The organism is Sphingomonas sp. GW821-FHT10C01, from assembly GCF_059415525.1.
Map to the genome: position 1 here is coordinate 1 of NZ_JBWKNK010000006.1, position 95,240 is coordinate 95,240.

The 95,240-nt window shown below is 64.9% G+C and carries 78 protein-coding genes and 1 tRNA gene; 49 read left to right on the forward strand and 30 right to left on the reverse strand.

All coding sequences use genetic code 11. The features are described from left to right. Positions 1-103: 103 nt before the first annotated feature. A complete protein-coding gene (locus AC07M1_RS17985; RefSeq protein WP_495164012.1) occupies positions 104-235 on the reverse strand; it encodes a hypothetical protein in 132 nt (43 codons plus the stop codon). An 81-nt stretch (positions 236-316) separates the two neighbouring features. Further along, positions 317-589, reverse strand: coding sequence for a hypothetical protein (locus AC07M1_RS17990; RefSeq protein WP_495164013.1), 273 nt, complete (start codon positions 587-589; stop codon positions 317-319). 8 nt (positions 590-597) lie between these two features. Here AC07M1_RS17990 and AC07M1_RS17995 point away from each other — a divergent pair, with 8 nt between their 5' ends. Next, positions 598-1,119, forward strand: a complete 522-nt coding sequence (locus AC07M1_RS17995; RefSeq protein ID WP_495164014.1) for a hypothetical protein — start codon at positions 598-600, stop codon at positions 1,117-1,119. A gap of 40 nt (positions 1,120-1,159) precedes the next feature. Beyond that, positions 1,160-2,401, forward strand: a complete 1,242-nt coding sequence (locus AC07M1_RS18000; RefSeq protein WP_495164015.1) for a threonine synthase — start codon at positions 1,160-1,162, stop codon at positions 2,399-2,401. Here the strand turns inward: AC07M1_RS18000 and AC07M1_RS18005 are convergent. Further along, entirely contained in the window at positions 2,398-3,882 is a 1,485-nt protein-coding gene (locus tag AC07M1_RS18005) for an MFS transporter (protein ID WP_495164016.1), read from the reverse strand. The two genes, AC07M1_RS18000 and AC07M1_RS18005, sit on opposite strands and share 4 nt — an antisense overlap. A gap of 174 nt (positions 3,883-4,056) precedes the next feature. Beyond that, positions 4,057-5,097 (reverse strand): LacI family DNA-binding transcriptional regulator, encoded by a 1,041-nt coding sequence (locus AC07M1_RS18010; protein ID WP_495164017.1) that lies wholly within the window; start codon positions 5,095-5,097, stop codon positions 4,057-4,059. A 228-nt stretch (positions 5,098-5,325) separates the two neighbouring features. On the opposite strand from AC07M1_RS18010, the gene AC07M1_RS18015 reads away from it, so the two are divergent. From AC07M1_RS18015 to AC07M1_RS18035, 5 genes are all read left to right on the forward strand, one after another. Then, positions 5,326-8,166, forward strand: a complete 2,841-nt coding sequence (locus tag AC07M1_RS18015) for a TonB-dependent receptor (protein WP_495164018.1) — start codon at positions 5,326-5,328, stop codon at positions 8,164-8,166. A 70-nt stretch (positions 8,167-8,236) separates the two neighbouring features. Further along, the gene (locus tag AC07M1_RS18020) at positions 8,237-9,766 is read left to right on the forward strand and encodes a tryptophan halogenase family protein (RefSeq protein WP_495164019.1); all 1,530 of its coding nucleotides are present in this window, start codon (positions 8,237-8,239) and stop codon (positions 9,764-9,766) included. Beyond that, entirely contained in the window at positions 9,763-11,577 is a 1,815-nt protein-coding gene (locus AC07M1_RS18025) for an alpha-amylase family glycosyl hydrolase (protein WP_495164020.1), read from the forward strand. The genes AC07M1_RS18020 and AC07M1_RS18025 overlap by 4 nt, the downstream gene beginning before the upstream one ends. Before the next feature lie 14 nt (positions 11,578-11,591). Continuing rightward, positions 11,592-13,199, forward strand: coding sequence for an alpha-amylase family glycosyl hydrolase (locus tag AC07M1_RS18030; RefSeq protein ID WP_495164087.1), 1,608 nt, complete (start codon positions 11,592-11,594; stop codon positions 13,197-13,199). A 28-nt stretch (positions 13,200-13,227) separates the two neighbouring features. Continuing rightward, positions 13,228-15,285 (forward strand): glycoside hydrolase family 97 protein, encoded by a 2,058-nt coding sequence (locus AC07M1_RS18035; RefSeq protein ID WP_495164021.1) that lies wholly within the window; start codon positions 13,228-13,230, stop codon positions 15,283-15,285. Positions 15,286-15,464: 179 nt separating this feature from the next. Here AC07M1_RS18035 and AC07M1_RS18040 read toward each other — a convergent pair whose 3' ends face one another. Then, complete coding sequence (locus tag AC07M1_RS18040) at positions 15,465-15,992, reverse strand: rhodanese-like domain-containing protein (RefSeq protein WP_495164022.1); 528 nt, start codon at positions 15,990-15,992, stop codon at positions 15,465-15,467. A 123-nt stretch (positions 15,993-16,115) separates the two neighbouring features. Between AC07M1_RS18040 and AC07M1_RS18045 the strand changes: the two genes are divergently transcribed. From AC07M1_RS18045 to AC07M1_RS18055, 3 genes are all read left to right on the forward strand, one after another. Next, positions 16,116-17,528 (forward strand): amino acid permease, encoded by a 1,413-nt coding sequence (locus AC07M1_RS18045; RefSeq protein ID WP_495164023.1) that lies wholly within the window; start codon positions 16,116-16,118, stop codon positions 17,526-17,528. Beyond that, positions 17,525-18,397: an S-methyl-5'-thioadenosine phosphorylase gene (mtnP, locus tag AC07M1_RS18050; protein ID WP_495164024.1), complete on the forward strand. Its 873-nt coding sequence runs from the start codon at positions 17,525-17,527 to the stop codon at positions 18,395-18,397. Before AC07M1_RS18045 ends, mtnP begins: the two co-directional genes overlap by 4 nt. A 200-nt stretch (positions 18,398-18,597) precedes the next feature. Next, positions 18,598-19,302: a class I SAM-dependent methyltransferase gene (locus AC07M1_RS18055; RefSeq protein ID WP_495164025.1), complete on the forward strand. Its 705-nt coding sequence runs from the start codon at positions 18,598-18,600 to the stop codon at positions 19,300-19,302. Here the strand turns inward: AC07M1_RS18055 and AC07M1_RS18060 are convergent. From AC07M1_RS18060 to AC07M1_RS18070, 3 genes are all read right to left on the reverse strand, one after another. Then, on the reverse strand, positions 19,299-19,499 hold the full coding sequence (locus AC07M1_RS18060; protein WP_495164026.1) for a DUF1289 domain-containing protein: 201 nt from the start codon (positions 19,497-19,499) through the stop codon (positions 19,299-19,301). The genes AC07M1_RS18055 and AC07M1_RS18060 overlap by 4 nt on opposite strands. Further along, on the reverse strand, positions 19,496-20,908 hold the full coding sequence (locus tag AC07M1_RS18065; protein WP_495164027.1) for a DEAD/DEAH box helicase: 1,413 nt from the start codon (positions 20,906-20,908) through the stop codon (positions 19,496-19,498). Before AC07M1_RS18065 ends, AC07M1_RS18060 begins: the two co-directional genes overlap by 4 nt. Positions 20,909-20,996: 88 nt before the next feature. Continuing rightward, positions 20,997-21,464, reverse strand: a complete 468-nt coding sequence (locus tag AC07M1_RS18070; protein WP_495164028.1) for a hypothetical protein — start codon at positions 21,462-21,464, stop codon at positions 20,997-20,999. A gap of 86 nt (positions 21,465-21,550) precedes the next feature. Between AC07M1_RS18070 and AC07M1_RS18075 the strand changes: the two genes are divergently transcribed. Together AC07M1_RS18075 and AC07M1_RS18080 are read left to right on the forward strand one after the other, a co-directional pair. Further along, the gene (locus AC07M1_RS18075; protein WP_495164029.1) at positions 21,551-22,996 is read left to right on the forward strand and encodes an FAD-binding oxidoreductase; all 1,446 of its coding nucleotides are present in this window, start codon (positions 21,551-21,553) and stop codon (positions 22,994-22,996) included. A 31-nt stretch (positions 22,997-23,027) separates the two neighbouring features. Beyond that, positions 23,028-23,813: a SapC family protein gene (locus AC07M1_RS18080; protein WP_495164030.1), complete on the forward strand. Its 786-nt coding sequence runs from the start codon at positions 23,028-23,030 to the stop codon at positions 23,811-23,813. 370 nt (positions 23,814-24,183) lie between these two features. Here AC07M1_RS18080 and AC07M1_RS18085 read toward each other — a convergent pair whose 3' ends face one another. Then, a complete protein-coding gene (locus AC07M1_RS18085; protein WP_495164088.1) occupies positions 24,184-25,032 on the reverse strand; it encodes an N-formylglutamate amidohydrolase in 849 nt (282 codons plus the stop codon). A 136-nt stretch (positions 25,033-25,168) separates the two neighbouring features. Here AC07M1_RS18085 and cpdR point away from each other — a divergent pair, with 136 nt between their 5' ends. Both cpdR and AC07M1_RS18095 read left to right on the forward strand, forming a co-directional pair. After that, the gene (gene cpdR / locus AC07M1_RS18090) at positions 25,169-25,546 is read left to right on the forward strand and encodes a cell cycle two-component system response regulator CpdR (RefSeq protein WP_495164031.1); all 378 of its coding nucleotides are present in this window, start codon (positions 25,169-25,171) and stop codon (positions 25,544-25,546) included. A 99-nt stretch (positions 25,547-25,645) separates the two neighbouring features. Then, positions 25,646-25,720: transfer RNA gene (locus AC07M1_RS18095), tRNA-Val, on the forward strand. 63 nt (positions 25,721-25,783) lie between these two features. Here AC07M1_RS18095 and AC07M1_RS18100 read toward each other — a convergent pair. Further along, on the reverse strand, positions 25,784-27,115 hold the full coding sequence (locus AC07M1_RS18100) for an MFS transporter (protein ID WP_495164032.1): 1,332 nt from the start codon (positions 27,113-27,115) through the stop codon (positions 25,784-25,786). Between the two features lie 131 nt (positions 27,116-27,246). Here AC07M1_RS18100 and cyoA point away from each other — a divergent pair, with 131 nt between their 5' ends. The 11 genes from cyoA to AC07M1_RS18155 all read left to right on the forward strand — a co-directional run bounded on the left by cyoA (position 27,247) and on the right by AC07M1_RS18155 (position 36,974). After that, positions 27,247-28,395, forward strand: coding sequence for a ubiquinol oxidase subunit II (gene cyoA / locus AC07M1_RS18105; RefSeq protein ID WP_495164033.1), 1,149 nt, complete (start codon positions 27,247-27,249; stop codon positions 28,393-28,395). A gap of 9 nt (positions 28,396-28,404) precedes the next feature. After that, positions 28,405-30,405 (forward strand): cytochrome o ubiquinol oxidase subunit I, encoded by a 2,001-nt coding sequence (cyoB, locus tag AC07M1_RS18110; protein ID WP_495164034.1) that lies wholly within the window; start codon positions 28,405-28,407, stop codon positions 30,403-30,405. 2 nt (positions 30,406-30,407) lie between these two features. Further along, positions 30,408-31,037 carry a cytochrome o ubiquinol oxidase subunit III gene (gene cyoC / locus AC07M1_RS18115; RefSeq protein WP_495164035.1) on the forward strand — a complete coding sequence of 210 codons (630 nt, stop codon included), beginning with the start codon at positions 30,408-30,410 and terminating at the stop codon, positions 31,035-31,037. Next, a complete protein-coding gene (gene cyoD, locus AC07M1_RS18120; protein WP_495164036.1) occupies positions 31,034-31,393 on the forward strand; it encodes a cytochrome o ubiquinol oxidase subunit IV in 360 nt (119 codons plus the stop codon). The genes cyoC and cyoD overlap by 4 nt, the downstream gene beginning before the upstream one ends. A gap of 7 nt (positions 31,394-31,400) precedes the next feature. Then, positions 31,401-32,087 carry an SURF1 family protein gene (locus tag AC07M1_RS18125; protein ID WP_495164037.1) on the forward strand — a complete coding sequence of 229 codons (687 nt, stop codon included), beginning with the start codon at positions 31,401-31,403 and terminating at the stop codon, positions 32,085-32,087. Continuing rightward, positions 32,087-33,385 carry an ATP-binding protein gene (locus tag AC07M1_RS18130; protein WP_495164038.1) on the forward strand — a complete coding sequence of 433 codons (1,299 nt, stop codon included), beginning with the start codon at positions 32,087-32,089 and terminating at the stop codon, positions 33,383-33,385. The genes AC07M1_RS18125 and AC07M1_RS18130 overlap by 1 nt, the downstream gene beginning before the upstream one ends. Next, entirely contained in the window at positions 33,385-33,915 is a 531-nt protein-coding gene (locus tag AC07M1_RS18135; RefSeq protein ID WP_495164039.1) for a response regulator transcription factor, read from the forward strand. Before AC07M1_RS18130 ends, AC07M1_RS18135 begins: the two co-directional genes overlap by 1 nt. An 81-nt stretch (positions 33,916-33,996) precedes the next feature. Continuing rightward, positions 33,997-34,149: a hypothetical protein gene (locus tag AC07M1_RS18140; protein ID WP_495164040.1), complete on the forward strand. Its 153-nt coding sequence runs from the start codon at positions 33,997-33,999 to the stop codon at positions 34,147-34,149. Between the two features lie 80 nt (positions 34,150-34,229). Further along, positions 34,230-35,387 carry an aminotransferase gene (locus AC07M1_RS18145; RefSeq protein WP_495164041.1) on the forward strand — a complete coding sequence of 386 codons (1,158 nt, stop codon included), beginning with the start codon at positions 34,230-34,232 and terminating at the stop codon, positions 35,385-35,387. A 7-nt stretch (positions 35,388-35,394) separates the two neighbouring features. Then, on the forward strand, positions 35,395-36,222 hold the full coding sequence (locus AC07M1_RS18150; RefSeq protein ID WP_495164042.1) for a diacylglycerol/lipid kinase family protein: 828 nt from the start codon (positions 35,395-35,397) through the stop codon (positions 36,220-36,222). After that, positions 36,219-36,974 carry a metallophosphoesterase family protein gene (locus AC07M1_RS18155; RefSeq protein ID WP_495164043.1) on the forward strand — a complete coding sequence of 252 codons (756 nt, stop codon included), beginning with the start codon at positions 36,219-36,221 and terminating at the stop codon, positions 36,972-36,974. Before AC07M1_RS18150 ends, AC07M1_RS18155 begins: the two co-directional genes overlap by 4 nt. A gap of 57 nt (positions 36,975-37,031) precedes the next feature. On the opposite strand, the gene AC07M1_RS18160 is transcribed toward AC07M1_RS18155, so the two are convergent. From AC07M1_RS18160 to AC07M1_RS18190, 7 genes are all read right to left on the reverse strand, one after another. Beyond that, entirely contained in the window at positions 37,032-40,538 is a 3,507-nt protein-coding gene (locus tag AC07M1_RS18160; RefSeq protein ID WP_495164044.1) for an autotransporter domain-containing protein, read from the reverse strand. Between the two features lie 221 nt (positions 40,539-40,759). Further along, a complete protein-coding gene (locus tag AC07M1_RS18165; RefSeq protein WP_495164045.1) occupies positions 40,760-41,248 on the reverse strand; it encodes a hypothetical protein in 489 nt (162 codons plus the stop codon). Positions 41,249-41,340: 92 nt separating this feature from the next. After that, positions 41,341-41,877, reverse strand: coding sequence for a 30S ribosomal protein S9 (rpsI, locus tag AC07M1_RS18170; protein WP_495164046.1), 537 nt, complete (start codon positions 41,875-41,877; stop codon positions 41,341-41,343). Next, positions 41,877-42,356 (reverse strand): 50S ribosomal protein L13, encoded by a 480-nt coding sequence (gene rplM, locus AC07M1_RS18175; protein WP_495164047.1) that lies wholly within the window; start codon positions 42,354-42,356, stop codon positions 41,877-41,879. The genes rpsI and rplM overlap by 1 nt, the downstream gene beginning before the upstream one ends. A gap of 147 nt (positions 42,357-42,503) precedes the next feature. Next, positions 42,504-43,319 (reverse strand): hypothetical protein, encoded by an 816-nt coding sequence (locus AC07M1_RS18180; RefSeq protein ID WP_495164048.1) that lies wholly within the window; start codon positions 43,317-43,319, stop codon positions 42,504-42,506. After that, positions 43,316-43,660: a divalent-cation tolerance protein CutA gene (gene cutA / locus AC07M1_RS18185; RefSeq protein ID WP_495164049.1), complete on the reverse strand. Its 345-nt coding sequence runs from the start codon at positions 43,658-43,660 to the stop codon at positions 43,316-43,318. Before cutA ends, AC07M1_RS18180 begins: the two co-directional genes overlap by 4 nt. Next, on the reverse strand, positions 43,627-44,652 hold the full coding sequence (locus AC07M1_RS18190) for a COX15/CtaA family protein (protein WP_495164050.1): 1,026 nt from the start codon (positions 44,650-44,652) through the stop codon (positions 43,627-43,629). The genes cutA and AC07M1_RS18190 overlap by 34 nt, the downstream gene beginning before the upstream one ends. Positions 44,653-44,756: 104 nt before the next feature. Between AC07M1_RS18190 and AC07M1_RS18195 the strand changes: the two genes are divergently transcribed. After that, on the forward strand, positions 44,757-45,149 hold the full coding sequence (locus tag AC07M1_RS18195) for a MerC domain-containing protein (protein ID WP_495164089.1): 393 nt from the start codon (positions 44,757-44,759) through the stop codon (positions 45,147-45,149). On the opposite strand, the gene AC07M1_RS18200 is transcribed toward AC07M1_RS18195, so the two are convergent. Next, on the reverse strand, positions 45,146-45,757 hold the full coding sequence (locus AC07M1_RS18200; RefSeq protein ID WP_495164051.1) for a hypothetical protein: 612 nt from the start codon (positions 45,755-45,757) through the stop codon (positions 45,146-45,148). The two genes, AC07M1_RS18195 and AC07M1_RS18200, sit on opposite strands and share 4 nt — an antisense overlap. A 94-nt stretch (positions 45,758-45,851) precedes the next feature. On the opposite strand from AC07M1_RS18200, the gene AC07M1_RS18205 reads away from it, so the two are divergent. Then, the gene (locus tag AC07M1_RS18205; RefSeq protein ID WP_495164052.1) at positions 45,852-46,316 is read left to right on the forward strand and encodes a Fur family transcriptional regulator; all 465 of its coding nucleotides are present in this window, start codon (positions 45,852-45,854) and stop codon (positions 46,314-46,316) included. A 13-nt stretch (positions 46,317-46,329) separates the two neighbouring features. Here the strand turns inward: AC07M1_RS18205 and AC07M1_RS18210 are convergent, their stop codons facing one another. Next, a complete protein-coding gene (locus AC07M1_RS18210) occupies positions 46,330-46,935 on the reverse strand; it encodes a TetR/AcrR family transcriptional regulator (protein WP_495164053.1) in 606 nt (201 codons plus the stop codon). Between the two features lie 89 nt (positions 46,936-47,024). On the opposite strand from AC07M1_RS18210, the gene AC07M1_RS18215 reads away from it, so the two are divergent. The 3 genes from AC07M1_RS18215 to AC07M1_RS18225 all read left to right on the forward strand — a co-directional run bounded on the left by AC07M1_RS18215 (position 47,025) and on the right by AC07M1_RS18225 (position 50,492). Beyond that, on the forward strand, positions 47,025-47,618 hold the full coding sequence (locus AC07M1_RS18215) for an NAD(P)H-dependent oxidoreductase (RefSeq protein WP_495164054.1): 594 nt from the start codon (positions 47,025-47,027) through the stop codon (positions 47,616-47,618). A gap of 101 nt (positions 47,619-47,719) precedes the next feature. Next, on the forward strand, positions 47,720-49,642 hold the full coding sequence (gene dxs / locus AC07M1_RS18220; RefSeq protein WP_495164055.1) for a 1-deoxy-D-xylulose-5-phosphate synthase: 1,923 nt from the start codon (positions 47,720-47,722) through the stop codon (positions 49,640-49,642). 73 nt (positions 49,643-49,715) lie between these two features. Then, the gene (locus tag AC07M1_RS18225; RefSeq protein ID WP_495164056.1) at positions 49,716-50,492 is read left to right on the forward strand and encodes a helix-turn-helix domain-containing protein; all 777 of its coding nucleotides are present in this window, start codon (positions 49,716-49,718) and stop codon (positions 50,490-50,492) included. 47 nt (positions 50,493-50,539) lie between these two features. Here the strand turns inward: AC07M1_RS18225 and AC07M1_RS18230 are convergent, their stop codons facing one another. The 3 genes from AC07M1_RS18230 to AC07M1_RS18240 all read right to left on the reverse strand — a co-directional run bounded on the left by AC07M1_RS18230 (position 50,540) and on the right by AC07M1_RS18240 (position 52,170). Next, on the reverse strand, positions 50,540-51,202 hold the full coding sequence (locus AC07M1_RS18230; protein ID WP_495164057.1) for an RBBP9/YdeN family alpha/beta hydrolase: 663 nt from the start codon (positions 51,200-51,202) through the stop codon (positions 50,540-50,542). A gap of 157 nt (positions 51,203-51,359) precedes the next feature. Beyond that, a complete protein-coding gene (locus AC07M1_RS18235; RefSeq protein ID WP_495164058.1) occupies positions 51,360-51,839 on the reverse strand; it encodes an SRPBCC domain-containing protein in 480 nt (159 codons plus the stop codon). Further along, positions 51,826-52,170 (reverse strand): ArsR/SmtB family transcription factor, encoded by a 345-nt coding sequence (locus AC07M1_RS18240; protein WP_495164059.1) that lies wholly within the window; start codon positions 52,168-52,170, stop codon positions 51,826-51,828. Before AC07M1_RS18240 ends, AC07M1_RS18235 begins: the two co-directional genes overlap by 14 nt. Before the next feature lie 325 nt (positions 52,171-52,495). Between AC07M1_RS18240 and AC07M1_RS18245 the strand changes: the two genes are divergently transcribed. From AC07M1_RS18245 to AC07M1_RS18255, 3 genes are read left to right on the forward strand one after another with little or no spacing between them, the layout of a single operon-like run. After that, positions 52,496-55,192: a TonB-dependent receptor domain-containing protein gene (locus tag AC07M1_RS18245; protein WP_495164060.1), complete on the forward strand. Its 2,697-nt coding sequence runs from the start codon at positions 52,496-52,498 to the stop codon at positions 55,190-55,192. 13 nt (positions 55,193-55,205) lie between these two features. Next, complete coding sequence (locus AC07M1_RS18250) at positions 55,206-55,928, forward strand: hypothetical protein (RefSeq protein ID WP_495164061.1); 723 nt, start codon at positions 55,206-55,208, stop codon at positions 55,926-55,928. Beyond that, complete coding sequence (locus AC07M1_RS18255; RefSeq protein WP_495164062.1) at positions 55,925-56,650, forward strand: PepSY domain-containing protein; 726 nt, start codon at positions 55,925-55,927, stop codon at positions 56,648-56,650. Before AC07M1_RS18250 ends, AC07M1_RS18255 begins: the two co-directional genes overlap by 4 nt. Before the next feature lie 3 nt (positions 56,651-56,653). Here the strand turns inward: AC07M1_RS18255 and hutC are convergent, their stop codons facing one another. The 3 genes from hutC to AC07M1_RS18270 form a co-directional block, all read right to left on the reverse strand. After that, on the reverse strand, positions 56,654-57,424 hold the full coding sequence (gene hutC / locus AC07M1_RS18260; RefSeq protein WP_495164063.1) for a histidine utilization transcriptional repressor HutC: 771 nt from the start codon (positions 57,422-57,424) through the stop codon (positions 56,654-56,656). 106 nt (positions 57,425-57,530) lie between these two features. Further along, positions 57,531-57,974, reverse strand: coding sequence for a DUF411 domain-containing protein (locus tag AC07M1_RS18265; protein WP_495164064.1), 444 nt, complete (start codon positions 57,972-57,974; stop codon positions 57,531-57,533). Positions 57,975-58,099: 125 nt separating this feature from the next. Then, positions 58,100-59,218 carry an ABC transporter substrate-binding protein gene (locus AC07M1_RS18270; RefSeq protein WP_495164065.1) on the reverse strand — a complete coding sequence of 373 codons (1,119 nt, stop codon included), beginning with the start codon at positions 59,216-59,218 and terminating at the stop codon, positions 58,100-58,102. 57 nt (positions 59,219-59,275) lie between these two features. Between AC07M1_RS18270 and AC07M1_RS18275 the strand changes: the two genes are divergently transcribed. From AC07M1_RS18275 to AC07M1_RS18295, 5 genes are all read left to right on the forward strand, one after another. Then, complete coding sequence (locus AC07M1_RS18275) at positions 59,276-59,944, forward strand: response regulator transcription factor (protein ID WP_495164066.1); 669 nt, start codon at positions 59,276-59,278, stop codon at positions 59,942-59,944. Next, positions 59,941-61,353 carry a sensor histidine kinase gene (locus AC07M1_RS18280; RefSeq protein ID WP_495164067.1) on the forward strand — a complete coding sequence of 471 codons (1,413 nt, stop codon included), beginning with the start codon at positions 59,941-59,943 and terminating at the stop codon, positions 61,351-61,353. Before AC07M1_RS18275 ends, AC07M1_RS18280 begins: the two co-directional genes overlap by 4 nt. An 88-nt stretch (positions 61,354-61,441) precedes the next feature. After that, the gene (locus AC07M1_RS18285) at positions 61,442-62,863 is read left to right on the forward strand and encodes a CitMHS family transporter (protein ID WP_495164068.1); all 1,422 of its coding nucleotides are present in this window, start codon (positions 61,442-61,444) and stop codon (positions 62,861-62,863) included. A 34-nt stretch (positions 62,864-62,897) separates the two neighbouring features. Continuing rightward, positions 62,898-63,935 carry an AbrB family transcriptional regulator gene (locus AC07M1_RS18290; protein ID WP_495164069.1) on the forward strand — a complete coding sequence of 346 codons (1,038 nt, stop codon included), beginning with the start codon at positions 62,898-62,900 and terminating at the stop codon, positions 63,933-63,935. Between the two features lie 130 nt (positions 63,936-64,065). Then, the gene (locus AC07M1_RS18295; protein WP_495164070.1) at positions 64,066-67,176 is read left to right on the forward strand and encodes a TonB-dependent receptor plug domain-containing protein; all 3,111 of its coding nucleotides are present in this window, start codon (positions 64,066-64,068) and stop codon (positions 67,174-67,176) included. Positions 67,177-67,291: 115 nt separating this feature from the next. On the opposite strand, the gene AC07M1_RS18300 is transcribed toward AC07M1_RS18295, so the two are convergent. Further along, positions 67,292-68,671 carry a peptide MFS transporter gene (locus tag AC07M1_RS18300; RefSeq protein WP_495164071.1) on the reverse strand — a complete coding sequence of 460 codons (1,380 nt, stop codon included), beginning with the start codon at positions 68,669-68,671 and terminating at the stop codon, positions 67,292-67,294. 319 nt (positions 68,672-68,990) lie between these two features. Between AC07M1_RS18300 and AC07M1_RS18305 the strand changes: the two genes are divergently transcribed. From AC07M1_RS18305 to AC07M1_RS18355, 11 genes are all read left to right on the forward strand, one after another. Beyond that, positions 68,991-70,076 carry a PepSY-associated TM helix domain-containing protein gene (locus tag AC07M1_RS18305; protein ID WP_495164072.1) on the forward strand — a complete coding sequence of 362 codons (1,086 nt, stop codon included), beginning with the start codon at positions 68,991-68,993 and terminating at the stop codon, positions 70,074-70,076. 2 nt (positions 70,077-70,078) lie between these two features. Beyond that, positions 70,079-71,320: a putative porin gene (locus AC07M1_RS18310; protein ID WP_495164073.1), complete on the forward strand. Its 1,242-nt coding sequence runs from the start codon at positions 70,079-70,081 to the stop codon at positions 71,318-71,320. Beyond that, complete coding sequence (locus AC07M1_RS18315) at positions 71,320-72,507, forward strand: carbohydrate porin (protein ID WP_495164074.1); 1,188 nt, start codon at positions 71,320-71,322, stop codon at positions 72,505-72,507. The genes AC07M1_RS18310 and AC07M1_RS18315 overlap by 1 nt, the downstream gene beginning before the upstream one ends. Positions 72,508-72,661: 154 nt before the next feature. Beyond that, a complete protein-coding gene (locus AC07M1_RS18320; RefSeq protein WP_495164075.1) occupies positions 72,662-74,821 on the forward strand; it encodes a TonB-dependent receptor in 2,160 nt (719 codons plus the stop codon). Positions 74,822-74,948: 127 nt separating this feature from the next. Continuing rightward, positions 74,949-75,962 carry a YncE family protein gene (locus tag AC07M1_RS18325; protein WP_495164076.1) on the forward strand — a complete coding sequence of 338 codons (1,014 nt, stop codon included), beginning with the start codon at positions 74,949-74,951 and terminating at the stop codon, positions 75,960-75,962. 95 nt (positions 75,963-76,057) lie between these two features. After that, a complete protein-coding gene (locus AC07M1_RS18330) occupies positions 76,058-77,041 on the forward strand; it encodes a LysR substrate-binding domain-containing protein (RefSeq protein WP_495164077.1) in 984 nt (327 codons plus the stop codon). Between the two features lie 164 nt (positions 77,042-77,205). Then, a complete protein-coding gene (locus tag AC07M1_RS18335; protein ID WP_495164078.1) occupies positions 77,206-78,390 on the forward strand; it encodes a serine hydrolase domain-containing protein in 1,185 nt (394 codons plus the stop codon). After that, positions 78,383-79,756, forward strand: coding sequence for an aminotransferase (locus AC07M1_RS18340; protein ID WP_495164079.1), 1,374 nt, complete (start codon positions 78,383-78,385; stop codon positions 79,754-79,756). The genes AC07M1_RS18335 and AC07M1_RS18340 overlap by 8 nt, the downstream gene beginning before the upstream one ends. Further along, the gene (locus AC07M1_RS18345) at positions 79,756-81,219 is read left to right on the forward strand and encodes an NAD-dependent succinate-semialdehyde dehydrogenase (RefSeq protein WP_495164080.1); all 1,464 of its coding nucleotides are present in this window, start codon (positions 79,756-79,758) and stop codon (positions 81,217-81,219) included. Before AC07M1_RS18340 ends, AC07M1_RS18345 begins: the two co-directional genes overlap by 1 nt. Before the next feature lie 12 nt (positions 81,220-81,231). Then, entirely contained in the window at positions 81,232-81,603 is a 372-nt protein-coding gene (locus tag AC07M1_RS18350) for a RidA family protein (protein ID WP_495164081.1), read from the forward strand. A 3-nt stretch (positions 81,604-81,606) separates the two neighbouring features. Then, complete coding sequence (locus AC07M1_RS18355) at positions 81,607-82,626, forward strand: right-handed parallel beta-helix repeat-containing protein (RefSeq protein ID WP_495164082.1); 1,020 nt, start codon at positions 81,607-81,609, stop codon at positions 82,624-82,626. Positions 82,627-82,671: 45 nt separating this feature from the next. Here the strand turns inward: AC07M1_RS18355 and AC07M1_RS18360 are convergent, their stop codons facing one another. The 4 genes from AC07M1_RS18360 to AC07M1_RS18375 all read right to left on the reverse strand — a co-directional run bounded on the left by AC07M1_RS18360 (position 82,672) and on the right by AC07M1_RS18375 (position 95,189). Next, positions 82,672-85,968, reverse strand: a complete 3,297-nt coding sequence (locus AC07M1_RS18360; RefSeq protein WP_495164083.1) for an amidohydrolase family protein — start codon at positions 85,966-85,968, stop codon at positions 82,672-82,674. Positions 85,969-86,043: 75 nt separating this feature from the next. Continuing rightward, positions 86,044-86,676 carry an FMN-binding negative transcriptional regulator gene (locus AC07M1_RS18365; RefSeq protein WP_495164084.1) on the reverse strand — a complete coding sequence of 211 codons (633 nt, stop codon included), beginning with the start codon at positions 86,674-86,676 and terminating at the stop codon, positions 86,044-86,046. Between the two features lie 429 nt (positions 86,677-87,105). Beyond that, positions 87,106-87,645 carry a hypothetical protein gene (locus tag AC07M1_RS18370; RefSeq protein ID WP_495164085.1) on the reverse strand — a complete coding sequence of 180 codons (540 nt, stop codon included), beginning with the start codon at positions 87,643-87,645 and terminating at the stop codon, positions 87,106-87,108. Beyond that, positions 87,642-95,189, reverse strand: coding sequence for a LysM peptidoglycan-binding domain-containing protein (locus tag AC07M1_RS18375; protein ID WP_495164086.1), 7,548 nt, complete (start codon positions 95,187-95,189; stop codon positions 87,642-87,644). Before AC07M1_RS18375 ends, AC07M1_RS18370 begins: the two co-directional genes overlap by 4 nt. Positions 95,190-95,240 lie beyond the last annotated feature (51 nt).

Here is a 95,240-nt window from a genome sequence, read left to right on the forward strand (position 1 = left end):
GGTCGTTGGTTCAAATCCAACCCCCGCAACCATCAACCACAACTCACACACACAGCCGCCCAACGGGCGGCTTTTTTGCGTTTCTTGGACTTGTCGCGCGGATTCAGCCAATCAGCGCGGCGAAGAATTCCGGCTTCAGCGCGATGAATAGCGCCAGGATCAGCCCGATCGTCAGCCCGGTGATCATTCCCGCGGTGACGCCACGCCGATGCGCCTTCTGCTCGCCATTGGTCATGTTTTCCTCCATGCCTGCGGGCAACCTACGCCGGATACGGCGTGCGCGTAAGGCTATTGTCGCGCTAGACAGCCAGCCTCGCTATCCTGCGGGCATTCTATCTTCGGAAAGACGGCCTTCTTGATCCTGCATCCTCTTCCTCGTCGAACCTTCCTCACCGGCGCGCTGGGTCTGAGCGTATTCCCTGCCGCAGCTCGAGCCGCGAAGGAAGCTGATGTTCCCTATGTGCCCACGCCGCCCGAGGTCGTCGAAGGAATGCTCGATATGGTCGGCCTCAAGGCTGGCGAGCGGCTGATCGATCTCGGCTCCGGAGATGGTCGCATTCCGCGAGCCGCCGCCCGCCGCGGTGCCCATGCGCTGGGGTGGAGATCGATGCGCGGCTGGTCGCGCGCGCGCGTTCGCTCACGCTGCTCGAAGGGCTTGAGGCTGGTGCCCGGTTCGTTCGCGATGACCTCTTCACCATCTCGCTGCGCGACGCCGATGTGGTCACGCTCTATTTGCTTCCTGACATCAATGAGCGCCTGAAGCCCAAGCTTCTCAGCGAGATGAAACCTGGCGCCCGTGTCGTCAGCCATGCCTTCGACATGGGCGACTGGCCGCCCGAGGAGAATCGCGAGATCGCCGACAAGCGGGTCTTCCGCTGGACGATCCCAGCGATCGCGGGTGGCGAATGGCGCCTGACCCGTGCCGGCGGCGCAACGGCGACGCTGGCGGTCGACCAGCGCTATAGCCATGTTTCAGGCACGCTCGATGGTCGTGCGGTCCGTGGAGCATCGCTCTCCGGCGCGGCGCTCGCTTTCACCGCCGACGGCGTCGACTATCACGGGATCGTCGGTGATCGCGCCATCACCGGCGACGACTGGGCCGCCGAACGGATCGATTAGTCCGCTCGACCGGAACCGCAACGACGCTTAGACCATCGCCATGCGCTACGACGATAACCTCACCACCGACCGTCCGACTTTCGTCACCCATCTCGAATGCGCGATGACCGGGGAGCGCTACGACGCCGATACGCTGCAAGGCCTGTCGCGCGCCGGGCGGCCTTTGCTGGTCCGCTACGATCTCGATGCGGTCGGCATGGCGGTTTCGCGTGCGGATTTGACCCAGCGCCCTGCCGACCTCTGGCGCTATCGCGAGCTGCTGCCGGTTCGCCAAACCGCCAACATCGTCAGCCTGGGCGAGATCGCGACGCCGATCGTCCCGCTCGCGAAGATCGCTAACGGCGCCGGCGCCGCGACCCTGCTGGTCAAAGACGAAGGCCGTTTGCCCACTGGATCGTTCAAGGCGCGCGGTCTTGTCATGGCGATCTCGATGGCGAAGGAGCTGGGCGTCACCACCATTGCTATGCCGACCAACGGTAATGCTGGCGCTGCCGCGGCGGCCTATGCCGCACAGGCGGGGATCGAGGCGGTGATCTTCTGTCCCGACGACACGCCCGAGATCAACGTGCGCGAGATCGCGGCGCAGGGCGCGCGCGTTTATCGTGTCAACGGGCTGATCGACGATTGCGGCAAGCTGGTCGGCGCGGGCAAGGAGGCCAATGGCTGGTTCGACCTATCGACGCTCAAGGAACCCTATCGGATCGAGGGCAAGAAGACGATGGGGCTGGAGCTGGCCGAACAGCTCGGCTGGGAACTGCCCGACGTGATCTTCTATCCCACAGGCGGCGGCACCGGCTTGATCGGCATGTGGAAGGCGTTCGATGAGCTGGAGGCGCTGGGCTGGATCGGGTCGAAACGCCCGCGCATGGTCGCCGTTCAGGCCGAGGGCTGCGCGCCGATGGTCCGCGCATGGGAGCAGGGCGAACGCCACGCCACGCGCTGGGAAGACGCGCATACCGTTGCTGCCGGCATCCGCGTCCCGCAGGCGGTGGGCGATTTCCTGATCCTCGACGCGGTGCGCGCGAGCAACGGCTTTGCGATGGCTGTCAGCGATGCCGCGATCCTCGAAGCGGTCGACGATGCCGCGCGGCTCGACGGCCTGCTGCTGTGCCCAGAGGGCGGAGCGACGCTTGCCGCATGGCGCAAGGCGCTGGCGGAAGGGCTGATCTCGCCCGGCGATCGCGCGGTTCTGTTCAACTGCGCGACCGGCCTCAAATATCCGATGCCGGACAATTCGCGCACCCTCGATCGCCATGGGCCGATCGATTTCTCGGCGCTTTAGGTCTCCTTCACGCGCAGCATCGCGACAGCCGCGACCAGCAGCGTCACCGCGGCGAAGGCCATCGTCCAGATCGGCTCGTGCGGGAAGAAGCGCTTCATGATCGACCCCATCACCGTCGCGACCAGCAATTGCGGCACGACGACGAAGACGTTGAACAGCCCCATATAGATGCCGAGCTTGGCCTGGGGCAGGCTCGAGGCCAGGATGGCATAGGGCATCGCCAGGATTGATGCCCAGGCGATGCCGATCCCGATCTGGCTCAGGATCAGCCAGTGCGGATCGCGGATCAGGAAGAAGCTGGCAAAGCCTGCCGCGCCGCAGACCAGCCCGACGATATGCGTCCGTGCCTTGCCGATCCGGCTCGCGAGCAGCGGCAGCAATGTCAGCGCCGCGACCGCCGCGATTCCGTTATAGACAGTGAACAGCACCCCCACCCAGTTCGCGCCTTCCTGAAAGCGCGGATCGGTCGCGTCGGCCGCCCCGTAGAAATATTGCGCAACCACCGGCGTGGTGTTGATCCACATGATGAACAGCGCCGACCAGCTGAAGAACTGCGCCACCGCCAGCTTCTTCATCAGCGGAGGCATACCCGCGAAGTCGCCCACGATATGGCTGAGCATGTTGGCGCCGCTGCCGCGCCGGGCGAGGCCGATCGCGATCAGGCTGGCTACGCCATAGCCCGCGAGAAGTCCGCCGAGCAGATAGACCTCCTTTTCCAGCCCGAACTTGCCGACCGCGACGACAACCGCCGCGCCCGCCGCGATCCAGATCAAGCTGGATGTATTGCCGCGCGCGGCCAGAACGCGCATCGACGTCTCGTCCGCTTCGGCGCGCTGGCCGTCGAACGCCGCCATTTCCTCGGGACTGTATTCCTTCGTGCTCACGACCGTCCACAGCACCGCCAGGAACAACGCCGCCCCCCCGAACCAGAAGGCATAGCGCACCGTATCCGGGATGCCGCCGCCCGGTGCCACATTGGACACGCCCAGATGCTCGAGCGCCCAGGGAAAGATCGATCCGACCACCGCACCCGCACCGATGAACGCGGTCTGCACGGCATAGCCCGCGCTGTGCTGGTCCTTGCGCAGCATGTCGCCGACGAACGCGCGGAACGGCTCCATCGACACGTTGAGCGATGCGTCGAGCACCCACAGCATCACCGCCGCAAACAGCAGCACCGGCGCCAGCGGCATGGCAAACAGCGCCAGCGCCGCCAAGATCGCACCCGCCAGGAAATAGGGCCGCCGCCGCCCTAGTCGGCCGAGCCAGGTGCGGTCGCTCATATGCCCGATCACCGGTTGGACCAGCAGCCCGGTCAGTGGTGCCGCGACCCATAGCGCGGGCAGGTCGTCGATGCTGGTGCCGAGCGACTGGAAGATACGGCTCATATTGGCGTTCTGCAGTGCAAAGCCGATCTGGATGCCGAAGAAGCCGAACGACAGGTTGAACAGGCCCCAAAAGCCCTGACGGGGTTTTTCCATGATTTGTCCTTGAAGAACAGGTTCCGGGGCCGTCGCCCCATCAAGGGAATCGTCATCTCCGCGAAGGCGGGGATCCATTCTGGCTGACGAAGCGGCAAAAGCCCGAGCGGCGGCGGCAATGGATTCTCGCCTTCGCGGGAATGACGGAGGTGGAGTCTGAATTGACCGGCACGATCAACCACCCGACCCGCACGAGCGCCGCACCACCAGCGTCGCCGGCAGCAGCACATCGCCGACGTGTTCCTCGCGGATGCGGCCGAGCAACGTCTCGACCAATGTCCGCCCGGCGGCTCGCGTATCCTGCAAGACGGTGGTGAGCGGGGGATTGGTGAAACTCGCCGCGGCGATGTCGTCGAACCCGACCACCGCGACATCCTCGCCCACCTTGATGCCGTGGGCGGCGAGCGCGCGCATCGCGCCGATCGCGATCAGGTCGCTGGCGGCCAGGATCGCATCGAATGTCTCACCGCTGGTGATCAGTGCCTCGGCGGCGGCGGCGCCGGCTTCCTCGGTGGTCAGCGCGTCGAACTGCAGCCGCTTGCGCGGGATGATCCCACCTTCCTTGAGGGCGGAGACATGGCCGCGATAGCGGTCGTGGAATTCGGGATAATGGCTGGATGCGTGGCCCAGGAACGCGATGTTGCGTCGCCCAAGGCTCAGCAGGTGCCGGGTTGCCTCGCGCCCGCCGCCCTGATTGTCGCAGCCGACGGTCAGCCCGATCCCGCCCGACTGCGATCCCCAGCGTACGAAATGCGTTCCCTGTGCCATCAGCTCGTTGAGCTTGTCGCGGTACAATTCATAATCGCCATAGCCGAGCAGGATCAGACCGTCGGCGCGGCGGCTGTCCTCGAAATCCTGGTGCCAGTCGCTGCCCAGCTGCTGGAACGAAACCAGCATGTCCTGACCATTGTCGGCGCAGGCGCGCATGATCGATCCCAGCATCGACAGGAAGAACGGGTTGATGGCGCTGTCGTCGGCGCTTTCATCCTGAAAGATCAGCACCGCCAGCGTCTCGGCATGGCGGCTGCGCAGGTTCGATGCGGCCTTGTCGACACGGTAGTTCAGTTTCTGGGCGATCGCCTCGATCCGCTTGCGCGTCGCCTCGTTGACGCCGGTGCCGCCGCGCAGCGCGCGCGAAACCGTCGGCTGCGACACCCCCGCGAGGTGCGCGATATCGAATGATGTCGGCTTGCGTTGCATGGCCTTGGCACTCATCCCCTGTCGCCCGCGGATGTGCCCTCCGCTTGACGTCGGAATGTTCACCCCGTTTCGCTGGCCGCGTCAATGTCGCGCGGGGTGATGCGCGCCCGCTGCGCGACTGAATACGTATGCCGTGTGCTGGTCGCGGCGGCGGCTTGGCGCGAATAGGGGGATGAACGCAGCCCGGATCGGGCGCGCCGACAAGATGGCCCGGGCATAATGGGCCAGCATAGGGGAGGAACCATGCGTCACACCGCCACCGGCCGTCAGGCCGCCCGTCTCGCCATTACCGCCAGCGCCGGCGCCATCGCCGCCACGTTGCTGGTCGCATCGCCCGCACTCGCGCAGGACGCCGACCAGCCCGCCGCCGAAGAAGGCAACGAAATCACCGTCACCGGCTTCCGCCGCGCGATCGAGACCGCGGTCGCGACCAAGCGCGACTCGAACCAGATCGTTGAATCGGTCTCGGCCGAGGATATCGGCAAGCTTCCCGATAACTCGATTGCCGAAGCGATCGCGCGTCTTCCCGGCCTCACCGCGCAGCGCCTCGACGGGCGTGCTCAGGTCATCTCGGTGCGCGGCCTCTCGCCCGATTTCGCCGCGACCCTGCTCAATGGACGCGAGCAGGTCACGACGGGCGATAATCGCGGCGTCGAGTTCGACCAATACCCGTCCGAGCTGATGGGAGCGGTCGATGTCTATAAGACGCCGTTCGCCGGCCTGGTCGGTCAGGGGCTGTCGGGCACGATCAATCTGCGCACGATCCGTCCGCTCGACTATGGCAAGCGCGTACTCGGTGTGAATGCGCGCGGTGAGCTGGTCTCGACCGGCAAGCTCAATACCGGTTCCAACGACAAGGGCTATCGCGCCAGCCTTACCTATATCGATCAGTTCGCGAACGACACGATCGGCGTCACGCTGGGCATCGCGCACATCAATTCGCCGACCCAGTTCGAGCGGTTCAACAGCTGGGGCTATCCCAGCTTCGACACCAACAACGACCTGTACGGCATCCGCGACACCAAGGGAACGGCCAGCCAGGCCGACGACACCTTCACCCCGCGACCGGCCTATGCCGCAGCGCAGGGCGCACGGATCATCGGCGGCGCCAAGCCCTATGTCCAGTCGACCGAGCTTGAGCGCACCGGCGTGATGGGCGCGATCCAGTGGAAGCCGACGCCCGAACTCAATATCGTGCTCGACGGCTATTATTCGAAGTTCAAGGACGCGCAGACGCTGCGCGGCATCGAATTCCCGCTGCAATGGGGCGGCGCGGTGCTTCAGCCAGGCTATACCGTCAAGGACGGCATCATCACCGACGGCACCTGGAGCGGGGTCAAGCCGGTGGTGCGCAACGACGCCAATCTGCGTGAGGCGGATCTCTACTCGGGCGGGCTGAATGTCAGCTACGTCACCGGCGGGTGGAAGATCACCGGCGACGCCAGCTATTCGCGCGTCGATCGTGAGGACAAGGTGCTCGAAACCTATTCGGGCACGTCGCGCGGCGGTGGCAACGGGCCGTTCGACACGCTGGGCTTCAGCCGCGACGCGGAGGGGCGCTACAGCTTCAAATCCTCGCTCAACTATGCCGATGCCTCGCGCATCTTCCTGACCAGCCCGCAGGGCTGGGGCGGCGACAACACGCCGGGCGGCCAGGATGGCTTCCTCAACAACCCGACCACCAGCGACGAGCTGATGGCCTTCCGTCTCGATGTCGAGCGCGAGCTGGGCGACAATCAGGGCAAGATCGCTTTCGGCGCCAACTACAGCAAGCGCGAAAAGTCGCTCGATCTGAAGCGCTGGTATCTGGGTCTGAAGGCGAATGCGGCCGACCCGCTGCATAATAGCAGCGTCGCGATCCCCGGCGATCAGCTGCTCGAACCGACCAAGCTCGCCTATCTCGGTATTCCCGGCATGGTCAGCTACGACCCGCTCAAGCTCGCCTATAGCGGCCTCTACAACTTCAACGCTGCAACCGATGCCAACCTCTTCGCCTTTGGCTGGGGTGTCCGCGAGGAAATCCTGACCGGCTATGCCCGCTACGACATCGATGTCGAGATGGCGAACGGGTCGAAGCTCGGCGGCAATGTCGGCGCGCAGATCGTCTCGGTCGATCAGTTCTCGAACGGTCAGGGCGCGAGCGGATCGCCGGTCGCCACGGTCACCGATCTGTCGGACGGCGTGCGCTACACCTACGTCCTGCCCAACCTCAATATCGTCGCGCGCCTCAACGACGGCCTCACCGTTCGCTTCGGCGCGGCGCGGCAGATGGCCCGCCCGCGCATGGATCAGATGCGCGCGTCGATGAGCTTCACCTATAACGCATCGCTCGCGGGTAACACCGATATCAACTTCTCGCCCTGGGGTGGCGAGGGTGGCAACCCGCGGCTGCGGCCGTGGATCGCGAATGCGTTCGATCTGTCGGTGGAGAAATATATCGCCCGCGACAGCTACGTCGCGCTTGCCGGCTTCTACAAGCATCTGGAAACCTACATCTACCAGGAAAACCAGGTCTACGACTTCAACGGCTTCCCGGTGACCAGCGGACCGGAACCGCGGCTGCGTCAGGGCGTCGCCAAGGTCTTCCGCAATGGCAGCGGCGGGCGGCTCTACGGCGCGGAACTGTCGGCGACCTTCTCGTTGCGCAACCTCTCCAGTGCGCTCGACGGGTTCGGCGTGCTGGGCAGCGTCTCCTACACCGAAAGCTCGATCACGCCCGATCCCAGCAACCCGGCACAGCCGCTGCCCGGCCTCTCCAAATGGGTCGCCAACGGCACCGTCTATTTTGAGAAATGGGGCTTTTCGGCGCGCGCCAGCGCGCGTCACCGGTCGAGCTTCCTTGCGGAGCTGAGCGGCATCGGCACCGATCGTATCCAACGGCTCGCCAAGCCCGAGACGATCGTCGATGCGCAGATCGGCTATGAGTTCCAGAATGGCCCGCTCAAGGGGCTGGGTATTCTGGCACAGGCGCAGAACTTGACCGACGAGCCGTTCGTTACTCACGAGATCGCGAACGAAGCTCTGACGGTCGACCATCAGCGCTATGGCGTCCGTTACCTGCTCGGACTCAGCTACAAGCTCTGACTTCCCCCCGCCTCCCCGCCGCGGCATGCTCGCGGCGGGGACGTTTTCGAGGATCGCCGGGACTAAAGACATGTCCGATCCCATGCCCCGCAACATCGTCATTGCCGGCGGCGGCACCGCGGGGTGGATGACCGCAGCCGCGCTCGCCCGCTTCTGCGGGCGGGGCTGGGCGATCACATTGGTCGAATCCGATGCGATCGGCACGGTCGGTGTGGGCGAGGCGACGATCCCGATGATCCGCCTGTTCAACCAGGCGCTGGGCATCGATGAGGCGGAGTTCCTGCGCGAGACGCACGGCACCTGGAAGCTCGGCATCGAGTTCGACGGATGGGGTGCGCCGGGCGAGCGCTATATGCACGCCTTCGGCCAGGTCGGGCGTGGGCTGGGGCTGCTGCCCTTCCACCATTATTGGCTGCGCGCGCGTGCGGCGGGCCGGGCGGGGCCGCTCGGGGACTATGTGCTCAATGACATCGCGGCGCACGCCAATCGGTTCGCGCATGTCGAGCGCGCGGGCGAAAGCGTGCTGCCGTCCATGCCCTATGCCTTCCATTTCGATGCCGGTCTCTATGCCGCCTATCTGCGTCGCTATGCCGAGGCGCGCGGGGTCACGCGGATCGAAGGGCGGATCGATGGCGTTGAGCGTGACGGCGAACATGGCGACGTCGCGGCTTTGGTTCTTGCCGACGGGGTTCGCGTCGCGGGCAACCTGTTCGTCGACTGCTCGGGTTTCCGCGGACTGCTGATCGAGGGAGCGCTGGAAACCGGGTTCGAGGATTGGGGGCATTGGCTCCCCTGCGACCGCGCGTTGGCGGTGCCGTGCGACCGTGCCGATCCGCTGGTCCCCTATACCCGTGCCACAGCGCGTGCGGCCGGCTGGCAATGGCGCATCCCGCTCCAGCACCGCACCGGCAACGGCTATGTCTTCTCCTCCGCCCATATCGGCGAGGATGAGGCGACGTCGGTGCTGCTCGCCAATCTCGACGGCACGGCGCAGGCCGATCCGCGGCTGCTCAAATTCCGTGCCGGCAAGCGCCGCAAGGCATGGAACCGCAATGTCGTCGCGATCGGGCTCTCCTCGGGCTTCCTCGAGCCGCTCGAATCGACCAGCATCCATCTGATCCAGAGCGGCATCACCCGGCTGCTCGATTTCCTGCCCAACGGCCCGGTCGCGGATGCGGATCGCGATGCCTATAACCGCCTGACGGACTTCGAGATCGAGCGCATCCGCGACTTCGTGATCCTTCACTATGCGGCCAATCGTCGCGAGGGCGAGCCGATGTGGGACGCGCTGCGCCACATGGAATTGCCCGAAACGCTGGCCAACCGCATCGCCATGTTCCGCGCCAACGGCCGGATCGTGCGCGAGCATGACGAGCTGTTCGACGTTCCCGGCTGGATCCAGGTGATGGCCGGGCAGGGGATCGTGCCCGAACGCTGGCATCCGCTCGCGGACGAACTGCGCGACGAACAGCTGGACCAGTTCCTCGCCACCGTGGCCGATGCCTATGCCCGCGACGCCGCGCGTCTGCCGAGCCACGCCGACTATCTCGCGCGCTTCACCGGTGCGCCTTCCACCCTCAGCCAGTCGAGTATCGCATGAGAAGTCTTGCCCTCGCTTTGACCCTGTTCGCCGGCACCTCCGCGGTCGCGCAGACCGCCACCCCGGCCGATCTGCGCTCGCGCCCGGCCGAAACGGAGGTCCTCTACTTCCTCCTCCCCGACCGGTTCGAGAATGGCGATCCGTCGAACGACAAGGGTGGCCTCAAGGGCGATCGCCTGACCACCGGCTTCGATCCGGCGCACAAGGGCTTCTTCCACGGCGGCGACCTTGCCGGACTGATCCGGCGGCTCGATTACATCCAGTCGCTCGGCGCCACCGCGATCTGGCTCGGCCCGATCTACAAGAACAAGCCGGTTCAGGGCGGCCCCGGACAGGAAACGGCCGGCTATCACGGCTATTGGATCACCGACTTCACCCGCGTCGATCCGCATTTTGGCACCAATGCGGAGATGAAGACCTTCGTCGATGCCGCCCATGCGCGTGGCATCAAGGTCTATCTCGACATCATCACCAACCACACCGCCGACGTGATCCAGTATCGCGAATGCCCCAAGAGCGCGTGCGACTATCGCAGCCGCGCCGACTATCCCTACAGCCGAAAGGGCGGGGTGAGGGGCGCCGCGATCAACCCCGGCTTCCAGGGCGACAGCGTCCAGACGCCGGAGAATTTCGCGAAGCTCACCGACCCGGATTACGCTTACACGACCTTCGTGCCCGAGGCTGAGCGGACCGTGAAGGTCCCCGCCTGGCTCAACGACCCGATCCACTATCACAATCGCGGCAACACCACCTTCCGCAACGAAAGCTCGACGATGGGCGACTTCGTCGGACTGGACGATCTGATGACCGAAAGCCCGCGCGTGCTGCAGGGGTTCATCGACATCTATGGCGGCTGGATCGATCAGTTCGGGATCGACGGCTTCCGCATCGACACCGCCCGCCACGTCAATGCCGAGTTCTGGCACGGCTTCTCCAAGGCGATGATCGAGCGGGCCAAGGCCAAGGGCATCCCCAATTTCCACATTTTCGGCGAGGTCGCGAACGACGGCGATGTCGGCGACCTCGCGCTCCACACCCGCGTCCACCAGCTGCCGAGCGTGCTCGACTTCGGCTTCCGCGCCGCGGTTCAACATACCGTCGCGGGCGAGAAGGGCCCCGACGTGCTCGCCGCGATGTTCGATCGCGACGCGCTGTACGAGGGCGGAGCGGCGACCGCGCTGCTGCTGCCCACCTTCATCTCCAACCACGATCACGGCCGTTTCTCGACCGATGTGCGCAAGGCCTTCCCCAAGGCGAGCGACGACGAGGTGCTGGCGCGCGTGAAGCTCGCCCATGCGATGCTGTTGCTGCTGCGCGGCGTGCCGACCATCTATGCTGGTGACGAGCAGGGCTTTGTCGGCGACGGCAACGATCAGGACGCGCGCGAGGACATGTTCCCGAGCAAGGTCGCGGTCTACAATGACAACCGGCTGCTCGGCACCAACAAGACCACCGCGGAGTCGAACTTCGACACCGCGCACCCCCTCTATGCCGAGATCGCGAAGCTTTCGGCGATCCGCCGGGCAACGCCGGCCCTGTCGCGTGGACGCCAGGTCACGCGCAACTATGACGAGAAGCCCGGCCTGTTCGCGGTGTCGCGCTTCGATCCGGTGACCGGCACCGAGATCCTCGTCGCCTTCAACACCAGCAATGCGCCGATCACGCGTCAGGTGGAGGTCGGCGTCGGCTCCACGACCTTTGCGCCGCTGGTCGGGCAATGCGCGGCATCGGCGTCCGCGCCCGGAAGCATCGCCGTGACGATCCCGGCGTTCGGCTATCTCGCCTGCACGGTCACCGGAGGCGCCAAGTGAGCGAGCCGTCGCGCATGACCGAGACGCAGCTGGACCGCGATTGGTGGCGCGGCGCGGTGATCTATCAGATCTATCCGCGCAGCTTCGCCGACTCGAACGGCGATGGGATCGGCGATCTGCCCGGTGTCGCCGCGCACCTCGATCATGTCGCCGCGCTTGGCGCCGATGCGATCTGGCTGTCGCCCTTCTTCACCTCGCCGATGCGCGACTTCGGCTATGACATCGCCGATTATTGCGGCGTCGATCCGGTGTTTGGCACGCTCGCCGATTTCGATGCCGTGATCGAAAAGGCGCATGCGCTCGGCCTCAAGGTCATCATCGACCAGGTCTATTCGCACACCTCCGACCAGCACGCCTGGTTCCAGGAAAGCCGCGCGAGCCGTACCAATCCCAAGGCCGACTGGTATGTCTGGGCCGATGCCAAGGCCGACGGATCGCCGCCGACCAACTGGCAGTCGGTGTTCGGCGGTCCCGCCTGGACCTGGGACGCGCGGCGCGGCCAATATTATCTGCACAATTTCCTGAGCGAACAGCCCGATCTCAACCTGCATAACCCGCAGGTGCAGGACGCGGCGCTGGCGGCGGCGAAATTCTGGCTCGATCGCGGCGTCGATGGCTTTCGTATCGATGCGATCAACTTCTCGATGCACGACCCGCTGCTGCGCGACAATCCGCCCGCGCCCGATACCGGGAGCCCACGCACGCGCCCGTTCGACTTCCAGCAGCATCTCTACAATCAGAGCCATCCGGACATCGTTCGCTTCCTTGAGCGGCACCGCGAACTGACCGACAGCTATGGCGGCCGCTTCACCGTGGCCGAGGTCGGCGGGCCGACGCCCGAGGCGGAGATGCATGCGTTTACGGAAGGGCAGGCGCGGCTCAACAGCGCTTACAGCTTCGATTTCCTCTATGCCGACAAGCTGACCCCGGCGCTGGTCAAGAAGGCGGTCGCGACGTGGCCCGACACGCCCGGCACCGGCTGGCCGAGCTGGGCGTTCGAGAATCATGACGCCCCGCGCGCGCTGTCGCGATGGGTGGACGCGCAGCATCGCGATGCCTTTGCCGCGATGAAGATGCTGTTGCTGATGTGCCTGCGCGGCAACGCGATCCTGTTCCAGGGTGAGGAGCTTGGCCTGACCCAGGTCGAGATCGCCTATGACCAGCTCCAGGATCCCGAGGCGATCGCCAACTGGCCGCTGACCTTGAGCCGCGATGGTGTGCGCACCCCGATGCCGTGGCGGGCCGATGCCGAAAATCTCGGCTTCACCCCGGGCAAGCCGTGGCTGCCGCTCGGTCCCGATCATGCCGCGCTGGCGGTGGACCGGCAGACCACGCAGAACGGCTCGCTGCTCAACCAGACGCGCGGGCTGATCGCCTTGCGCGCCGCCAATCCGGCACTGCGTGTCGGCGCGATGGAGGTGCTGGAAGCGGGCGACGCGTTGCTCGTCTTCACCCGCACCGCGGACGGGCAGGCGCTGACCTGCGCGTTCAATCTGGGCAAGACGCCGCTGGCATGGCATCCAGCACAGCCGGATCGGTTCCGGGTGCTTGCGGCGATCAATGGCGCCGTGCCGGGATCGCTGCCCGCCTATAGCGGGCTGGTGCTCGAACAAATCGCCTGAGAAGATGGCCGCGTAACAGGAGAGTGAGATGGGCAGACTGATCGCGCTGACAGCGTTGACTTCGATGATGGCGATGCCGGCGCTGGCGCAGGGCGTGGTTCAGAACACGGCCCTGAAGGAAGGCGGTGCGACCGCGACCTCGCCCGACGGCAAGCTCCGCGTCACCGTGACCGTCGATGGCGACGGTCGCCCGCATTATGCCGTCGCGCGCAACGGCAAGCCGCTGATCGAGCCCTCGCGGCTCGGTTTCCTGCTCACCGACGCGCCCAAGCTCGAGCGCCGCTTCGCGATCGAAAGTCAGGCGACGACTTCTGCGGACTCAACCTGGGAACAGCCCTGGGGCGAGTGGAAGAGCATCCGTGATCGCCACACCGAATTCCGCGTACGTCTCAAGGAAACCACCGCGCTGGCCCGCGTGATGGACGTTGTGTTCCGCATCTTCGATGACGGCGTCGGCTTCCGCTACGAATTCCCCGATCAGCCCAATTTGAAGCACGCCAATATCGCCGACGAGCTGACCGAGTTCGGGCTGGCGGGCAATGGCACCGCCTGGTGGATCCCGGCGGGCGAGTGGAACCGCTACGAGTATCTCTACAACCGCACGCCGATTTCCGAAGTCGGTCAGGCGCACACCCCGATCACGGTGAAGCTGCAGGACGGCACGCATATCGCCTTCCACGAAGCCGCGCTGGTCGACTATTCCAGCATGTGGCTGCGCCGCGTGACCGGTACGCGGTTCAAGGCGCAGCTCTCGCCCGGCGCCGGTCCGGCCAAGGTGGTCAAGACGGGGCCGTTCACCACGCCCTGGCGCACCATGGTGATCGCCGACGATGCCGCGGGCCTCTACACCGGCAGCCGCATGACACTGAACCTCAACGAGCCGAACAAGCTCGGCGATGTCAGCTGGGTCAAGCCCGGCAAGTTCGTCGGCGTGTGGTGGAACATGATCAAGGGCAAGTGGAGCTGGGCGCGCGGCCCGCAGCACGGCGCCACCACCGAAAATGTGAAGCGTTATATCGATTTCGCGGGCGCGAACGGCATCCCCGGGGTGCTGGTCGAGGGGTGGAATGTCGGCTGGGACGGCGACTGGTTCGGCAACGGCACCGACATGAATTTCTCCGGTCCGACCGAGGATTTCGACGCCGCGGGTCTGGCTGCCTATGCCAAGTCCAAGGGCACCGCGCTGGTCGGCCATCACGAGACCGGCGGCTCGGCCAGCCACTATGACAAGCAGCTCGACACCGCCTTCGCCTGGTCGGCCGCGCATGGGCAGAAGGTGGTGAAGACCGGCTATGTCGCCGATGCCGGCCAGATCGGCCGGGTCGACCCCGACGGGTCGGAGCATCGCGAATGGCATGACGGCCAGTGGATGTCGAACCATCATCTGCGCGTCGTGCTCGCCGCCGCCAAGTACAAGATCAGCGTCGATCCGCACGAGCCGATCAAGGATACCGGCCTGCGCCGCACCTATCCCAACTGGCTCGCCCGCGAGGGCGCGCGCGGGCAGGAATATATGGCGTGGCAAGGCAAGAACCCGCCTGAGCATGAAGCCAATCTCGTCTTCACCCGGATGCTGTCGGGGCCGATGGACTTCACCCCCGGCATCCTCAGCCTCAAGGGCGAGAAGGACAGCGACATCCCCTCGACCATCGCCAAGCAGCTCGCGCAATATGTCGTGATCTACTCGCCGGTGCAGATGGCCGCCGACGAGCCGGAGACCTACGCCAAGCTGATGGACGCGTTCCAGTTCATCAAGGATGTGCCGGTCGACTGGGCGGACACGCGCATCCTCAACGGCGAGGTCGGCGATTATGTGACGATCGCGCGCAAGGACCGCAACAGCGCCGACTGGTATCTGGGTTCGGTCGGCGACGAACAGGCGCGCAATCTGGAGGTGACGCTCGATTTCCTCGATGCGGGCAAGACCTACACCGCGCAAATCTATCGCGACGCGCCCGACACGCGCTTCGACAGCGAGACGCGGCACAAGTACGTGATCGAGACGAAGAAGGTGAAGCGCGGCGACAGGCTGATGCTGGCGCTGGCTCCGGGTGGCGGCCAGGCGATCCGCTTCGCCGCGAAATAAGGGGCGGGGTGCGTCAGCGTTCACGACGACGCACTTCATCACGTCACCCGGGCCTTGTGCCGGGGGCCACCGCGCCGCGCCGGCTGCCTTCAAGCCCTAATGTCCGACGCCTGCCTCCCCCTGGACCCCGGCACAGGGCCGGGGTGACGGGCGAGGAATAGTCGACAGACTCTCGTCCCCTACGCGCGTACCCACTCCACCTTGGGATCGTTGAAGTCGATCACGTCGGCCAGTTCCCACACGTTGCGATAGCCATAGCCGACCAGGTTGATGAACGTCTGGATGTTGAGCGCCAGCGGGCGCGCCTTCATCGGCACGGGACGCGTGCGGTTCGAGAAATTGTTGTTGCAGTAGATCAGGATGCGCCGGTGGACGTTCGGTCCGACCGTCTCTTCCAGCGACTCCGCGTTGAAATCGGGGAAGGGCAGGTTGACCGCGCCCTTGATATGCCCCTCGCGGAACGCGCTTTCCGACCGCGCGTCGAGCAGCAAGGTTCCGGCTGAGGCCGCCTGCTTCTTGAACTGCGCGAAGGGCAACAGCCGTTCCGCGCGCAGCGCGCCGACATCGCCGGTCAGTTGCTGGAAGCCGGGATAATCGATCTGCGGATTGACGGCTTCGGCCGCGCGCGTCCCCTGATCGTAGGTTTGGCCAAGTGCGGGCGTTGCGGCGCCGATACCGACGAAGGACAGGAAGAGGCGGCGGTCCATCGATCAATCCTCTGAATGGCGAAAGCGTAACGACCCTGCGCCCGCGCCGCTGTCTGTCGCATGAACCGTTGACGGCGCGCGGGTCGCGGCGCACCAGTCTCAACGGCAACAAAGGGGAATGCTATGGCTGGCGGACTGTTTCGGACCAAGACGGTGAAGGGGGCCGCCGACCATGCGCCCGAACATCGCCTCGCCGCTACGCTGAGCTGGCCGCACCTCGTCGCGCTGGGGGTCGGCGCGATCGTCGGCACCGGCATTCTCACCCTGATCGGGGTCGGCGCGGGCAAGGCCGGACCCGCCGTGATCCTGTCCTTCGTCATCGCCGGCGCGATCTGCGCCTGCGCCGCGCTCGCCTATGCCGAAATGGCGACGATGATGCCCGCTTCGGGCAGTGCCTATACTTATAGCTATGCCGTGCTGGGGGAGATCATCGCCTGGGTGGTGGGCTGGTCGCTGATCCTCGAATATTCGCTGGTGGTCAGCACCGTCGCGGTCGGCTGGTCGGGCTATGCCGCGCCGTTGCTCCACGCCTGGACGGGTATGCCGCTGGAGCTGATGGCGGGGCCGCACGCTCATGGCATCGTCAATCTGCCCGCGATCTTCATCATCGCCGTGGTCGCCGGGCTGCTTTGCCTCGGCACCAAGGAAAGCGCGACGCTCAACGCCGCGCTAGTGGTGGTCAAGATCATCGCGCTGGCGGTGTTCGTCGCGGTGGCCTTGCCCTATTTCAACGGTGCCAATCTCGAGCCGTTCGCGCCCTTCGGTTTCGCCAAGACCATTTCGGCCGACGGGGTCGAGCGCGGGGTGATGGCGGCGGCGGCGATCATCTTCTTCGCCTTTTATGGCTTCGACGCGATTTCGACGGCGGCGGAGGAGACCAAGAATCCGGGCCGCGATCTCGCCATCGGCATCGTCGGATCGATGATCGCCTGTGTCGCCATCTACATGCTCGTCGCGGTCGCCGCGGTCGGGGCGACGCCATTTACGCATTTCGCCAACAGTCCCGAACCGCTCGCGCTGATCCTCCGTGACCTCGGAAGGCCCGGTTTTGCGACGTTCCTGGCCGTTTCCGCGATCATCGCGCTTCCCACTGTGCTACTCGGTTTCCTCTTCGGCCAAAGCCGCATCTTCTTCACCATGGCGCGCGACGGTATGCTGCCCGTTGGTCTTGCCAAGGTGTCGCGTCGCGGATCGCCCGTGCGCATCACCCTGTTCACCGCGGCGATCGTCGCTGTGATCGCGGGGCTGCTGCCGATCGAGGAAATCGCTGCGCTCGCCAATGCCGGAACGCTCGCGGCGTTCTCTGCGGTTGCGATCTGTATGATGGTGCTGCGGGTGCGTGCACCCGACATGCCGCGTATGTTCCGCACACCGCTTTGGTGGCTGGTCGGCGGCGGTGCAGTTCTCGGCTGCGTCTATCTGTTCTTCAGCCTGCCCATGAAAACCCAGCTGTGGTTCCTAGCCTGGAACCTGCTCGGGGTTGTCATCTACTTCGCCTATGCCCGACCGCGGGTGAGCGCGAAGGGGGTGCAGTGAGCGGCTGGCATATCGGGATTATCGGAGGGTCCGGGCTTTACGAGGTCGAGGGGGTTCAGGGCGGCGAATGGGTGGCTGTCGCTTCCCCCTGGGGTGATCCGTCGGATGCGATCTTCACTGGGCTAATGGGCCATGCTCGCGTGTCGTTCCTGCCGCGGCACGGGCGGGGGCACCGGATTTCGCCTTCAGAACTGAACAGCCGCGCCAATATCGATTGCCTCAAGCGGCTGGGCGTCACCGACGTTCTTGCCGTTTCCTCGGTCGGTGGGCTGACCGAAGAACGCGCACCCGGCACGTTCAGCGTCATCGACCAGGTCATCGACCGCACCAAGGGGCGCCCGTCGAGCTTCTATGGCAACGGCATGGTCGCCCATGTCTCAATGGCCGATCCGGTCTGCCCGCGCCTGTCGCACCTCGCGGCGGAGGCGGCACGCGCCGCCGATGCGCAGACGCACGAAGGCGGCACCTATCTGGCGATGGAGGGGCCGCAATTCTCGACTCGCGCCGAAAGCCACCTCTATCGCAGCTGGGGCTGCCACGTCATCGGCATGACCGCGATGCCCGAAGCGAAGCTCGCGCGTGAGGCTGAGCTTCCCTACGCACTGGTCGGCATGGTCACCGACTATGATTGTTGGCGCGAGGAAGAAGCGGCGGTGGACGTGGCGCAGGTGATCGCCCAGCTTTCGACCAACGCGGTCAAGGCGCGCGCGATGGTCGCGAACCTGCTGCATGCCCTTCCTGAATCGCGCGAGCCATCGCCGATCGATACCTGCCTCGACACCGCGTTGATCACCGCGCCGTCCGCGCGCGACCCCGCGCTGCTGGCGAAGCTCGACGCGGTTGCGGGCCGGGCGCTTGCCGGAAGATAGCGTGTTTGAGCACGGATAACCGGGCGCGGGCACAACCCCCACCTGAATGCGAGCAATGACCTAGAGGCCCAGCTTGCCGACCGCCCGTGACCGCATGTGGAGCAAGGATTTGCGCGGGTTCATCGAACACCTGCGCGATACCCCCTCTCAGCACGGCAATGCGAGTAGACAATGTGAGCAATGGCTCGCAAATTTGTACAATGCAATCCACGGCTCCCAATCGCTATCTGCGCGATGCCGCCGCACCGGCCGGCTTCACGCCCGCATTCCCGCTTCTTGGTATCTACGATCCGATCGTCCGGCTGCTGAGCCGGGACCGGACCTGGCGCTCGGCGCTGCTTGCCCGGCTGGCGCCGCGCGCAGGGGAGTTGATCGTCGATGCGGGCTGCGGGACCGGCACCTTCCTGGCGGAGGTCGGGTGCCATGCCCCTGGTGTGGAACTGATCGGACTGGATCCCGACACGCGTGTGTTGGATCGTGCGGGCGGCAAGCTGGCCGAAGCAGGCGTTTCCGCTGATCTGCGGCGGGGTTATCTGCGGGACATCGCAGGAATGCTCGAAGGCCGGGTGGCCGCGAAGATCAGCTGCAGCCTCGTGTTTCACCAGGTTCCGCTGGCGGAAAAGCGTGCCGGGCTTGCGGCGATGTACGATGCGCTCGCGCCCGGCGGGATACTATTGATCGCGGACTACGGCCTGCAGCGGACCGCGACGATGCGGACGCTGTTCCGCCTGGTGCAGATCATCGACGGGTTTGCGGATACCCAGCCCAACGCGGACGGCGTGCTGCCGGACCTGATGCGGGAGGCCGGATTCGCCGATGTCGCGGAAACCGACCTGTTCGCGACCGCGACGGGATCGATTTCGATCTATCGCGCGATCCGCCCGGCAAGGGCTGCGCCCGCCTAGCGTCTGGAGGCGATTCGCGCGAGAATTGTCCGACGCCGATCATCGGTCGCCATGGACCATTCGGCGATCTCATCCAATGTGCGACCACAGCCCTCGCAAAGCCCGTCCTTCATGCGGCAGATGTTGACGCATGGGCTCTGGACCGCGGGCAGGGGGGTGAAGTCGAGGAAATCATCCTCGTCTTCGCCTATGTTCACGCGGGAATAGTGAAGTTGAGGAAGTCGGGAACGGGGCCGTTCCAGCCCTCATCCGGCCCCTCGTCGCGCTCGTCGCGGCGACGATCACGATCACGGCGCGGGCGATCGTCCCGGCGCGGTTCGCGTGCTTCGGGGCGGCGCTCGTCCTTGTGGGCCTCGCGCGCTTCGGGTGCACGCTCGTCCTTGCGAGGCTTGTCCTCGGACGTCTTGTCCGACTTGGGCCGATCCGCCTTGGGCTTGTCGGCCTTTCTGCCGCGGGCTTTCTTCTCTTCCTTCGGTTCCTCGGCGGGCAATTCGCCGATTCGCTCAATCTTCTGGCCCTGAAGCTTCTCGATATTCTCGATCGCTTCGGCGTCTGCGCTGGAGACGAGCGTGTAGGCGGTGCCGGTGGCGCCCGCACGACCGGTGCGGCCGATGCGGTGGACATAATCGTCCGGGTGCCAGGGCGCGTCGAAGTTGAAGACGTGACTCACACCCTTGATGTCGAGGCCGCGTGCGGCGACGTCCGAGGCTACCAGGATGTTGACGTCCCCGGCCTTGAACCGGTCGAGTTCGGCGATACGCGACGACTGGTCCATGTCGCCATGGATCTCTGCCGAACGATAGCCATGTTTGCGGAGGCTCTTGTTGAGCTCGCGCACCGTCGTCTTGCGATTGCAGAAGATGATCGCGGTGCGGACATCCTCGCGTTCGAGCAGCTTGCGTAGCGCCTCACGCTTGCCGAACGCGCTGTTGGGTACCGGCACCAGCCGCTGGGTGATGTTTGTGTTGGTGCTCGCGGGGCGGGCAACCTCGATCGTCTTTGGGTTCGTCAGGAACTTGTCGGCCAGCTTCTTGATCGGCGGCGGCATCGTCGCAGAGAAGAGCAGGGTCTGGCGATTGGCCGGCAGCTTGGTGCAGATATTCTCGATATCGGGGATAAACCCCATGTCGAGCATCCGGTCGGCCTCATCGATCACGAGCAGGTTGCAGCCGGTGAGAAGGATCTTCCCGCGCTCGAACAGGTCCATCAGGCGGCCGGGCGTGGCGATGAGGACATCGACGCCCTTTTCCAGCGCCTTGACCTGATCGCCCATCTGCACGCCGCCGATGAGCAACGCCATGCTGAGCTTGTGGTGCGTGCCGTATTTCTCGAAATTCTCGGCGACCTGCGCGGCAAGCTCGCGCGTCGGCTCTAGGATCAGGCTGCGCGGCATGCGCGCGCGGCTGCGGCCCTGAGCGAGAATGTCGATCATCGGAAGGACGAACGAAGCCGTCTTGCCCGTGCCCGTCTGGGCGATGCCGATCAGGTCGCGCATCATCAGCACCGAGGGGATCGCCTGGCGCTGGATCGGGGTGGGGTCGGTATAGCCGGCCTCTGTGACGGCCTTAAGCAATTCGTCAGAGAGGCCGAGATCGGCGAAGCTCATCCAGATGTCCGGAAAGAAGGGGCGAAGGCCCGCATTAAACAGCGGGGCGCATCGGTGAAATGCGCCGCAAAGTCAAGGTAAAGAGGAATTAGCGTTGCGGAACCAAGGTCCGGAACGCCTTGATCCGGCATTCGCCGCCCGACCGTGACCGGAATACATCGCGCTTCGCGCAGACCATCCCGTCCCGGGTCGGCTTGACGTAAAAGCCGGTGTAGAAGTCGAGTGCGGGGCATTCATCACCCAGCTTGGCGCGCATGCGCTTGCCACCTGATAGAAACAGATCGACGCTGTCGGGGCGGGTGATGGTGGCGCCGGCCAGATTCTCGATCTTGACGCATTTGTCCGCATCTTTCTCGACCCAGGCGATTGGCGGAAGCGGTGCGGCGGGCGCGGAGACCCGGCGGACGGTGTCGGGGCGCGGTACGCGAATCACGATGTGTTGCTGAATCCGTACTTGCGCGATCCGCGAAGGGCCGGCCACGCTACGCGCCACCTTGCGCTCCTCTCCCGGAGGAGCTGAGGGCAGCAACAGCGCAGACGTGACGGCAAGCAGCAAGTTCACCATTTCACCATGCCCCATAGCGAACGCGCTTGAACAGTGGATGAATTGCGGGCGAAGGTCGCCAATGGTAGCGGCAGCGCATGACAGTGGCGCATCAGAACCTGATCGATGCGGTGACGGCGCGATTCGGACCAAAGGCCGCACTGACCGACGTGGACGCCATCGCGCCGTGGCTCAATGATTGGCGTGGACGCTATCGAGGCGCGGCGTCAGCGATCCTTCAACCCGATTCGACCGAAGCTGTGGCCGCGATGGTCGGGCTCGCCGTCGAGCATGGCGTTGCGCTGGTGCCGCAAGGGGGTAACACCTCGATGGTCGGCGGCGCCACGCCGCCTGCGGACGGGTCGGCGCTGATCCTGTCGCTGCGGCGGATGAACCGTGTACGCCGGATCGATGCCGCGGCGAACCTGACCGAGGTGGAGGCGGGGGTAATTCTCGCCGATCTTCACGCCGCGGCGCTGGCGCAGGGACGGCGCTTCCCGCTGACGCTGGGCGCCAAGGGCAGCGCGACGGTGGGCGGCCTCGTATCGACGAATGCCGGCGGGACACAGGTTTTGCGCTTCGGGACGATGCGCGGGCTAGTGCTGGGGCTTGAGGCTGTGCTCCCGGACGGGAGTGTTCATGACGGACTGGTTGCGCTCAAGAAGGACAATCGCGGCTACGACCTCAACCAGTTGCTGGTGGGGGCCGAAGGCACGCTGGGCGTAGTGACGGCGGCAAGCCTGAGGCTGGTGCCGGCGGTGCGCGCGCGCGCCGTTGCCTGGGTGGGCACTTCTTCGCCGCATACCGCGCTCGAACTGCTGCGTATGCTTGAGGCCGCGACCGATACGATCGAAAGCTTCGAAATCGTGCCCGACCGTTCGTTACGTGCGGTATTGCGGCATATTCCCGATACGCGTGCGCCATTGGCGGGCGATCATCCGTGGCACGTGCTGATCGAGTCCGTGGTAACCGGCGAAGATCAGGAGCCTCCCGCCTTGCTGCTTGAGCGTCTGCTTGGGTCTGCGCTTGCGCAAGGGACTGCCGCGGACGCCGTGATCGCGGCGAACGAAACGCAGGCCGAGGCCTTCTGGAAGCTGCGCGAATCGATCTCGGAAGCGGAGCGTGCCGGCGGCCCGGCCCTGCAGCATGATATTTCGGTGCCCGTGTCCGGAATGCCCGACTTCATGATCGATGGCGCGCGCGCGGTGGAAGCCCGGTTTCCCGGGGTGAGTGCGGGTGCGTTCGGCCATCTGGGGGACGGCAATGTCCATTTCCACGTCCGCGCCCCTGCCGGAAGCCCGGCCGATTGGGCAAAGGTCAATGCGGAACTGGTCAGCCCGTTCGTGCACGACCTGGTGGTTGCGGCGGGAGGGTCGATCTCGGCCGAACATGGCATTGGTCAGATGAAGCGCGACGAACTGGCACGGCTGTCTTCACCCGCGCGGATGCATGCGCTCGTCGCGATCAAGCGCGCATTCGATCCGCAAAACCTGTTCAATCCGGGGAAGCTCGTTTCCCTTGCGCCGGAGCGCACAGACCAATAGACCGCAGCGGTTTCATTCCCAGGAGAGTTTCATGGCGAGCGCGCCGCAAGCACAGGGTCTTCCGCTTTTCTATAACGATCTGCAGCCGCTTTCGAGCGATGTGCACGGCAACTGGCGTATTCGTCAGGCCGATGCCGCGCCGTTCATGGCGAATCAGCATGCGATCCCGCTGACCGTCGAGGAATTCCCGATGGTTCAGCGCAACATGCCGATCGTCTTCTCGGTTGGCGACGATTCGGTGCCGCTCGGGCTGATGGGTCTGAACGAGGGCGTGAACGTGTTCTTCGACGCCGACGGCCGGGTTCGTGAAGGCGAGCGGAATCTCTATATTCCCGCCTATGTCCGTCGCCACCCCTATCTGCTCGCGCGCCTGCGTCCGGAATCGGAGGAGCTCTCGCTCTGCTTCGATCCGACGTCCGACACGATTGGCGCGTTCGACGAGGGGGAGGCGCTGTTCGAGGACGGCAAGCCGACCGAGCTGGTCCAGAACATCCTCAAGTTCAATGAGGAATTCGAAATCGCCGGCCAGCGGACCAATGCGTTCATGAAAGAGCTGAACGACCTTGGCCTCCTTATGGACGGTGAAGTGTCGATCCAGCCGGACGGTGCTGAGCAGCCCTATATCTATCGCGGTTTCCGCATGATCGACGAGAACAAGCTGAACGAGATGCGCGGCGATCAGCTGCGCAAGATCGTGCAGAACGGCATGCTGCCGCTGATCTACGCGCACCTCTTCTCGTTGAGCCTGATGCGCGAGATTTTCGGGCGCCAGCTCCAGCAGGGCAGTGTTGCTCCGCAGATTGTGCCGGCGGCTTGATTTGCTCTCGCCCCCGTCGCGATCAGCGGCGGGGGCGGGTCACTTTGGTGACCTCGTACTTGCTCTCGGGGCGCTTGTTCCCGATATTGCACTGCGCCAGCCTTCGCGCGATTTTTCGCCGCAGATGAAGGATTTCGCGCTGATCCTCCCTCAGTCGTAACATTTGTGATTGTGGCCTTGAAGCCACGGTCAAGCTTTCCTATATCCTGTTGAGTACGGTTTCGTGTCCCCCCTTTCGCGGAACCGTGCGGCACGCCCTCGGGCGTGTCTCCTCCCTGAACCTTGGCCGCCCGGTGGCAACACCGGGCGGTTTTTTTATGTGGTGAAGCTGCCGCAGACGCGTAGCGGTGCCTGCCGCCCTGGCTGGACCCTATTGTGCCGCAGCTGCGAGCGGGAGTGCCTCGTCCGCAATCGCGTCGATGATTCCACGGAGCAGCGCAGCGGCGGTGTCGAATCCCGGGCCGGGCTGGTCGCGGCGACGGTCGAGATAGAGGGTGCGGTCGATTTCGATCTGGATGGCGTGGATGTTCGACGCCGGATCGGCATGGCGGTCCAGGACGTGACCGCCAGCATAGGGCGTGTTGAGCGTGGTCCGGACGCCAGCGGCGTGCGCTACGCTCTCGATCCGCCCGATGAAGCGTGCGGCGGCGGAACGGCCGAACCGGTCGCCGATCACCACACGGGCGCCGCCCGTCGCCAGTGGCGGCATCGAATGAATGTCCAGCAGCACTGCCACGCCGAACCGGTCGCGCGTGACGGCGAGCGCGGCGGCGAGCGCGGCGTGATAGGGGCGGTGGTCATGCTCGATTCGCTGACGAACCTCCTCGTCGGCGAAGCGGCGGCGCCATAGATCGGCTCCGCCTGCGCGGCGAGGAATCAGGCCAAGCCCGCTGCGCAGCTTCAACGACATCGCCCCGTCGGACAGCGGCTGAGCCCCTTCGTCGATTCGAGGATCGCGTTCATGCTCGGCCCGGTTGAGGTCGATCCAGGCGCGTGCTCGATTTGCAACGAACAGTGTCTCGGCTCCGCGCGCGGCAAGCGCCAGCATGTCGGCGTGACGATCCTCGAGTGGGAGCAGACTGACGAGCGGAACGTGCAGCGCCGCGCGTAGGGGCAGCGGATAGTCGCGTCCGGCATGGGGAACCGATAGGACCACTGGTGAGACCGGCGTTTCCGGGCCGTGACGGTCGAAGGACGGGGCTACGCTCACTGGCGACACCCTATGCGGACGCGGCGCGTGCGGCAACGCCTTGCACGGCTGGAAAATCTTAAGCCCTTCCGGCATATTCTGCGCTCCGACTGCCGGTCGGGATTCGTGGGCCGGCGCAGCGCGGAAAGCGCCTTAAGGGGTAGGGATGATCAGGATTCTTCTGGCCGAGGACGACAAGGTGATGCGCGAGTATCTTGCGCGCGCCCTTGAGCGTTCCGGCTATTCGGTTACCGCCGTCGACCGCGGCACCGCCGCGCTTCCACTGATCGAGGCGGAGCGCTTCGACCTTCTGCTGAGCGATATCGTGATGCCCGAGATGGACGGGATCGAATTGGCGCAGAAAGCGGGCGAGATCGCGCCGGACATGCGTGTCATGTTCATCACCGGCTTCGCGGCGGTGACGCTGAAGGCGGGCAAGCAGATCCCGACAGCGCGCGTGTTGTCCAAGCCGTTCCACCTGCGGGACCTAGTGCTTGAGGTCGATCGCCTGTTCGAAATGGAGCAGGTCCCCAGCCGGAATTGATATTCTGATGGGCGGATGGCGAAAACCGCGCCAAGCCGCTTGCATGGGTTGGCGACCCTCGCTAAAGGGCCGCTTCCCGAGTTTCGCCGCAAGGCAATCGGGCGCGTAGCTCAGTGGTAGAGCACTGTGTTGACATCGCAGGGGTCGCAAGTTCAATCCTTGCCGCGCCCACCATTACAAAGCCCCGGAAAGCCTTCGCTTTCCGGGGCTTTTCGTATGCCCGAGAGAGGAGGCTCTCTACTCGCCCGGGCGAGCCCAATCGCGGTTGATCGCAAGCGCGGCGAGCGTGCAGGCGGCACCGGAAAGCAGGTACGCGCCCACCGACCACAGTCCGAAATTGCTCGCCAGAAACAGCGCCACCAGCGGCGCGAAGCCGGCTCCGATCAGCCAGGCGAGGTTGGCGGTGGTCGCCGCGCCGGTATAGCGCCGCTCGCTCGAGAAGCTGCCGTTGACCGCACCCGACGACTGGCCGAACGCCAGGCCCAGCAGGATGAAGCCGGCGATCATATAGACCGTCTCGCCAAACCCGCCCGCGCCCAGCAGCTGCGGAGCGAAGCCGCTATAGGCGCCGATCAACACCGCCGAGACGCCCAGCACCGCGCGGCGCCCGACCCGATCGGCGATGATACCGGATGCGATCATCGCCAGCACGCACACGCCCGCGCCGACGATCTCGATCACCAGGAACCGCTCCGCGGCCTCGCCGGTGTTGAGCAGGATCCACGACAAGGGGAAGACCGTGACGAGGTGGAACAGCGCAAAGCTGGCTAGCGGTGCGAATGAGCCGAGCGCGATCGTGCGCCCTTCCTCGCGCACCGTTTCCCAGAACGGCGCGGGCTGAAGCTCGCGAGTCTCGAACAGCCGCTCGAACTCGGGCGTCGCGACCAGGCGGAGGCGGGCGAAGAGGGCGACGACGTTGATGGCGAAGGCGACGAAGAAAGGATAGCGCCAACCCCAGGAGAGGAAATCGGCCTGCGACAGCGTCGACAGGAAGAAAGCGAACAGCCCCGCCGCCACGATCAGGCCAAGCGGGGCGCCGAGCTGGGGGATCATCGCATACCAGCCACGGCGATTCGGCGGCGCGTTGAGCGACAGCAGCGAGGGCAGGCCGTCCCATGCGCCACCCAGCGCCACGCCTTGCCCGATTCGCAGCAGCGCGAGAATCCACACCACGGTCATGCCAGCCTGATTGTAGCTGGGCAGGAACGCCATCGACATGGTTGACCCGCCGAGCAGGAACAGCGCGATCGTGAGCTTCACCCCGCGGCCATGGTTGCGATCGATCCACATGAACAGCGCCGACCCCAGCGGACGCGCGATGAAGGCGAGTGAGAACAGCGCGAAGGAATAGAGCGTGCCCGTTAGCGGGTCGACGAAGGGGAAGATCAGCGAGGGGAAGACCAGCACCGAGGCGATGGCATAGACGAAGAAGTCGAAGAACTCGCTGGTGCGCCCGACGATCACGCCGATCGCGATCTCGCCCGGCGCGATCTTGTGCTCGCGGGCGGTAGTAAGGCGGGCGTCGCGCTCGAGCGCGGTCGAGTTGGAGGCGGCGATCGGTGCAGTCATGCGGTTTCGCTCCGGCAGCTTCTTCGATGTTATTGCGTTTCGGCGTCCGCTGCACCAGAAAAGCAACACGACGGGGATAGGACAAAATGTCCAATGTCGGCGCGCAGCTGCGCCGGGATAGGCGGAGGTCCATGCGCGAAGACACGAAACTGTCCACTGCACGCCGGATCCTGACTTTATTGCCGCTGACGGCAATATTGGCTGCGTGCGATCGATCGGTCCTCGACCCGGCGGGCGACATCGCGTTGCAGCAACGCGACATCATCTACATCTCGACCGCGTTGATGCTGCTGATCATCGTTCCTGTGATCGCGTTGATCATCGTCTTCGCGTGGCGCTATCGCCACACGAACAAGGACGCGACCTACGACCCCGATTTCGACCACTCGACCTCGCTCGAGCTGGTGATCTGGTCCGCGCCCCTGCTCATCATCATTTGCCTTGGCGCACTGACCTGGTGGAGCACGCATTTGCTCGATCCGTTCAGGCCATTGGATCGCGTCGCGGCCGGGAGGCCGGTCGACCCCAAGGTGAAGCCGCTGGTGGTCCAGGTCGTCTCGCTCGACTGGAAATGGCTGTTCATCTACCCCGAGCAGGGCGTCGCCAGCGTCAACGAGCTGGTGATGCCTGTCGACCGCCCGGTGCGGTTCGAGCTCACCTCGACCAACATGATGAACACCTTCTACGCGCCGACGCTGGCCGGGATGATCTATGTCATGCCCGGCATGAAGAGCCAGCTGCACGCGGTGATCAACCGCGAAGGCAGTTTCCGCGGCATGTCGGCCAATTACAGCGGCGAGGGTTTCTCGCACATGCGCTTCAAGCTCTATGGCGTGAAGGACGGCGGGTTCGACGCGTGGGTCGGCCGGGTCAAGGGCAGCGGCCAGGCGCTCGACACGACCCGCTACCTCGCGCTGGAAAAGCCGAGCGAGCGCGTTCCCGCCATGTACTTCGCTAGCGTCGACGCCACGCTGTTCGACCGCATCTACAACCGCTGCGTCCGCCCCGGCACGCCGTGCATGACCGATCTGATGCGTCGTGACATGAAGGCCGGCGGCCCGATGCATTCGGGCCATGGCAACCCGCCGCCAGACGGCGACAAGCCCAAGGGCGCATTGTTCAAGACCGATGAGGAGAAGGGCGTCGCCCCCGGCCGCGCCACGCCGCCCTCGCCGGTGCCGTCGGGTACACCAGCCGCCGAGCAGCATCAGGGGCATCAAAAGACCTCCTCCCTTCAACTTCCCGCCGTGCCGCGCGCGCACCGCGCCAGCGCAGCCTGAGGAGCCAGCATGTTCGATGAATCCGTCACCAGGACGATCTTCGGCCGGCTCGGCTGGGAATCCTTCCCCTTCCACGAACCGATCCTGGTCATCACCTTCGCTGTCGTAGCCCTGGTCGGCCTTGGCATCGTCGGCGCGGTGACCAAGTACAAGCTCTGGGGCTATCTGTGGACCGAATGGTTCACCACCGTGGACCACAAGAAGATCGGGATCATGTACATGATCCTGGGCATCGTCATGCTGTTGCGCGGGTTCGCCGACGCGCTGATGATGCGCGCGCAGCAGGCGGTCGCATTCGGTGCGAACGAGGGTTACCTGCCTCCGCACCATTATGACCAGATCTTCACCGCGCACGGGACGATCATGATCTTCTTCGTGGCGATCCCGCTGGTCGTGGGCATCGTCAACTATGTCATGCCGCTCCAGATCGGCGCGCGCGACGTGGCCTTCCCGTTCCTCAATAACCTCAGTTTCTGGCTCACCGTCGCGGGCGCGGGGCTGGTGATGGTGTCGCTGTTCGTCGGCGAATTCTCGCGCGCGGGCTGGCTCGGCTATGTTCCGGTCGCGAATATCGAGAACAGTCCGGGCACAGGGCCGGACTATTATCTATGGGCGCTACAGATAGCCGGGGTCGGCACGACCCTGTCGGGCATCAACATGGTCGTGACGATCATCAAGATGCGCGCACCGGGCATGACGATGATGAAGATGCCCGTGTTCTGCTGGACGGCGCTGTGCAGCAACGTGCTGGTGGTCGCGATCTTCCCCGTGCTGACCGCCGCCTTCGCGATGCTGATGCTCGACCGCTATGTCGGCACCAACTTCTTCACCAACGATCTTGGCGGCAACGCCATGATGTACTGGAACCTGGTGTGGATCTGGGGTCACCCGGAGGTCTATGTGCTGATCCTTCCGGTGTTCGGGATCTACTCCGAAATCACCTCGACCTTCACCGGCAAGCGGCTCTTCGGCTATTCGTCGATGGTCTACGCCACGGTCGTCATCACGATCCTGTCCTACCTCGTCTGGCTGCACCACTTCTTCACCATGGGGTCTGGTGCGAGCGTCAACAGCTTCTTTGGCATCGCCACGATGGTGATCTCGATCCCGACGGGTGCGAAGATTTTCAACTGGCTGTTCACCATGTATCGCGGCCGCATCCGGTTCGAGCTGCCGATGATGTGGGTCGTCGCCTTCATGATCACCTTCGTGGTCGGCGGCATGACTGGCGTGTTGCTCGCGGTGCCCCCGGCCGATTTCGTGCTGCACAACTCGCTATTCCTAGTCGCGCACTTCCATAACGTGATCATCGGTGGCGTGGTGTTCGGCCTGTTTGCGGGCATGGATTACTGGTTCCCCAAGGCCTTCGGCTTCCGGCTCGACCGCTTCTGGGGCAAGGTGACCTTCTGGGGTTGGGTGATCGGTTACTGGGTCGCCTGGACGCCGATCTACATCGTCGGCCTAATGGGCACCACGCGCCGCGTGAACCATTTCGAGGATCCGGCTCTGCAGCCCTGGTTCATCATCGCGGCGATCGGCGCGGTGATCATCCTGATTGGCATCGTCGCCTTCGTCATCCAGATCGCCGTCAGCATCAAGAACCGCGACAAGCTGCGCGACACCACGGGCGATCCGTGGGACGGCCGCACGCTGGAATGGGCGACGTCCTCGCCGCCGCCCAACTACAATTTCGCCTTCCAGCCGCAGGTCCATGACCTTGACGCCTGGTACGACATGAAGAAGCGCGGCGCGCAGCGACCGGAGGCGGGCTTCAAGCCGATCCACATGCCGCGCAACACCGGCGCGGGGGTAATCCTCTCGGGTCTCGCCGCGGTGCTGGGCTTCGCCATGATCTGGTACATCTGGTGGCTGGCCGCGATCTGCGCGGTGGCGCTGCTGGTCTATTCGATCGTCCACACCTTCAACTACAACCGCGACTATTACATCCCGGCGGATGAGGTGGCGGAGCAAGAGGACGCGCGCACTCGTCTGCTCGCGGAGGGAGCGTGACCATGGCCGCGGAAGCACCCACCGAAACGCTCGAGCCGACCTTCTACCTGGTCAATGACGAGCATCATCATGAGCCGGGCGGGAGCACCATGCTCGGCTTCTGGATCTACCTGATGAGCGATGCGCTGATCTTCGCGACCCTGTTCGCGACGTTCGGCGTGCTCAGCACCGGCTTTGCCGGCGGTCCGACCCCCCACGAGATCTTCTCGCTGCCGCTTGTCGCGCTCAACACCGCGATCCTGCTGGTCTCGTCGATCACCTATGGCTTCGCGATGATCGCGATGCAGGAAGGACGGCTCGGTGGCACGAAGTTCTGGCTGATCGTCACCGGTCTGCTCGGTGCGTCGTTCGTCGCGGTCGAGCTCTACGAGTTCGCCGAACTGATCCATGAGGGCGCGACGCCGCAGCGCAGCGCTTTTCTCTCGGCCTTCTTCACTTTGGTCGCGACCCACGGTTTGCACGTCACTTTCGGAATCATCTGGCTGGTGGTGATGCTGTTCCAGCTCAACCAGCGTGGCCTGCATCCGGAGAACCAGCGCCGGCTCCAGTGCCTCAGCATGTTCTGGCACTTCCTCGACGTCGTCTGGATCGGCGTCTTCACCTTCGTCTATCTGCTCGGGGTCCTGCGATGAGCGATGCTACCCATGCCCATGATGCCGCGCACGGCGCGCCGCACGCGTCGCGCCGTACTTATGTGATCGGCTTCCTGCTGTCGGTGGTGCTGACCGCGGTGCCGTTCTGGCTGGTGATGACCGGGCCGCTCGACGCCACCACCACCGGAGTGCTGATCGTCGGTGCGGCGATCGTGCAGATCCTGGTGCACACCGTCTGCTTCCTGCACGTCAACACCCAGTCGGAGGGCGGCTGGACGCTGATGGCGTATATCTTCACCGCGGTGCTGGTACTGATTGTGATCGCCGGATCGCTGTGGATCATGTTCCACCTCAACACCAACATGATGCCGATGGTGGACGCGCCGTCGTCCTGAGGTCCCCATGAAACGCGCGCTGCTCATCGCGCTGGCGCTGTTCGCCACGATTGGTTTCGTCGCGCTCGGCGTGTGGCAGGTCGAGCGGCGCACCTGGAAGCTCGACCTGATCGCGCGCGTCGACACTGGGACGCGCGCTGCCCCTATGGCGGTGCCGGGTCAACCGGGGCTCGACGTTGGGGCCAACGAATATCGCCGGGTCATCGCGACCGGTAGCTTCCTGCATGACCGCGAGACCCTGGTGCAGGCATTGACCGAGCGCGGCGCCGGCTTCTGGGTGCTCACCCCGCTGCGAACGCCGCGGGGTGTCGTGCTGATCAATCGCGGCTTCGTGCCAGCGGAGCGCCGCGATCCGGCAAGTCGAGCGCTGGCACAGGTCGCGGGTCCGGTGACCGTCACCGGGCTGCTCCGCATGAGCGAGCCCAAGGGCGGCTTTCTGCGTTCGAACGATCCGGCGGGCGACCGCTGGTATTCGCGTGACGTGCCCGCCATCGCGGCGGCACGCGGGGTCGGACAGGTGGCGCCCTTCTTCGTCGATGCTGATGCGACTCCCAATCCGGGCGGATGGCCGGTAGGCGGACTCACCGTGCTGCGCTTCAACAACAACCATCTCGTCTATGCGCTCACCTGGTTCGGCCTCGCCGGCATCAGCTTTGCGGCGCTATTCCTGCTGCTCCGGCGCAAGCCCGCATGATGGACGCGCCGCTCCTCGCGCTCACGCGTCCCGGGCCGGGTCTCATCGCCGAGACCATAGCGGCGGCGAACATGCGCCAGCTGATCCAGCTGCGGTGGATCGCGGTCGTGGGGCAAACGCTCGCCATCCTGCTCGTCCATTTCGGTTTCGGCATCGCGCTGCCGGTGGTCGAGATGCTGGGCGTCGCCGCATTGCTCGCCATCGCCAATCTGCTCGCGACGATGGCGCTGCCCCGCCACCGCGTCCATGACGGCGAGGTGATGCTGGCGCTGCTGATCGACATGGGTGCGCTGACGCTTCAGCTCTATTTCAGCGGCGGTGCGACCAACCCCTTCATCTCGCTCTATCTGCTTCAGGTCGTGCTCGGCGCGATCCTGTTGCCGCCGGTGGCGGTCGCCGTCCTCGTGACCGCGACTGCGCTCAGCTATGCGCTGCTCACCGTCAGCTATGTGCCGCTGCTGCTGCCCGCGCGCCTGCTGGTCGAGCATGCCGATCTGTTCGCGATCGGCCATTGGGTCGGCTTCGTGATGGTCGCCAGCCTGCTGGTGCTGTTCATCGTGCGGATCAGCCGTAACCTACGTGCGCGTGACGCGCATGTCGCCGATCTGCGCCAGCATGCCGCGGAGGAGGAGGGCATCGTACGCATGGGCCTGTTCGCCTCGGGCGCCGCGCATGAGCTGGGTACGCCGCTCGGCACCCTGTCGGTGATCCTCGCTGACTGGCGGCGCATGCCCGCCGTCGCGGCCGACCCGGAACTGGCGAGCGAGGTCGAGGAGATGCAGGCCGAGGTCCAGCGCTGCAAGGGGATCGTCTCCGACATCCTTCATTCGGCGGGCCAGCCGCGCGGCGAGGCAATGCGGAGCATGGCCGCCGCCGACTTCCTGACCGACCTGGCCGTGGCTTGGCAGCCGACCCATCCGCAAGTGCCGATCGCCACCAGCATCGAGGATGCGGGGGAGGTGGTCATTGCGGTCGATCCGGCGCTGCGCCAGGCGGTGGCGAACCTGCTCGACAACGCCGCCGAAGCCTCGCCGCTGGGCCTGCGTCTGACCGGGAAGGTGGAGGAGGGGATGCTGGCGATCGTCGTGCGCGACTATGGGCCGGGTTTCGATCCTGCAGCGCTGGCGCATGTGGGGGAACTGTACCGTTCGACCAAGGGCGCGGGCCATGGCCTGGGCCTGTTCCTCGCCAGCAACGTCGCACGGCGGATGGGGGGGCGGATCGAGGCGCGCAATCCGGCCGGCGGCGGCGCGGAAGTCCGGCTAGTCCTGCCGTTGATTCATGGAGAGGGGCGCTGATGGAGACCCCGAGCCTCGTCATCGTCGAGGATGACGCGACCTTCGCGCGCACCCTCCAGCGCTCGTTCGAGCGGCGCGGCTACCGGGTCCGGGTCGCCGCCAGCCCCGCCGAGCTCGACGCGCTGCTCGCGGCGGAGGTCCCGAGCCATGCCGTGGTGGACCTGAAGCTCGGGATCGAATCCGGCCTGCCCTGCGTCGCGAAGCTGCACGCGCAGGATGCGGCGATGCTGATCGTCGTCCTGACCGGCTATGCCAGCATCGCCACGGCGGTCGAGGCGATCAAGCTGGGCGCGTGCCACTATCTGGTGAAGCCGTCGAACACCGATGATATCGAGGCCGCGTTCGGCAAGGCGCCGGGCGATCCCGACGTCCCGGTTACGCCGCGCGCGGCCTCGCTCAAGACACATGAGTGGGAGATGATCAACGAGACGCTGGCCGCGACCGGTTTCAACATCTCCGAAACGGCACGGCGGCTGGGGATGCATCGCCGCACACTGGCGCGGAAGCTCGAGAAACGGCCGGTCAAATAGCCGCCAGTTGCGACGGGCTGCGGATCGATCGTGGCACGCGGCTCGTTCTGTCATCGAGCGGCGAGCATCAGGAGAGACGTGATGAACCAGCGCGACCAGAACCGGAATCCGGGCGGCCAGCAGCAACAGCAGCGCGATCAGAAGGTCGACAAGCAGCAACAACAGCAGCCTCAACGTCAGCAGGATGGCGGCGAGAAGAAGCGCGAGCCGAACCAGGATGATATCGAACGCTAAGGTTCGACGACCGGACGTCTTGAAGGGGCCTTGAACGACCCCTTCTTCATTTTGGTGCGCGGCTCGGGCATTCTGGCCGCATGAACCCGATCTATGCCGCGCTCGGCACCACCATCTTCGAAACCATGTCGGCGCGGGCACGCGCGAATGGCGCGATCAATCTCGGGCAGGGCTTTCCCGATGGCGAGGGTTGCGTGCCCGTCGTCCGTGCGGCCGCCGGAGCCCTCACGGCCCGGTCGAACCAATATCCGCCTATGACCGGGCTGCCTGAGCTGCGCCAGGCGATTGCCGCGCATTATGCCCGACATCAGCAGCTCGACCTCTCGCCTGAAGAGGTGATCGTCACATCGGGGGCGACCGAAGCCATCTCTGCGTCCTTTGCCGCGCTGATCGTACCGGGGGATGAGGTGATCCTGATCCAGCCTCTGTACGACGCCTATCTCCCGCTGGTGCGGCGGGCGGGCGGGGTGGCGAAGCTGGCGCGGCTCGAGCCGGGCAGCTGGCGGCTGACCCGAGCAGCACTTGAGGCCGCCGCGACGCCACGCACCCGCCTGATCGTCGTCAACAATCCCGTGAATCCCGCCGGCGCCACGCTTTCGCATGAGGAACTTGCCGATCTCGCCGCCTTCTGTGTCGAGCGTAACCTGATCGCGGTGTGCGATGAGGTATGGGAACATGTTGTCTATGACGGCGCGCGCCACACTCCGCTGATGGCGATGCCGGGCATGCGTGAGCGGACTGTGAAGATCGGCTCGGCGGGCAAGATCTTCGCGCTCACCGGCTGGAAGGTCGGCTGGATGTGCGCCGCACCGCCGATCGCCGCTGTGTTGTCTAAAGCGCATCAGTTCATAACCTTCTCGACCGCGCCCAATCTGCAATGGGCGGTGGCGCAGGGGCTTGAGACGCAGGATGCCTGGATTGCGGAATCGGTCGCTGGCTTCCAGCGCTCGCGCGATCGGCTGGCGAACGGGCTGACCGCTGCGGGCTATCGGGTGCTGCCGTCGGCCGCGACCTGGTTCCTTTCGATCGACCTTCCAACATCGGGTATCGCGCTCGACGACACGGCCTTTTGCGAGCGGCTGGTCGAGGAGGCGGGCGTCGCCGCGATTCCGGTCTCGGCCTTCTACGCGGAGGCGCCGGTGACGCATCTTGTCCGGCTGTGCTTTGCCAAGGCCGATGACGTGCTCGACACGGCGATCGGTCGGATGGATGCGGCGCGGCGCGATTTCGCGCGTTAGCCATTTCGTGAAGCGACTATGGTTCATCACCAACCCCAATTCGGGCTCGGCAACGCGAGAGGCATGCGAGGCGCTGGAGGCGGTGTTCGAGGAACGCGGGCTGACGCTCGCCGGGCGCACGGCGTTTCCCGATGCGCCGATCCCATCGATCGATGATCTTGGCGACGTCGATACCGTCGTGCTGTTCGCGGGTGACGGCACGATCAACGCGGCGCTCTGCGCGCTTGCGAGCTGGGATGGCGTGTTCCTGATCCTGCCGGGCGGGACCATGAACCTGCTGGCCAAGTCCCTGCACGGCGACGCCGATCCCGCCGCCATCGTTCATGCCGCGTACGAACGGGGGCGGCTCGTGGCGCTCCCCTATGTCGAGGCGGGGCCGCACCGCGCATTTGTGGGCCTGATTCTCGGCCCCGCCGCACATTGGGGCCGTGCACGGGAGGCCGCGCGCAAGGGGCGGGTGTGGCGGGTGCTGTGGGCGATCCGCAGCGCGTGGCGGCGCACGTTCGGCAAGGGAATCCGGGTTGCCGGCGTACCGGGGATGCGCGGACGGTATCAGGCGGTGTTCGTCGCGCCGGCTGCGGACGCGCTGGAGGTTGCGGCGATCGATGCGCGCGATTGGACCTCAATCGTGGAGCTGGGCTGGAGCTGGCTGACCGGCGACTGGATCGCCGCGCGTTCTGTCACCGACCGCCGTGCGCAACGGTTGCGGTCGGTGAGCAAGCGCCCGATCCTGGCGTTGTTCGATGGTGAGCCGGTAACGCTCGACATCGATATCGAGGTGAGCCGCGGGATGACCCGCCCGGCCTTTGTTGCAACGCACGGCGCTTCGGCGTGATCCGCCTGTTCCATGCCAGCGACCTGCATTTCGGTGCCGAGGATCGTGGGGCGCTGGACTGGTTCGCGGCATGCGTGCGTATTGAACAGCCGGACGCGGTGGTGGTGACCGGTGATCTCACGATGCGTGCGCGCAGGCGCGAGTTCGCGGCGGCGGCGCAATGGCTGGAGAGGCTGGGGCGCCCGGTGACGGTCGAAGTCGGCAATCACGATCTGCCCTATTTCAACCTGTGGGCTCGGTTCGTGACGCCCTATCGCCGCTATCGTGCGTTGGAAGCGATGATCGAGCGTCCACTCGACCTGCCTGGTCTTACCATCGTGCCGCTCAAGACCACCGCGCGCTTCCAGTGGCGGCTCAATTGGTCGAAGGGTCATGTGAGCGCGCGCGCATTGCGGGAAGCGCTGGCGCTGGTCGAGGCGGTGCCGGCCGGACATCGCATCCTCATCACCTGCCATCATCCCCTGGTCGAACCGGGAACGCGCAGCAGCTCGCGCACGCATGGCGGTACCGCAGCGCTCACTGTGTTGGCAGCCGCTGGCGCAACGGCTGTTCTGACCGGGCATGTCCACGATCCGTTCGACATCCGGCACGAGACCCTTGATGGGACCATGCGGCTGATCGGCGCGGGAACATTGTCCGAGCGGCTTCGCGACAGTCCGCCTTCGTTCAACGAAATCCGCATCGGCGCCGGGATCGAAACGATCGCGCGCCGGATGGGCGCTGCGCCCGACACGCGCCTGACGCCCGGCTGACCGAAAGCAAAAAGGCCGCCCCCGAAGGGACGGCCTCTTCGTTGCCGGGAACGGCGATCAGAAGCGGAAGGTGATCGATCCGCGATAGGTCTGCGCCGACAGGTCGCTGCGCGCGACCGTGGTGTCGGCCGAGATCGAGAGGTCGACCGATCCCGCCTTTAGCGTCAGGCCGCCGCTGATCTCACCCCAGTCCTTGTCCTGGCCATTGAGCGCGAAGGCGAAGCCGCTCGGCGCACCGACCAGATTGGCGAAGACCACGCCCGGCTGATCGCTGAACTCATGGACGAAGGTGCCGGTGACGAACGGCCGCACCCTGGACGACTTACCGGCAGCAAGGGTCAGGCCCGCGCGGCCCTGCCAGCTGCTATACGCCTGGCGACGCAGGTCGAGCGCGACCGGCCCACCGGTCTCCAGCGCACTGCCAAAGCCGATATAGGTGCCGCGCCCGGCGATCCGCGGAGTGACCTCGAACGCATCTCCGCCCAGATTCTTGCTGATCCCGAGCTCGGTGCTGAGCACCAGCGCGGAGTCCGAAGCGCGGAGCGTGTATGGCGTGCCGAGGAAGTTCACCACACGGCTGGTCTTCGAGTTGAGCGCACCGGCGGTGACATGGCCGTCGACAATCAGGCCACCGGCGGTGCTGGTCTTGGCGTAGAGGGTACCCTGGAAGGACTGGTTCTGCGCCGTCTGCCCAGCGAGCGAGGCGGTGCCGTCGAGGTCCGTATAGGACAGTGCGAAGCCGACAAAGCCGCTGTCGCCCGCCGCGACTTCGATGCCGCCGCCGATATACCAGCCGTTGAAGTCGTCGCGCCCGCCGATGCCGGTCATCGCCCGGCCGTCACCGGTCAGATACCCGCCCGAAACGAAGCCACTCATATTGTCGGGCAGCGCGCCTTCCTGCAGCACCATCGGTGCGGCCATGTCGCTGGCGACTGGCTTGGCGCCGGGCATTGGCGCAAGGCCGAGCGCAGCGACCTGGATCGGGCGGCCATAGCGCGCGACCGTGCCGTCCATGTTCGACGCGTCGAGGTTGCGGATCCGGTTGCGGATGAAGTTCGCGTTCGAATCCACCGCCGCGAAGGCGAGGGTCTGCACCGTCGACTCGGTTGCCGGCGCCAGAGCGGCGAGCGTCGAATTGATCGTCCCCGCGTTCTGGAGATCGAGCGGACCGTAGAGCGCGTCATAGTTGGCCGCGCGGCTGCGGTTGGAATCGAGCATCCGGGCGTAGGTGTAGGCGATCGGGTTCGTCGGCGAGACGATGTCACGATAATTGCCTGCCACGATATTTAGCGTCACCGCGTTCGCGCTATAGGCCAGCGTCGGACGCAGGATCGCGCTGAGCGAGCCAGGCGTATTGAACGTACCGGTGACACCGCCCTGTGCGGTCAGGATAGTATAGCTGTTGCCTGCACGCAGCGTCGTCGCGGAATAGGACAGCTGCAGCGTGCCGCCCAGGCTCGCCTGGTTGCTGGCGCCAGCCACCACGATGCGGTCGGACGTGCCGTTCGCGCCCAGATCGACCAGATAGCCCGATCCCGACGACATCACGAGGCCGCCGTTGAACGTCAGCGTGCCGACGGACGTTACCGTGCCCGGCGCAAAGCTGCCCATCACGCTGGTGGTGAAGGGCGCGTTGACCGTGCCGGTGCCGGTCAGCAGGCCCGACAGGATCAGATAGTCGCCGGGCGTGGTGAGCGTGCCGTTGTTCTGGATCGTGCCGGTGTTCTGGCGGATCTCGATCAGGCTGTTGAGCGACGCGCCGCTGGCGATGGTCAGCTGCGACGTCGCGCCCATGATCGAGAACCGGTCGATCGTCACCGCCGAGTTGAGCGTCACCACACCGGCGTTGCGCAGCGTGACGTCGTAGTAGCGGCCCATCTGGCCGGTGGTGCGCACGCCGTCGACATTGTTGGGCGTGAAGCCGGTCGCGCCGGGCAGGCCGTTGGCGATCGTCGGGGCGGGGCGCACCGTGTCCGAATAGCCTGGATCTGCTTGTGCCGATTCGACCGGGGTCATGCCCGAGCTGGCGGTGATATCGGCGACCAGGGGGCCGTTCGTGTCATTGGCGGTGTTCGGTACCCCGCTGCGAACCGCGCCGGTCGCGATGTTGACGCAGTCGTTCGACGCCGGATTGTTGGAGGTGCTGGGCGACTGGAAGCACATTTCGCCGAACTGCGGCGAGGAACCGGCAGGGCCACCACCCAGATTGGTCGGCAGACCATTGACCAGCTGACCGCCTGTGAGGATCTGATAGTTGGGATCGAGCTCGGTCACCCAGGCGGTCGAGTCTTCCCAATTCTTGTTGCCGGCCGTTGCGGTCACGTAGCGATACGGATTGTTGGCGACGACCCAGTCCCAATAGAGGAACAGCGGCTGATAGAAGCTTTGGGTGCCGTAGCTGCCGCCCGGCTGGCCGGTGAAGAAGGTCGAGCCGCCCGAGAGCACACCGATCACGACCGATTTGGAGAAGGTCCGGTCGAGGATCAGCGGGCCGCCCGAGTCGCCCGGACCCGTCGAGCCTTCGCGCGGCAGCGCGTTGTCACGGAAGCCGTTGAAGTCGCGAGAGTTCGCGGTGGCGGTTCCGCGCGCGGGGTCGTCGAAGTCGAGGAAGTAGAGAACCTGGGGACGCGAGGGCGAGCCGGGCGTTCCGAACAGGAACTCGTTGCGGGTGTTGAGCGACACGAGCGCGCCCAGCATGTTCTCGGCCGCGCGTCGGCGGAAGTCGTTGCCGACCGCGCCGGTTGTGCCGGTGCCGTTGCGGCCATAACCGGTGATCGTGACATGATAGCCGGTGCCGGTCGCCGGGTTGATCGTGCCGGGGGTTGGCAGCGGCGAGAACAGCAGCGCCCAGGTCGGGATATTGCGGGTCGGGGTGTCGAGCACCGCGGTCGCGACATCGGCTTCGAGGAAGCATGATCCCGGTGCGGTGCACGATGCCGGGGCGAGCGAACGCGGATCGTAGAAGACCTGGTTGATATTGTAGAGCGCCTGCGCCTGGTTGGTCTTGAACTGGCCGGGGCCTGCGCCGGAACCGAGCAGCCAGTTGACCAGCTCGTCCACCTGACCGGCGGCATTGGCGCGGGTATTGGTCTCAAAGCCGATCGACGCGCCGACGCCGCCCGATGCGGCGCCATAGGCGGTCGCGGCGCGCGAGTTGACGCAGTGCGCCGCGAAGATGATCGTGCGTGGGTTGATCAGCGTGCCGGTGCACAGGCCGATCGATCCGCCGCCGGCATCGGTGAACACCTGCCCAACACCGGTGATGTTGACGGGATCGCGCGCGTCGGTTGGCGTGAAGTTGTTGTTGATGACGATGTGCGGCATTTCGGTCGCTTCGACCGGGTTCACGAAGCCTGATTGCTGGGTAACGCTGACGGGGGCGGCGGAATGCGGTGCCTCGACCAGATCGGCGATACGAACCGTGTTGTGGGGGCTTTCGACGACGTCGGCGGCGTTGAGCGATTGGGCCTGTGCAGTGCCAGGTACGGACAGTGCCAGCCCGAGTCCCGCAGCCGACAGGTAAAGCGAAGCGCGGACGCGCCGCGGTGAACGAGCGAAGTACATGGTAGCCCCCTATGTTGACCCGGTCGGCCCAGACCAGGTTGGATGCATGGAGGCTATGGCCAAGAAGGGGGGCGTCAAGTCCCGGTTGTTACAATTGTGTCTATTTGTCCGTCGATAGATGCGCGGCAGCCACAGTTTGTAACCGATCCGGGTAGATTGCTGTGCTGAAAGAAAAGTTCGATCCCGAAACGAAAATCGGTGTCACCGGTTTCCACTGATGCTTAGCGCAACCAGCGCATCATTATGGGGAATACCGGCAAGTTTAGTGTTTCGGCGTGTCGGGGCTCCCCGCTCATGCCATAGAATTGCAGCATCGGTACGCCGATCCCGGTTCCACCGGTCGTGTAGGATTCCAAATAATTTTCCCCCGCGCCCTGATAGCCGGCGGCGTGAAAGACATGCTCGGGATCGATTCCCAGCTCGATCGCGGCGGCATAGGACCAGGCCATCGCCGCCATTTCCTCTCCTGGATCGGAAGAGACCTCCGTCTGGGTCGCGCGTACGGCGGGATCGGAGACGGCGATATGCCCCGCTTCGTGGAGCAGATCTCCAGGCCAAGGCAGGGAATCGGGGTCGAACATCAGCGTGTCGCCGCGAACCGTGACGCCAGGCAGCAGCGAGTCGCCGGGCACGGGCTCCATCCTGACGGAAATGCCGATCCCTTCAAGAAAGGGGACGATCTTGGCGACAAGCGGGTCGGTGAATTGCATTGCGCGCATCTAAGCAGGGCGGGCGGGGAGGGCGCAACGAAAAAGGGCGGCCCGTTGCGGGGCCGCCCTTGTTCCGTTCGATCCGAAAGGGATCAGCGCTTCGAGAACTGGAAGCTGCGGCGGGCCTTGGCCTTACCGTACTTCTTACGCTCGACCGCGCGGCTGTCGCGGGTCAGGAACCCGGCGGCCTTCACCGGCGCGCGCAGCACCGGCTCATACTTGGTCAGCGCCTGGGCGATGCCGTGCTTGACCGCGCCTGCCTGGCCCGAAAGCCCGCCACCCTTGACGGTGCAGATCACATCATACTGGCCGTCACGCTCGGCGACGCCGAACGGCTGGTTGATGACGAGACGCAGCGTCGGACGTGCGAAGTAGACTTCCTGGTCGCGACCATTGATCGTGATCTTGCCCGAGCCGGGCTTGATCCACACGCGGGCGACGGCGTCCTTGCGGCGGCCGGTCGCATAGGCGCGGCCATAGGCGTCGAGTTCCTGCTGGCGCAGCGGCGTGTTCGACACGACCGGGGCACCGGCCAGATAGGCGTCAGCGCTGGTCGCGGCTTCGGCACCTTCGGGCGCGCCGGCGGCGATCTCGGCGAGATCGGAAAGGGACTGGCGATTGTCGGACATTATGCGCCCACCTTGTTCTTGCGGCTCATGGCCGCGATATCCAGGACTTCAGGGTTCTGGGCTTCGTGCGGATGCTCGGCGCCCTTGTAGATGCGCAGGTTGCGCATCTGCTGACGGCCCAGCGGACCGCGCGGGATCATGCGCTCGACGGCCTTTTCCAGCACGCGCTCCGGGAAGCGGCCTTCCAGCACCTTCTGAGCGGTGATTTCCTTGATGCCGCCGGCATAGCCGGTGTGCTTGTAATAGACCTTGTCGGCCAGCTTCTTGCCGGTGAAGCGCACCTTGTCCGCGTTGATGACGATGACATTGTCACCGCAATCGACGTGCGGGGTGAAGCTGGTCTTGTGCTTGCCGCGCAGGACGTTGGCGATCACAACCGCAGCGCGGCCAACGACCAGATTCTCGGCATCGACGATATGCCACTTCTTCTCCACCTCGGCCGGCTTTACCGACTTGGTGGTCTTCATCAGCGCCTTCATGGGCCCAGACCTCAATGTTAAAATGCATGACGCCGCCCATCACGGACGGCGCGAACGGCGGCCAAATGACGAAATGGGGCCTAAAAGTCAAGAAAACTGCGGGTTTGTTGGCGGGTATTATAATACCTTCGATATCTCGTCGATCCGTCAGGGCGCCCGCAATGTCGTTACCGTCATTCGAGTGGCCGGGGGCGCCCCGGGCATTTCGATGCGCACGGCGTCGCGCGTCTCCAGCACCAGCCCGCTGGCTGGGTCGACTTGGCGTTCGGTCTCGATCGCGACCTGGCCGGTGATCGGTCCGTTCGGTCCTCGCATCGTCACCCCGCCTGAAGCGCTGACGGACGCGATCAGCCGTCCTCCGCCACGGCGCACGGCGCGGATTCCGTCGAGTTGCGCGCTGCCGAAGGCCGATCCGGCCGGCACGCGAACGGCGCGCGGGGGCGACTCGCCCGCCGCGGCGATATCGACGGCGACCAGGGGCTCGATCAGTGCGGCGAGCGTCGCGCGCTGGCGTTCGGGCGGCATCGGCGTCAATACCGCGAGGATCGCCCGGATCCGGCCCGCGCGCTTCCGGTCGAGGTCGCCGGCACCCGTTGGTGCCAACGCCGCGACGCCGTCGAGGAAGGCCTTCCATACCACCGCCTGCTCGTCGATCGCGGTCACGCGTCCCGCGGGATCGAGGTGCAGGGCTACCGTGCGCCCGGCGATTCGCGCGAAACCGGCACGAAACATCGTCGCGGGATCGTCGTCGAGTGTCGTGGCCGGCTCGCCCGATTCGATCGTCAGTTCGGCTCGGAAACCCGGGCCGGAACGACGAAAAATGATGCTCCGGGCTTGGGTGAAGCGTCGGGTGATGCCCGCATCCGTCCGGGTCGCCTCGGTTGTCGCGCGCAGCGGGTGGTCAAGCGGCGGCGCGAAACCGGCGGCGCTTGCCTGCGTGGCGAGGAGAAGTGCCGCGATCAACGCGTCGAATCGTCGATCCAGTCCGCAACGGCGTCTCCCGCCGCTGCAGGCCAGATTTCTATAGCGGGCAGATCATAGCTGTGCAGCGCGGCGACCCGGTCGGCCAGCTCGCGGGCAAGCAAGGGCGTCGTCTTGAACAGGGCGCGATGCTCGGTCGCGGTCTCGACCTTGCCCTGCCAGCGATAGATCGAGTTGCACGGGCCAAGCAGATTGACGCAGGCGGTCAGCCGTTGCTCGACCATGGCCCGTCCGATCTCCTCCGCTTCGGCGGCGGTCGCGAAGGTCACATGGACGAGCGCGATGTCGCTCACCGCCGCCGGCCCACCGAATGTGCGCCCCATGCCGTCGCCGCGACGACCAGCGCGCCGACGACCTGGTGCGTCGCCGCGACATGCAGGTGGACGCCGGTCCACACCGTCGCGATGCCGAGCAGGATTTGCGTGCCAAAGGCGATGTTGATCGCGACCGATGCCTTGCGATCGCCCGCCGTCTTGGCGCGCCGCGCTAGCACGATCAGCGCGGCGACCGTGACCCAGGCCCACCAGCGGTGGAACCAGTGGATCATCGCCGGATCGTTGAGCATCGCGTCGAGGAACGGACGCACGGCGAGCACTTCGCTGGGGAAGAACTTGCCGTTCATCAATGGCCATTGGTTGGTGACGAGGCCCGCGTTCAGCCCAGCGACGAACGCGCCATAGACCAGCTGGACGAACAGGATCAGGCCGACCCACACCGCAACGCCGGTCAGCCGCGCGGGGCGATAGCCGGGGTCGCGCGCCAGTCCGCGCATGTCGAGCGCGGTCCATACCAAGGCCGCCAGGATGAACAGCGCGAGCAACAGGTGCGCGGCAAGCCGGAAATGGCTGACATCGGTGCGTTCGGCGAGGCCGGAGGTGACCATCCACCAGCCGATCACCCCTTGCAGGCCGCCCAGAATCAGCAGGCCGACGAGCCGCGGCCCATAGCCTTGCGGGATCGCCCGGCGGATCGCGAACCAGGCCAGTGGCAGCGCGAAGGCGACGCCGATCAGCCGGCCGAGCAACCGGTGCAGATATTCCCAGAAATAGATGCCCTTGAACGCCTCAAGGCTCATGCCGGCGTTGATCTGTTGATATTCGGGGATGCGCTTGTACTTCTCGAACTCGGCCAGCCACGCCGCTTCGGACAGCGGGGGCAGGGTGCCCGTCACCAGCTTCCACTCGGTGATCGACAGGCCGGATTCGGTCAGGCGGGTAATGCCGCCTACGCCCACCATCAATACGATCAGGACGGCGACGAAGAACAGCCAGTTGGCGATCGCGCGCGGGCGGGCGGTATGGGTAAATTGCGACACGCCCGCCGTTTATGCTCTGCCAACCATAAATGCCAGCGGTAGCCCGGAAACGGGGCGCAAATCGCCGAGGATGTTATGTTGTAACTTTGCGCGGCCGGCTCTATATGCCGCGCATGGCTCAAGCGCTTGCCCCACGGTTCTGGGAACAGGTTGATTCGCGCTTCGATCGCTTCGCGATCGGGCTGTCGAGCCTGTGTCTGGCGCATTGCGTGGCCAGCACGGTGCTGCTCGCGCTCGCCTCGGCGGCGGGCGCCTTCCTGCATCCCGCGATCCATGAGGTCGGGCTGGTCCTGGCGATCCTGTTCGGCCTCGTCGCGCTCGGGCGCGGTATCCTGAAGCATGGCTATATGCTGCCGTCGGCGGTCGGCGCCTTCGGCCTCGGCATGATGGCCGGCGCGCTGACGCTGCCGCATGGCGGGCAGGAAATCCTCTGGACCGTGATCGGCGTCGCGATCCTCGCGCTCGGCCACGACCTCAATCGGCGCGCGACCTACTAAGCCTCGGCGTCGCGCTGTGCGGCGCAAGGGACCAGGCGATCGATCCCGAATCCACGGCCAAATGTGGCTGGTAGGCGGGTTCGCCGTATCCCCCAGCGACCTGTTTCGACCGTAAGCTTGAGGCAGTCCCTGCCTGGCGCACCGCGGGGATCGAGCTGAGCCCGGAGGTCCGCGCTGACGGCGATACGAAGCGTGCGCGCATCGGGTGCTGCGCGGGCGGAGACCCATCGCCGCTTTTCCAAATCCGTCACCTCGGCTTCGACGGTATCGATGCGCGTTTCCGCTGCGGTGAACGCGGCCATTTCGACAGCGGCTCGCAGATAGAATGTCGCAAGCATCGCTGAGATCACTGGCGTGATCACAATGGCCCCATAGAGTCGCCAATCCCGCTGCGCCTTCAGCCACGCGTCCAGCAGGATAAGCAGATAGACGCCGGCTGCGCCCCCGGACACCGCCACTGCCGTCGTCGCCCATAGCGGCAACGGGTCGATCAGCGTTGCTCGCATCAGAAACAGCGGCAGGAGCAAGGCGAGGCAGGAAAGGCCGATTGCCCAGCGCGAGCGCGCCGGCAACTCGATCGTCTTTTCCGATGTTGGCGCGGATTTCACGCGACGAACGCTGCATTTGGCCGAACGCGGGGTCAAGTGGGCTGAACCCCCGGTAAGCTTGCCGCCTGCTCGCTGTGCGCCTACATTACGCACCATGCACGCCCACAAACACGACCATCACGAGCCGCAGGGCGCCGACCTCGCGCGCGCGGCACAGGCAACGCTGGAAAAGGCCGGCGAGCAGTGGACCGCCATGCGCGCCTCGATCTTCGAGGCGCTGTCGGGTTTTGAGAGGCCGGCTTCCGCCTATGACATCGCCGAAGCAGTGTCGAAGCGCGAAGGGCGCCGCGTCGCCGCCAACAGCGTCTATCGCATCCTCGACCTGTTCGTGTCGACGAACCTTGCCCGCCGGGTGGAGAGCGCGAACGCCTATGTCGCGAATGCGCACCCCGACTGTCTGCACGACTGCATCTTCCTGGTGTGCGATTCGTGTGGCCAGACCACGCATATCGACGACGATACGATCACCAAATCGGTGCGCACCGCCGCCCGTGGCGCGGGCTTCACGCCTGTTCGCCCGGTGATCGAGGTGCGCGGCAAATGCGCCGACTGCAGCTGATCTAGGATTCGCCCTAGCTCGCTTCGACCATCGCCCGGATCGTGCGGTCCAGTTCCGTAATGGCCTCGTCGCGCGGCACAGCGCCGGTCGTCGCCGCATAGGACAGCAATTGCGCGGCGCCGATCAGGTTCCACAGCCCTGCCGGTGCAATGTCGCCCGATGGCGCGAACGGGGCGAGCAGTACCCGGCATTTCTCCATGAATGCGGTGAAGAACTCGTGCTTGATGCTCTCCATCTCGGGCGACCCTGCCAGCGCGGCGACGACACCGGGTAGCTCGCGGCCCTGCGACAGCACGCAATCGACATAGCATGACGCGATCGCCTGGGCCCGGTCGGCCAGGGTTGGCGGGCTTTCCTCCAGCGCGGCATCCATCAGCGCGGTCTGGCGCGCGTCGAATTTTCGGAACAGCGTCGCGAGCAGTCCGGCGCGCGTGCCGAAATGGCTGTACACCACGGGCTTGGTGACGTCCGCGCGCTCGGCGAGATGACCCAGGGTCAGCGCGTCCGTCCCCTCCTCGCGCACGATCTTCCACGCGAGGTCCAGCAGCTGCGTCAGCCTATCGTCGCGCGCCATCCGCACGCGTTTGTCGGCCGCACCGGCCGCGGGGTCACTTGACATCACTATATACCATTAGTAACTTACTATCAGTATATAGGCGCTATGGCCGATATGCCAGACCCTTGTGTCAAACCCCTTGGAGGCGGACGATGCGTAACCTGCTGGTAATTTCCCATCCTGATCCCAATTCGCTGACCCACGCCATCGCCGGTGCGGTCGCGGATGGGCTTCGCGCGTCCGATCCGATGGCAAGTGTCGAGATCGCGGATCTCGCCGCTGAGGGGTTTGACCCGCGCGAAACCGCGCGCGATCTTGCCGTTCACCTGCAGACGGAGACCCCGGCGGACGATGTCCTTGCCGAACAGGCGCGAATCGACCGCGCCGACCGGCTGGTGCTGGTCTATCCGGTCTATTGGTGGTCCTTCCCGGCGTTGCTGAAGGGCTGGCTGGATCGCGTCCTCACCAATGGCTGGGCCTATGGCTATGACGGGGGCGACCGCAAGAAGCTGCGCCGGCTCGAAGTGGTGCTGGTCGCGGTCGCCGGCGCCGATGCCGGCACCTATGCCCGCCACGGCTATTTCGGCGCGATGCGCACCCAGATCGATCATGGCATCTTCGACTATGTCGGCGCCCGCGTCGTCCGCCACGAATTGCTGCTCGAATCGCATGGCGAGAGCCAGCAGGCGAATCTCGATGCGGCAAATGCGCTCGGGCAATCGCTGGCGATGCGCCAGGCCGCCTGAGCGACGATTTCAGCACCTGCTCATCTTTCGCTCATGATTCCTGCGCCTTCGCTCCATCAGGGGCGTTGGACAGGTTCAAGACGCTGGAGTAAGTGCGCTAGATGGCCGACCTTCCCAAGACGCCGTTGCTCGACATCGTCGACACGCCGCATGATCTCCGCGAGCTCAAGCCCGCCCAGCTTCGCCAGCTGGCCGACGAACTACGCGCGGAGACGATCAGCGCGGTCGGCACCACCGGCGGCCATCTCGGTTCCGGACTTGGCGTGGTCGAGCTGACCGTCGCGATCCACTATGTCTTTAACACGCCCGAGGATCGGCTGGTCTGGGACGTCGGGCACCAATGCTACCCGCACAAGATTCTTACCGGGCGTCGCGACCGGATCCGGACGCTGCGTCAGGGCGGGGGCCTGTCGGGCTTCACCAAGCGTAGCGAGAGCGAGTATGATCCGTTCGGCGCCGCGCACTCGTCGACCTCGATCTCGGCCGCGCTCGGCTTCGCGGTGGCGAACAAGCTCGCCGGTACGCCGGGTCGCGGCATCGCGGTGATCGGCGACGGCTCGATGAGCGCGGGCATGGCCTATGAGGCGATGAACAATGCCGAGCAGGCGGGGAATCGCCTGATCGTCATCCTCAACGACAATGACATGTCGATCGCGCCGCCGGTCGGTGGCCTTTCGGCCTATCTCGCGCGCGTTGTCTCCTCGTCCGAATATCTCGGCCTGCGCAGCCTGGCGAGCAAGGTGGTGCGGAAGTTGTCGCGCCGCGTTCACAGCGCCGCGTCGAAGACCGAGGAATTCGCGCGCGGCATGGTGACGGGCGGCACGCTGTTCGAGGAGCTGGGCTTCTATTATGTCGGGCCGATCGATGGCCACAATCTCGATCACCTGATCCCGGTGCTCGAGAATGTCCGCGACGCCAAGGAAGGCCCCGTGCTCATCCATGTCGTGACCAAGAAGGGCAAGGGCTATGCCCCGGCCGAGGCGGCGGCGGACAAATATCACGGCGTCCAGAAGTTCGACGTCATCACCGGCGCCCAGGCCAAGGCGCCTCCCGGACCGCCCTCGTACCAGAATGTGTTCGGCGAGACGCTGGCCAAGCTGGCCGAGACCGATTCGCGGATCTGCGCGATCACCGCGGCGATGCCTTCGGGCACCGGGGTGGACAAGTTCGCCAAGGCGCATCCCGATCGCGCCTTCGACGTCGGCATTGCCGAACAGCACGCCGTCACCTTCGCCGCGGGCCTCGCGGCGCAAGGAATGCGACCCTTCTGCGCGATCTATTCGACCTTTTTGCAGCGCGCCTACGACCAGGTCGTTCACGACGTCGCCATCCAGAACTTACCGGTCCGCTTCGCGATCGATCGCGCCGGCCTAGTCGGCGCTGATGGTGCGACCCATGCGGGTAGCTTTGACGTCACCTATCTCGCGACGCTCCCCAATTTCGTGGTGATGGCCGCCGCGGATGAGGCTGAGCTGGTCCATATGACGCGGACCGCCGCCGAATATGACGCGGGTCCGATCGCGCTGCGCTACCCGCGCGGCAATGGCGTCGGCGTGCCGCTGCCCGAGCCCGAGCTTCTCGAGATCGGCAAGGGCCGCATCGTGCGTGAGGGCAAGAAGGTCGCGATCCTCTCGCTCGGTACCCGCCTCGCAGAGGCGCTCAAGGCCGCCGACATGCTGGAAGCCAAGGGGTTGTCGACCACCGTTGCCGACCTGCGTTTCGCCAAGCCGCTCGACGAAGCACTGATCCGTCGCCTGCTGACCACGCATGAGGTCACGGTGACGATCGAGGAGAATGCCGTCGGCGGCCTCGGTGCGCATGTGTTGACAATGGCGAGCGATGCCGGGCTGATCGACAACGGCCTCAAGCTCCGCACGATGCGCCTGCCCGACATCTTCCAGGATCAAGACAAGCCCGATCTGCAATATGACGAGGCGGGCCTCAACGCGCCGCACATCGTTGACACGGTGCTCAAGGCGCTGCGCTGGAACGAGGCGGCGGCGGAAGGCGGCGCGCGGGCCTGAACCCGCCCCAATAAATTCGTGAAGGCCCGCGCCGAGTTGCAAAGTCGTGACTGCGGGATATCGTCGCCGAGCAATGGCTTCGACCGAATTTCGTCCCGACTTCACGCCGCTTAACCTGGCTGAGCGTGAGGTACTGAACCTGCTCGCGCAGGGCCACACCGCCAAGAGCATCGCCGCTCTGACCGGCAAGACCGAGGGTTCGGTCAACGAACGCCTGCGTGAGGCACGCCGCAAGACCGGAGTCGCTTCGAGCCGCGAACTGGCGCGGCTGATCGCAGACACGGATTCCCCGAAAAATCGTGACGAACAAATCGGGGTGGGTGAGGTTCTCAGTTCCGGCGAACCCCTATCCCGACGGTCCGCGCGACGCGGGCCGCGAGCGAAGGGAATCATTGCTATGGGAATTCTCACCGGCGCCGTCGTGCTTGGCGCAACCTTGCTTGGGTTTCAGGGAGTATCAGCGAGTGGCGACAGCATCGCCGACGATCCGCTGTTGAATGCCTGGTCGATCGAGGTACCGGCCGCGGCGTCGGTGAGGGATCTTCATGCCAAGCTGCGCGCCGAAACGCGCGACGCTGAGTGGGCGGCCTCGGTCGAACCAGCGGTCAGGGCGCGTTATGCGCAGATCGTGGGGCCGAACGACAAGCTTCGTGTCACCTGTCATGCGACACTTTGTGAAGTGGTTGGTGTGCTGCCCGAAGGCGAGCATGCCAACGTAACATTGCAGTCGGTTCAAGAGCGTTCGCTCTATGCCGACATCGCAAAGCTCGGTTTCGGCTCGGATCTCTTCACCGTCACCACGGCCAGCAAAAAGCGGCTGCTCTTCGTCAGCTACTGGCGCCGCAAATAGCGTGGTCCGGGCGCGCTTGGGGGCACCCGGACCGCGCCTCGAAAAGGTCAGCCCAGATAGTGGCGCTGTGCCGCGTCGGTGGCGTTGACGGCCAGCACGGTATGCTGTTCCACCCGCCGCGGGCGTCCGCGCCGGTCGCTCGCGGCGTCGAGCACGCGATCGAGCAATAGCTGCCCGTCATGCCACCAGCCCAGCTCGCTGTCGGCGTTGATATGCCCTTGCGCGCCCGCATCCACGAACACGCTGCCCCAGTTGGCGGCCAGGTTGCGGGCGTGGTCGACGCTCACCCACGGATCGTCGGTACTCGCGACCAGGATCGAGGGGAAGGGAAGCGGCTTGGCGGGCGAGGGGGCAAAGGCGCGTAGCGCCGGATGCTCACCGCCATCCACGTCCGCCGGTGCGACCAGCAACGCACCGGCCACCGGCCATCCATAGGGTTGCCCGGCCAGTTCCGCCCACCAGGCGACTGCCAGGCAGCCCAGGCTGTGCGCGGCTAGGACCACCGGCGCCTGTGCCTCGCGGATCGCCTGATCCAGCTTGGTGACCCAACTGTTTCGATGCGGGGTGCTCCACATGCCGAGTTCCACCCGGCGGGTATCGGGACGCGAATCCTCCCACAGGCTCTGCCAATGTGAGGGTCCTGAGCCCCCCAGGCCCGGAACGGTCAGAACGATCGGCGAATTCACGTCATGGGGCGAGAACATGGACATGCCCGTTTCTCCAGATGACGACTCCATGCCGGCAATCTTATTCCTATCGATCAGATAGGCAATAAACATTGCGTTGCATGGCGCCAAGCCTGCGGCGAACCGAATGGATCGCCGCAGGGGAGGGGGCGGGCGTGGCCGGGTGGCCGAGCCGTCCGGGTCAGGCGGTGGCCATGGTAAGGTCGTCGAGCCGGTCGTAGCTGACCGCCATGCCATGCTCCATGCCGGTCGCAAGCATCGCGGTGCGCGTTTCGGCGTCGGGCAAGGTCATGCGCATCGTCATCAGCGTGCCCGCGCCGTCCGCCTCGAAATGCGTCTCGACATGATTGTCCGGAGTGGGATCCGGCAGATGCATCCGCTCGACATGGACGATGCGGCTATGCGGGGTCAGCTCGATATATTCGCCGGTCAGAAAGAAGCCGTTGCCGTTGCCGTCGCTCCATTCGTAACGGATCTGCCCACCTGGGCGCGCGTCGTTGACGCATACCGGCATCGTCCAACCCTCGTCACAGCCGAGCATCCACTGCTGGATCAGTTCGGGTTCGACGTGCGCGCGGTAGACGCGCTCGGGCGGTGCCGCGAAACGCCGGGTCACCACGACATGGGTGTCGCCTTCGGTCTGGATATCAAACTTGCTCATCATTCTTCTCCTTGGGGTCGTCCATCGCAGCGAGGACCGCGTCGAGTCGGTCGTAATTTGCCGAAAGCGTCTTTCGCAGCATCGCCAGCCACTCCTCGATTCCGGCCAAGGCGTCGGGCGCGATCCGGCATGGCCGCTTGGTTCCCTCCACCCGCCGCACGATCAGCCCGGCCCCCTCCAGCACCTTCAAATGTCGCGAGATCGCCGGTTGGCTCATCGCGAAGGGGCGGGCGAGTTCCATCACCGTCGCTTCGCCCGCCGCCAGCCGCGCCACAATCGCGCGACGGGTAGGGTCGGAAAGTGCCGCGAAGCTGTTGTCGAGACCAATCATAACGTCCTCACTATATAACTAACAGATTATATAGATCGATATAGGTGGTCAAGCCGGTAAATGCGGAGCAAAGCGCCGCACTCGATCATGGTGGATAGAGGATGGTCGGAAGGCGCCGTCTTGCGGACAGTTTCACCGAGATCGCCGGTTGCGCATAAAAATTTCATTCTGAATGAGGGGTGGTGAAACCAGCCGCGTATTCATGGTGCGGACTATGCGCTCGGGAATCTGAGTTAAATATTTGAAATAAAAGGCAGAATCCGTCTTGACCTGTATATACAACCAGTGTTCCTTCGCCCGATAACAAGGGACAGGGAGAATTGGCATGAGCAAGAAGGGAGCGCTGCTTTTCGGCGCCGCGATGATCGCGGTCCATTCCGCGCCGGCGCTGGCGCAGACCGAATCGGTGGGCGAGTCGGCGCAGGAGGCCGCACCCGGTGAGGTTGTGGTCACCGGGTCGCGAATCCGCCGCCAGGACCTGGCCGGAGTCGGACCGGCGACCGTCGTGTCAGCCGAGCAGATCGAGAATACCGGCATCACCAATATCGAGACGGTGCTTCAGCGGCTCCCCGCAAATGCGGGCTTCGCTGGCAATCAGACCTCGGCCTATTGGGCGAACAATGGCTATGGCACCGCGCAGGTCAATCTGCGCGGCCTTGGCATCAAGCGCACGTTGGTGCTGCTCAACGGTCGTCGCCTCGTCGCGGGCGGCACCGGCGCCAATTCGTCGCCCGACCTCAACATGATCCCGGTGGTTGCGCTCGCGCGGACCGACGTCCTCAAGGACGGGGCGTCGGCGATCTACGGCGCCGACGCGATGGCCGGCGTGGTCAACCTCGTCACCCGCACCGACTATGAGGGACTCGGCATCAGTCTGCGCCAGGGCCTTACCGAGCGTGGCGACGGTTCCGATTTCACCGCCGATCTGATCTGGGGCCTGCGCAATGACCGCGGCGGCTTCATGGCGGCGGTGACCTATCAGAAGACGCAGGCGGTCAACATGGCGACGCGCGCGCCCTGCTCGCTCGCGGAAACGACCCCGGGCACGCTGTCCTGCGTCAACAGCGCCGCAACCATCGGCGGCCGCGCCGCGCTCCCGAATGGCCAGCAGATCAACTTCAATCAGGTCGCGGGCGGCAACGGCAATTTCTATGAGCCGTACAGCGCGGCCAAGCACAATTTCAACTCGACGCCCTACCTGAACGCGGTCAGCCCGGTCGAACGCGTCAGCACCGCCTTCTTCGCCGACTATGCGGTGACCGACAACATCACCGCGTTCGGCGAGTTCCTCTACACCCACCGCAAGTCCAATCAGGTCGCAACACCGGGCGTCCTGCGCAACATCGCCATTTCGGCGAGCAACCCGACGAACCCGACCGGGCAGAATATCGTCCTCATCCAGCGTCGTCTCGCCGAGCCAGGCCCCCGCCAGTTCTTCCAGGAAACCGACACTTGGCAGGGCACGTTCGGGCTACGCGGCAAATTCACCAATGACTGGGCATGGGAAATCGCCGGCAGCTTCGGCCGTAACACCGCGGTCGACGGGTCGACCAATGTCGCCAATCTGGAGCGGGTCGCGAACACGCTCGACACCAGCAAATGCAGCCGGGCAGCGGGCGCGGCGATCCCCTGCGCCGACTATCTGGGTTTCGGTGACCTTACCCCGGCCGCGCTCGACTATATCCTGTTCACCTCGCGCGATCGCGGCGGCAACGAGATCGCGACGGTTACCGCCGACATCAACGGCAATCTCTTCCGCCTGCCGGCGGGGCCGGTCGCGTTCGCCGCGGGTGTTGTCTATCGCAAGGAAAAGGGCTGGCGCGATCCCGATCCTCTGACCGTGCTCGGTGTCGCCAACACCAATCAGCAGGACCCGATCTCGGGTTCCAGCACCGCCAAGGAGGGCTATCTTGAGCTCTCGGTGCCGGTGCTCGCCAACACGCCTTTCTTCAAGGCGCTGACGCTCGACGGCGCTGTCCGCTATTCGGACTATGACCTGTTCGGGGGCGACTGGAACTACAAGCTGGGCGCGGACTGGGTCATCAACGACGATATCCGCCTGCGCGGCACCTATGGCACCGGCTTCCGCATCCCCAATGTGCCCGAGCTGTTCGGCGGCGTATCGGAAGGCAACCTCACCACCACCGATCCGTGCAGCCGCTATTCGGCCAGCGGCAACGCGACGCTGATCGCCAATTGTCAGGCGTCGGGCGTGCCGGCCAACTATGTCCAGCTCGGCACCACCATTCTCACCACCGCTGGCGGCAACCAGAAACTGAAGCCCGAAAGTTCGCGGACCTGGACGATCGGCACGGTGATCCGGCCCAAGGGACTGGTGCCCGGCCTGTCGCTTACCGCCGACTGGTTCGATATCGACATCAAGGACGCGATCCGCGCCATCCCCGGCTCGACCAAGCTCGCGGTCTGCTACGCAAGCGCCAATCTAGCGCACCCCTTCTGCGGCGACTTCACGCGCAGCAAGCTGACGGGGGAGGTGACCTATCTGTCGGCCCAGCCGATCAACACCGGGCGCGAGCAGATGAACGGCCTCGATCTCGGCCTGGTCTATGATCGCAATGTCGGCGGGGTCGCGCTGACGATCGACCTCAACCTCACCTATCTCAACAAGTACGTCGTCCTGCCCTTCCCGGGCGGTGCCCCGATCCAGTTCGACGGCCATATCGGCGGCGGCAATGGCGGCTATGCCAAATGGCGCGGCTATGGCGTGATCACCGGGCGCAAGGACGGCTTCATCGCGACCTGGTCGACCCAGTGGATCGGCAAGGCGACCGACTTCAACGCCAAGGCTACCGATATCGGCTATCGCACACCGAACGTCTATTACCACAACGCCCAGCTGGCCTATGAGATCAACGAGCGTACGCGCTTCCAGATCGGCGTCGACAATCTGTTCAATCGCAGGGCGCCCTACATCAAGAGCTTCACCGATGCGAACACCGACACCATGACCTATGATCTGATGGGTCGGCGCTTCTACGTCGGCTTCCGTACCGGCTTCTGAGGCGAATAGGGCAATGCCGGGAAAGATCCGATGGCCGCTCGTCGCGCGGCGTACGCATAAATGGCTGGCGCTGCTGGTCGGGGTTCAGGTGGTCCTCTGGACGCTCACCGGCGTCTATATGGTGGTCATCCATATCGACACGATCCATGGCGACCACCTGGTCCGGGCGCCCGCCGTCCAGCCCTACGACCTCGCCGGGATCGTGTCCCCGGCGCGGATCGTGGCGGCCCAGCCGGGCAGCGCGGAGCTCAGGCTTCAGCGTCACTTCGACCGGCCCGTCTGGCGTGCCGAGACGCCGGAGGGCCGGGCGCTGTTCGACGCGCGCACCGGTCAGCGCCTTCCGCCGCCGACCGAGCTGGAGATCCACCAGCTCGCCCGGCGGATCTACACCGGGTCGGGCGAGATCGTGTCGGTAAAGCTGCTGACGGAGGCGCCGCAGGAGATGCAGTCGCGCAAGCCGCCTTACTGGCAGGTCGAGTTCGCGGGCTGGAACCGCCCGACGCTCTATCTGTCACCAGCGACGGGTGAGCTGATCTCGCGGCGGCACAATTTGTGGCGCGGCTTCGACATCGCCTGGATGCTCCACATCATGGACTATGACGAGCGGACCGACGTCAACAATCCGCTGCTGCGCGTCGCCACTTGGAGCGCGTTCGCCATGGCGCTGACCGGTGCCTGGCTGCTCATCTGGGCGTTCCCGCGCCGCAAGAAAAAGAAGAAGGCACCTGTCGCATGAAGCGCATCCGCCTCTCCCCATTACTGTTCCGCCGCATCCACAAATGGGTGGGATTGATCCTCGGCCTGCAGTTCCTGCTCTGGGCATTGAGCGGCGCGGTGATGGCGTTGCTCGACAAGGACGCGGTCGGCGGCCACGGCGCGCACGCCGCGCACGTCCACCCGCTTCCGACCGAAACGGCCTTTGTCGATCCGGCAAAGCTCACCGCCTATGGCCCCATCTCGGGCCTCGCGCTGCGCGACCTCATGGGACGCCCGGTCTATGAGCTGCAGACGGACAAGGGCATCGCGCTCGCCGACGCCACCGACGGCCAACGCGTGACGATCGACGACAAGACGGCGCTCGCGGTGGCGACGATGATGCACGATGCGCCGGTCCGGGACGTGGTGCGGCTGGAGAAGCATAATCTCGAGGCGCGCGACCATAGCGGCCCGATGTGGCGGGTGAACTTCGCCGATGCCGAAAACAGCAGCGCCTATGTCTCGGCCGAAACCGGGCGGTTCCTGGTCAAGCGCGGCGATACCTGGCGGACCTGGGACTTCTTCTGGATGCTTCACAACATGGATTATGTGAACCGTTCCAGCTTCAACCATCCGCTGATCATCGTCGTCGCGCTCGGCACATTGTGGCTGTCGGGAACGGGCTTCTACCTGTTGTTCAAGAGCTTCAGCCGTGCCGATTTCCGCTGGCTCCGTCGCCGCCGGCGTACTCCGGCGGCCTGAGGCTCAGTCGCTGGAGACCGAAAAGCTCGCGGAAAGCTCGAACCGGCTGGCTGGATGCGTCAGCCAGGCATGGGAAACCAGCTTTCCGCGGCTCCAGGTCTGCCGGGTCATGACCAGGATCGGCTCGCCGGCGTTCAGTCCCAGCAGGTTGCGGGTCGGATCGTCGGGCATCTCGGCACGGACGCGATGCTCGACGCGTTCGAGCGGCGCGGTCCGGGTTAGATACTCGTTCGGCGTGGTGCAGGTGAAGTCCATCTCGCCATAATCGGGCGCCACCGAAGCCAGGACGATGCGCTCCTCCAGCTGGATCGGGAACTCGGCTTCATGGTGCACGATGAGTGAGTGGAACAGGCGCGTGCCGGCGGCGACGCCCATCAGCGCGGCGGTGTCGCCCATCGCCTTCACCGTCTCGTTCCGCACGACCCGCGCGCGATAGGCGTGACCGCGCGCGCGGACCTCGTCGGCGATGTTGCGGATCTCGATCATGTGCCCGATCGGCTTCGCCTCGGCGACGAACGATCCGCTTCCTGCGCGGCGCACCAATATGCCGGCGCTCTGCAACTCGCGCAGCGCGCGGTTCGCCGTCATGCGCGACACGCCGAAGCGGGACACCAGCTCGGCCTCCGACGGTACGCGGTCGCCGGGGCGCAACGCGCCATTCTTGATGGCGTCGTGGATGAAGAGCTTGATCGCCGCATAGCGCGGCGCGTCCTGCGCGGCCTTCTCTGGCGGGTTGTCGTCTGTTTCGATGTGCTTGGCCGCTTTCGCTGTCATGGGCTGTCTATACAGGTGATCTGTATCCTGCACCATGATCGAGCGAAATCAAGGGGCTATGCGGGCCGGGCGGGTACTGAAGCACCCGTCCTGGCCCACAGTCCAGCTAGTTGTGGTGTGCAAATGCCTTCTTGCCGCCGGGGCCGAAGGCGAAGACGGTATAGCGTTGCGGGCGCTGTCCCGGCACTTCCATCCCCGGCGAACCGATCGGCATTCCGCCAACCGCCAGCCCCTTCACCCCCTTGGGGCGTTGCGCGAGCGCGCGCTTCATGTCGGCGATCGGGACATGACCTTCGAACGCCATCCCGTCGATGATCGCGGTGTGGCAGGACGAAAGATCGGCGGGAATGCCCATCTTCTTCTGAAGCAGGGCCCGCTGTTCATCATCGACCATCCTGACCTGCCGCTTGAACTGCGCGCGCACCTGCTGCGCCCAGACTTCGCAACAGCCGCAGCCGGGATCGCGGTGGACCGCGATCTGCTGGGCCGCCAGTGCCGTGGCGGGCGCGCCAAGCGCCAGCGCCGCCAGTAGAATCCTAACTCGTGTCATCTCGATCCTTCGGCTTGTTTGTACGATCGGCATATCGCCGGGCCGCTTACCGAGACTACGCGATCCACCGGTATCGCCCTTGAACTTTCGTTCCTGGCAGATCGGGAGAAAGGCGCGGCCTCGCGCTACTCGATTGTCGCGGCGCCCGCTGCAAGTTCCCGGTTCCACAATTTCATGAAGCGATTACGGGTCAGCTTGTCCTGCGCGATCAGAAGCTCCGGCCCGACCCGCACGGCACGCATGGGGGAGGTGACGCCGCGCAGCTCGGCCGGGCGCGCGACATCGCCGCGAACCGACGGCATCGCATGGCTGGCGAGCAACGATTGTCCCTTGGCGGACAGTAGAAAGTCGAGGAACAGACGCGCTGCATTGGGGTGGCTTGACTGGGTCGGAATGATCGCGATCCGCGACATGACCAGCGTATAGTCGCTCGGGAAAACCACGCCCAAATCGGGATTCCGGGCGGCCTCGTCCAGCGCATAGGAACCAAGGGCGTTGTAGCCGACCACCGATCGTCCGCTGGCGACGTCCTGAATCACCTCTTCGCTGGTCGGAAAGAAGCGCGCCCGATTGGCGCCAAGACCATGCGCCATTTGCCAGACATGGCCGCTGATCGCATTGTCCTGCGACAGGCAGAGATATCCGACCGACGATCCCGCGGGATCATAGGTCGCGATGCGGCCGCGCAGATCCGGGTCGCGCCGTTCGAGCAGGCGGACGAAATCCATGTGATTGCGCGGGACGCGGCCGGGGGCCAGCAGCTTCTTGTTATAGACGATGACGACCGGTTCGGCGGTTGCGCCCCAAGCCTGGTTCTTCCAGTTCGCCCAGTCGGGAAGCTGGGCGCGCTCGGGGGAGTCATAGCGCTCGGCATAGCCGTCGTTCACCAGCTTGATCTGCATGTCCATCGACGACGACAGCAACAGGTCGGGGCCTGGCCGCCCGGCCTTCGCGCCCGCCAGGAACCGGTCATGGACATCGCGGGCCGGAAGGTCGTGATACGCGATCCTGATGCCCGGATAGGTGGCTTCGAATGCGGTCAAAAGGTCGCGCACGATCTTCTCGTCCGTGGTCGACCAGATCACCAGCCGGCCCTCGCGCGTCCCTTGCCCGATCAGCGTCGCATAGGATGCGGCATAGCCGTCGGGGACCTGCGCGGCATGGTCGGCCTCCGGCATGCAACCGCCCGCCAGCCCCAGAAGCGCGATTAGGAACCCGATGCTGCGGATGCGGCGCGGCCTCATCGCCCTCCCTTCAAATCAACAGTGGACCAGCATGGCAGCTTTCGCCAGTTTCAGGCAATGGCGAGGATATTGCTTGTGGAGGACGATCCGCCGCTGGCGCGCGGCGTTGCCGCGTTGCTGCGCGGCGCCGGGCATTCCGTCGATGTCGCGGAGGACGGTGAAACAGCGCTGATGGTCGTCGGTGAAGAACCCTATGCGCTGGTTGTGCTCGACCTTGGTCTGCCCGACATGTCGGGTCTCGACGTGTTGAGCACGATCCGGCGTGGCGAATCCAAGGTGCCGGTGCTGGTTCTCACCGCGCGCGACGCGATTGAGGATCGTATCGCGGGGCTCGACCACGGCGCCGACGACTATCTGCTCAAACCCTTCGATACCGGCGAACTGGAAGCGCGCGTTCGTGCATTGCTGCGGCGTGCCGCAGGGGAGGCGTCGCCACTCCTTACGATCGGCCGGCTGACGATCGATGCCGCGCGCCGCATCGCCGCGGTCGATGGACGTGTGCTCGATTTGCGCCGCCGCGAATGGGCGGTGCTCGAACGCCTGTCGGCGCAAGTGGGCAAGGTCGTGCAGAAGGAGCGGCTGAGTGCGGAAGTGTTCGGCTATGACGAGCCTGTCTCGCCGAACGCGATCGAGGTCTATGTCGCTCGCCTGCGCCGCAAGCTCGAGCCTGACGGCCCCGCGATCCGTACGATCCGCGGTCTCGGCTATGTGATCGAACCGCGTTGAAGCTTCGCCTGCCGTGGGCAGGGTCCCTCACGGGCCGGATGCTGGGCTGGCTGGTGCTGCCGGTGGCGGTGCTGGCGCTGGTGCTGGGTATCGTCGGTTCCTTCACGATCACCAGCACGGTGGGCGCGGTCAACGATCGCATCCTCAGCGCCGCGTCGCGCGGCATCGCCGATTCGCTCGCGAGCGACGATGGCGAGATCACGATGGACCTCTCTCCCGCCGTGTTCGGGATGCTGGAGAATAACGCGCGCGACAATGTCTATTACAGCGTCCGGCAGGGGGAGCAGATTCTCACCGGCTATCCCGACCTTCCCCAGATTCGGCTCGATCCGGTGCGGCAGGGTGAGTTCAGCTTCGCCGACGGCACTTATCTCGGGCACGACATCCGGATCGTTGCGGTCAGCAGGACCGTGCCCCAGGTCGACGGGCCCGTCATTGTCCAGGTCGCCGAGACGCTGGATGCCCGCAAGCGGATGGCAAGCGGTCTGCTGATCGGACTTGCGATCCTGGAACTGGCACTGATCGCCACCGCGGCGATGCTGATGCCGATCGCGGTGCGCCGTGGCCTTGCTCCGCTCAAACGCCTGCGCGACGAGATGGATCGGCGTGGGGCCGAAGATCTGACGCCGCTCTCGACCGCCGGCGTTCCCGGCGAACTCAGTGATCTGGTCAGTGCCTTCAACACCATGCTTGCCCGGCTCGACAGCGGCTTTGCCGGCATCCGCCGCTTCACCGCCGATGCCTCGCACCAGATGCGCACGCCCCTGTCCGTACTGCGTACCCATGTCGCGGTGCTCAAGCGCACCCAGCCGGGCAGTGCCGAGGCGACGGAATCGATCGAGGATATCGGCAATGCCGCGCGCCGGCTTAGCCATCTGCTCAACCAGCTGCTGTCGCTGGCGCGGGCGGACAGCGCGAATCCCGCGCGACTGGCCCATAAGCGGATCGACCTCAATCGATTGGCAGTGTGGATCGTCGAAAATCATGAAGTGGCGGCGGATGCGAAGCAGGTGAATCTGCGGCTGGAGCCTTCGCCGGAACCGGCGGACGTTCGCAGCAACGAAGCGTTGCTGAAGGAATTGCTCGCGAACATCGTCGACAATGCGATCCGGTATAATCGAAGCAACGGACAGGTGGTGATGACCGTCACCAGCGCGCCGCCCTCGATTCGGATCGAAGATGATGGTCCCGGCATCGCGCCTGAGGACCGGGAGAATGTCTTCGCCCGCTTCACCCGGCTCGACCCGCGTGCCGAGCATGACGGTAGTGGCCTTGGCCTATCGATCGCCCGTTCGATCGCTGAGACGCTCGGCCTTGAGCTTCGTCTGGACGATGGCCCCGGTGGACATGGGTTGCAGGTCGCGATCCTTTTCCCGTCCGTCGCTGACAGCTTGGTGAAAGGTCCGTGAGTTAGGCGGGGTGCAGGTTCCGAAACGGGAACCGCACCAGGGAGAGGTTTGTGGGCATCCATCGGGATAGCGGTCGCCGTGTCGACCTGTGGGCATCGTCGCCGACCAATCCGAATGGAACGAGCGTGGCGCCCGTTCCCGGCCTGGTGCGGCACGGCTGATCCCGGCGATGCTGTCCCTCTACGCCTTTGCGATGGTCGGCGTCTTCATGACGCTCATCATGACCAAGCGTCTCTCGGCGATCGTCGCGCTGATCGTCGTGCCCGTCTCCTTCGCCCTGGCCGGGCTTTTGCTGTTCGGTCCGTATCAGGCCGATCTCGGCACGATGATGATGGATGGCGTGAAACAGCTGGCCCCCACCGGGGTCATGCTGGTGTTCGCGATCCTCTATTTCGGGCTGATGATCGATGTGGGCGTGTTCGATCCGCTGATCCGTGCGATCGTCCGCGTGGTGCATGGCGATCCGGTGCGGATCATGGTCGGCACCGCCTTGCTGGCGCTGACCGTGTCGCTCGATGGCGACGGCGCGACGGCGTACATGATCACCACCGCCGCGATGTTGCCCGTCTATCGCCATATGAAGATGGACATGCGGATGCTCGCCTGCATCGTCATCATGGCGGGCGGCGTGATGAACGTGCTGCCCTGGGGCGGTCCCACCGCTCGCGTCGCGAGCGCGCTGCATGTCGATGTCAGCGATATCTTCCTTCCGCTGATTCCGTCGATGATCGCGACCGCGGCGTGGGTGGTCTTTGTCGCCTATCGCTTCGGATTGAAGGAGCGCGAACGGCTGGCGAAGCTGCCGCCGGAGGCGATCGACGAGGACGCGACGGGGACCGAAATCATCGCCGCCGACGCCGAAAGCCATGCCGAGGCGCGCCAGCCGCGGCTCTTCTGGTTCAACCTCGCTTTGACGCTCGGACTGCTTGTTCTGCTGGTGATGGGCGTGATGCCGCTCGCGGTTCTCTTCATGCTCGCCTTCTCGATCGCAATGATGGTCAACTTCCCCTCCCTCGACGCGCAGCGCGAGCGGTTGGCGGCGCATGCGGGCAACGCACTTGCGGTCGGCGGACTGGTCTTCGCGGCCGGCATCTTCACCGGCATCCTGTCAGGCACCAAGATGGTGGAGGCGATGGCGGCGACCGTCACGCACGCCGTGCCCGCGAGCATGGGCCCCTATCTCGCGCCGATCACCGCGGCGCTCAGCGCGCCCTTCACCTTCTTCATCTCCAACGACGCCTTCTATTACGGTATCGTGCCCATCCTCGCTGAAACCGGAGCGAACTACGGGATCAGCCATGTCGAGATGGGGCGCGCCTCGCTGGTGGGGCAACAGGTCCATCTGTTGAGTCCGCTCGTCGCCTCGACCTTCCTGCTGGTCGGCTTTGTCGGGATCGAACTGGGCGAACATCAGCGCTTCACGCTCAAATGGGCGCTGGGTTCGTGCGTCGTCTTCTTCCTCGCCGCGATCCTGACTGGCGCCTTCCCCTTTGTCGCCTCGCTTGGATAGTGCGACGCCCGGGCGCAGCACTTGGCGGTCCGTGTTGGGCCGCTGGGCAGGGCTGATCGGGCTGTCGATATTCCTGACCTGGATCCTGGGGGTGGCCAGCGTCCCCGCAGCACTGCTGCTCGGCCCGATGCTGGCCGGGATCATCTTTGCCGCACGCGGCTGGACGGTCAGCGTGCCGCGCCCCTGCTTTCTGGCATCGCAAGCAGTGATCGGTTGCCTGATCGCACATCATTTCGAGCCGGGCGTGCTGACGACGCTGGCCAAGGGCTGGCCGGTCTTCGTCGGCGTGACCTTGCTCATCTTCGGCGCCAGCTTCGCGCTCGGCTATATCCTGATGCGGTCGGGCGCGGTGCCCGGCAATGCGGCGATCTGGGGCTCCGCTCCCGGCGGCGCGGCGCCGATGGTGATCCTGGCCGACGCCTATGGTGCCGACGCCCGGCTGGTCGCGGTGATCACTTACATGCGGGTGCTGGTCGTCGTTGCGGTCGCGTCGATCCTGTTGACCTTCATCGGTGGAAGCCGGGTGATCGCGACGGGCGCGGTCTTTTGGCAACCTGTCGCGCCGGCGGCGCTTGGAACGACCCTGCTCGTTGCGATCGGAGGCCTGGCACTCGGCCTGGCGCTGCGCATCCCCGCCGGGCCGATGATCGGCGCCATCGTCATCGGCACCGCGCTCAGCTGGTTGACGGATATGACGCTCGCGACCCCGGCGCCGCTGCTCGCCGCCGCCTATGCCTTTATTGGTTGGCGCATTGGCCTGACCTTCAGCCGCGAGGCGGTGGCGAGTGCGGCGCGCAGCTTGCCCTGGATCATTTTGTCCTCGCTGACGCTGGTCGCTTTCTGCGCGGGGTTGGGCGGATTGCTGGTCTGGCAGCTCGGCATCGATCCCGTCACCGCCTATCTCGCCACCAGCCCCGGTGGACTGGATTCGATCGCGATCATGGCGGTCTCGACACACAGCGACACGCCGCTTGTCATGTCGCTTCAGGCGATCCGGTTTCTGATCGCCCTGTCGCTCGGGCCGCGCGTTGCGATCCTGCTTTCTGGGAATAATAGAAAAGAAAAACAGTGATCTACGTCGTTTCTTCCTGCACCGGAACGACGACAGCTTCATGACAGCTTGGGATCATAGTGTAGCGCAGGAGGCTCGAAGAATCGGGCCCATAATGACCGGTCGGCAAAGTCTGACCAGGGGAGGATATATGGCAAGCAATCTGCACGCCCGGAACCAATGGGTGTATTCGCAAGGCAGCGCGGTCTCGATCGCCGTCGCCATGATCGCGCAAACCGAGCGCACACGCGCGTCGATCAGTCGGTTCCCCAAAGCGATGCTTTCGGGATGTGTCGCTAGCCTCGTCTGCCTCTCCGCCAGCCCGTCCTTTGGCCAGGAAGCCGCCGGTAGCGGCGCAGACGCCCCGACCGAGAGTGCCGAAATCGTCGTGACCGGTTCGCTCATTTCCCGTCGCGATGCCAAATCCTCCAGTCCGATCTCGACCGTGGGCGGGGAAGAACTTGCCGCGACGGCCCAGCCGTCCCTCGACAAGGCGATCGGCCAGCTTCCGCAATTTTCAGGCGCACAGGGCGCGGCGGAAGTCGGCGATACGCAGGGGACCATCGGTTTCGGTGGCGGCCAAGCCTATAGCGATTTGCGCGGCCTTGGTCCCAATCGCTCGCTGGTGCTGCTCGACGGCCGCCGCCTCATGTCATCCAGCCCCGATGGCGCGATCGATCTCAACACCATTCCCGCGTCGCTGATCGGATCGGTCGAGGTGATCACCGGCGGCGCGTCCGCGACCTACGGATCGGACGCGGTGGCCGGCGTCGCCAATTTCAAGCTGCGTACGAACCTCAAGGGCCTGGAATTCTCGGCCAAGAAGGGGATCACCGACGAAGGCGATGGCGGCACGACGAGCCTCAGCGCTGCTTTCGGTGCGAATTTCGCCGAAGATCGCGGCCAGATTCTCTTCGCGCTGGAATATGCCCAGCGCGACGCCGTGGTCGGCAGCGACCGTCCGTTCTTCGCGAACATCCGTCAGCTTGCCCGCCCGCCCGAAGGCATCATCGCTGCGGGCAACTACGGCGGCGGCGCGCCGACGGTTGCGGCCGTCAACGCGATCCTGGCCCGATATCCGGGCACGACTCCAATCTCGGGCAGCGGTCTTTACAACGGCGCGATCGGCGTCAACGGCGACGGCACCATCTTCACCAACCTGGCCGGGACCAATTGCGTCCAAAACTATCGCGGTCTCAATCGCGGTACGGTCGGCCTCAACATCAGCCCCAATTGTCGTCAGGTACAAGTCGCACTAGGCCAGTATTTCGCCGTTCAGGTGCCGTTGAAACGATACAATGCGTTCACGCGGCTGTCCTACGAACTCAGCTCCGACATCACCGCCTATGCGCAGTTCGGTTACATGCATTCCGAAGCGTTCAGCCGGACCGGACCCGGTTCGTCGAAGCCGGCCAGCCCACTGATCGTGCCTCAGAACAATCCCTTCATTACCGGCAATGCCGATCTGCGTTCCATTCTCAGTTCGATTTCGCCGGCCCCGGGCGGGAACATCATCGTGACGAAGTTGCTGAGCACGCTCGGCAACCGCGTCTCCTCGTTCGACAACAGCGTATGGCAGGCGGTCGTCGGGCTGAAGGGCGAGATTCCCGGCACCTCGCTCGGATGGAATCTCTACGGCTCCTACGGCAAGTCACAGTTCGTCAACGAGATGACCGGTGACATCAGCCTCGCCGCGATCACCACCGTGCTCAACGGTACGGCCAACTATAGCGGTCCAGCCGGCACCTGCCGGGGCTATGCGTGGAACCCGCTCGGGCTGGATGACCTGAGCGCCGCCTGCCGCGAATATGCCGGTCGCACGAACCGCAACATCAACAACCAGTCGCAGACTGTCATCGAAGCGACGATCCAGGGGCCGCTCTTCTCGCTGCCCGCCGGCCCCCTCAGCTTCGCGGTCGGTGCGGACTATCGCGAAACCTCGTTCAGCTACAGCCCGGACTCGACGCTGCGCACCAATGACTCGATCTCCTACGGGTTTGTGAGCGCGGCGTCGGGTACGCAGAAGGTCAAGGAGGTCTTCGGCGAACTGCTCGTGCCGATCCTCAAGGACACGCCCTTCTTCCAGGAGTTGACGGCCAATCTCGGTTATCGTTTTTCGGACTATAATCTCTTCGGCGGTCAGCACACCTACAAGGCGGACCTGACCTGGCGTCTGGTCGAACCGGTGTTCTTCCGCGGCAGCTATTCGGTCGCGATCCGCGCGCCCAGCCTCGGCAATCTGTTCGGTCCGACGTCGGTCGCTCAGCTACCGATCGGGACGGGGCCGAACGCGGGCGATCCTTGCGCGGTCGGCAGCATCTACCGCACGGGTGCGAGCGCCAGCCAGGTCCAGGCGCTTTGCCTGGCACAGGGCATACCGGCTGCGATTTACCCGACCTATACCTATGGCATCTCGACGGTCCCCGGACAGGACGGGAGCAACCCCAATCTGACGCCAGAACGCGCCACTACCTATTCCTTCGGGGTGGTGCTGACGCCGCGCTTCAGCAGCCCGTTGTTCCAGAAGCTCAGCCTGTCGGTCGATTATTACAACATCAAGATCAAGGACGCGATCGGGTCGCTGCTGCTCTCCGACATCCTGCCGCGTTGCTTCAACTCCGACGGAGCGAGCAACACCGGCTATTCCCAGAACAACGCCTATTGCCAGCGCATCTCCCGCGATCCGCTGACGGGGCAGATCTCGCTGGGCCAGCAGGGGCTGTTCAACTTCGCCACCTATACGGTCGCCGGCATCGACACCCAGTTCAACTGGGGCTTTGGACTAGACGCGGTTGGCATGGCGCCTTCCGCCGGCGCGCTCGAATTCAATGTGACGGCATCCTATCTGCGTGATTACACCGTCGCGGGTCTTCTCGGGTCGCCGACGCTCAACTACACCGGAAGCGCAGGTTTCGGCGGCGTCGGGGGCGGGATTTCCCATCCCAAGTGGAAGATCAACACCCGCGCGACCTACTCCAATGAAGGGTTCAGCCTGTCGCTGCTGTGGCGGCACATTTCGGCAATGGTCCATTCGGACAAGATCGCGAACGCCGCGTCCACGACACCCGGCGTCTCGGCCTATAACTATCTCGACATCACGGCGGACTTCGACATCGACAAGCGGTTTTCGCTCGGCTTCGGGGTCAGCAATCTGACCGACAAAGTGCCGCCGTTCATCAGCGCTTCCCCGCTGACGACGGACGCCGCAACGTATGACGTGATCGGTCGGTCCTTCTACGCGTCGATCAAGGCCAAATTCTAGGGGAGGCCAGGGACCGCCACCCTGAGCCGGTGGGTTTCCTGTCCTGCCGGTGTGTCGCCCTGACTACGGCTGACCCTTAAATGGGTCAGCCGCTTTTTTTGGTCGAAAGCTGGAACTATCGGGCCCGCAACAATCGCGTCATCAACCAGGGCCTCAGGACCAGGACGAGCAAAGCGCCGCTGGCGGCGATCGCGCCATGCAGGACCCAGAACCCGGCGGGACCCACCGGCTCATAGAACCGCCCAAGCCAGCCGCTGACGATTCCGCCCACGAAGATGCCAAGATAATAGGCGCCGACCATCATCGCATTGGCAGCGGCGGGAGCGTCGCGCGATACCAGTGCCAGCGCGACCGGCGCGGCATAGAGATAGCCGACCGCACACAGGAAGTGGAACAGGACCGGCCAGATCAGCGCGACCTGCCCGGAACCCGCCAGCAGCTGGCCAACCGAGAGTAGCACGCAGGCGATGCCGAAGAATCCGCAGCCGGCGGCGATCTTGGCCAGTTCGCCCGGCTCGGTGCCGCGCTGCGCTTGTTTACGCCAGAGCAGGATCGTCACGGGTGCCAGGATCAGCACCGCGCCCGCGTCCAGTGATTGGAACCAGGTGACGGGAATATCCCAGCCGAACAGGCTGCGATCGACACGGTCGCGCAGCCAAAGAGGGTAGATGTTCCAGACCTGGGCCTGCGCGATCCAGAACAGCGCGGTGATCGACAGCACCACCAGCAGCGCGAACAGGATCCGGCCGTCGCCGCTCGCCAGCTTGGGCCGCTCTCCGGCGATCAGCGCGGCGTTCTCGGGCGGCATATGTTTGTAGCCGGCGATGTAGATCAGGATGCTGACGATCATGCCGATGCCGGCCGCGCCGAAACCGTAGTGCCAGCCATAGAGCTCGCCCAGCGTGCCGCAGACTAACGGCGCGGTGGTCGCGCCGATGTTGATCGCGGTGACATAGACGGTGTACGCGCGGTCGCGACGGCCATCGTCCTTGGCGTAGAGGTTGCCGACCTGTGCCGCCAGATTGCCTTTGAGCAGCCCGGCGCCCAGGATCAGGAGGGTGAGGGCCGGAAGGAACGCGGCTTCGATGGCCATCAGGAAATGGCCGATCACCATCAGGAACGCGCCGCCCAGCACCGCATTCTTTCGTCCGGTGATGCGATCGCCCAGCAACCCGCCCAGGACGGGCGTGAAATAGATCAGGCCGACATAGATGCCGAAGATCTGGGATGCGAGCGCCTGCACCGAGAGCGGGCCGGTGATTCCCTCGATCATCGCGCGGAATGCGCCGAAGCCCGCGACCGCCTCGATTGCGCCGGGCTGAAGCAAATGGCCGGTCATGTAGAGCACCAGCAGCGCCTGCATGCCGTAGAAGGAGAAGCGCTCCCACGCTTCGGTGAATGCGATATAGGCCAGGCCGCGGGGTTGGCCGAACAGCTCGGACCCGTGGCCTTCCTGTGGCAAGGCGGAACCCACCTCAGCAGCTACAACGCTCATGCCCGTTCCAAACCCCTCCGCTATGGTTCCGGGGCGCGGTGCGAGACCATCGGCTTCTCGCACCCCGAACCCCGGTGCCGCACTCTTGTGCTGAGCGCCTTCCGATAGCTCAGCACCCGTCACCGCCGAAGTGCAAATGCGGCGGTGATCGGTGTGGAGGGCGCACCAGCATGGCGGCTCCCGGCGCACCGCGTCGAGGCTGGGCGGAGACGCTTGCGTCATGGTGATTGGCGATCACCATGACGGGCGCGATTGTCCCCTTCAAACATCCCTCGGCGCGGAGGAGTGGTGCGGTTCCTCAGGGAGCCTCGCGTTTCACATGCAGCCCAACCCCATTCCGGTCCGGCCATCGTTACGGCGCGGCCTGCTTCGCCTGCATCGTTGGCTCAGCCTCGGTGCCGCTATGTTCTGGCTGCTTCAGGCGATCACCGGCGTCCTGATCGTGTTCCACTGGGAGATCGCCGACGCGAGCCTCTCGACGGTCCACCGCCCCACCAACCTCTATGCGATCGAACAGCGCGCCGACGCGCTCGTCCAAACCGGCGGCCAGATCGGTGCCGTCTGGACGACCGGCGGGTTGCCCGACCGTTACGAGGTGGATTTCGAGGATAGGGACGGCGCGAGCCGAACCGTTCAAATCGCCGGTGACGGTACGATCATCGACACCCCGCCGGTCAGCGGTGCTACGGTCATGAGCTTGCTGGTCGGCTTCCATCACGATCTGCTGGGGGCATGGGGCAGCTGGATCGTGTCGGTCAGCGGCATCCTGCTCTGCTCCAACCTCGTCTTGGGCGTCATCGCCGCCTGGCCGAAACGCGGCACTTGGCGCCTCGCGCTAAGGCCCGCCACCCGCGGCCCGGCGGCGGCGCGCCTCTATTCCTGGCACCGCGCGCTTGGGTTGTGGGCGGTCGTCCCCGCGCTGGTCATCGCCGCGACCGGCACGCTGATGAAGTTCGAGGACGGCGTCGGCACAATGATCGGGGAGGCGCCGGTAACGCTTCCGGCCAACCCGGTCACCGGGCCGCCAATCGGCTTTGCGACCGCCGCCACAGTCGCGCTTACCGCCATCCCTGACAGTACATTGGTTCAGGTCGCCTGGCCCAAGCAAGGCGACGCGACCTATCGCGTCCGCGTCCGCGCGCCCGGCGAGATCCGCCGCGCTTATGGCGGCAGCATCGTGCTGGTCGACGCCAATACCGGCGCCATCCGCGCGGTCCACCGGATCGCCGATGCCGAGCCGGCGCGCGCCTTCATGAGCGCGCTGTTTCCCATTCACACCGGCGAGGCGGGGGGACTGATCGGGCGCCTGCTCACAGCCGCCATCGGCCTCTGGCTGATCGTCATGATCGCCGCCGGAGGCCTGCTCTGGCTCCGGCGCCGCCGCCTGAAACCGAAAGGACAATGATCATGCGGAGCTATCTGGTTGTTCTCGCCGCGACGGCGCTCGCCACCCCGGGATTCGCGCAGGACGCGCGGATCGACGCGCTCGAGCGTCGGCTGACCGAGCAGCAGCAGCGTATCCAGCAGCTCGAAGCGATGGTCGCACGGCAGTCCGAACTCCTGCGCCAACCCCCGGCAACCGCAGTTGCCGCGTCACCGGCTCCACCAACCGCCGTCGCGGGAAACGACGGTTTCCGAATCCCCGGCCTCGACGTCAGCGGCGACATTCGCGTGCGTCAGGAGTGGAATGCCGTCGACGGCCGCAATCGTTCTCGCACCGCCCTCCGCGCCCGTCTGCGCGCAAGCTATGCGGTCAGCGATGCCCTCTCGGTCGGGACCCAGATCGCGACCGGCGACCCTGACGACCCCAATTCCACCGACGTCACGCTCGGAAATTTCGCCGACGACTTTGCGGTTTCGCTCGATCAGGCGTGGATCCGCTACCGGCGCGGCGGCCTTACCGCCTATGCTGGCAAATTCCCGCAGCTGTTCCAGCGCACCGACATGCTGTGGGACAGCGACGTCTCGCCCCAGGGCGCGGCGCTCGCCTATGCGGCGACGCTCGGCGGCGCCACGCTCGATGCGCGCGCGCTCTGGTTCGTGATCGACGAAGCCGCGGTCGCGCGCGACAGCGACATGATCGGCGGCCAGCTTGCGCTCACCGCCCCGGTCGCGTCTGGCCTCAAGCTCGGACTCACCGGCAGCTACTATCATTATCGCCTCGGTTCGGTCGCGGGTGCGGATGCCGGGGATTTTCGCGGAAACCTGATGGCGGGCGGCCATTACCGCTCCGACTTCCATCTGGCGGAAGCGATCGGCACGCTCAGCTGGGCCGGCCCGTCGCCGCGCTGGCCGGTCGCGTTCACCGCCGACTATGTCCGCAATCTCGGCGCGGCCGTCCCCGGCGACACCGCCTTCAATTTCGAACTCGCCATGGGCCGCACAAAGACGCCCGGCGATGTCCGGCTCACCTATAATTATTCGGAGGTCGAAGTGGATTCGGTGCTCGCCGCCTTCAGTCACGACAATATCGATCTGTCGACCAACTACCGTCTCCACGGCTTCGGCATCGCCTATGTCCCGGCGTCGAACGTCCAGCTCGACCTGCTCTGGTATCACTACCGCCCGCTCGACCCCGCTTATGCCGGAACCGTTCCACCAACGGGCTGGCTCGATCGCATCCGCCTCGCCTTCATGGTCGGTTTCTGATGCTGCTCGCCGCACTGATGCTCGCGGGCGCCCAGGCTCCCGCCGATACCCCGCACGGTCATCGCCCGCACGGCCACACCCACGCGCCGGGAGAGGTCGACGAACGCCACGGTCCGTTGCTGCTGCAAGTCACCTATACCGGCGAGGTGATGGGCAATGCCTCGGGCGGGCTGCGACGCGGCGCGCGCTATATCGACAATCTCGACATCGTCTTCGAATCCGACATGGAGCGGCTGGTCGGCTGGACCGGCGCGCAGCTCCATGTCTATGGACTCTACAATAATGGCCGTTCGATCAGCGATCTGGTCGGCGACGTCCATGCGGTCAGCAACATCGAAACCGGCACCCGGGCGCTGCGGCTCTATGAGGCATGGGTCGACCAGAAGATCGGCTCCAGTGTCTCGCTGCGCGCGGGCCTTTACGATCTCAATTCCGAATTCGACGCACTCGACGCGGCCGGGCTGTTCGTCAGCAGCCCGCACGGCATCGGCACCGATTTCGCGCAGAGCGGTCGCAACGGTCCGTCGATCTTCCCATCGACTGCGCTCGCGGCCAGGCTTGAGGTCGCGATCGGCGACGGATGGAAGGCGCGCGCCGCGATCCTCGACGGCGTGCCCGGCGACCCTGACCGCCCGGGTCGAACCACGGTCCGCCTCGGCAAGAGCGACGGCGCGCTGCTCGTCGGCGAGGTCGAAGCGCCGCTCGCCGAGGGCAAACTGCTGCTCGGCCACTGGCGCTATACCGCGAACTTCGACCGCAACGACGGCACCGGGACGGGCAACGGCAATGCGGGCAGCTATGTCCGTGCGGAACTGCCTCTGATCGATCAGGGCACGCGCCAGTTGAACGTGTTCGTTCGGGTCGGCATCGCCAGCGGTCGCTTCAACATGTTCGACCGGTTCGCCAGCACTGGCCTCAAGTTCACCGGCTGGATTCCGGGACGCAAGGATGACGAATTCGGCCTCGCGCTGGCGGCTGGCCTCACCTCCGCTTCCTATCGCGCGGCGACCGGGGCCGGACGCTCCGAAGTCGCGATAGAGGCCACCTATCGTGCACCGGTCGCGTCCTGGCTGACGCTTCAACCCAACATCCATTATATCCGCCGACCCTCGGCTGATCTCGCAATCGCCGACGCGATCGTCCTTGGCATCCGTGCCGAAACCAGCTTCAGCCTGCTGGGATTCTGACCGCCCTGTCCGGCAAGGTTAGGGCGATCCATGCATCGGCTTGGGCGTGACCAGTCGGTGCATTAGGTGCACCGCTCTATCGTTGCTTGGCGCCTTTCCTCGGGGGCAGGGCCTTCGCAATCTGGACCAAAGAAACAAAGCTCAGGGGGAGTCCATGCGTTCATTCAATCGGCCGATGGCAAGGGGCGGGGTCTCGGCGCTCGCGCTTCTTTTCGGCGCGCTGTCCGCGCCCGCCCTTGCCCAGTCGGCGCCGACCGCTCAGGCTGACGATATTGACGAAGGCGTCGAAGTCGTCGTCACCGCGCAGAAGCGCAGCGAGCGGCTGGTCGATGTGCCGATGTCGATCGCGGTCGTCGGGGAAGAGGAGCTGGCGGAACGCGGCGTCGCCACGCTTCAGGACCTGTCCTTCGCGGTGCCGGGCCTCACCATGAGCGAGGTGGGCGGCCCCGGAAGCTACACGATCTTCCTGCGCGGCCTCGCCAACCAGTCGGGCAACGGCACGCTGGTCTCGCTCTATCTCGACGAAGCACCGCTGTCGCTCAGCGGCTATGATCAGATGAGTCCCTCGGTGCTCGACTTCGCGCGGGTTGAGGTGCTGAAGGGGCCGCAGGGCACGCTGTACGGACAGGGGTCCGCCGGCGGCACGATCCGCTTCATCACCAACAAGCCCCGGCTCGATCGCGTCGAGGGCAGTGTGGAGGCCGAAGGCTTCAGCGTCGCGCATGGCGGCGCGGGTGGGCGCGTCACCGGCGTCATCAACCTACCGATCGTCACCGACAAGCTCGCGCTGCGCGTCGCGGCATCCTATGAGAATGGCGGCGGCTGGATCGATCAGCCTGAGGCGGGGATCAAGAACGGAAACGGTACCGAATTGCTCACCGCGCGCGCCACGCTGCTGTGGCAGCCGGTCGAAGCGTTCCAGGCCAAGGCGATGGTCCAGATTCATCGCGCCAACACCGAACTCGGCCTGGGCTATGAGGAAGCGGACCGCACGGTCGACATCGCGGTCAACCGCGCGCTCAAGCTGATCCCCAAGGATTTCAACTTCACGGTCTATAATCTCGATCTGAGCTACGATCTGGGCTTCGCAACGCTGTCCAGCTCGACCTCGTATCTCGATCACGATCAGACCTTCCCGTACAGCTACATTCCCCGGCCGGGGAATCTCTCATACGGCTTTGTCGAAGGGATCAGCGACAGCCGGACCAACGAGGCGCATCAATTCTCGCAGGAATTGCGCCTGGCGTCGGGGGACGGCCCGTTCAAATGGACGCTCGGCGGCTATTACACGCAGGGCAAGCGCAGCTTCGTCGAGCTGTATCGCTACATCTATGCGCCCGCGGGCAACCTCTATAGCGGCGGCGGCACCGTCTATTCCGGCTATTACGGATCGGGCGGCAAGTCGAAGACCTATTCGATCTTCGCCGATGCATCATACGAACTGACCAACCGCTTCTCGCTGGGGATGGGTATCCGCTATTTCCGCGACGAACAGGAAAGCTTCAGCGAATATGTGAAGGGGACCGGGGCGATCCAGAAGGCGACCTTCACCTCGGTCGATCCGCGCTTCTACGCCTCGTACAAATATTCGGACCGCACCAATCTCTATGCCAGCGTGGCCAAGGGTTTCCGAAGCGGCGGCTTCAATTCGGCGCCCTTCGAACCTTATGATCCCGAAAAGGCCTGGACCTATGAACTGGGGACCAAGGGCTCGACCGCGAACGGCGCGTTGCAGTTCGATATCGCCGCCTTCCTGACCAAATATGACGACATGGTCCGGCGGCGTCAGGTGCTGGTGGGTGGTTTCTTCCTCCAGGAATATTCCAACGTCGGCAAGGTCGAGGTGAAGGGGATCGAGGTCGGGCTGACCGTGCGGCCCGGCGGCGGTTGGTCGTTCAGCGCCAGCGGCGCCTATACCGACGCGAAGATCATCAGCACCGATCCCGAGGATGTGGTGAACTTGCCCGGCGACCGGGTGGACTATACCCCGAAGTTCAGCGGCACGTTCAGCGCCAACAAGGACTTCACACTGGGCAAGGACGTTCCGGCCTTTGTCCGCGTCGATTACAGCTATCGCGACCGCGTCAGCTATATCGACCGATCCGGCTTCGCGCCCGCGGCGTTGCCGCAGGTTTCGGACAAGATCAGCCTTGTGAACATGGTCGCGGGGGCGACTTTGGGGGGCGTCGATCTCAGCGTCTATGCGCGCAACCTGTTCGACACGAACAAGGCGATCGATCCCTATGTCGGTTGGGCCAATTCCAACCGCACTCGGCCCCGCACGATCGGGGTGAAGGTCGGATACAAGTTCTGACCTTGAAGGGCCGGGAGGGTCGCGCTTGTTGTTCAGCGCGCGGCCCTTCCTGCTTCTATCGTGTCCGCAGCCTCATGAGCGGCGGGCCCTGCGGCGATCATCGCCGCCGCTATCTTGAAGGTATCCCATGTTGTTCACGGCGTTTCTGCTCGCGGCCACCGGCCAGCCCGATCTGCTCTATACGCTGGAGGCGAGCACGACCCTTCCGAGTACCGATACCGATTGGGATTATGCGCGGATGGAGCCGGGCACGCCGCGCCTGTTCATCGCGCGCGCCAAGGACGGGCTGACCATCTTCGACGTCGATCGCAAGACCGTCGTCACCACCCTTGCCAATTCGAACGGCGCCAACGGGCCCCTGCTCATCCCGGAACTGGATCGCGGCTATGTCGCGATGACCGACGGTTCGCTGCTCAGCTTCAAGCTCAGGGCGCTGACGACGATCGCGCGCCTGCCGCTTTCGTCTGAGGGCGGGCTCAACAGCGCGGTCTATGATCCCCTGACCAAACAGGTTCACGCCATTACCGCGACCGGTGCGACGCGCAGCACCTGGTACACGCTCGATGGCGCGACCGGACGCCTGCTGGCCACCCGGCATTTCCCGTTTCGCAAGATGGACGACCCCGCGAACGACGGCAAAGGGCATTTGTTCGCGCCGGTGCGCTACGACCGGATCATCTTGAAGCTCGACGGCCGTACGCTGGCGGAGAAGGAGCGCTGGGCCGTGCCGTGCAACGTCTCGAAGGTCATGTTCGATGCGGCGAACAACCGTGTGCTCGCCGCGTGCGGCGGCAGCGATCCGCGTTTCCTGGCACTGGACGCATCGAACGGGAAGGTGGTCGCGAACCTTCCGATCGGACGTGGCATCGACGGCTTCGTCAGCGATCCCGCACGCGGCCGGATCGTCACCTCCAATGGGGTCGATGCGAACCTCACGGTGATCGGCACGGATGGGGCCGGTGGATACCGATCGCTGGGTTCGGTCGGGACGCGCTCGAACGCGCGGATGATGACGATCGATCAGCGCAACGGCGCGCTGCTCGTTGTCGCCGCGGACTCGACGCTGCTGACGGTGGGCGACAAGCAGGAAGAGCACTTCCACCCCAACAGCTTTGTCGTGCTCAAGTACAAGCCGCGCTGACCCGGCCATGGCGGCCGGGCTGGATTTATAACGTGCGCAATCTATTGTCCGACTTCGACCTCTATGAGGAGCGATTGTTTGCGGGGAGTGGAGGCGTGAGTGATCTGAAGCGGACGGGCAGCGACCCTGCCTATAATCCGCCGTCCCGCAAGAGCATCCCGCCCTTTGAGGCCCTGCGCGCCTTCGATGCGGTGGCGCGGCTGGGCGGAGTCCGCCGCGCGGCGCGCGCGCTCGGGCGCGACCACGCGGTCATCAGCCGGCACCTCAAGACGCTGGAATTGTGGACCGGCGCGAAGCTGGTGGAACGCTCGCCCAGTAGCGTGAACCTGACCGAGGAGGGGCGCCGCTATCACCGCGATATCGCCACCGCCATGGACTTCATCGCGACCTCGACGATCAACCTGATGCGGCGGCATCACAACCATCTCCACATTTCCTGCGCGCCCGCTTTCGCGCTCCACTGGATGTCGCGCCATCTCGTCGAATTCGAGCGGCGCAACCCCGATGTCCAGATCGAGCTGCGGCCGACCGACCGTCGTCCCGAAGGTACCGGCTATGAAGCGGACATCGAACTCCGCTTCGTTCCTTCCTATCGCGTGCTCGAGAATCTCGAAGTCGGCTGGAAGTCGCAGGAAGTGGCGATGTGCCCGATCATCGCGGTCGCCAGCCCGCATTATCTGGCGAAGAGCCCGCGGATCGAGACGCCGGCGGATCTGGTGGGTCACCGGCTGCTGCACGAACATGATTTCGACAGCTGGGCGCACTGGCTCGCCGCGCATGAGGTGCATGACGAACTGGACCTGACCGGGCCGCGGCTGTGGCAGGGGCATCTGACCCTTGATGCGGCGTTGCGCGACCGTGGCGTCGCGCTCATCAACGTGCTGGTCGCCGGGGCCTTTCTCGAATCCGGCGAGTTGGTCGAGGTCGGCAAGGGCCTCGCCTCCTTCCAGCCACATCTCCAGGGCCGCTATATGGTGCTCAGCCGCACCGATCGATGGCAGGCGCCGCTGATCCAGCGCTTCCGGCGCTGGCTCGCCACCGAACTCGGCAAGGAAAATCTGCCGTCCGGCGACGCCTGACTCCCCGCGATTTTCCTCCTGCTATCGGTGCGAACGGTGTTTTGACCGCACCGCTTCTCCAGCGCTTCGCACCTTCGCCGCCCGGCTCACTCTGTTAGTCGAAGAGACAGAGATTCCAGGCAAAGGCGGGGATGTTTGTGAACAAGGAAGCGTTTCAGAATAGAGTGGCAACCGCCGGCCAGGACGTGGCCGGCGCGGATCATGCGGCCATCGGGTCGATCCGCGATCTTTACTCGGGCAGCCTGCTTCCGAATGTCCAGGTGAACACGCTGCGCAGCACCGAAGACGCTTTCTCGACGCGCACGATCCGGCGTGGCGGGCCGGTCGCGCCGCTGAACATGGCCTCGGAACAGCTGATCAACTTCCCGGTGCCCGCGAACGGCGTCGACAATGATCTCTACGACTATCTGTCGCGCAACCGCGTTGCCGGCCTCCTCATCATGCATGAGGATGAAGTGGTGCTGGAGCATTATGATCTGGGTATCGACGCGCAGACGCGCTGGGCGTCGATGTCGATGGCGAAGTCGGTTGCGACCACGCTGATCGGCGCCGCCATCAAGGACGGCTTCATCGGCAGCGTCGATGAGCCTCTGACCCGCTACCTGCCGGAGCTCTCGGGCACCGCCTATGAAGGTGTCTCGATCCGCCATCTCATGCTGATGGCCTCCAGTGTACGCTGGAACGACACCCACACCGACCCGACCTCCGAACGCCATCACATGCTCGAGCTTCAGATCGAGCAGCAAGCGGGCTCGATCGTGCGCTTCGCCGCAGGCCTCGACCGCGCTGGGGATCCCGGATCGATCTGGAACTATTCGACCGGCGACACCCACATCGTCGGCGCGCTGATCAAGGCAGCGACCGGTCAGTGGCTGGCGGACTATCTCTCCGACCGAATCTGGTCCCGCATCGGCATGGAAGCCGACGCCTATTGGTGGCTCGAAGCCGATGAGGGGCTGGAGGTCGCGGGCAGCGGCATCTGTGCGACGCTCCGCGACTATGCGCGCTTCGCCCGCTTCTGCATGAATGACGGCGTGATCGACGGGGAGCCGGTGCTGGCCGACGGATGGATGCTCCAGGCGACCTCGGCGAACCTGATCGGCGATGTCCAGGTCAATTACGGCTATATGTGGTGGGCGGTGCCCGACGCGAACGGATCGCTCGACGATGGCGCCTACTCCGCCCGCGCGATCTTCGGCCAGTATCTCTACGTCAATCCCCGTCAGAAGACCCTGATCGCGGTGCTCAGCTCGCGATCCAAGCCCAAGGGCGCTGAGGCGATCATCGACAATGATTTCTTCAACGCAACCGTCGAGCATTTGAAAGCAAGGAAGAGCGGAAATGTCTGATTCAGCTGTGCTTACCAACCACCTGCGCTCCACGGACGCACGCCATCACCTTCATTCCTTCACCGATCCCAAGGTGATCAGCAGCCAGGGCACCCGCATCATCGTGCGCGGTGAAGGCAGTCACGTCTTCGACAGCGACGGCCGCAAGATCCTCGACGGGATGGCGGGCCTGTGGTGCGTCAATGTCGGCTATGGCCGCAAGGAACTGTCGGATGCCGCCAAGGCGCAGATGGATCTGCTCCCTTATTACAACAACCACTTCCAGAGCGCGACGCCGGGCATGATCGAGCTGGCCGAGCGTGTCGCCAGCCTCACGCCCGAAGGGCTCAACCGCATCGGCTTCGCCTGTTCCGGGTCGGAAGCCAACGACATGGTCGTCCGCCTCGCCCGCTATTACTGGCAGGTCGCGGGCAAGCCGACCAAGCGCACCATCATCGCGCGGACCATGGGCTATCACGGCTCGACCTTGCTCGGCGCGAGTCTGAGCGGCATGGCACACATGCACGCGATGGACGGCGGGATGCTGCCCGACATTGCCCATATCGAACACCCGCACTGGTATGTTTACGGCGGCGAGATGTCGCGCGACGAGTTCGGCCTCAAGGCGGCCCGCGCGCTGGAGACCCGGATCCTCGAACTGGGTGCGGAGAATGTCGCGGCCTTCATCGCCGAGCCGGTTCAGGGCGCCGGCGGCGTCATCGATCCGCCGGACAGCTACTGGCCGGAGATCCAGCGCATCTGCAAGCGTCACGACATCCTGCTGGTCGCGGATGAGGTGATCTGCGGCTTCGGGCGCACCGGCCAATGGTTCGGGTCGCAGACGATGGGCGTCACGCCCGACATCATGCCGATGGCGAAGGGTATCACCTCGGGCTACATGCCGCTCGCTGCCGTCGCGATCCACGACCGCGTCTACGACGTGCTCGGCAATGGCGGCCTCCTCGCCCATGGCTACACCTTCGCTGGCCACCCTGTGTCCTGCGCGGTCGCCCTGGCCAATATCGACATCCTCGAGCGCGAAGGGCTGGTCGATCGGGTCCGAGACGATATCGGCCCATACTTCACCGCCCGCCTCGATGAGATCGTCAGCGACCATCCGCTGGTCGGCGAGCGGCGCGGCAAGGGCCTGATGGCGGCGCTCCAGCTGGTCCGCGACAAGAAGACGCGCGAGCTGTGCACGATGGAGGACAATGCCGCGATCCTGTGCCGCGAGAAATGCTATGAGCTCGGCCTGATCGTCCGCGCCGTCGGCCAGTCGATCGTGATCAGCCCGCCCTTCACCATCACCGAGCAGGAGGTCGACGCCCTGATCGCGATGCTCCGTCGCGGCCTCGATCACGCCGCCGCCGCATTGGGAATCCGCTGATGGTCACGACCACCGAACTCACCGGGGCGGCGCAGCTGCTGCTCGAACAGATCGCGGTCCGCTATGCCGATACGGAGGGGCGCCGCTGCTTCCCGGTCTTCAACCCGGCGACCGGTGCGCATGTCGCGGATGTGATCGACATGGGCGCGCAGGATGCGCTCGCCGCGGTCGAGGCGGCCAAGGCTGCCTTCCCGCTCTGGTCGGCGATGACGGCCGTGGAACGCGGCCAGATCTTGCGCCGCTGGCACGACCTGATCCTTGAGAACAAGGAGGCGCTGGGCCAGCTCCTCACCCTCGAACAGGGCAAGCCTTTGGTCGAGGCGATCGGGGAGGTCGGCTTCGGCGCCGGCTTCGTCGAATGGTTCGCCGAAGAGGGCAAGCGTCTCTATGGCGACGTCATTCCCACCAACGTGCCCGGCAAACGCAGTCTGGTCATCAAGCAGCCGCTCGGCGTGGTCGGGGCGATCACGCCCTGGAACTTCCCGAGCGCGATGGTGACGCGCAAAGTGTCGCCAGCATTGGCGGCGGGCTGCACGGTGGTGCTCAAGCCGGCCGAGGATACGCCTTTGTCCGCGCTCGCCTTGGCGATGCTGGCCGAGCGGGCCGGATTGCCCGCGGGCGTGCTCAACATCGTCACCGCGGCAAAGGCGCCCGAGGTTGCCGATGTGCTGACCGCGCATCCCGACGTGCGCAAAATCTCGTTCACCGGATCGACCCGCGTCGGCAAGCTGCTGATGGAAAAATCGGCGGGCACGATGAAGCGCTTGTCGCTCGAACTCGGCGGCAACGCGCCGTTCATCGTCTTCGACGACGCCGATCTCGACGCTGCGGTCGCGGGACTGATGGTCACCAAATTCCGCAACAGCGGCCAGACCTGCGTCACCACCAACCGAGTCTTCGTGCAGAGCGGAGTCCTCACGGCCTTCTCGGAGAAGCTCAAACAGGCGCTGAAGGCGGTTACCGTGGGCAACGGCTTCGATACGGCAAGCCGGATTGGCCCGCTGATTAACACCGCCGCGATCACCAAGGTGGAGCAGATGGTGGCGGAAGCCGTCACCGCCGGCGCCACGGTCGAGGCGGGCGGTGGTCGGCACGAACTGGGCGGCAACTTCTTCGAACCGACGCTGCTGACCAATGTCGCGACTGACATGCGGGTCTTCACCGACGAGGTGTTCGGGCCCGTCATTTCGGTGCGCGCGTTCGAGACGGAGGAGGAGGCGATCGCGCTCGCCAACGACACGCGCTACGGCCTCGCCGCCTATTTCTGGTCGCGCGATGTCGGCCGGGTGTTCCGCGTCGGCGAAGCGCTCGATTTCGGCATGGTCGCCGCGAACGAAGTGCTTTCAGGCAATCCAGCGACGCCGTTCGGCGGCGTTAAGGAATCGGGCCAGGGCCGCGAAGGCTCGCGCTACGGCCTCGATGATTTCGTGAACGTCAAATATCTCGCGCTCGGCGGGATCTAGAAGGAAGTTTCAATGCAGAAGAAGACGATCAACCTCACCCCCGGCGGGTGGGCGCAGGCCAGTCACGTCACCGCCCCGTCGCAGATTCTGCTGATCAGCGGCCAGGTGCCGGCACATACCGACGGCAATATCCCCGGCGATATCGACGGCCAGTGCCGCGCCGTCTGGGCCAATATCCAGACTCAGCTGACCGCCGCCGGCATGACCTATGCCAACCTCGCCAAGCTCAACATCATCCTCACCGATCGCGCCTATGTCCCGGCGATGGTCGCCGTGCGCAACGAGATCTTCAACGACGAGGTGCAGCCCGCCGTCACCACGATCATCGCCGGCCTGTTCGACGAACGCTGGATGATCGAGATCGAAGCGATCGCGGTCGCCTGATCGATGAAGGCGCTGATCCTGGCCGGCCTCGTCGCCGGCCTGTCCGGCCCGGCCGAGGAGCGGACGCTGACGGTCTGCCCCGGCGGCGCATCCAAGGGGTGCGACTATATGGGCTCCGGCGGTCTTCAGGCCGCGATCGACGCGGCGCGCGATGGCGACATCATTCGGGTCAGGGCGGGGGTCTATCACTCCGCCGCGTTCCGCGATGTGCCCTTCTCCGACGTGATCGAGGATCTGACGCTGCGCGGCTATGTCGTCATCCGCGACAAGAGGCTGACGATCGTTGGAGAGAAGGGCGCGATCCTCGACGGCGGCAGCGGCCCGCCCACCACGGCGATGGTGATCGATCGCGCCGATGTCTCGATCCGCAACCTCGTCATCCGCAACTTCCGCTTCGGCGAGCGGGAGGACAGCATCTATGACGGCCACGGCATCTTCGCGGTGAACAGCCGCGTCCGGCTCGACGGCGTGACGCTGGAGCGGTTCGCCAAGATGGGCTTGTCGGGACGCGGGGATACGCAGATCGACGCCCGCCGGATGTGCGTGCGCGATGGCCATATTGGCTATTGGCTGCACGAGGGCGCCTATCTCAACCTGCGCGACAGCATCGCCCGGCGAAACAAGAGCAGCGGTGTTGCGGCCTATGATTTTTCGATCGCCCACGTCGCCAACAGCGTGTTCGACGCGACGCTCGACGACGCGCTCTATACCGAACATGAAGCCGTGATCGCCTTCACCAACGGCGTGCTCACGGGCAACAAGCCCTATGCCGCGCGCGCGCTCAACGACAGCCGCATCCAGATCAGCCATTCGGTGCTGGCCGGCAATGAAGGGGATGTGCTGGCCAAGGACAAGGCGTCCGTGGTGCTGGGTGCCGATGTCACTCGTCTCGGCACGATGGACTCGACCGATCCGCGCATCGCCGCCGCCGCATCTGCCGGCCGCAACAACCCCCATCTCCGCAAGTTCGGTCAGGCCGCCTCGATCGGTCCTGCTGCCGCATCGGACTTGGACTGCAACTGATCCGCTGACGGGGAGGGGCGACGCCTCTCCCCATTTTCCCTGCCGCTATCTGCGGACCCAGCTCTCATTCCAGTCCACGCCCAGATTCTTCTGGAGCTCCCAGTAGAATTTCGGGCGTGCCCGCTCGTGGTTGCCGATCTCGTTCATCGTCGCCGAGTCATAGAGCCGGCCGTTGACCATCGTGTAACGCACCGTGTTGGTGTTGCGGATGTCGTCCAGCGGGTTCTTGTCGAGGATGATGAGGTCGGCGAGCTTGCCGACTTCGATCGATCCGATCTGGTCGTCGATGCCCAATGTCTGCGCGACGTTGATCGTGCCGGCACGCAGCGCGCGCGCATTGCTCATCCCGCCTTCGGTTAGCAGCTGCATCTCCCAATGCTGCGACAGGCCCGGCACCTCGCCATGCGATCCCGCGTTGATCACCACCCCGGCATCGTCGAGCTTCTTGGTCGATCGCGCGACCGCGCGGAATCCGATGTCGTAGATTTCGTCCGCCGCCTGGATGGTGGTGATGCCGCGCACATAGGGCGGCGCGCCATAAGGGGTGCCCAGCGGGCTGTAGCCGCTCGACACTTCCTGGACGAAGGTGCGGATCTTCGGATCCTTCCACGACTGGGTGGTCTGATACATGAAGTTCTCGCCCATCAGCTCGCCAAAGGTGACGACCAAAGTCGGCGTGTTGTGGACTTTGGCCGCCGCCATCAGCTGGATCAGGTCGCTGTAATAGGTCTGGACGGGCAGATTGTGCTCGAGGTTGGTATGTCCGTCGAGGATCATCGAGATGTTGTTGTAGAAATGGCTCTCGCCCTCGCCATCGACCATCAGCCCGCCTTCGCGCGCTGCCTTGACCAGCATCTGGCGCTCGCGGCGGCCGGGCAGGCGGTAGCTCTTCAGGATCGTTCCTCCCAGCGCCAGCTTGCGCTCGACCAGCTTCTGAGCGTGGCGATAGCTGTCGAGCGGCTCATATTGGTTGGATGCCTGGCGGGGGCGCCCCCACACCGCCGCCCCGGTCCCGATCCAGCGCGGCCCGACGGTGATGCCGGCCATCGTCGTCTCGGTATTCTGGTAGCTGGTCAGCTCGTTGGGATAGGGATCGAACACCGTGGTGACGCCGAACGCCAGCGCGGCGTAGAGCGGCGGCTTGAGCTTGGGGGTGGCCCCGGTGTTCCAGCAGCAGTCGAGATGCCCGTGCGCGTCGATGATGCCGGGCATCACCGTCTTCGAGGCAGCGTCGATCCGCTTGGCGCCGGCCGGGATCGCGACCGCATCCGCCGCGCCGATCGCGGTGACGCGATTGCCGGTCACGACGATCGTGCCGTTTTCGATCACCTCGTCGCCCTTCATCGTGATGATGCGCGCGTTGGTGATCGCCAGCGCGCCCGTCGGGATGTCGCTCTTCGCGGTAAGGCCCGCCGATGCGAAGGGTGCCGGCATCGCGGTGCCACCCTGTTTGACGTCGTAGCGGTAGAGGTCCGCGCCCAGCGACCAGTACAGCGTCTTGCTGTCCGGCGACCAGGCGAGCGCATAGCCGCCCTTGTCGGTGAGGGTGTGCACCACCGCCTCGGTCGACCGGGCCGATATGATCAGCGGACGGCCGGTCTCCAAATAGGGCAGGACATTGATCTGCTGGCGGTCCTTGAACGCGATCCAGCGCAGGTCGGGGCTGATCCGCAGTTCGGTGGTGTCGGCATCGGGCGAGCGGGCGTGTTCGCGGGGATCGAGTCCGTCGAGGTTCACGCTCCACAGTGCCTGCGCCGGGCTGTCGCCGGGCCGGCCGATGCGCAGGAAATAGATGCGCTGGCCGTCGGGGGAGAAGATCGGCGCGTCGTCGCCCGCGGTCACGAACCGCGGCGTTCCGCCGGCGGTGGGCACGACATAGATTCCGGGCTTGGCGCGGGCGCCGCCCATGTTCACATCGGGCTCCTGGATCCGGAAAACCACGCTCTTCCCGTCGGGCGACAGGCTCGGCTGGCGGATGATCCCCGGGCTGCTCGTCACGGTCCGCGCGCCTTGCCCGTTGCCGCGCGCGATCTTCAGCGTCGATCCGTGCTGGTCGCTCCAGTCGATATAGACCAGCGACGTGTCGTCGGCCGACACCTTGGGATCGAATGCGAAATTGTCGGCCGGCGAGAGCTTGGTCGGGGCGGCATCGCCGGTCTTGCGCCATAGCTGGCCGAGACCGGAGAAGATCAGCGTGCCGTCGGTCGCTGGCGCCAGGTGCCGGATCGAGCGGACCGGGAATTGCGCGGGGGTCAGTTCCTGGCGGAAGCGCAGCGGATCGGTGATGCGATGCCGGGTCTGCGCGCGGAACGGAATCTCCGTCGCCTTGCCGCTGGTCATGTCGACCTTCAGGATCTTGCCCCGGCCCCAGATCGCGACGTGGCGGTTGTCGGGAAACCAGCTGAAATGCGGGAAGTAATTACCCTGCACCTCATACGAGGCCTGCAGGTCGCGATCGAGCCCGTCATGGATGGCGGTCTGCTCGCCGCTGGCGAGGTCGAGCTTGAACAGCACCGTCTTGTCCATCACCCGGCGGACAAAGGCCAGTGTCTTGCCGTCGCGCGACAGCTGGGCGGCCATCGCGCCGCCAAACCCCGCGGCGACGTCCTCGATCTTGCCGGTGGCGATCTCGCGGCGCTTGATGCCGTAGTTGCTGTGATTACCGTCGATATAGATGTTCGGGGTGTTCAGCCGCTCGGTGTAATAGACCCAGCGGCCGTCGGGGGAGAAGCGCGGTTCCATCACGTCGCGGCGGTTGGCCGGGGTGTCGACCAGCACGCGGCCTTCACCCGACTGAAGCTTGTCGTCGAGCGGGAACAGCACCACCTGCGACGCCCAGCGATTGGGGTAGGCGGCATCGATCCGCACCGCCGCCAGCGTATCGCCCGCGGGCGACCAGTCCGGCGCCATCAGCAGGTTACGCTCGTCCTTCGTCACCGCCTGCGCGCCGGACCCGTCGGCGTTCGCGATCCACAGATTATTGTTCCCGCTCGCGTCGCTGATGAAGGCGATCCTGCGTCCATCAGGACTAAATCGAGGCACATATTGCATCGCGGAGCCGCTCTGAAGCGCGACCGCGTCGCCGCCCGCCGACGGGATGCGATAGATGTCGCCGAGCAGGTCGAATGCGATCCACTTGCCGTCCGGGCTGACGTCCAGGCTCATCCAGGTGCCTTCGGTCGTCGTGAAGCTCACGTCGCGATAGGGCTGGCCTGTGTTCGTGACATCCCAGTTCACGGCGGGATCGACCGCCTGCGCCAGCGCCCCCGAAGCGGTGAGGAACAGGCCGGAAAGCAGGGCCGCCGAGACGAGCAGCGCGCGCTTTCGTGACGAACTGGGCATGGGCGGGCTTCCTGATTCAACGATGGGCGGGACGAACTCGGTCAAGGCCGAAGTGAACGGATGACAGCCTATGGATCAAGCCACAGCGTAGAGGTTGCGCATCAGCGCGGCGAGATCGGGTTCGGGTGAAAGCGCCTCCAGCCCGTCGATGACCCGAACCCTGTCGCCCATCGGCTGTGCCTGGCTGAGCTTGGTGATCCCCTCGATCGATTCGACATGAATGCGGAAGGACCGGATCCGCGGCATAAGCATGGCGACCCATCCGTCCGGCGCATGTTCAAGCTTCCACGGCGTTTCGGCGTTGGCTTCCAGGATTTCGGCCGACCGGCGCAACACCTCCAGCTGGCCGGCGTCGTCGTCGATCGGCTCGATCGTCCCGCGAACGATCGCCATCACATAGTTCCAGGTCGGTACGGACGGACGCTCGAAATACCAGCGCGGCGAGATGTAGGCGTGCGGGCCGCTGCAGATCGCGAGCGCGGGATCGCCTGGCTCCAGTGATGCGGCATGGCTGTTGGCGCGATGCATATGGCCAACCAGCGTATCCTGGCTGTCGTCATGCTCGAACAGGATCGGCGTCGCGGTAACATGAAGCTGTTTCGAGACGATCGTCGCGAACGGATAGGCCCGCACCAGCGCCACGGGATCGGGCGCGCCATACGGACCTTTGACATAGGGCGAAGGAGCGGGCGTTTCCGGGTTGGCCATGGGAGCGTTCTTTCCTGAAAGGGGATCAGGCTATCGCTCTATTCCTTGCGCAAGAAGGCGCCATTCACCGATGGACTGGTGATCTTGCCTCACCGCCATGCGGGGCGTGCGCGGCGGGGTGCGAAAAGTCCCAAAAGTCACAGTCCTACGCGTGCGCGAGAGGCGGGCGACGCTGGCGGCGTGACGCGGAACGCGGGTGATCGTGTCAACTTCGGTTGACGAAGTTGACACTTCTGGCCGGTTTTTCGCGCGGGTGTCAGGTGGCGCGGATCAACGGGATGAAAGAGCGGCCGGGCGATGCTCCGGCGGCTCGAGTGGAGCAGGTGGAATCCTACATTGCAAGACGGTTAAGGGTGCCATCGTAGTACTTGAAAATAGATATTGGGCAACGGCCTGGATGGAGCTCTGTCATTTCTCAGATCTTCAAACTCAGGCTGCTAAGAGTCTCATGGCGTCGTCAAAGGAAGCGCTATCTTCAGCACGGTTCATCATGCGGATGATTGCGCGCGCGAGTGAGCTGAACACAGCTGGTGCTGACCCGATTTCTCCATGGGCCATGCAAGTGAATGTCAGCATTCCGGCAGGAAGAGTTCGTGGATCAAGTTCTTCGATGCCAGCGACGATAGCTGCCGCGAACTCGTCCCCACCTCCAACCCACACTCGGTCTAGTGTGCCTGCAAGGGATTCTGGCAGTTCTATTGAAGGAACGGGGTCTTCAGTAGCGATTGTATACTCGAAGCCTGCCGGGCCAATTTCAAAAGTTGCTCCCAAAAGTCCATAATGAAATGATGCGCCAAACGCGCGAAACACTTCTAATGCGACCATATTCCGGTGCGCTAGCCCTGCGACATTCGCGACTACGTGATGTTCGGACGCTAAATTATCTGGAAGCTTCGCATATTCTGGAGTTTCATCTATCCAAATCCTTACCATGGAGGCGCCTTGTCCTTGAAGAAGCAGGCAGGTCATCTCGGAATTCCCCAGAATTTATACCAGTTGTTGTTCGAGAGGGTGGGGTTAGCTCGGATCACATCAGGATGATATACGCTGAATGGAGAAACATCATATTTGTTCAAAGCAGCGGTGTGCGCGATATCGTAGTTTTGTTGCGAGTAGCCACCGAGGCGACCCATCTTCGTAGCCTCTGCTGCCTCATGGGTATAGAAAATTGCATCGGCGCCGGTCACTCTTTGCCCGGATTGCATCGCGGTCTCTAACCTCTCGAGCATCGCGACGTTGCGAGGATCTGGCTCAAATAGCGGATTGGAAAGGTGGGTGCGCACCATGTCTAGCCCTTTAGGGCTGATCGACACTTGGCGGTCGGCAAAAATGCCGAGACCTTTTCCTGTTCCGTCTACTCTCGGATTGTAAGCACCCGTTGCCCTCTCTGCAACAGAACCTCCAAGCGAACGTAGCGTGTTTACGGTACCCCTCAGGCCAAGGACCTCAACCCCGTTGCCCGCTAGGTTGATGCTGCCATCGACGATTGCCTGATTGTCACCAGCCATGACGCCGCCCAAGACAGTAACAAAGTTCTGGGTAGCGCGATAAGGAAGCGTGACGACAGCTGTCGCAGCACCAACAGCCGGTCGAACGATGAGGGTATCTCTTACGGTCCCGATTGCACCCAAGACATCGCCGCTACCTGCCTGCTGCGCAACCTGTGTTCCAAACTGCGTGGCGCTAGTCACAGCTTGATTCGCGGCACCAAGCGCGCCCTGGGTCAGGAAAGCGGCGTCGGACGACCAACTCGATGACCCGGCACCCGTCATATAGGCTAGGCCTTTGCCGTAACGAACAAACGGGTTCCGATTTGCAGCCTGCCGGAGTGAGATTTGAGGCAGACTCGCATTCTGCTCGGCACGCCGATACCGTTGCATCGTTACGAAGTTGGCTGGATCAGCGTTTACCTTGATCGCTGCAGGCTGGAAGTTGATGCTGCTGGCAATGCGGTCGATGTAGTAGCCCAACTCGTTCGTAATTCCCCAAGGCTTCCCGGTTATTACAAACTCGCCCCCCTCCGCGCGGGAATCTGAGGCGACGGCTGGCGAGAAGCTTTCGCCACTCTGCCACTGAATGTTACTGAAATATCGGCGGTTCACCGATGCGAACTCCCGCATTCCTGCGCGAGTAACTGGGTCAAGGCCAGGCGCAGACGTCCCCTTTAGCTGTCCCGCGACAGCATTGCCGATGGTGGAGCCGATCACATCGGGAAGCGCCGCCAGCATGTTATCGCCGAAGCTCGTGCCGGTGAGCAGGCTGCGTGCTGCGGAGCCCGCGATCGCGCCTGCGGTGCTAGCGATGAGCTGCTTGCCCATGTTGGCCGCATCGAAACCGCCATCCCAATCCACGCCGAGCGTCTTGCCGAGGCCTCCAACGACACCGCCGACCGCCGCACCAACCGCGACACCTGCAAAGTCAAACTTGCTCTGGAGGCGGGTGGCGATCGCAACACCCTGAGTCAGTGCGTTGCCTAGCGCTCCGCGAACCGCGCCAGTCAGGAATGGGCTGCCTGCAATATCCTTCAGCGCGGAAATTGTCCCCAGTCCGCTGCCGATCCCAGCGCCGATCGCAGCCAGTCCAACGCCCTTCCAGTTGAATCCGCCCTGCTGGATGCCCGTCGCCAGGCCAAATGCCTGGCTGGCCACGCTGCCGGCAACAGCCGCACCGACCGTGCCCGCGATACCGGCCGCGCTCGCTGCGCCAATCGAAGCGCCGGCTCCTGCTGTAGCCATTGCCGCGCTGCCGGTCCCGACCGCAGAACCAAAGCCGAGGTTGGCGAACAACTTGGCCGCCGGAACACGCAATGCGACTGTCACTGCCACGGCGATTGCCACCATCAGGATCATCCCGACGATGCCGCACTTATTGCCCTTCTTGGGCGCCTGCGGGGTGGGCGTGGTGGGGCTGGTGTCGCCGAGGGTTGCGGCGGGGTCGTAGGGGTTGAAGGTGGAGGCGTTGTGCTGTGAGCGCGCAACGCCGGCGGGGATGTGCAGGGTCTGGCCCGCGACCAGGTTGGCGCCGCCGGTCAGGCCATTGGCCTCGGCCAGCTTGTACCACAGGCTGGAGTCGCCCCAGAGCTGCGAGGCGAGGCCCTCGAGCGTCTCGCCGCCGCGCACGGTGTAGGCGCCGCCCGCGCCGCCCTGGCTGTGGCTGGTGATGCCCTCGTAGAACTGGTCGAAGTCGGCGTAGGAGGCCCCATAGATGAAGCCGTTGCGGAACCCGCCTGGGCCCTGGGTCAGTTCGCGCCCGTCGACCGAGGTCTGATAGTCGGTGTTGAGCGAGCCGTTGTTGCCGATGTACCCCATCTGCTTGCCGTTGAAGCGGTACCAGATCTCCTGCGGGTCGCCATCGGCCACGAGATCCTGCTCGTTGCGGCGGAGCACCTGGCCGTTGACGTCATTGTGGAACGTCACCTTCCGCTGGCGGCCATCATAGATATAGGCTTCCTCGAGCACGCCCGCGCCGTTGCGGGTGTAGCCGGTGGTGCCGCTGGTTGTGCCGCTGAGCGTGGTCGAGGCGAGCACCGCGCCGTCGCGCCAGTTGTAGGTGTTGGTGACGGTGGAGGTCGAATAGGAGACACCGGTGCGCGACACGCCGGTATAGCTGCTCACCACCGCGCCCAACGCATAGTCGGCGTTGGTCGCGTCGTTATAGTCGCTGTCGAAATAGTTGGTGGTGGTCGTCGTCTGGGTGATGCCGCCGTCGCGCTGGGTCACGATTTCCTGGAAGACCTGACCGCGCGCGTTATAGCCCAGCGACCGGTCGTAGACGATCTGGCCGGCCGTGCTCGGTTCGCCAGACCGATCGATCTGCTGGGTGAGCCGCCCGAGCTGATCATACCAGTAGCTGGCCCTGAGCTCGCCCGTTGCGGGCAGCGCCGTCGCGGTGAGCGTGCCGTTGTAATTGTCGACATAGCCGGACTTGGCGATGTGCACCTCACGCAGCTGGCCGCCGGACCAATAGGTGTAATCCTCGCGCAGCTCCGCCTGATAGGGGGTGTTGTAATATTGCCATTCGGGCTCGGGCCAGCCGGACATCTCGCCCCGGGCCAGGCCATAGGCGGTGACGGTGCGCAGCGTCTGGGCGCGGCGCCCGGCGGCGTCATAGAGGATGTCGACGCCCTGGGTGCCGCGCGCAATGCCGCTGCCGGTCTGCACGCCCTTGGCAGTGACCACGCGGTTCATGCTGTCGTAGCGATACCAGTTATCGGTGGTGGTGACGACGCCGAATGGCGCGCCGTGCGGATCGATATGCCGGAAGCTGGCGGTGGTGCGGCGGATATTGCCGTTGGCGTCATAGGCGTGGGCGGTGCTCGCCTCCGCCGCGGTGGTGGTTCCGGCCTCGACCCAGTTGGTCAGGCGGTTGAGTGCGTCATAGGTCGCGGTGGCGTTCTGAAGCGTCTGGGAGCTGTCCGTATAGCGATGGACCTCGTAGCCGAGCTCAAAATCATACTGCCAGCCCCATTTGCCGGCCTCCTTGTGCGACACTTCGCTGACCTTGTTGCCATTGGCATCATAGGCCGAGGTCTGAAGCGTGAACGCATAGTCGTGATACGGCGTGCTTGGGGCGATAGCCGGATTGCCAAAGCCGGTCTGGATCGCGCCGACCAGGCCGGTGTTGAGCCAGGTATAGGTGGTGGTCAGGCCGCCATTCAGCCGGGTGGCGGTGCGCCCGGCCTTGTCGAAGGTCAGGACCATGTCGATGCCGCCCATGTCGACGGCGTGGACGGTACGGCCGAACATGTCGGCCTTCTCGATGCTGGTCTTGCCGTTGTGATAGGTGGTGGTCTGGATCCAGCCGCCGAACGTGCCGAGGCCCGAGGTGGCGAGCGTGTAGCTCCACTGATAGCTGGTGGTGGTGGTGTCGCCCCCGATCGCGACGGATGAGGTGACGCGACCCTGGGTGTCGTGGTCGGTCAGCGCCTTGTTGCTCGAGGTCTGGAACGAGTTCCATTGCTGGGTGCGCTGGCCCAGGCCGTCGTAGCGATACTCCTCGGTGAGCTGGCCGAAGCCGGGATTGTCGCGGCGGACGATCGTGGTGACGCGGCCCATGCCGTCATAGTCGTGCCGCTCATCCTGGCCGAGCTGGTTGCGCTGGATGCGCGCGTCGCCGAACACGTCGAAGAAGGTCTGGAGGACGCCGCCATTGGCCTGGAACTCCTTGACCGTCAGCGCCTCGCCGCCGCCATGGCCGGTGCCGGCGAGGAGCAGGCGGGCGGTGAGATTGCCATTGGCGTCGATCGCGCCGATCAGGCGGCCGGAGATATCGTAGCGGTAATGCTCGGTCGGGTTGACCGTGGTGACCGCACCGCTCTCGCTGGTGACGCTGACCTGGGGCGACACCTTGGTCAGCAACCGGCCCATATTGTTGTAGGTAAAGCTGGTGGTGTAACCGCGCGCATCGGTCTCGGAGAGCACCTCGCCGAACGCGTTGTAGGTACGTGAGGCGATGAGGTCGGTGGTCGTCGTCGCTGTGGCGGAGAGATTACGGCCTGGCGCGCGGGTCTGGGTGACCATGCCGCGCTTGTCGTAGACGGTCAGCGTCGCGGCGATGCCGGTGAGGCTGGTGTCGGCGTTGCCGGCGATCGAATCGAGCAGATCGGTATAGTTGATCGCGGTGAGATCGACCGTGCCTTCGGAGGTCAGGGTGAGGGTCTGGTTGCCCGCCTTGTCATAGGCGAAATATTTGACGACGCCGTCGCCGGCATTGCTGCGCAGCACGCGGCCGCTGGCGTCATAGTCGTAGCTTTCCTGATAGGCCGCCGCCGCCCACGGCCCCGCGGTGATGCCGCGGCCGGTGAGCTCGCCATGCGCGTTGTAGCGCATCCGGGTGGCGTCGTAATATTGTCCGCTCGTATCGGTGTGGACCCAGTTGGCGCCGTCCCAGCGCGCGAAGCTCTGGGTGATCACCCGGCCGGCGGCGTCGTGGACGTAGAAGATCGCTTCCCTGACGGTGGTCTCGTTCGACAGCTTGCGATCATAGCTTTCCGCGACCAGGCGACCCATCGAGTCATAGTGATAGTTGCGCGTGAAGCCCGACGCGTCGGTGGTCGAGGTCAGGCGTCCGTCTTCATAGATGTTGCCGGTGAGACGGTCGTTGACCACGCCGATCTGACGCGTCGCGACGAGCTGGTCGAGCCCGTTATAATAGTACCACAATTCCGGCGCGACCCGACCGCCGTCATGGTCGTTATAAGATGCCTGCTGCTCCTCGATCAGCCGCCCGGCATTGTCGTAGGTGTAGCTGATTTGATCACCATTGGCCTCGGTCTTAATCGTGACCTGGCCGAGGGCGTTGTAGGCGTAGCTGATCGTCGCGTTGCGGTTGTCCGTGTTCAGCACGCCGGTTCCGGCACTGATCGACCAAGCCTCGACCCCGTGGCGGGTCTCGGTGAGGCGGCGGCCGAGCTTGTCATAGGTGAAGCTTGTGACGCGGTCGGAGGCGGTCTCGCCGATCACCGGCGGGGCGGCGGTGGTCGGCGTGCTGCCCTGGATGATGTAGCGGCGTTCGTCGAGGACATTGCCCTCGGCGTCATATTGCCACTTGGTCAGGAAGTTCTCGCGGTCGACCTCGTGCGTCTTGCGGCCGAGCTTGTCGTAATAGGAGAAAATGGTGGCGCCGTTGGGATCGGTCGTCTTGATGACGTTCCCGGCCGCATCATACTCGTAATAGGTGTAGGCGGGCCCGGTCTGGGTGACGAACACCGATCCGTTCCAATAGCCGGTCCGTCCCGCATCCTTGTAGCTCGACGTCAGGCGATTGAGGTTGTCGTAGTTGAAGTAGGTGTCGCGCGCGGTGCCGCCGGGCAGGGGGGCGGTGCCACCCGGCGTCGCCGGCAGCGCGACCAGCGTGTCGAAGGCGCGGGTCTGTTTGAGGTTGCCGGCGGCATCGTAGATATACTGGACCACCGCGCCGGTGGCATCGATCTGCGCCACCTTCCGGTCGAGGTCGTCGTAGTAGAACAGCGTGCGGTTGCCCGTCGCGTCCTTGGTCTGGATCAGGTTGCCGCGCTTATCATAGGTATAGGTCTCGACCGGGATAACCTCGGTATTGCTGAGCCCGGTCTTCGTCGGGCCGGCGGTCTTAGAGATCAGCCGATCCGCCTTGTCATAGGCAAAGAGCGTGTCGCGGCGTTCAGCCAGGCCATAGGCCTCAATGCGGTGGATCAGATTGCCGCGTGCATCGTAGTAATAGAGATTGCGGGAGAAAGCGGTCGTGGTTTGCGTACCCGTACTGTCATAGATTGGCAGGGTCACATATTCTTGGCGTACCTGTCCGCGTTGCGTGTAGGCATACCCGATTATCCCGCCGAGCTTGTTCTGGGTCTGGCTGAGATTGCCGAACGCATCATACCAGCGATACTCGGTCTTGTTCTCGGCGTCGGTGGTGCTGGTGACGCGGCCGAGCTTGTCGTAGGCGAAGCGGGTGGTGGCGTCCTGGGTATGCGCCGCATAGGCCGGAAGCGTATCGACCGAAGCGGCGTTGGTCGCCTTGCTGTAGCGACGCGTGACGGTCGCGATCTCGCCGAACGCGGTGTAGCTGGTCTCGGTGACGTAATCCTCGGCATCGCGTGAGACGATCACGCGGCCGTAGACATCGTAATAGTTATAGGTCGCGTTGCCGCGCTGATCGGTGCTGCGCACGACATTGCCGAACGCGTCATACTGATAGCTGACCGTGCCCGACGCGGCATTGGTCTGCGTCAGGACGCGTCCGAGACTGTCGTGGGTGTAGGTCGTGGTCCGATTGAGCGGATCGGTGGTCGAGATGAGATTGCCGAGGCCGTCATAGGCGAACCCCGTCAGCGTCTGCTCGGGCGTGCCATAGGCCTCATAGCGATACTGCTCACGCCCGGCCGCGTCATATTCGTAAATGGTCAGGCTCTGATCCGGCGTGCCGTGGCCGGTATAGACATGGGCTAGCTTGCCACTCGCATGGTAGACATAGGCTTTCCGGTTGCCGACGCCGTCATATTGCTCGCTAAGCCGGCCAACGACATCATAGCCGAAATAGTCGACTGTGAAGCCGCCAGGCGTGACCGCGTCACCAAACGTCCAGCTGTCCGGTACGGCGGCGTCGTAGCGATAGGTTGCGAGCACCCGACCTTCGGCGTCATAGTCGTTTTGGGTGACATAGCCTTCGGGATCGACGACGGCCCGCAGCTCGCCGCGCGCATTATAATAGTTGCGGCTGATGCGATCGGTCGCGGCGGAATTGGCGGCCACCCAGGCGTTCATGTCAGCCTGGGTCGGCAGCGACGTGGTCGCGCGCTGGTTGGCATACGCGACCGTCTTCGTCACGCGCCCGCTGGTATCGTAGCTGAAGCCAGTAACCGCGCCGCCGGCATCGATGGCATAGGCGACGCGGCCAGCGGTATCATAGACCGCCCAGCTCGTGCGGTTGGCCGCATTACTGGCGGCTCCGGACGACGCAATCGCCGCCTTGACCGCCGCGAAGGTCAGACCCGAAGGGAAGCTGATCGCCGTCGCATAGGTCGTGACCTTGCGCACCAGCCCGATCGAGCCCCAGGCGACATCGGATTCATAGCCATATTCAGTGAC

Bases quoted from the DNA above. Each gene is read 5' to 3' on its own strand.
- AC07M1_RS17985 (WP_495164012.1), bottom strand. From the start codon at position 235: ATGACCAATGGCGAGCAGAAGGCGCATCGGCGTGGCGTCACCGCGGGA.
- AC07M1_RS17990 (WP_495164013.1), bottom strand. From the start codon at position 589: ATGGGCACCGCGGCGGGCGGCGGCTCGCGGAATGCGACCATCTCCGGA.
- AC07M1_RS18000 (WP_495164015.1), top strand. From the start codon at position 1,160: ATGCGCTACGACGATAACCTCACCACCGACCGTCCGACTTTCGTCACC.
- AC07M1_RS18005 (WP_495164016.1), bottom strand. From the start codon at position 3,882: ATGGAAAAACCCCGTCAGGGCTTTTGGGGCCTGTTCAACCTGTCGTTC.
- AC07M1_RS18010 (WP_495164017.1), bottom strand. From the start codon at position 5,097: ATGAGTGCCAAGGCCATGCAACGCAAGCCGACATCATTCGATATCGCG.
- AC07M1_RS18015 (WP_495164018.1), top strand. From the start codon at position 5,326: ATGCGTCACACCGCCACCGGCCGTCAGGCCGCCCGTCTCGCCATTACC.
- AC07M1_RS18020 (WP_495164019.1), top strand. From the start codon at position 8,237: ATGTCCGATCCCATGCCCCGCAACATCGTCATTGCCGGCGGCGGCACC.
- AC07M1_RS18025 (WP_495164020.1), top strand. From the start codon at position 9,763: ATGAGAAGTCTTGCCCTCGCTTTGACCCTGTTCGCCGGCACCTCCGCG.
- AC07M1_RS18030 (WP_495164087.1), top strand. From the start codon at position 11,592: ATGACCGAGACGCAGCTGGACCGCGATTGGTGGCGCGGCGCGGTGATC.
- AC07M1_RS18035 (WP_495164021.1), top strand. From the start codon at position 13,228: ATGGGCAGACTGATCGCGCTGACAGCGTTGACTTCGATGATGGCGATG.
- AC07M1_RS18040 (WP_495164022.1), bottom strand. From the start codon at position 15,992: ATGGACCGCCGCCTCTTCCTGTCCTTCGTCGGTATCGGCGCCGCAACG.
- AC07M1_RS18045 (WP_495164023.1), top strand. From the start codon at position 16,116: ATGGCTGGCGGACTGTTTCGGACCAAGACGGTGAAGGGGGCCGCCGAC.
- AC07M1_RS18055 (WP_495164025.1), top strand. From the start codon at position 18,598: ATGCAATCCACGGCTCCCAATCGCTATCTGCGCGATGCCGCCGCACCG.
- AC07M1_RS18065 (WP_495164027.1), bottom strand. From the start codon at position 20,908: ATGAGCTTCGCCGATCTCGGCCTCTCTGACGAATTGCTTAAGGCCGTC.
- AC07M1_RS18075 (WP_495164029.1), top strand. From the start codon at position 21,551: ATGACAGTGGCGCATCAGAACCTGATCGATGCGGTGACGGCGCGATTC.
- AC07M1_RS18080 (WP_495164030.1), top strand. From the start codon at position 23,028: ATGGCGAGCGCGCCGCAAGCACAGGGTCTTCCGCTTTTCTATAACGAT.
- cpdR (WP_495164031.1), top strand. From the start codon at position 25,169: ATGATCAGGATTCTTCTGGCCGAGGACGACAAGGTGATGCGCGAGTAT.
- AC07M1_RS18100 (WP_495164032.1), bottom strand. From the start codon at position 27,115: ATGACTGCACCGATCGCCGCCTCCAACTCGACCGCGCTCGAGCGCGAC.
- cyoA (WP_495164033.1), top strand. From the start codon at position 27,247: ATGCGCGAAGACACGAAACTGTCCACTGCACGCCGGATCCTGACTTTA.
- cyoB (WP_495164034.1), top strand. From the start codon at position 28,405: ATGTTCGATGAATCCGTCACCAGGACGATCTTCGGCCGGCTCGGCTGG.
- cyoC (WP_495164035.1), top strand. From the start codon at position 30,408: ATGGCCGCGGAAGCACCCACCGAAACGCTCGAGCCGACCTTCTACCTG.
- cyoD (WP_495164036.1), top strand. From the start codon at position 31,034: ATGAGCGATGCTACCCATGCCCATGATGCCGCGCACGGCGCGCCGCAC.
- AC07M1_RS18125 (WP_495164037.1), top strand. From the start codon at position 31,401: ATGAAACGCGCGCTGCTCATCGCGCTGGCGCTGTTCGCCACGATTGGT.
- AC07M1_RS18130 (WP_495164038.1), top strand. From the start codon at position 32,087: ATGGACGCGCCGCTCCTCGCGCTCACGCGTCCCGGGCCGGGTCTCATC.
- AC07M1_RS18135 (WP_495164039.1), top strand. From the start codon at position 33,385: ATGGAGACCCCGAGCCTCGTCATCGTCGAGGATGACGCGACCTTCGCG.
- AC07M1_RS18140 (WP_495164040.1), top strand. From the start codon at position 33,997: ATGAACCAGCGCGACCAGAACCGGAATCCGGGCGGCCAGCAGCAACAG.
- AC07M1_RS18145 (WP_495164041.1), top strand. From the start codon at position 34,230: ATGAACCCGATCTATGCCGCGCTCGGCACCACCATCTTCGAAACCATG.
- AC07M1_RS18160 (WP_495164044.1), bottom strand. From the start codon at position 40,538: ATGTACTTCGCTCGTTCACCGCGGCGCGTCCGCGCTTCGCTTTACCTG.
- AC07M1_RS18165 (WP_495164045.1), bottom strand. From the start codon at position 41,248: ATGCAATTCACCGACCCGCTTGTCGCCAAGATCGTCCCCTTTCTTGAA.
- rpsI (WP_495164046.1), bottom strand. From the start codon at position 41,877: ATGTCCGACAATCGCCAGTCCCTTTCCGATCTCGCCGAGATCGCCGCC.
- rplM (WP_495164047.1), bottom strand. From the start codon at position 42,356: ATGAAGGCGCTGATGAAGACCACCAAGTCGGTAAAGCCGGCCGAGGTG.
- cutA (WP_495164049.1), bottom strand. From the start codon at position 43,660: ATGGGGCGCACATTCGGTGGGCCGGCGGCGGTGAGCGACATCGCGCTC.
- AC07M1_RS18195 (WP_495164089.1), top strand. From the start codon at position 44,757: ATGCCGCGCATGGCTCAAGCGCTTGCCCCACGGTTCTGGGAACAGGTT.
- AC07M1_RS18205 (WP_495164052.1), top strand. From the start codon at position 45,852: ATGCACGCCCACAAACACGACCATCACGAGCCGCAGGGCGCCGACCTC.
- AC07M1_RS18210 (WP_495164053.1), bottom strand. From the start codon at position 46,935: ATGTCAAGTGACCCCGCGGCCGGTGCGGCCGACAAACGCGTGCGGATG.
- AC07M1_RS18215 (WP_495164054.1), top strand. From the start codon at position 47,025: ATGCGTAACCTGCTGGTAATTTCCCATCCTGATCCCAATTCGCTGACC.
- dxs (WP_495164055.1), top strand. From the start codon at position 47,720: ATGGCCGACCTTCCCAAGACGCCGTTGCTCGACATCGTCGACACGCCG.
- AC07M1_RS18225 (WP_495164056.1), top strand. From the start codon at position 49,716: ATGGCTTCGACCGAATTTCGTCCCGACTTCACGCCGCTTAACCTGGCT.
- AC07M1_RS18230 (WP_495164057.1), bottom strand. From the start codon at position 51,202: ATGTCCATGTTCTCGCCCCATGACGTGAATTCGCCGATCGTTCTGACC.
- AC07M1_RS18235 (WP_495164058.1), bottom strand. From the start codon at position 51,839: ATGAGCAAGTTTGATATCCAGACCGAAGGCGACACCCATGTCGTGGTG.
- AC07M1_RS18240 (WP_495164059.1), bottom strand. From the start codon at position 52,170: ATGATTGGTCTCGACAACAGCTTCGCGGCACTTTCCGACCCTACCCGT.
- AC07M1_RS18245 (WP_495164060.1), top strand. From the start codon at position 52,496: ATGAGCAAGAAGGGAGCGCTGCTTTTCGGCGCCGCGATGATCGCGGTC.
- AC07M1_RS18250 (WP_495164061.1), top strand. From the start codon at position 55,206: ATGCCGGGAAAGATCCGATGGCCGCTCGTCGCGCGGCGTACGCATAAA.
- AC07M1_RS18255 (WP_495164062.1), top strand. From the start codon at position 55,925: ATGAAGCGCATCCGCCTCTCCCCATTACTGTTCCGCCGCATCCACAAA.
- hutC (WP_495164063.1), bottom strand. From the start codon at position 57,424: ATGACAGCGAAAGCGGCCAAGCACATCGAAACAGACGACAACCCGCCA.
- AC07M1_RS18265 (WP_495164064.1), bottom strand. From the start codon at position 57,974: ATGACACGAGTTAGGATTCTACTGGCGGCGCTGGCGCTTGGCGCGCCC.
- AC07M1_RS18270 (WP_495164065.1), bottom strand. From the start codon at position 59,218: ATGAGGCCGCGCCGCATCCGCAGCATCGGGTTCCTAATCGCGCTTCTG.
- AC07M1_RS18275 (WP_495164066.1), top strand. From the start codon at position 59,276: ATGGCGAGGATATTGCTTGTGGAGGACGATCCGCCGCTGGCGCGCGGC.
- AC07M1_RS18295 (WP_495164070.1), top strand. From the start codon at position 64,066: ATGGCAAGCAATCTGCACGCCCGGAACCAATGGGTGTATTCGCAAGGC.
- AC07M1_RS18300 (WP_495164071.1), bottom strand. From the start codon at position 68,671: ATGAGCGTTGTAGCTGCTGAGGTGGGTTCCGCCTTGCCACAGGAAGGC.
- AC07M1_RS18305 (WP_495164072.1), top strand. From the start codon at position 68,991: ATGCAGCCCAACCCCATTCCGGTCCGGCCATCGTTACGGCGCGGCCTG.
- AC07M1_RS18310 (WP_495164073.1), top strand. From the start codon at position 70,079: ATGCGGAGCTATCTGGTTGTTCTCGCCGCGACGGCGCTCGCCACCCCG.
- AC07M1_RS18315 (WP_495164074.1), top strand. From the start codon at position 71,320: ATGCTGCTCGCCGCACTGATGCTCGCGGGCGCCCAGGCTCCCGCCGAT.
- AC07M1_RS18320 (WP_495164075.1), top strand. From the start codon at position 72,662: ATGCGTTCATTCAATCGGCCGATGGCAAGGGGCGGGGTCTCGGCGCTC.
- AC07M1_RS18325 (WP_495164076.1), top strand. From the start codon at position 74,949: ATGTTGTTCACGGCGTTTCTGCTCGCGGCCACCGGCCAGCCCGATCTG.
- AC07M1_RS18340 (WP_495164079.1), top strand. From the start codon at position 78,383: ATGTCTGATTCAGCTGTGCTTACCAACCACCTGCGCTCCACGGACGCA.
- AC07M1_RS18345 (WP_495164080.1), top strand. From the start codon at position 79,756: ATGGTCACGACCACCGAACTCACCGGGGCGGCGCAGCTGCTGCTCGAA.
- AC07M1_RS18350 (WP_495164081.1), top strand. From the start codon at position 81,232: ATGCAGAAGAAGACGATCAACCTCACCCCCGGCGGGTGGGCGCAGGCC.
- AC07M1_RS18355 (WP_495164082.1), top strand. From the start codon at position 81,607: ATGAAGGCGCTGATCCTGGCCGGCCTCGTCGCCGGCCTGTCCGGCCCG.
- AC07M1_RS18360 (WP_495164083.1), bottom strand. From the start codon at position 85,968: ATGCCCAGTTCGTCACGAAAGCGCGCGCTGCTCGTCTCGGCGGCCCTG.
- AC07M1_RS18365 (WP_495164084.1), bottom strand. From the start codon at position 86,676: ATGGCCAACCCGGAAACGCCCGCTCCTTCGCCCTATGTCAAAGGTCCG.
- AC07M1_RS18370 (WP_495164085.1), bottom strand. From the start codon at position 87,645: ATGACCTGCCTGCTTCTTCAAGGACAAGGCGCCTCCATGGTAAGGATT.